General features: G+C 64.7%; 97 protein-coding genes and 1 pseudogene (1 of these 98 only partly in view). 45 read left to right on the top strand and 53 right to left on the bottom strand.

The window, feature by feature from the left end:
* The 7 genes from CJU94_RS14810 to CJU94_RS14780 form a co-directional block, all read right to left on the bottom strand.
* Positions 1–121: the 5' portion of a c-type cytochrome gene (locus tag CJU94_RS14810; RefSeq protein ID WP_095419322.1), read on the bottom strand. 467 nt of this gene lie to the left of the window's left edge; 121 of the gene's 588 nt are visible here — the first part of the coding sequence; it begins with the start codon at positions 119–121; its stop codon lies off the left edge, out of view.
* On the bottom strand, positions 114–1,391 hold the full coding sequence (gene soxC / locus CJU94_RS14805; RefSeq protein ID WP_095420374.1) for a sulfite dehydrogenase: 1,278 nt from the start codon (positions 1,389–1,391) through the stop codon (positions 114–116). The genes CJU94_RS14810 and soxC overlap by 8 nt, the downstream gene beginning before the upstream one ends.
* Before the next feature lie 12 nt (positions 1,392–1,403).
* Entirely contained in the window at positions 1,404–2,441 is a 1,038-nt protein-coding gene (locus CJU94_RS14800; protein ID WP_095419321.1) for an ABC transporter substrate-binding protein, read from the bottom strand.
* 41 nt (positions 2,442–2,482) lie between these two features.
* Positions 2,483–3,313: an ABC transporter ATP-binding protein gene (locus CJU94_RS14795; protein WP_095419320.1), complete on the bottom strand. Its 831-nt coding sequence runs from the start codon at positions 3,311–3,313 to the stop codon at positions 2,483–2,485.
* The gene (locus tag CJU94_RS14790; RefSeq protein WP_095419319.1) at positions 3,307–4,368 is read right to left on the bottom strand and encodes an ABC transporter permease; all 1,062 of its coding nucleotides are present in this window, start codon (positions 4,366–4,368) and stop codon (positions 3,307–3,309) included. The genes CJU94_RS14795 and CJU94_RS14790 overlap by 7 nt, the downstream gene beginning before the upstream one ends.
* Positions 4,369–4,415: 47 nt before the next feature.
* Positions 4,416–5,882 carry a SidA/IucD/PvdA family monooxygenase gene (locus tag CJU94_RS14785; RefSeq protein WP_095419318.1) on the bottom strand — a complete coding sequence of 489 codons (1,467 nt, stop codon included), beginning with the start codon at positions 5,880–5,882 and terminating at the stop codon, positions 4,416–4,418.
* Positions 5,883–6,047: 165 nt separating this feature from the next.
* Entirely contained in the window at positions 6,048–7,547 is a 1,500-nt protein-coding gene (locus CJU94_RS14780; protein ID WP_095420373.1) for an MFS transporter, read from the bottom strand.
* Positions 7,548–7,872: 325 nt separating this feature from the next.
* On the opposite strand from CJU94_RS14780, the gene CJU94_RS14775 reads away from it, so the two are divergent.
* The 7 genes from CJU94_RS14775 (at position 7,873) to CJU94_RS14745 (ending at position 15,813) form a co-directional block, all read left to right on the top strand.
* Entirely contained in the window at positions 7,873–8,940 is a 1,068-nt protein-coding gene (locus tag CJU94_RS14775; protein WP_095419317.1) for an ABC transporter substrate-binding protein, read from the top strand.
* A 30-nt stretch (positions 8,941–8,970) separates the two neighbouring features.
* A complete protein-coding gene (locus CJU94_RS14770; protein ID WP_095419316.1) occupies positions 8,971–9,822 on the top strand; it encodes an ABC transporter permease in 852 nt (283 codons plus the stop codon).
* Positions 9,823–9,939: 117 nt separating this feature from the next.
* Entirely contained in the window at positions 9,940–10,818 is an 879-nt protein-coding gene (locus CJU94_RS14765; RefSeq protein WP_095419315.1) for an ABC transporter permease, read from the top strand.
* Between the two features lie 34 nt (positions 10,819–10,852).
* Entirely contained in the window at positions 10,853–11,719 is an 867-nt protein-coding gene (locus CJU94_RS14760; protein WP_095419314.1) for an ABC transporter ATP-binding protein, read from the top strand.
* A gap of 46 nt (positions 11,720–11,765) precedes the next feature.
* Positions 11,766–13,142: an LLM class flavin-dependent oxidoreductase gene (locus CJU94_RS14755; RefSeq protein ID WP_095419313.1), complete on the top strand. Its 1,377-nt coding sequence runs from the start codon at positions 11,766–11,768 to the stop codon at positions 13,140–13,142.
* A 51-nt stretch (positions 13,143–13,193) separates the two neighbouring features.
* A complete protein-coding gene (locus tag CJU94_RS14750; protein WP_095419312.1) occupies positions 13,194–14,141 on the top strand; it encodes a TauD/TfdA dioxygenase family protein in 948 nt (315 codons plus the stop codon).
* A 118-nt stretch (positions 14,142–14,259) separates the two neighbouring features.
* On the top strand, positions 14,260–15,813 hold the full coding sequence (locus CJU94_RS14745; protein ID WP_095419311.1) for a phospholipase D family protein: 1,554 nt from the start codon (positions 14,260–14,262) through the stop codon (positions 15,811–15,813).
* Between the two features lie 27 nt (positions 15,814–15,840).
* On the opposite strand, the gene CJU94_RS14740 is transcribed toward CJU94_RS14745, so the two are convergent.
* The 9 genes from CJU94_RS14740 to CJU94_RS14705 form a co-directional block, all read right to left on the bottom strand.
* Positions 15,841–16,671, bottom strand: coding sequence for a polysaccharide deacetylase family protein (locus tag CJU94_RS14740; protein ID WP_095420372.1), 831 nt, complete (start codon positions 16,669–16,671; stop codon positions 15,841–15,843).
* Positions 16,668–17,783 (bottom strand): glycosyltransferase family 4 protein, encoded by a 1,116-nt coding sequence (locus CJU94_RS14735; RefSeq protein ID WP_095419310.1) that lies wholly within the window; start codon positions 17,781–17,783, stop codon positions 16,668–16,670. The genes CJU94_RS14740 and CJU94_RS14735 overlap by 4 nt, the downstream gene beginning before the upstream one ends.
* A 451-nt stretch (positions 17,784–18,234) precedes the next feature.
* Complete coding sequence (locus CJU94_RS41780) at positions 18,235–18,828, bottom strand: hypothetical protein (RefSeq protein ID WP_244220840.1); 594 nt, start codon at positions 18,826–18,828, stop codon at positions 18,235–18,237.
* A 9-nt stretch (positions 18,829–18,837) separates the two neighbouring features.
* Positions 18,838–19,602 carry a hypothetical protein gene (locus tag CJU94_RS41775; protein ID WP_244220839.1) on the bottom strand — a complete coding sequence of 255 codons (765 nt, stop codon included), beginning with the start codon at positions 19,600–19,602 and terminating at the stop codon, positions 18,838–18,840.
* Positions 19,599–21,191 (bottom strand): vWA domain-containing protein, encoded by a 1,593-nt coding sequence (locus CJU94_RS14725; RefSeq protein ID WP_095419309.1) that lies wholly within the window; start codon positions 21,189–21,191, stop codon positions 19,599–19,601. The genes CJU94_RS41775 and CJU94_RS14725 overlap by 4 nt, the downstream gene beginning before the upstream one ends.
* Positions 21,181–22,218 carry a vWA domain-containing protein gene (locus CJU94_RS14720; protein WP_095419308.1) on the bottom strand — a complete coding sequence of 346 codons (1,038 nt, stop codon included), beginning with the start codon at positions 22,216–22,218 and terminating at the stop codon, positions 21,181–21,183. Before CJU94_RS14720 ends, CJU94_RS14725 begins: the two co-directional genes overlap by 11 nt.
* Entirely contained in the window at positions 22,205–22,744 is a 540-nt protein-coding gene (locus CJU94_RS14715) for a DUF4381 domain-containing protein (protein ID WP_095419307.1), read from the bottom strand. The genes CJU94_RS14720 and CJU94_RS14715 overlap by 14 nt, the downstream gene beginning before the upstream one ends.
* A complete protein-coding gene (locus CJU94_RS14710; RefSeq protein ID WP_167397557.1) occupies positions 22,741–23,694 on the bottom strand; it encodes a DUF58 domain-containing protein in 954 nt (317 codons plus the stop codon). Before CJU94_RS14710 ends, CJU94_RS14715 begins: the two co-directional genes overlap by 4 nt.
* Before the next feature lie 40 nt (positions 23,695–23,734).
* On the bottom strand, positions 23,735–24,694 hold the full coding sequence (locus tag CJU94_RS14705) for an AAA family ATPase (RefSeq protein WP_095419305.1): 960 nt from the start codon (positions 24,692–24,694) through the stop codon (positions 23,735–23,737).
* A gap of 359 nt (positions 24,695–25,053) precedes the next feature.
* Between CJU94_RS14705 and CJU94_RS14700 the strand changes: the two genes are divergently transcribed.
* The 4 genes from CJU94_RS14700 (at position 25,054) to CJU94_RS14685 (ending at position 31,958) form a co-directional block, all read left to right on the top strand.
* Positions 25,054–26,235, top strand: a complete 1,182-nt coding sequence (locus tag CJU94_RS14700; RefSeq protein ID WP_425272150.1) for a formylglycine-generating enzyme family protein — start codon at positions 25,054–25,056, stop codon at positions 26,233–26,235.
* Positions 26,236–26,325: 90 nt separating this feature from the next.
* Positions 26,326–27,384: an HAD family hydrolase gene (locus CJU94_RS14695; protein WP_095419304.1), complete on the top strand. Its 1,059-nt coding sequence runs from the start codon at positions 26,326–26,328 to the stop codon at positions 27,382–27,384.
* Between the two features lie 111 nt (positions 27,385–27,495).
* Positions 27,496–29,178, top strand: coding sequence for an arylsulfatase (locus tag CJU94_RS14690; protein WP_095419303.1), 1,683 nt, complete (start codon positions 27,496–27,498; stop codon positions 29,176–29,178).
* A gap of 302 nt (positions 29,179–29,480) precedes the next feature.
* The gene (locus CJU94_RS14685; RefSeq protein WP_095420370.1) at positions 29,481–31,958 is read left to right on the top strand and encodes a fused MFS/spermidine synthase; all 2,478 of its coding nucleotides are present in this window, start codon (positions 29,481–29,483) and stop codon (positions 31,956–31,958) included.
* Between the two features lie 207 nt (positions 31,959–32,165).
* Here the strand turns inward: CJU94_RS14685 and CJU94_RS14680 are convergent, their stop codons facing one another.
* Complete coding sequence (locus tag CJU94_RS14680) at positions 32,166–32,615, bottom strand: YMGG-like glycine zipper-containing protein (RefSeq protein ID WP_095419302.1); 450 nt, start codon at positions 32,613–32,615, stop codon at positions 32,166–32,168.
* Between the two features lie 837 nt (positions 32,616–33,452).
* On the opposite strand from CJU94_RS14680, the gene CJU94_RS14675 reads away from it, so the two are divergent.
* From CJU94_RS14675 to CJU94_RS14645, 7 genes are all read left to right on the top strand, one after another.
* Complete coding sequence (locus tag CJU94_RS14675; protein WP_095420369.1) at positions 33,453–34,799, top strand: DUF3300 domain-containing protein; 1,347 nt, start codon at positions 33,453–33,455, stop codon at positions 34,797–34,799.
* Between the two features lie 22 nt (positions 34,800–34,821).
* Entirely contained in the window at positions 34,822–35,787 is a 966-nt protein-coding gene (locus tag CJU94_RS14670; protein ID WP_095420368.1) for a DUF2950 domain-containing protein, read from the top strand.
* A 287-nt stretch (positions 35,788–36,074) separates the two neighbouring features.
* Complete coding sequence (locus CJU94_RS14665) at positions 36,075–37,694, top strand: PqiB family protein (RefSeq protein ID WP_095419301.1); 1,620 nt, start codon at positions 36,075–36,077, stop codon at positions 37,692–37,694.
* A 486-nt stretch (positions 37,695–38,180) separates the two neighbouring features.
* Positions 38,181–38,759 carry a DUF2760 domain-containing protein gene (locus tag CJU94_RS14660; RefSeq protein ID WP_095419300.1) on the top strand — a complete coding sequence of 193 codons (579 nt, stop codon included), beginning with the start codon at positions 38,181–38,183 and terminating at the stop codon, positions 38,757–38,759.
* Complete coding sequence (locus CJU94_RS14655) at positions 38,756–40,615, top strand: Hsp70 family protein (RefSeq protein WP_095419299.1); 1,860 nt, start codon at positions 38,756–38,758, stop codon at positions 40,613–40,615. Before CJU94_RS14660 ends, CJU94_RS14655 begins: the two co-directional genes overlap by 4 nt.
* Positions 40,612–43,560: an Hsp70 family protein gene (locus CJU94_RS14650; RefSeq protein ID WP_095419298.1), complete on the top strand. Its 2,949-nt coding sequence runs from the start codon at positions 40,612–40,614 to the stop codon at positions 43,558–43,560. Before CJU94_RS14655 ends, CJU94_RS14650 begins: the two co-directional genes overlap by 4 nt.
* A 431-nt stretch (positions 43,561–43,991) precedes the next feature.
* Positions 43,992–47,564 carry a helix-turn-helix domain-containing protein gene (locus tag CJU94_RS14645; protein WP_244220838.1) on the top strand — a complete coding sequence of 1,191 codons (3,573 nt, stop codon included), beginning with the start codon at positions 43,992–43,994 and terminating at the stop codon, positions 47,562–47,564.
* A gap of 69 nt (positions 47,565–47,633) precedes the next feature.
* Here the strand turns inward: CJU94_RS14645 and CJU94_RS14640 are convergent, their stop codons facing one another.
* The gene (locus CJU94_RS14640) at positions 47,634–48,665 is read right to left on the bottom strand and encodes a sensor domain-containing diguanylate cyclase (RefSeq protein WP_244220837.1); all 1,032 of its coding nucleotides are present in this window, start codon (positions 48,663–48,665) and stop codon (positions 47,634–47,636) included.
* 231 nt (positions 48,666–48,896) lie between these two features.
* Between CJU94_RS14640 and CJU94_RS14635 the strand changes: the two genes are divergently transcribed.
* The gene (locus CJU94_RS14635; protein WP_095419296.1) at positions 48,897–50,114 is read left to right on the top strand and encodes an amidohydrolase family protein; all 1,218 of its coding nucleotides are present in this window, start codon (positions 48,897–48,899) and stop codon (positions 50,112–50,114) included.
* 33 nt (positions 50,115–50,147) lie between these two features.
* Here CJU94_RS14635 and CJU94_RS42255 read toward each other — a convergent pair whose 3' ends face one another.
* Positions 50,148–50,276 (bottom strand): glutathione S-transferase family protein, encoded by a 129-nt coding sequence (locus CJU94_RS42255; RefSeq protein WP_279636599.1) that lies wholly within the window; start codon positions 50,274–50,276, stop codon positions 50,148–50,150.
* Positions 50,277–50,310: 34 nt separating this feature from the next.
* Complete coding sequence (locus CJU94_RS14630) at positions 50,311–50,679, bottom strand: LysR family transcriptional regulator (protein WP_425272149.1); 369 nt, start codon at positions 50,677–50,679, stop codon at positions 50,311–50,313.
* A gap of 190 nt (positions 50,680–50,869) precedes the next feature.
* On the opposite strand from CJU94_RS14630, the gene CJU94_RS14625 reads away from it, so the two are divergent.
* A complete protein-coding gene (locus CJU94_RS14625; protein WP_244220836.1) occupies positions 50,870–54,703 on the top strand; it encodes an ArsR family transcriptional regulator in 3,834 nt (1,277 codons plus the stop codon).
* Between the two features lie 101 nt (positions 54,704–54,804).
* Here the strand turns inward: CJU94_RS14625 and phnX are convergent, their stop codons facing one another.
* Together phnX and CJU94_RS14615 are read right to left on the bottom strand one after the other, a co-directional pair.
* Positions 54,805–55,608, bottom strand: a complete 804-nt coding sequence (gene phnX / locus CJU94_RS14620; protein ID WP_095419294.1) for a phosphonoacetaldehyde hydrolase — start codon at positions 55,606–55,608, stop codon at positions 54,805–54,807.
* A 123-nt stretch (positions 55,609–55,731) separates the two neighbouring features.
* Positions 55,732–56,964 (bottom strand): 2-aminoethylphosphonate--pyruvate transaminase, encoded by a 1,233-nt coding sequence (locus tag CJU94_RS14615; RefSeq protein ID WP_095419293.1) that lies wholly within the window; start codon positions 56,962–56,964, stop codon positions 55,732–55,734.
* A gap of 119 nt (positions 56,965–57,083) precedes the next feature.
* Between CJU94_RS14615 and CJU94_RS14610 the strand changes: the two genes are divergently transcribed.
* The gene (locus tag CJU94_RS14610) at positions 57,084–57,968 is read left to right on the top strand and encodes a LysR substrate-binding domain-containing protein (RefSeq protein WP_095419292.1); all 885 of its coding nucleotides are present in this window, start codon (positions 57,084–57,086) and stop codon (positions 57,966–57,968) included.
* Positions 57,969–58,082: 114 nt separating this feature from the next.
* On the opposite strand, the gene CJU94_RS14605 is transcribed toward CJU94_RS14610, so the two are convergent.
* Complete coding sequence (locus CJU94_RS14605) at positions 58,083–58,829, bottom strand: glucose 1-dehydrogenase (RefSeq protein WP_095419291.1); 747 nt, start codon at positions 58,827–58,829, stop codon at positions 58,083–58,085.
* Positions 58,830–59,086: 257 nt separating this feature from the next.
* Between CJU94_RS14605 and cynS the strand changes: the two are divergent.
* A pseudogene (gene cynS, locus CJU94_RS41770) lies at positions 59,087–59,413 on the top strand (cyanase); the annotation flags it as partial.
* Positions 59,414–59,617: 204 nt separating this feature from the next.
* Here cynS and CJU94_RS14595 read toward each other — a convergent pair.
* A complete protein-coding gene (locus CJU94_RS14595) occupies positions 59,618–60,370 on the bottom strand; it encodes a sulfite exporter TauE/SafE family protein (RefSeq protein WP_095420366.1) in 753 nt (250 codons plus the stop codon).
* A 130-nt stretch (positions 60,371–60,500) separates the two neighbouring features.
* Here CJU94_RS14595 and CJU94_RS14590 point away from each other — a divergent pair, with 130 nt between their 5' ends.
* Together CJU94_RS14590 and CJU94_RS14585 are read left to right on the top strand one after the other, a co-directional pair.
* Entirely contained in the window at positions 60,501–61,385 is an 885-nt protein-coding gene (locus CJU94_RS14590) for a LysR family transcriptional regulator (RefSeq protein WP_095420365.1), read from the top strand.
* A 167-nt stretch (positions 61,386–61,552) separates the two neighbouring features.
* Positions 61,553–62,530, top strand: coding sequence for a PDR/VanB family oxidoreductase (locus tag CJU94_RS14585; protein ID WP_095419289.1), 978 nt, complete (start codon positions 61,553–61,555; stop codon positions 62,528–62,530).
* 70 nt (positions 62,531–62,600) lie between these two features.
* Here CJU94_RS14585 and catC read toward each other — a convergent pair whose 3' ends face one another.
* The 3 genes from catC to CJU94_RS14570 all read right to left on the bottom strand — a co-directional run bounded on the left by catC (position 62,601) and on the right by CJU94_RS14570 (position 65,116).
* A complete protein-coding gene (gene catC / locus CJU94_RS14580; RefSeq protein WP_095419288.1) occupies positions 62,601–62,891 on the bottom strand; it encodes a muconolactone Delta-isomerase in 291 nt (96 codons plus the stop codon).
* 112 nt (positions 62,892–63,003) lie between these two features.
* Complete coding sequence (catA, locus tag CJU94_RS14575; protein WP_095419287.1) at positions 63,004–63,912, bottom strand: catechol 1,2-dioxygenase; 909 nt, start codon at positions 63,910–63,912, stop codon at positions 63,004–63,006.
* Positions 63,913–63,958: 46 nt separating this feature from the next.
* Positions 63,959–65,116, bottom strand: coding sequence for a muconate/chloromuconate family cycloisomerase (locus tag CJU94_RS14570; RefSeq protein ID WP_095419286.1), 1,158 nt, complete (start codon positions 65,114–65,116; stop codon positions 63,959–63,961).
* Positions 65,117–65,219: 103 nt separating this feature from the next.
* On the opposite strand from CJU94_RS14570, the gene CJU94_RS14565 reads away from it, so the two are divergent.
* Positions 65,220–66,107, top strand: a complete 888-nt coding sequence (locus tag CJU94_RS14565; protein ID WP_095419285.1) for a LysR family transcriptional regulator — start codon at positions 65,220–65,222, stop codon at positions 66,105–66,107.
* Positions 66,108–66,120: 13 nt separating this feature from the next.
* On the opposite strand, the gene CJU94_RS14560 is transcribed toward CJU94_RS14565, so the two are convergent.
* Positions 66,121–67,041 carry a LysR family transcriptional regulator gene (locus tag CJU94_RS14560; protein ID WP_095420364.1) on the bottom strand — a complete coding sequence of 307 codons (921 nt, stop codon included), beginning with the start codon at positions 67,039–67,041 and terminating at the stop codon, positions 66,121–66,123.
* Positions 67,042–67,145: 104 nt separating this feature from the next.
* Here CJU94_RS14560 and CJU94_RS14555 point away from each other — a divergent pair, with 104 nt between their 5' ends.
* The 7 genes from CJU94_RS14555 to CJU94_RS14525 all read left to right on the top strand — a co-directional run bounded on the left by CJU94_RS14555 (position 67,146) and on the right by CJU94_RS14525 (position 73,423).
* Positions 67,146–68,429, top strand: coding sequence for an aromatic ring-hydroxylating oxygenase subunit alpha (locus tag CJU94_RS14555; RefSeq protein WP_095419284.1), 1,284 nt, complete (start codon positions 67,146–67,148; stop codon positions 68,427–68,429).
* Entirely contained in the window at positions 68,426–68,926 is a 501-nt protein-coding gene (locus tag CJU94_RS14550) for an aromatic-ring-hydroxylating dioxygenase subunit beta (protein ID WP_095419283.1), read from the top strand. Before CJU94_RS14555 ends, CJU94_RS14550 begins: the two co-directional genes overlap by 4 nt.
* Before the next feature lie 25 nt (positions 68,927–68,951).
* The gene (locus tag CJU94_RS14545; RefSeq protein ID WP_095419282.1) at positions 68,952–70,268 is read left to right on the top strand and encodes an MFS transporter; all 1,317 of its coding nucleotides are present in this window, start codon (positions 68,952–68,954) and stop codon (positions 70,266–70,268) included.
* Between the two features lie 189 nt (positions 70,269–70,457).
* A complete protein-coding gene (locus tag CJU94_RS14540) occupies positions 70,458–70,835 on the top strand; it encodes a hypothetical protein (protein WP_095419281.1) in 378 nt (125 codons plus the stop codon).
* 10 nt (positions 70,836–70,845) lie between these two features.
* Positions 70,846–71,361 carry a nuclear transport factor 2 family protein gene (locus CJU94_RS14535; protein ID WP_095419280.1) on the top strand — a complete coding sequence of 172 codons (516 nt, stop codon included), beginning with the start codon at positions 70,846–70,848 and terminating at the stop codon, positions 71,359–71,361.
* Positions 71,358–72,482: an amidase gene (locus tag CJU94_RS14530; RefSeq protein ID WP_095419279.1), complete on the top strand. Its 1,125-nt coding sequence runs from the start codon at positions 71,358–71,360 to the stop codon at positions 72,480–72,482. Before CJU94_RS14535 ends, CJU94_RS14530 begins: the two co-directional genes overlap by 4 nt.
* Positions 72,483–72,679: 197 nt before the next feature.
* Positions 72,680–73,423 carry an SDR family NAD(P)-dependent oxidoreductase gene (locus tag CJU94_RS14525; protein WP_095419278.1) on the top strand — a complete coding sequence of 248 codons (744 nt, stop codon included), beginning with the start codon at positions 72,680–72,682 and terminating at the stop codon, positions 73,421–73,423.
* A 128-nt stretch (positions 73,424–73,551) separates the two neighbouring features.
* Here the strand turns inward: CJU94_RS14525 and CJU94_RS14520 are convergent, their stop codons facing one another.
* Entirely contained in the window at positions 73,552–74,244 is a 693-nt protein-coding gene (locus CJU94_RS14520; protein ID WP_095419277.1) for a TagK domain-containing protein, read from the bottom strand.
* 541 nt (positions 74,245–74,785) lie between these two features.
* On the opposite strand from CJU94_RS14520, the gene tssH reads away from it, so the two are divergent.
* The 10 genes from tssH to tssM all read left to right on the top strand — a co-directional run bounded on the left by tssH (position 74,786) and on the right by tssM (position 88,675).
* On the top strand, positions 74,786–77,530 hold the full coding sequence (tssH, locus tag CJU94_RS14515) for a type VI secretion system ATPase TssH (protein ID WP_095419276.1): 2,745 nt from the start codon (positions 74,786–74,788) through the stop codon (positions 77,528–77,530).
* A gap of 37 nt (positions 77,531–77,567) precedes the next feature.
* Complete coding sequence (gene tssB / locus CJU94_RS14510) at positions 77,568–78,116, top strand: type VI secretion system contractile sheath small subunit (protein ID WP_095419275.1); 549 nt, start codon at positions 77,568–77,570, stop codon at positions 78,114–78,116.
* 33 nt (positions 78,117–78,149) lie between these two features.
* Entirely contained in the window at positions 78,150–79,643 is a 1,494-nt protein-coding gene (gene tssC / locus CJU94_RS14505) for a type VI secretion system contractile sheath large subunit (protein ID WP_095419274.1), read from the top strand.
* 130 nt (positions 79,644–79,773) lie between these two features.
* Positions 79,774–80,175, top strand: coding sequence for a hypothetical protein (locus CJU94_RS14500; RefSeq protein WP_095419273.1), 402 nt, complete (start codon positions 79,774–79,776; stop codon positions 80,173–80,175).
* 20 nt (positions 80,176–80,195) lie between these two features.
* Positions 80,196–80,663: a DUF3828 domain-containing protein gene (locus CJU94_RS14495; protein WP_244220835.1), complete on the top strand. Its 468-nt coding sequence runs from the start codon at positions 80,196–80,198 to the stop codon at positions 80,661–80,663.
* 41 nt (positions 80,664–80,704) lie between these two features.
* Positions 80,705–81,187, top strand: coding sequence for an Hcp family type VI secretion system effector (locus tag CJU94_RS14490; RefSeq protein WP_095419271.1), 483 nt, complete (start codon positions 80,705–80,707; stop codon positions 81,185–81,187).
* Positions 81,188–81,295: 108 nt separating this feature from the next.
* A complete protein-coding gene (gene tssJ, locus CJU94_RS14485) occupies positions 81,296–81,808 on the top strand; it encodes a type VI secretion system lipoprotein TssJ (protein WP_095419270.1) in 513 nt (170 codons plus the stop codon).
* A gap of 12 nt (positions 81,809–81,820) precedes the next feature.
* On the top strand, positions 81,821–83,167 hold the full coding sequence (tssK, locus tag CJU94_RS14480) for a type VI secretion system baseplate subunit TssK (RefSeq protein ID WP_095419269.1): 1,347 nt from the start codon (positions 81,821–81,823) through the stop codon (positions 83,165–83,167).
* A 148-nt stretch (positions 83,168–83,315) separates the two neighbouring features.
* Positions 83,316–84,587, top strand: coding sequence for a type VI secretion system protein TssL, long form (gene tssL, locus CJU94_RS14475; RefSeq protein WP_167397536.1), 1,272 nt, complete (start codon positions 83,316–83,318; stop codon positions 84,585–84,587).
* A 32-nt stretch (positions 84,588–84,619) separates the two neighbouring features.
* Positions 84,620–88,675, top strand: a complete 4,056-nt coding sequence (tssM, locus tag CJU94_RS14470; RefSeq protein WP_095419267.1) for a type VI secretion system membrane subunit TssM — start codon at positions 84,620–84,622, stop codon at positions 88,673–88,675.
* A gap of 114 nt (positions 88,676–88,789) precedes the next feature.
* On the opposite strand, the gene hypB is transcribed toward tssM, so the two are convergent.
* The 19 genes from hypB to CJU94_RS14380 all read right to left on the bottom strand — a co-directional run bounded on the left by hypB (position 88,790) and on the right by CJU94_RS14380 (position 106,539).
* The gene (hypB, locus tag CJU94_RS14465) at positions 88,790–89,887 is read right to left on the bottom strand and encodes a hydrogenase nickel incorporation protein HypB (RefSeq protein WP_095419266.1); all 1,098 of its coding nucleotides are present in this window, start codon (positions 89,885–89,887) and stop codon (positions 88,790–88,792) included.
* Complete coding sequence (gene hypA / locus CJU94_RS14460) at positions 89,887–90,216, bottom strand: hydrogenase maturation nickel metallochaperone HypA (protein ID WP_095419265.1); 330 nt, start codon at positions 90,214–90,216, stop codon at positions 89,887–89,889. Before hypA ends, hypB begins: the two co-directional genes overlap by 1 nt.
* Before the next feature lie 20 nt (positions 90,217–90,236).
* On the bottom strand, positions 90,237–91,328 hold the full coding sequence (hypE, locus tag CJU94_RS14455) for a hydrogenase expression/formation protein HypE (protein ID WP_095419264.1): 1,092 nt from the start codon (positions 91,326–91,328) through the stop codon (positions 90,237–90,239).
* Entirely contained in the window at positions 91,325–92,656 is a 1,332-nt protein-coding gene (gene hypD / locus CJU94_RS14450; protein WP_341868344.1) for a hydrogenase formation protein HypD, read from the bottom strand. Before hypD ends, hypE begins: the two co-directional genes overlap by 4 nt.
* Entirely contained in the window at positions 92,653–93,372 is a 720-nt protein-coding gene (locus CJU94_RS14445) for a D-sedoheptulose-7-phosphate isomerase (protein ID WP_095419263.1), read from the bottom strand. Before CJU94_RS14445 ends, hypD begins: the two co-directional genes overlap by 4 nt.
* Before the next feature lie 30 nt (positions 93,373–93,402).
* Entirely contained in the window at positions 93,403–93,678 is a 276-nt protein-coding gene (locus CJU94_RS14440; RefSeq protein ID WP_095419262.1) for a HypC/HybG/HupF family hydrogenase formation chaperone, read from the bottom strand.
* Positions 93,679–93,735: 57 nt separating this feature from the next.
* Positions 93,736–96,141, bottom strand: a complete 2,406-nt coding sequence (gene hypF, locus CJU94_RS14435; RefSeq protein WP_095419261.1) for a carbamoyltransferase HypF — start codon at positions 96,139–96,141, stop codon at positions 93,736–93,738.
* A 24-nt stretch (positions 96,142–96,165) separates the two neighbouring features.
* Positions 96,166–96,267, bottom strand: coding sequence for a DUF6893 family small protein (locus CJU94_RS42505; RefSeq protein ID WP_425272148.1), 102 nt, complete (start codon positions 96,265–96,267; stop codon positions 96,166–96,168).
* Positions 96,268–96,330: 63 nt separating this feature from the next.
* The gene (locus tag CJU94_RS14430; protein ID WP_095419260.1) at positions 96,331–96,882 is read right to left on the bottom strand and encodes a hydrogenase maturation protease; all 552 of its coding nucleotides are present in this window, start codon (positions 96,880–96,882) and stop codon (positions 96,331–96,333) included.
* Positions 96,879–98,291: a hypothetical protein gene (locus CJU94_RS14425; protein ID WP_095419259.1), complete on the bottom strand. Its 1,413-nt coding sequence runs from the start codon at positions 98,289–98,291 to the stop codon at positions 96,879–96,881. Before CJU94_RS14425 ends, CJU94_RS14430 begins: the two co-directional genes overlap by 4 nt.
* Positions 98,288–98,947, bottom strand: coding sequence for a DUF6084 family protein (locus CJU94_RS14420; RefSeq protein ID WP_095419258.1), 660 nt, complete (start codon positions 98,945–98,947; stop codon positions 98,288–98,290). Before CJU94_RS14420 ends, CJU94_RS14425 begins: the two co-directional genes overlap by 4 nt.
* Positions 98,940–99,575 carry a DUF5947 family protein gene (locus CJU94_RS14415; protein WP_208645318.1) on the bottom strand — a complete coding sequence of 212 codons (636 nt, stop codon included), beginning with the start codon at positions 99,573–99,575 and terminating at the stop codon, positions 98,940–98,942. The genes CJU94_RS14420 and CJU94_RS14415 overlap by 8 nt, the downstream gene beginning before the upstream one ends.
* Positions 99,572–100,204: a NifU family protein gene (locus tag CJU94_RS14410; RefSeq protein ID WP_095419257.1), complete on the bottom strand. Its 633-nt coding sequence runs from the start codon at positions 100,202–100,204 to the stop codon at positions 99,572–99,574. Before CJU94_RS14410 ends, CJU94_RS14415 begins: the two co-directional genes overlap by 4 nt.
* Entirely contained in the window at positions 100,201–102,015 is a 1,815-nt protein-coding gene (locus CJU94_RS14405) for a nickel-dependent hydrogenase large subunit (RefSeq protein WP_095419256.1), read from the bottom strand. Before CJU94_RS14405 ends, CJU94_RS14410 begins: the two co-directional genes overlap by 4 nt.
* Positions 102,016–102,067: 52 nt before the next feature.
* Positions 102,068–103,126 (bottom strand): NADH-quinone oxidoreductase subunit B family protein, encoded by a 1,059-nt coding sequence (locus tag CJU94_RS14400; RefSeq protein ID WP_095419255.1) that lies wholly within the window; start codon positions 103,124–103,126, stop codon positions 102,068–102,070.
* 333 nt (positions 103,127–103,459) lie between these two features.
* Positions 103,460–104,515 carry a HoxN/HupN/NixA family nickel/cobalt transporter gene (locus CJU94_RS14395; RefSeq protein WP_095419254.1) on the bottom strand — a complete coding sequence of 352 codons (1,056 nt, stop codon included), beginning with the start codon at positions 104,513–104,515 and terminating at the stop codon, positions 103,460–103,462.
* A gap of 131 nt (positions 104,516–104,646) precedes the next feature.
* Positions 104,647–105,045 (bottom strand): copper resistance CopC family protein, encoded by a 399-nt coding sequence (locus tag CJU94_RS14390; protein ID WP_095419253.1) that lies wholly within the window; start codon positions 105,043–105,045, stop codon positions 104,647–104,649.
* A gap of 15 nt (positions 105,046–105,060) precedes the next feature.
* The gene (locus CJU94_RS14385; RefSeq protein WP_095419252.1) at positions 105,061–105,954 is read right to left on the bottom strand and encodes a hypothetical protein; all 894 of its coding nucleotides are present in this window, start codon (positions 105,952–105,954) and stop codon (positions 105,061–105,063) included.
* Between the two features lie 105 nt (positions 105,955–106,059).
* Entirely contained in the window at positions 106,060–106,539 is a 480-nt protein-coding gene (locus CJU94_RS14380; protein WP_208645317.1) for a DUF2946 domain-containing protein, read from the bottom strand.
* A 284-nt stretch (positions 106,540–106,823) separates the two neighbouring features.
* Here CJU94_RS14380 and CJU94_RS14375 point away from each other — a divergent pair, with 284 nt between their 5' ends.
* Positions 106,824–108,176, top strand: a complete 1,353-nt coding sequence (locus CJU94_RS14375; protein WP_095419250.1) for a TAXI family TRAP transporter solute-binding subunit — start codon at positions 106,824–106,826, stop codon at positions 108,174–108,176.
* A 16-nt stretch (positions 108,177–108,192) separates the two neighbouring features.
* On the opposite strand, the gene CJU94_RS14370 is transcribed toward CJU94_RS14375, so the two are convergent.
* From CJU94_RS14370 to CJU94_RS14355, 4 genes are all read right to left on the bottom strand, one after another.
* Positions 108,193–109,080: a ProQ/FinO family protein gene (locus tag CJU94_RS14370; RefSeq protein ID WP_095419249.1), complete on the bottom strand. Its 888-nt coding sequence runs from the start codon at positions 109,078–109,080 to the stop codon at positions 108,193–108,195.
* Between the two features lie 262 nt (positions 109,081–109,342).
* Positions 109,343–110,167 carry a hopanoid biosynthesis-associated protein HpnK gene (hpnK, locus tag CJU94_RS14365; protein ID WP_095419248.1) on the bottom strand — a complete coding sequence of 275 codons (825 nt, stop codon included), beginning with the start codon at positions 110,165–110,167 and terminating at the stop codon, positions 109,343–109,345.
* Positions 110,157–111,428: a bacteriohopanetetrol glucosamine biosynthesis glycosyltransferase HpnI gene (gene hpnI / locus CJU94_RS14360; RefSeq protein WP_095419247.1), complete on the bottom strand. Its 1,272-nt coding sequence runs from the start codon at positions 111,426–111,428 to the stop codon at positions 110,157–110,159. The genes hpnK and hpnI overlap by 11 nt, the downstream gene beginning before the upstream one ends.
* Positions 111,429–111,440: 12 nt before the next feature.
* Positions 111,441–111,791 carry a hypothetical protein gene (locus CJU94_RS14355; RefSeq protein WP_095419246.1) on the bottom strand — a complete coding sequence of 117 codons (351 nt, stop codon included), beginning with the start codon at positions 111,789–111,791 and terminating at the stop codon, positions 111,441–111,443.
* A 329-nt stretch (positions 111,792–112,120) separates the two neighbouring features.
* On the opposite strand from CJU94_RS14355, the gene CJU94_RS14350 reads away from it, so the two are divergent.
* Together CJU94_RS14350 and CJU94_RS14345 are read left to right on the top strand one after the other, a co-directional pair.
* Entirely contained in the window at positions 112,121–112,780 is a 660-nt protein-coding gene (locus CJU94_RS14350) for a response regulator (RefSeq protein WP_095419245.1), read from the top strand.
* Positions 112,777–114,180 carry an ATP-binding protein gene (locus tag CJU94_RS14345; RefSeq protein ID WP_095419244.1) on the top strand — a complete coding sequence of 468 codons (1,404 nt, stop codon included), beginning with the start codon at positions 112,777–112,779 and terminating at the stop codon, positions 114,178–114,180. The genes CJU94_RS14350 and CJU94_RS14345 overlap by 4 nt, the downstream gene beginning before the upstream one ends.
* An 89-nt stretch (positions 114,181–114,269) precedes the next feature.
* On the opposite strand, the gene CJU94_RS14340 is transcribed toward CJU94_RS14345, so the two are convergent.
* Positions 114,270–115,265 carry a flippase-like domain-containing protein gene (locus CJU94_RS14340; RefSeq protein ID WP_095419243.1) on the bottom strand — a complete coding sequence of 332 codons (996 nt, stop codon included), beginning with the start codon at positions 115,263–115,265 and terminating at the stop codon, positions 114,270–114,272.
* Between the last annotated feature and the right edge of the window lie 78 nt (positions 115,266–115,343).

Here is a 115,343-nt window from a genome sequence, read left to right as displayed (position 1 = left end):
CGTCGTTTCGCACCACCGCCGTGGTCGATGCACAGGACGCAAGCACCGCAAGCACCGCGACCGGCAGCAGCGCGGCCAGCACCATGCGCGCCGGCGTAGGCATCCGTTGGCGCTCACGCATTGCGCACCTCGCCGCGCTCGTCCACGCGCCATTGCTGGATCGCGTTGTAGTGGTATTGGGAATTCAGGCCGCGCGCGGCAACGAGTTCGGCGCGCGTCGGTTGCACATAGCCGGTCGAGTCGGTAGCGCGCGAGAGAATGGCCGCAGCGCCTCCGTCCCAGCGCCAGTCCGCCTCGAAACGCGTCAGCGCGCGATCGTGGATGGCGCCGACAAGACGCGCGGCACGCCATGTCGCCCCGGCATCGGTCGATACCTCGACCTTGCGGATCGTACCGCGTCCGGACCAGGCAAGCCCGGTGATCGGGTAATAGCCATGCGTGGTGAGGCGATGGCCAGGCGACGGCCGCGTGATCACCGACTTCGCGTCCATTTCGAAGGCGAACTGACGCGCGGTGCCGTTCGCGAGCAGGCTCGTATATTTCGAAGTTTCCTCGCGGGTTTGCAACGGCGCGTCGACCACCTTCAGGCGGCGCAGCCACTTGACGTTAGTATTGCCCTCGAAGCCGGGAACGATCAACCGCAGCGGATAGCCGTTCTCCGGGCGCAGGCGTTCGCCGTTTTGCGTATACACCACCAGCGCGCGCTCGAGAATACGATCGAGCGGCAAGCTGCGCGTCATCGCGGCGGCATCGGCGCCTTCGGCGAGCAACCAGCCGCCGCCGGTTGCTTTACCGGGGGCCGACAACCCGCCCACCTCTTCCAGCAGCGTGGATAAGCGCACACCGGTCCATTCGCAGCACGACAGCAGGCCGTGTGTGAGTTGCAGCGGCATGCCGCTCGGACCGTTCCATTCGTTGCCGGTATTGCCGGAGCATTCGAGAAAATGAACCCGCGATTCGGACGGCAGGCGCAGCAGGTCGTCCATCGTGAATAGTTTCGGCGTGCGCACGAGGCCGTGAACGGCCAGCCTGTGCTGATCGGGATCGATGTCGGGTACGCCGGCGTGATGGCGCTCGTAGACCAGACCGTTGGGCGTGAGCGTGCCGTGCAGATCGGCAAGCGGCGTCATCGACGAAGCCGCGCCGGGCAGCGGCCACGCGCGCGCACTGCGACGCACCACGGTCGCCTCGTGCGGCGACGGCACGCCATAAGGATGCTCGAGGATCGGCGCACCGGGCGCGCGGCTCGAAGGCGCGACCTCGAGCGGCTTGAGCAGTTCGCTTGCCGTCGCGGCGTGGGAAACGGCGAGACCGCCGGCCGCCAGACGGCCGAGCAACCGACGGCGCCCTCGCGACGGCGGCGTGTCCGGCTCTGGGATACGTAACGACATCATGCCCCGCCGCTAAGCCAGCACATTCGAGAACACCCGCTCGGCGAGGCGATTCGAGTCGGTGCCGCTGTTGAGCACGCCGACCGTCTTCAGGTCGTCCGCGTAGAGCGAGATTTCCTTCCTGAACGCGTCGCCCACCGGATGATGGCGATCGGTGTGGCTCCTGAGCATCGCGCTCAGTTGACCCACGTTCGCGGACGGCGTGTAGACCGAGAAAATCGCGGCGGCATCGTCCGGATGATTCGCCGTCCACTCGGTGGCTTCGAGCAGCGCCTGGGTCAACGCCTGCGCGGTGGGGCGATCCTTGCGCACCAGCGAACCGCGCACACCGAGCACGCAGCACGAACGCGTCTGGTATTCGCCGCACAGATTGTTCGACACTTCGTAGAGGTGGTCGGACTCGCGGATCGACCAGATGGTCGGGTCGCCATCGGCGATCGCCTGCACTTCGCCCTTTTTCAACGCCTCGCCCAGCAGGTTCGCCGGATACTGGCGCCAGTTCACGTCGCGCTCCGGATCCACGCCGATCTTCTTCAACACGATGGCGAAGAAGTTCTTGGTCGGGCTCGCCATGTCGCTCACACCGATCGTGCGGCCCTTCAGCCCCGCCACATCGACGATGCCCGACGCCCGCGAGGCCAGCAAACGCATGCAGCCGCCGTGAATGCCGGCGGTCAGTTTCACGTCGAAGCCCTGCTCCAGCGGCTTGATCCAGCGCAGCGCCATGCCGACGCCCGCGTCCGATTTGCCGGTCGCGATCGCTTCCAGCAGCTGGTCGGTCGAACCGGAAAAATTCACCAGTTCGACCTGCAAGCCGTGACGCTCGAAAAAACCCTGTTTCACCGCCACGGCCACGGGCGCGGTACAGATCGCACCCGCATTCCAGGAAAGCTTGAGCGGCTTGAGCGGAGCCTGCGGCGTTTGCGCGAAGGCCGGCGGGCCCGGCATCAGCACCGCCCCGCCCAGCGCCGCGGCGCCCGCGCTCCACGCCGTCTTGCACAGCCACGCGCGGCGAGCCGGGTTCGGCGGGGCTTCTTCGTAGGGATTCATGGTGAGTCTTCCTCAGGTCGTTTGTCGATCGTTATATTCGTTCAGGTATCCAGACCAAGCTGGCCGAGCACCTCGCGGCGCAGCGCCACCAGCTTCGGGTCGTCGCGATGGCGGGGATACGGCGCGTCGTTGCGCACTTCGGCGATCACCCGCGCCGGCCGCTCGCTCAACACGATCACGCGATTCGCCAGCAACAGCGCCTCTTCCACGTCGTGCGTCACCAGCAGCACGGAGAACCGCGCATCCTGCCAGAGTCGCGCCAGTTCGTTCTGCATGCGGATGCGCGTCAGGGAATCGAGCTTGCCGAACGGTTCGTCCAGCACCAGCAGCGCCGGGTCGTTGACGAGCGCGCGCGCCAGCGCCACACGCTGCGCCATGCCGCCCGACAGCTGATGCGGAAAGGCTTCGGCGAATTCAGTCAGGCCAACCAGTTCCAGCGCCGCGTCGATGCGTTGCCGCACGCGCGCGTCCTCGTCGCCGCCGCGGCGCGCCACGCCCCGGCGCTGCGCCTGCGGGCCGACGCCGACGTTGCCGCGCACCGTGCGCCACGGGTACAAGGTCGGATCCTGGAACACCACCACGCGCGACGGATCGGGACCGGTGATCGCGACGCCGTCGGCCTGCACACTGCCCTGGGTCGGCGTATCGAGGCCGGCGACCAGCCGCAGCAAGGTGGACTTGCCGCAGCCGCTCGGACCGAGCAGCGCGACGAACTCGCCCGGCTCGACGGCGAAACTCACGTCCTGCAATACGGGCAACGCGGCGCCACGCAGCGCGAATCGATGGCTGACGTGGCGCACGTCGATGCGCGCGCCGTCGCGGACCGGCGCGGTGGCGGCCGGCCGATTCAATATCTCGGGTACGGCTACCATTTGAGCAATCCTTTTTGCCAGGCCAGCAGGCGGTCACGCACGCGGAACAGCAGCGTGATCAGACCCGAGCACATCAGCGCCATCACCAGCAGCGCGGCGTACATATTCGAATACGCCGCCCAGCCCTGCGCCCATTGCAGATACCAGCCGAGCCCCGCTTTCACGCCCATCATCTCCGCGACGATCAGCACCGAGAACGATGCGCCGAGCCCCATGAACAGCCCGACGAACACCGACGGCAACGCGGCCGGAATCGCGACGCGCAGGATCAGGAACGACGGCCTCGCGCCGAGCGTGCGCGCAATGTCGTAGTACGCGGCGTTGACGCCCGCCACGCCCGACCACGTCAGCACCGCGACCGGGAACGTGGTCGCCAGCGCGATCAGGAATACGCTCGCGCTAAAGCTCGACGGAAAGAAGAAGAACGCGAGCGGCAGCCATGCGGTGGCGGGCAGCGGGCCGATCAGGCGCAGAACGGGATGCACCCAGTAACTCACCGCCTGCGACCAGCCGATGCTCACGCCGATCGTGAAACCCGCGACCGCGCCGAGCAGGTAACCGTAGGCAAGCAGCCCGAACGAATGGACGACGCTCGTGCCGAGCCGCGGATAGTCTTCGGCATAGACACCGATCAGCGCCTGCGGGGGCGCGAAGAACGGCCGCGGCAACCATTCGAGCTGCGCCGTGACGGCTTCCCAGGCGCTCACGCCGAGCGCCAGCGCGAGCAGCCAGGGCATCGCGGCGAGCCATGCACCGGCGCGCGTGGAAGCCGCCGCCTTGCGGTGCGATGGGTCGCGCCATGCCGCGAGCGCCGTCGCGACCGCGAAAGCCGCGAGCACCAGTTTGAGCGCGATGAATGTTTTCGCGTACGGCCAGTCGTCGAGACTCGGCCACCACTGGGTCAGCGCCGCGCTGCCTAGCCACGCGAGCGCGGCCAGCCAGGCGATCAGCACGCCGCGTGGCAGCGCGCGCCCTGTCGCCCGGCCGCCGGTATCGCCGGACTCCGTGTCGAGAGCCGGACCTCGCGTCGCGATCGATTCGAACTGGGTTGACATAGCCGTTTCAGCCTCCTGCCTTGTTGAGGGTTAGCGTGAAGTCGGCTTCACGCGAGGTCGAGGTCGGCGTCGACACCCGCGCGCTCGCGCTGCCAGACGCTGCGTGCATAGAGCGAAGCGTCGAAATCCGCGGCGATGTCGCCATGTATGCGTGCTTCATGCGCGTCCAGATCGGCGAGAAACAGATCGCGGCTGATTCGCTGCACCACGGCGGGAATGTCGCGTTTCATGCTCGGCACGTCGCCGACCGGCAGCCCGAAACTGACAAACGCGGCGGGGTTGTAGACGTGGATATGCTTCAGATAGGGCGCGCCGCCCTCCACCTTCTCGAGATATTCGAGCGCGGCGCCAAGATAAGGATGCGCGCCCAGCGCTTCGTCACCGTCACCCGCAGCGGGCACGTACTGATCGCGCCAGAGGCGGATATGCGCCGCGAACTCCGCGAGTTCCGGGCGCAGCGCAGGATTGACGACATAGCCCGTGCCGGCGATCACGAAGTCGAAGGCGAACCGCTCGCCTGCCACACTCGTCTCGACGCGCCCGTCTCGCACGCCGGCGTGGGTCCACGGCGCGCCGAGATGCAGGTGAAAGTTCGGAAAGCGCGTGACACGCTCCACGGCGTCGACAGGCGGCGTCGAACCGGCTTCGCGAAAGCGCCGCGCCTGCGACCAGCGAATCGGGTCGGGCAACTGGAAATAGTTGTCGTACGCCCCCGGATAGGCGCGCGTGCGCGTCACCGGCACCGAGGCGATACGCTCGCGCCGCACGAACAGATGCACCTGTCCGGCCCCGGCTTCGAGCGCCGTTGCGGCGGCGTCGAAGGCGGACGCGGCGCCACCGATCACCGCCACGGATTTGCCGCGCAGCGCGGCGAAATCGATCGCTTGCGAGGTGTGGGCAAAGAGTGCCGGCGGAAGATCTTTCAGCACAGCGGGAAGATGCGGCCCGCCGTTGCCCGCCACCCCGTTGCCGAGCACGATTTTGCGTGCCGTCTCCACGACGCTGCGCACGGCAGCGCCTTCGCGCACCTCCAGATGCAGACGGAAATGCTCGCCCACCGGTTCGATGCGCGTAAGACGCGTGCCGTAGCGAATCGGGATCTCCAGAAAATGACGGTACCACGCCAGATATTCCGCCCAACGCGTGCGCGCGATCCGGTCGATCTCCGCATACGAAGCGGCACCGAAGCGCGCTTCGTACCACGCCTGAAAACTCAGCCCCGGCAGGCCGCCTTCGGGACCCACCAAGGTTTTCGGCGTGCGCAATTTATTCATGCGCGCGCGATTCAGCCACACGCCGGCCTGCCCCTCGTCAGGCGCCGCGTCGATCACGCTGACCTGGCCGATGCCGGCACGCCGCAGCGCGAAAGCGAACGCCGCCCCGCTCTGTCCGCCACCGATGATCGCCACGTTATGGTCGATGCCGTCACGCGGCGGCACCCAGTTTTCGGGCGCGGGGCCGATCAGCCGCAACGTGTCGAGCGCGAGCTGATCGGGATGATTGATTTCCGTCATGGTGTCGATTCGGCCAGGATAGTGAGCGGCGGGCAAAGCCGCCGGGATCGCAGGGAACTGCCATCGGTGAATTCAGTATCGTGGCACCGATGGCTTGCCCAAACCAACTAATTTCGCTTTGCTTATTTGTTTTGCGAGGCGGTTCGCGGCAGCCTCCGGCGCCCGTCAGGCGCGCGCCGCTTTCGCTGTCATGGCGGGCTGCGCGTAGTCCTCGCCGTCGATGTCATAGCCCGACGGCTCCCACCGGATCACCAGCAACACGAGCAGCGAAGTCAACGGCGCGATCGCGATCAACCAGAACACCTTGGTGCCCAATGCGGCCGCCAGCACGGGGAACAGAAACAGCGACACGGTCGAGGCGCTGCGCACCAGCGTCTGATTGAAGCCCACGCCAATGCCGCGCAACGACGTGGGATAGCTGAGCGACGCATACGTCATCGAATGCGAGCCGGGTCCGAAACCCTGGCCGAACAGATAGCCGCCGAGCAGCAGGATCGCCGCCACGACGAGCGCGCCGCTGCCCGGTTTGCCAATCAGCGCGAGCCCGATCAGCGACGCGAACTGGAGCGTGTGGCCGAGCACCGTCATTTTCCAGGCGCCGACCGTCGGCGCCGTGCGCACGCCGATCAGGCCGCCCACGAATGCAAACGCCAGGTTCAAGCCCAGCGCCGCGATGATCGTGGTGAGCGGGCCCTGGTGAAAGAAGCTGGTGATGATCACCGGCAAGCCGAAGATGATCGCGTTGTAGCCGAACGAGGAAGCGCTGCCGATCACGGCGGCGAGAATCGTGCGGCGTCGATACGTGGCGTTAAAGAGCACGCCATAGTTGCGCCATGACGCGGCGCGCGGCGTGTTCGCCGGTGCGGCGCCGGGTTCGACCACCGCGTCCACGCCGTATGAGCGCTTGAGAATGCGCGCGGCTTCTTCGAGATTGCCCTGATTCGCGGCCCATACCGGCGATTCGCTGATATAGCGGCTGCGCACGAGAATGATCACGATGGCGGGCACCGCGCCGAACGCCAGCGTGAGACGCCATAACCAGCCAAGCTGATGCTCGGGCAGAATCGCGTAGAGCCCGAGAATCAGCAGATAGCAGGTGCTCGTGGCCGCATACCAGGCGGGGCACCACGCGGCGACGCTGGCCGCCTTGTTGCCCTTGCCCGCCACGCGCGAGAACTCCGCGAGAAAGGCCATCGCCACCGGCAAATCGAGCCCGACGCCGAACCCCATCAGAAACCGCGCGCCGCCGAGCACCCACGCATTGGGCGCAAGGCCCGCGGCAATCGCCGCGACCACGAAGAACAGCATGTCGGCCATGAACACACGGTAACGGCCGATACGGTCGGTCAGATAGCCGCCGAACAGTGCGCCGAGAATCGCCCCGAACGTGATGGCCGACGATACGAACCCCACCTGCACCGGCGACAGCGAGAACTGGCGCGCGATGTCCTTGATCCCGTACGCGAGCGAGGTCAGGTCGTAAGCATCCAGAAAGACGCCGCCGAGCGCGATCGCGATCACGATGCGCGCATTGCTGCCCTTGGCGGCGCCGGCGTTGACGATACGCGAGACATCTTGCGCATGACGGATGACAGTGGGCCGCGCGGCGCTAGCGGCGCTCGCTTGCGGGTCGACGGTGGTCGGCGGAAAAGCAACAGTGGACATGATCCGGACTTCGCATGAGTGGCTGAAGCGTTGCATGGTAGCCATGCGATCGATGCCGGCAAAACGACGAATTCAACTATGCAAATCGGGAATTCCGCGCTTGCTTCAATGCACCGCCATGAAGCGATGCGCAGCGCGCACGTTTCGCACTTCTGCAGATTTTCTTATCTGCAATGATTGGTTGGATTCGAGCGCACGCGAATCTAACGTGTAGTTCCGACTCGGCGCCGGCCTGAGCGCTTGCACCCGTTCGCACCCGTTCGCACCCGCTTGCACCGTTTGCACCCGTTCGCACCCGTTTCTTTTCCTCGACTGGTATTCGCGCATGCGCTATTTCCGTTTGCTGAAATCTTTCGTTGCCGTGGCTGCGCTCTCGCTTGCCGCCGCTCACGCTTACGCCGACAAGCCCGCGCTGATCCGCATCGGCGTCGCGCAACAAGGCACCGGCGACCCGCCCTCGTTCGGCGGTTCGCCGGCGGCGACCGTGCAGTTGCAGCAGTCGCTCGAAAAGGAATTCGCCGCCGACGGCATCAAGGTCGAATGGTTGTTTTTCAAGGGCGCGGGCCCGGCGGTCAACGAAGCGATCGCCGATAAATCGCTCGACTTCGCCTTCCAGGGCGATCTGCCCGCGGTGCTCGCGCGCGCCAATGGGCTGAAAACCCACCTTCTGCTCGCCTCGGGCGTGCGCACCGGCATCAAGGTCGCGGTGCCGGCGGATTCGGATGTGCACTCGCTCAAGGATCTGAAAGGCCGGCGCGTGTCGATCTTTCGCGGCACCAATCTGCAACTCGTCGCCGACAACGCGCTCGCCGCCAATCAGCTGAGCGAACGCGATCTGCGCGTGATCAACCTGGACACCGCCAGCTCGCTCGCGGCGCTGGCGTCCAGGGGCATCGACGCGTCGGTCAACGATTATCACGTGTACAAGCTGCGCGATCAGGGTCTCGCGAAAGTCGTCTACGAATCGCAGAACGACGGGCCGCAATTCACGCGTCAGTCCCACCTGCTCGTTCTCGACGACTTCGATCACGCGCATCCGGATGTCGTGCAGCGCGTCGTCAACGTGTTCGTGAAAGGCGCGCAATGGTCCTCCGACGAAGCCAACCGCGATGCGCTCTTCAAGCTGTGGGCGAAAAGCGGCGTGCCCTATTCGTCCTGGCAGGCCGAGTTCGCGAATCAGAACCTGAAGGACCGCAATTCGCCGCTGATCGACCCGTTCATCGTGGCGCGCTACAAAGCCGTGGCGGACGATGCGCTGAAGCTCAAGCTGATTCGGCAGCCGGTCGAAGTGGATAGCTGGTTCGAAACCAAATATCTCGACAACGCGCTGCGCTCGCAAAAGCTCGACCATTACTGGACGCGTTACGACGCCGCAGGCAAGCCGCTCGGCTGACGCCCAGCCAAACTCACCGGAGCGATCACGATGAGCGAAACCGCAATCCAGGTCGAACGCAAACGGCTCGCGCCCGCTGCCGCACCGCATGTGCCGCTGTCGCGCGATCCGCGGTTGCGCGCGCTTCTATGGCGACTCGCGCCGTGGCTGCTGCCCGCCCTGCTGCTCGCGTTGTGGACCGTCGGCTGCGAGCGCGGCTGGATCGCCCCGCAAATTCTGCCGCCGCCCGAGCGTGTGTTCGACACCCTCGTCGAACTCGCGAAGAGCGGCGACCTCGCGCGCAATACGCTGATCAGCCTGCAACGCGTGCTGCTGGGTTTCGGCGCGGGCACGCTGCTCGGCTTTGCGCTCGGCGCGGCGCTGGGTCTGTCGCGCACGCTCGAGGCCTACGTGCTGCCGAGTTTCAATGCGCTCGTGCAGATTCCGGTGCTCGGCTGGCTGCCGTTCCTGCTGTTGCTCGTGGGCGTGGGCGAACCGCTGAAATACATTCTGATCGCGCATGCGGCGCTCGTGCCGGTCACGTTGAGCACGCTGCAAGGGTTCCGGCAGACGCCCGCCGCACTCGATGAAGTCGCGCGCGTGCTCGAATACCGCGGCTGGCAGCGAATTGTCTACCTGGTGCTGCCGGCGGCCGTGCCGACGCTCGCCACCGGGGTGCGGCTCGCGTTCACCAAAGCGTGGCTCGCGCTGGTGGTCGTCGAACTGGTGGCGTCCTCCGAGGGGCTCGGCTATCTGATCGTCTACGGCCGGCAACTGTTTCAGCTCGACCTGGTGATGGCGTCGGTGGTCGTGGTCGGCGCGATCGGCTATGCAGTGAATCGGGCGCTCGACGCACTCGAAGCGCGTTTGCGGCGCGGGCAGCCGTCGGCGTTTCGCGAGTGATCGCACTCACTTGCACCCATTGGCACCAACACGCCACCAACACGCGCACCGACACGCACAACCACCCGTGATGCGGCCGACGCGACCCAAGGCAACCACGCCCGTGAGGACACTACGATGACTCTCGCCCTCTTCAAGCGCTCGAACCCGTCGGCGAAATCCGCCGACGCCGCTTGCGACTGCGCCGCGCCCGCCGCGTTCCGGCGGGCGGCGCGGCCGCGCCGCCCGCTGTCGGCGCGCTTCGATTGGCGCGGCATGGTCTTGCCCATCGTCGCGATCGCGATCTGGTGGGCCGTCTCGGAGGCGCACCTGATCAAAAGCGGGCTGCTGGTCAGTCCCGCGCAGGTGCTTGCCACCGCGTGGCAGCAGGTCGCGAGCGGCGCGCTTCTGAAGGCGCTCTCGGCCTCGCTCGCGCGCGAAGCGAGCGGCTTCGTGATCGGCACGCTAGGCGGCCTGCTGCTCGGCAGCGCGCTGGGCTTTTCACGGCTTGCGACACGCATGATCGGGCCGAGCTTCGACACCTTCAAACAGATCTCGCTGTTCGCGTGGATTCCGCTCATCTCTGTATGGTTCGGCCTGGGCGACGCGGCGAAAGTCGTGTTCCTCTCGCTCGCCGCGCTGCTGCCCGTCACCGCGCACACGTGCGACGGCATCCATGCGGTGCCGCGCGCCTATATCGAAGTCGCGCGGGCCTTCCGTTACTCGCGGTGGCAGCTCATCCGCGCCGTGATCCTGCCGGCCGCGCTGCCGTCGATCTTCACCGGCCTCTACCTCGCGTTGATCTATTCGTGGCTCGCCACGCTCGGCGCCGAATATCTGCTGGTGGCGGGCAGCGGCATCGGCAATACGCTGATCGACGGCAGCGAGCAGTTCCGCATGGATCTCGTGTTGTTCGGGGTGATCGTGGTGGGCGTGACGGGCTGGGCGTTGAACGCGCTCGCGCGCACCGTGGAGCGGGCCGTCTTCGCACCCCGAGTCCAGTCCGCCGTTCGATGAACCCGCGCCTGAACCCTTCTCTCCCGGACCGCTCATGACGTCTTCCACGCTCTCCGACAGCATCGACATTCTTCACGTCAGCAAGCGCTATGCGCAGCAAGGCGGCGCGCCGCTCGCGGTACTCGACGACATCAGCCTGCGGGTGCGCGCGGGCGAGTTCGTCAGCGTGCTCGGTTCGAGCGGCTGCGGCAAATCCACCTTGCTGCGGCTGATCGCGGGACTCGACACCGACTATAGCGGCGACATCGTGGTGGCGGGCGACAAGGTCCGCGACACGTCGCTCGAACGCGGGATCGTGTTCCAGGACCACCGCCTGTTTCCGTGGCTCACGGCCGCGCAAAACATTCTCGCCGCGTTGCGTAACGCCCCGCTTTCCGCGGCTGAAAAGCGCGAGGCCGTGGCGGAGCATATCGCGCTCGTCGGCCTCAAGGGTTTTGAAAATGCCTACCCGCATCAACTGTCGGGCGGCATGGCGCAGCGCGTGGCGATCGCGCGCGGCCTCGTCAACCGCCCGCGCGTGCTGCTGCTCGACGAGCCGTTCGGCGCACTCGACGCACTCACGCGCGGCCGCTTGCAAAACGAGTTGCAGCGCATCTGGGAACACGAACGCATCACGATGATCCTCGTCACGCACGATGTCGACGAAGCGCTTTACCTCGGTGAGCGCGTCGTCACGATGGCGCCGCGCCCGGGGCGCATCAAGCGGATCGTCGACGTGGCATTGCCGCGCCCGCGCGAGCGCCACGATCCCCGCTTCATCCGTTTGCGCGACGAAGTGCTGGCCGACTTCGCCGAGCATGTCGGCGCGCCACGCGAGCCGCACGCGGACGATACGCCGCCCGGCGGCACGCGCATTGCCGTGGCGAATCCGCCAATCTCCGAATGGCGGCTCGCGTGGTGACGCGTCCGCTCTCCCACCCGCACAACCCACCTTCACGGAGCTAACAATGAGCGGCGACAAACAGCCGAAGCGGCAGATCAGATTGGGCGCCTTTCTGATGGAGACCGGCCATCACATCGCGGCATGGCGGCATCCCGATGCGCATGCGGGCGGCGGGCTCGATTTCGCGCACTACGCCGAGCTCGCGCAGATCGCCGAGCGCGCCCGGTTCGATGCGATTTTTTTCGCCGACAGCGTGAGCGTGCGCGACACCCATCTGGCGTCGCTATCGCGCACCGCGCGCGCCGATCATTTCGAACCGCTTACCTTGCTGTCGGCGCTTTCGGTGGTGACGAAACACATCGGCCTGATCGCCACGGTCTCCACCACGTTCAACGAGCCGTATAACCTCGCGCGCAAATTCGCCTCGCTCGATCATCTGAGCGGCGGCCGCTCGGGCTGGAATCTCGTCACGTCGAGCACGGAATCCGAGGCGCTCAATTTCAGTTTCGATCGCCATCCCGAACACGCGCTGCGCTACGAGCGCGCCAGAGAGTTCTACGACGTGGTCGCGGGCCTCTGGGATAGCTGGGAAGACGATGCGTTCATCCGCGACAAGGCAAGCGGCGTCTATTTCGATCCGCACAAGCTGCACGTGCTCGGCCACGAGGGCAAGCACTTCAAGGTGCGCGGGCCGCTGAACGTGGCGCGTTCGCCGCAGGGCTGGCCGGTCGTCGTGCAGGCCGGCGCGTCCGAGGCCGGGCGCGAGCTCGCGGCGCAAACCGCGGAAGTGATCTTCGTCGCCCATCAGACGCTCGACGAAGCGCAGTCGTTCTATCGCGATGTCAAAGGACGGCTGGCGAAATACGGGCGCGCGCCGGACCATCTGAAGATCATGCCGGGGATCTTCCCGGTGGTCGGCCGCACCCAGGCGGAAGCCGAGGCGAAGTTCGCCGCGCTGCAGGACCTGATTCATCCGACTGTGGGCCTGTCGCTGCTGTCGAACATGTCGGGCGGCGTCGATCTGTCCCAGTACCCCGTCGACGGACCGTTGCCCGAATTGCCGGAAACCAACGGCGGCAAGAGCCGCCAACGTCTGCTATTCGATCTCGCGCGCCGCGAAAACCTGACGATCCGCGATCTTTATCTGCGTATCGCGGGCGCGCGTGGTCATCAGCAGGTGGTCGGCACGCCGCAGAGCATCGCGGACCAGTTACAGCAGTGGTTCGAAGAAGAAGGCGCGGACGGTTTCAACATCATGTCGCCGTGGTTGCCGGGCGGATTGACGGAATTTGCCGAACTGGTGGTGCCCGAGTTGCAGCGGCGTGGACTATTGCGCACCGAATACGAGGCCAGCACGCTGCGCGGCAATCTCGGTCTGCCGCGTCCCACCAACCGATACAGCGCCGCGGCGCAGCCGGTCGCGGCCGCCGCCGGCCGATAAAGCGACGGCACTCACGCCGTCACACCCGTTCTCTTTCGCAAGGAGCTTTCCATGAGTGCAGCCGCAGTGCAGGACGACCCGTCGATTCGAATCACGCCGCTTTCCGCGCATATCGGCGCGCAGATTGACGGCGTGGATCTCACGCAGAAGCTGGATGCGCGCCAGATCGCAGAAATTCGCACGGCGCTTCTGAAGTGGCGTGTGGTGTTCTTTCGCGAGCAGTTCCTGACGCACGAGCAGCATGTCGCTTTCTCGGCGCAGTTCGGCGAACTGACCCTGGGGCATCCGGTGTTCGGCCACGTGGAGGGGCATCCGGAGGTCTATTCGATCTCGAAGTACCGCAAGGCAACACGCTTCGAGGGGCAGGCGCTGCAACGCCCCTGGACTGGCTGGCACACGGACGTCACGGCCGCGGTCAATCCGCCCTGGGCGTCGATCCTGCGTGGCGTGACGATTCCCCCGTACGGCGGCGACACGCAGTGGACCAACCTGGTGGCCGCCTATCAGAAGCTGTCGGCACCGCTGCGCTCGTTCGTCGACGGTTTGCGCGGCGTTCACCGTTTTACGCCGCCGGCCGGTGCGAGCGGAACGCAGGCGTTCGTCCAGGCCGTCGAGCAGCGCACCCTCGTGACCGAGCATCCCCTTGTCAGGGTTCATCCGGAAACGGGCGAACGGGCGCTGTATGTCAGCCCGAGCTTCCTCAAATTGATTGTCGGCGTGAGCCCGCGCGAAAGCCAGGTGCTGCTCGAACTGCTGTGGGAACACGTGACGCGGCCGGAGTTCACCGTGCGCTTCAAATGGGAGGCCGGCAGCCTCGCGTTCTGGGACAACCGGGCAACGGCTCACCTCGCGCCCACGGATATTTTCGACCTCGACTTCGACCGGCAGCTGTATCGGACCACGCTCGTCGGCGACGTGCCCGTCGGCCCGGACGGCGCGCCATCGGTGGCGATCGAAGGCTCGCCGGTGAGCGCGGCCGCCGCCGTCGCCGTGAACTGAGGAGGCCGCCACACGCCGCGACCGGTACGATCGCACCAATCCGACACGCCATCGGTGCTCACTCGACTCGCCCCCCGTCTGCGGCTATCTTACGGACTGGGCGATCGAAGGACACAACATGGCGACGTTTCGTGGCATTGCCGCAGTCTTACTGATCACGCTGCTGTCCGCCTGCGCGAGCTTGCCGCCGCAGGCCGGCCGTAACGAGACGCACGCCCTGACGGACACGGACAGCACCCGGCTGGGCGCCGCCTTCGTGCCGCAGGGGCACAAGCATCCCGACACCAGTGCTTTTCACCTGCTGTCCAACGGCGTCGATGCCCTGCTCGCCCGCATCGTGCTGGCGGAAGCGGCCGAGCGCACGCTCGACCTGCAGTACTACATCTGGCACGACGATCTGACCGGCCGCCACCTGGCCTATGCGGTGCTCAAAGCCGCCGATCGCGGCGTGCGGGTTCGCGTTCTGCTCGACGATCTAGGCACGGGCGCCGACGACAAGGTTCTGCTCGCCGTCAGCTCGCACCCCAACGTCGAAATCCGGCTGTTCAATCCGATCGCCAACCGCACCTTCAAGAAGCTGGGCTCGGCGCTGGAGTTCAGCCGGATCAATCGCCGTATGCACAACAAGTCGCTGATCGCGGACAACCAGGCCGCCATTCTGGGCGGTCGCAATATCGGCGACGAATACTTCGGCGCATCCAGCGAGGTCGATTTCGGCGACCTCGACGTGCTGACGTTCGGACCCGTGGTTCATAAGGTGTCCAACGCCTTCGACGAATTCTGGAACTCGCAGGCCGCCTATCCGATCGTCAGCCTGACCGGACATGCCGCCGAGCCGGACGCGCTGCCGGCGTATCGCGCGAAGCTCGCGGCGTTCATTGCGTCCGAGCACGATTCGCCTTATGTCACCCAGGCGAGAACCAGGCTCGGCGAAACGCTGGCGGCGCGCGATACCGATTTCTCCTGGGGCAATGCCGCGCTGCTCTACGACGATCCCGCCAAGATCACCCGCTCGCCGGACGATCCCCAGGGACACTTGCTATCGCAGTTCAATGCGCTGAGTATCGAGCCCAGCAAGGAAGTGCTGATCATCTCGCCGTACTTCGTGCCCGGCAAAAAGGGCGTGGCGTGGATGCGCGCCCAGACGCAGCGCGGCGTGCGCGTCACCGTGCTGACGAACTCGCTCGCCGCGACCGATGTCGCCGCCGTTCACGCGGGCTATCAGCGCTATCGCCAGGATCTGCTCGACGCGGGGGTGCATCTCTACGAGTTGAAGCCGATCGCCGGTAACGACGGCGGCGACACGAAAAAATCGCTTCTCGGCTCCTCGAAAGCCTCGCTGCATGCAAAGACTTATGTGTTCGACAGAAGCAGTATCTTCATTGGCTCGATGAATCTCGATCCTCGTTCCGTCACCCTCAATACGGAGATCGGCGTGTACTGCGAAAGCGCCCCGCTCGCCGCTCAGGTCGCGGACGGACTCGAGCCGAAGCTGGACCAGATCGCCTGGCGGCTCGAAACCCGCGAGAATGCGAACGGCACGAGCCGGATCGTGTGGATCGACACGGCGCCCGATGGCAAGGTGACCGAGAGCGGCGAACCCGGCGTGTCCGGCATGAAGCGGATCGGCATCTGGTTGCTCGGCTTGCTGCCGATCGAATCGCAGCTGTGAGGCGCGGGGCCGTGCTGGTTCAGGGGATCAACGTTTGATCTTGAGATACGCCCGGCTGATCGTCGGCCGTGTGTGCACCCATAGCCGCGAGGCCAGCCACGAAGCCGGCTTGTTCCGCACTTCGAGGCGAGTGATCGAGCGCGCCGCGTCATCGTTGCGGCCCGCATAGTTCGAACCCGGTTCGCACGTGTAGAAGTGCCGGAAACCGGCCTGCGCCGCGATGCGGCGATAGTCGGCGTCGTGATAGCCCTGCGGCCAGCACAGATGATCCGACACGGCACCCAGGTTCTGCTCCAGCGCGGCGCGCGCGCTGGCGAGATCGCGTGACAGCCCCGCGCATTTCTCCTCCGCATGGGCCGACACCTGATCCCACCGCACGTGGCTATGCGTGTGACTGTGAAATTCGAATGTGCCGGCTTCGCGCATGGCATGAATCTCCGACCAGCGAAGAATCGCCCGGTCCGGCTCGCCGTTTTCAATCGCCCGTTCGCCCTCGTGGTGATTGAGTAGCGCCGGCATGGCGCCGCCCGAGCGGGCATGCGCGCGCACCGGCCCTTCGCCGATCCAGCTCGTCACGAGAAAGCACAATGCGGTCAATCCATGCGCCTGCAGAACCGGATGCGCATGCACCCAGTTGTCGAGGTAGCCGTCGTCGAATGTCAGCACGACGGACTTCTCCGGCAGGGGCTCACCCGCCAGATAGGCCGACAGTTGCGCGCTGCCGATGGTGGTGTAACCCGCGCCGGCCAGATACGCCATTTGCTCGGCAAAATGCTCGGGCGACACCGTGATCATGCCCGGCGACGTGCTGATGTGGTGATACATCAGCACGGGCACCGCGCGCGCGAACTTCGTCATGCCGTCGCCCGCCATTGGCTGTAGTAAGGGCGCCGGGCATAGATGCCGCGCATATAGCAGTCGACGGTCTCGCTGGCCATGGCCTCGACCGTAAAACGGCTGTCGGTCTTCAGACGCGCGGCCAGTCCCAGCCGCTCGCGCAGCGGCACATCGTCGATCAGACGCGCCAGCGCGCTTCTCAATGCCTCGACGTCGTGGGGCGGCACGAGCAGGCCGTTCACGCCGTCGTCGATCAACTCGGGCACCCCGTCCACGCGCGTGCCGATCACCGGCAGACCTGCCGCCATCGCTTCGATGAACGACTGGCCGAGCGCTTCCTGATGCGTGGGCAAAACGAAGAAATCGCAGCCGCGTAAGACGTTAGTAATGTCCTTGCGGAATCCCAGCAGATGGATGCGATCGGCGAGCCCCATGCCGTCGACAATCGCCTTGATCTTCTCGAACCACACGCCGTCGCCCGCCATCACGACATGCAGATTGGGCCGCTCGGCCAGCATCGGCTGAACGGCCGCGATGAGATCCTCATGGCCTTTTTTCTCGCGGATGATCGCCACCATGCCGGCGACGACGGCATCGGCGTCCAGTCCGAGCTCGTCACGCAGTGTGGAGCGGCTCAGCGCTTCCGGCTTCACGATGCCGTCGTAAATCGTCTCCACCCGGCTTTCGGGTACGCCCGCCGAAATCAGGTAATTGCGCACATGATGGCTCACGGCGACGACGCGATGAGGAATCCAGTTATACGTGGCCAACGACGTGATAGGCAACGCCAGGTGCCGCGTGCGCACGATGAACGGCGTGCGCGCGAGCCGCCCCGCGGTGCCGGCGACGAGACTGTCATGCCCGCTATGAGTGTTCAGCACATTGAAACGACGGCGCTCGAGCAGCGTCTGGATGGCCAGCATGGAGCGCAGATCGCCGCCGGTCCGCATGCGCGCATGATGCACGGCGAAGCCTTCGGCGCGCGCACGGATGCCGATACACGCATCGTCCGGGCAAACGAGTTCGACGTTATGACCGAGCGCGCGAAGCGCGATCATTTCCTTGAGCGTGCGAACCTCCTGGCCGCCCCATCCCTGCGACGACTCACTGTGGAGAACGCTTAATGCTTTCATTACGCTGACTTGCCTCCCGGCACCTTTTCTGTCTGCAACGACCGGATCGAAATAGTTCGTAATATTCACCTCGGACCACCGCGGCGGGGAGGCAAACGCTTGTTCATGGGGGCGCAGCGAGCTGGACGTGACATCGACCAGTTTGCGGTCGATGTCCGGTTAACGGACTAGCATGACTTTTCGTTGACACTCGCCTTTCAAGTCCACGTGGGAGTATTTCGATGACTTCTTATTTTGTAAATAGGCAAACACACCGTATCGGCGACCCTGGCCCGGCGCAAACGTTGTCGGATAAAAAGTGTTGTTTTTTGTGTTGTGAAAGCGTGAGGGAAAATCGAGCGCAGGTGAAAAGCGCTTGACTAATGATGATTTTTTCAGAGAACCGAAGTCCCTGTCGCCCTGGTGGTTGAGCGTCGCGATGCCGCTCGCACGGGTCGCGCCGTGTGCGCCCTCAATCTGCCGGTTCCGTGAACGGGTTCAACGGTCTAGGCAAGGTTTCTCCTTCCCGTTTCGACCTCGCGCGATCCGCGTTCCTGCGCAGAACCGCGGCGATGTCTTTCCAATGAGGAAAACGGCGCGCCTGGTCTCCCGCATAGTTCGACTCGACTGCGGCGATCAGCTTCGCGGCGTGCGGATCCGCGCCGGTATCGATATTATCGAGCCGCGCCGGACGGCCGAAGTCGCGTCCTCGGTCCATCCACGCATACAACGCGGGAATGGTCCGCCGCCGGTCTCCCTTGCGCGCGGTCATGGACAGTTTGCGCCAGGCGCGCGTATCGCTCGCCAACCAGCGCTTGCGCGCCTCGGTCAACGCGCGCTGACCCCGGCGCACGAAAGACGCGGCACGCGCGCGCAACGCGATCAGCAGGATCCCACCGAACACCACGAGACCGCCGGCGATGGCCTCACGAGCGTGTATCACGACGATGCGATGCGGCATACCCCCGCGCGTGACCTCCAGCGGAATGTCGAAGAGCGGTTTTTCGCGCGCGGCGGCGGCCGAAAATCGCACCGCCGGCAACACGATTGTTTCCTTGCGCCGCATGGTCGTGTTTCACCATTCGAGCGTCACCGGCGGCAGACTGAACGTGCCGCTGCGCTCGGCAACGTAGCTCGCGCTATCGGTTCGCTCGCCGGCCACGAGCCCCGCGCGGTCCTCGACGAAGTTGCGCGTTGCCGCGGGTCTCGCATAGCGCTTGAGTCCCGGCACCTCCGCGAGTACGGCAGGCGGAATCAGCATCGACTCGGTGCCGGCGGCCCGCTGCGTAATCGTACGGGTCAGCGGTGCACCGACGGCGAGATGGCCCGGTGCGGGTTCCAGTTTTTGTTCGACGGTGAGTTTGGGCGCGGCGAAAAACGGGGTCATGCCTTCCGCGCCAGGCGGCAACGTAGCGACGAACTTCAAGGCGGGCGTCGACACCTGCGCCGGGCCTGTCATACCGCCGGGGTAGACCGTGATGGCCACCGGCGCGATCTCGAAGGTCTTGGCCGCCTGCGGCGCGATCCGGTACGCGCGGCTCACGCCGAACCAGCGCGTGCCGTCTATGTCCTCCGACAGATTGACCGCGTGCTCGTCGGGCAGGTTCACGATCGCGTCGGCAACGGTGAACAATGGCCAGTTGGGCGCCTCGGTAAACCATGTGGTCGTCAACAGATCGACGACGAGCTTGACCTCGCTCCCCGCCACGACCGGGCCGGCCGGTTCGAGATGCGCGCGCGCCATGATGCGCGGCGCGGGATCGGCCGTCGCGGGTCCGCACGCCAGCAAGGACAGCAGCAATGCGGCAAGCAGCGCGAGGCTGCGAGCAAACCGCTTCATGGCGCACCGCCCGTCTTTGCCGAGGATTCCTGTTCGAAGCGCTGTTGCAGGAAGACCGCGGGCGAGGTGTTCAGATTGCGCATCCAGGCATCCTCGGCCGGACGCGGCGCGGCTTCGATCACCGCTGTCGTGCCTCTGCCCTTCTTCTTGTCCACCTGCACCTGGTCAGGCGGATCCTCCTCCGGGTCGGCCTCGTTCTGTTTGTCTCGCGCCAGCAGCGTCTGCATGGTCGCGCGATTGGCGGCGGCCTGCGCGAGCGACGGTTGCAGTTTGAGCGCGTTGTCGTATGCCTTGATCGCGCCGGCGTAGTCGTCGAGATGCGCCAGCGTATTGCCGATATAGAAATAGGATTGCGCCGTTTTCAGGTGCGAGAAGGTGTCGAGCGCGCCGGCGTAGTCGCCCGCGAGATATTGCGCGCGGCCCTTCCACACCGGATCGTCGAAGCGCCCGGCCGCGGCCTTGTAGCGGCCGTGTTCGAGATTCCAACGCCCTTGCTGGTCGTGGGTCGCGAACAGATCGAGCCAGTGCCATGACGCCGCTTGCGCGGGGTGCGGCAACGCGCCGAAGGTGAGCGAGATCAGCACGACGGGCAGCCACTTGACGGTCCAGCCGCGCCGGAAACTCCACAGCGCGAGCAGCAGCAACGGCAACACGAGCCAGTAGCCGCTCTCCTTCCAGCGCGGCTCGATTCTGGCCTCCTCCGCTTGCGCGAGGTAAGCCTGCGCGCGATGCTGGACCCATGACACGTCGTCGTCATCCGCACGCATGCTGGCAAGCGGAATGCCGGCCTCGCGCGCGACATTGCGGATCGCGTCGGCGTCGAACGTGCCCATCAGCGGATGGCCTTCGCGGTCCATCTGGATCAAGCCGTCTGGCCCGCGAATCGGCCCGCCGTGTTCCGTGCCGACCGCGAGCCAGAGCAACTGGTGCCGCAGCGCTTTCGCTTTCCGTACGAAAGCGTCCGCGCCGCTCGCATCGAAGCCGTCGCTCATGAAAACGATCGTGCCCGCCGCCGGGTCGTTCGCCAGCAACCGCTCGGCGACATCGAGACCGGCGCTCGCATTCTTGCCGTCGCGCGGCATCAGCGCGGGCGAGAGCGCGGGCACATAGAGTTCGAGCATCGCGGGGTCTTCGGTTGGCGGCACCACGAGGTGGGCCGTTGCCGCGAACACCACCAGTCCGGTTCGCGCGCCCTTGCGCGCTCTCGCGAGATCGAGCACCTTCTGCTTCGCGCGTTCGAGGCGGGTCGGCGCGATGTCGGTAGCTTCCATCGAATGAGCCAACTCCAGTACGACGACGAGCGGCGCCTTGTCCTGATTGAACGGCGGGCGCTCCTGCTGCCATGTCGGCCCCGCCGCGGCAAACGCGCCGATGCCGAGCAGCAGCGCCAACGTATGGACCGGCTGGATCACACGCCGCTGCGTGTCGCCGACGATCAGATGCTCGAGCAATTCCGGCGCGATCACACCGCGCCAGCGCGCACGGACGTCGTTGCGGCGCAGCCAGACGAACGGCAGCACGAGCGCCGGGATCAGCAACAGCAGCCATGCCGGCCGCAGGAAATGGAATGCGGTGAGGTCAATTTCCATGGCGCACCTCGCTGCCCGGCAAGCCTTGCGCGCGCCGCGCCCGCCGGGCCGAACGCAACAGCGCGATCAGCAATGCCAGCACGTGATAAAGCGCGAGCATGGACAAGCCCGCCGCGACAGGCACCCAGAAATAGTCGTGTTGCGGCCGGTAGATCTCGCGCTTGATTTTCTCGGGCGTCAGTTTGTCGAGCGTCGCGTACACATCGGCCAGATCTTTTTCATGACCCAGCGCGCGAAACGCACGCCCGCCGGTGAGGCTCGCAATATGCGCCAATGCATCGAGGTCGACCCGATCCTCGCCGGTGGTCGCGGGGTCGCCGATGCCCACCGTGTGCACCACCAGTTGATGCTGCTTCGCGATCTCGGCGGCTCGCTCCGGCGGGATCGCGCTGCTGGTGTCGTTGCCGTCGGTGAGCAGGATCAACACCTTCTCCTGCGCATGCGAATCCGCGCTCAGCTTGATGGTCAGTCCGATCGCGTCGCCGATCGCCGTGCGCGGCCCCGCCATGCCGATCTGCATCTGATCCAGCAGGATCCGCACGCTGTCGTGATCGAGCGTGAACGGCGCCTGCGGGTAAGCCGCGTCGCCGAACACCACGAGACCGATGCGGTCGCCCTTGCGCTTCGCCACGAAGTCGGCCACCACGCGCTTGACGGCGCTCAGCCGGTCCATGCGCTCGCCGGCCTCGTCGACGAAGTCGCGGGTGGCCATCGACCCGGACAGATCGATCGCGAGCATCAGGTCGCGTGCGGGTTCGTCGCGCACGATGGGCGGCTCGACGAATACGGGCTTCGCCGCGCCGGTCACGAGCAGTATCCACAGCACCGGCAGCAGCAAACGCAGCAGCCAGTGGCGGCGCAGCCGCACGCCGCCGGGCGCCGGTTTTTCACCCGCGGCCTGCGCCATTTCGTGAAAGAACGGCACGCGCACGGCCATCGCCGTGGTGCGATACGCCGGCGCCAGCCACCACACCAACACAGGCAGCGGCAACAGCGCGAACATCCACGGAAAATCAAACTTCCACATGATGATGCTCGATCCAGTCACGCGCGTGGCGGATCAGCGCGGCTGCCTCGTCCGGTGAAACGCGCGCCACCTGCTGGGGCGGCGCGTAGCTTGCCAGCGTGAGCAGCGGCCCCGTTTGAGCGTCGAAGCGGCCCTGCGTGCGGCGTAAAAACGCGAGCCATGCGTCGCCGGTGAGCGCCGCGACCTGGTCGCGCGGCGCGATTTCGAGCGACGTGCGCTTGAGCAGGCGAGGAATCGCAGCGAGCATGGCCGCGCGTTGCATCGGATCGGTCTGGCCGGAAGCAAGGCGTGCTTCGATGGCCGCCAGTTCGCGTAAAGCATTGCGCCGGTAACGCTGGCGCCCGTAGCGGCGCGAGGCCTTCCATGAAATCAGCAGGACCGCACCGAGCAACACGATTGCAACCGCCCACCAGCCGATAGTTTGGGGTGCATACGATACCGGCGCGGGCAATGGCAATTCCTGCAACCCCTGCAGTTGCGGCGACGAACCGGCCGGCGTGAGCGTGACGTCCGGCGTGCCGCTCATATACCGCTTCCCGCGGCAGGCCGCGCGCGTTCGCCAAAAAGACGGCGGACCTGATCGACGGCCGGCTCGTCGGTGGACAACGCCATCAGCGGCACGCCGCTCGTGCGCAGCAGTTCGGCCACTTCCGCGGTGCGGCCGCTGAACAGGCTCGACAGCGGCCGGCGCACGCGCTCCTGTTCGATGCGCAATTCGACCTGCAGGCGCCCTTCGCTGACCACCAGCGCACGGTGACCGGGCATCTGTTGCCACAGGGGATCGAAGATCATTGCCGCGACGACATCGTTGTGCGCGGCCAGTTGCCGCAATAGCCGCCGCGTGCGCTCGCCCGCGCCGGCGAAATCGCTGACTACGCAAACCAGATAGTCGTGCCCCGCGAGTTGAAGCACGCCTTCGAGCGCGGCGTCGAGTTGCTCATAATTGGTTCGGGTCTCGCTTTCGGCGTGCAGTGCGCCGTTCATCGCCGCGAGCGCGCCGAACAGCGTCTTGATACGGCTGCGGCTGCGCAACGGCTTGATGCGCGTGAGCTGGCTGTCGTTGAAGAGCACCCCGCCGACGCGGTCGCCCGCGACGAATCCCATCCACACGGCAAGCGCCGCCGTCTCGGCGGCCACGACCGATTTGAACGCGCGGCGCGAACCGAAAAACATGCTCATGCGTTGATCGACGACGACCAGCAACGGCCGGTCGCGTTCCTCGGTATAGGTGCGAACCTGGGGTTTGCCGAGCCGCAACGACGACTTCCAGTCGATATGACGGACATCGTCGCCCGGCAGATAGCCGCGAATCTCCTCGAAGTTCAGGCCGCGCCCGCGCAGACGCGACGCATGCGCGCCCGACAGCACGCTCGACACCGGCGCGGGCGCGACGAAACTCAGCCCGCGCGCCTGAAATTCGAGCTTTGCAAGATGCGCGGCGTCGACATACACGCTGCCGATCGCAGTTGAGGACATCACGGCCACGCCACTCCTTCGCATTGAGAAAACACCCGCTTCAGGCCGGCACCGCGACCTTTTCGATCAGCCGGTCGATGACCCGGTCGGCGCTGATGCTGTCCGCATTGGCGTCGTAAGACAGAATCAGCCGATGCCGCAGCACCGGATGAATGACGGCGCGCACGTCGTCCGGCGTCACGAAACCGCGCGCGTTCAGCCAGGCGTGCACGCGGCTCGCCCGGTCGAGGCCGATCGCGCCGCGCGGGCTCGCGCCGACCTCGATCCATTTGCCGAGTTCCGCGTCGATCTGCGCGCCGTGACGCGTCGCGTTGACGATCGACACGATATAGTCGTCGATCGCGGGTGCGACGACAATCTGCCGGACCTCTTCGCGCACCGCGAAAATGATGTCCTGTGACAGCATGGCCGGTGCCTCGGCGGACGCGCCGCTCTCCTGCCGCAGCAGGCGCAGCATGGCGACTTCGCTGTCGGGTGCCGGATAGCCGATTAGCACCTTGAGAAGAAAGCGGTCCATTTGCGCTTCCGGCAATGGATAAGTACCTTCCTGTTCAATCGGATTCTGAGTGGCCATGACGAGAAATAGCGCGGCCATGCGGTGCGTTTTTCCCCCGACGGATATCTGCCGCTCTTCCATTGCTTCGAGCAATGCGGATTGAACCTTGGCCGGCGCGCGGTTGATTTCGTCCGCAAGAATCAGATTGCCGAAAATCGGACCCGGCTGAAAACTGAGCGTGCGTTCGCTGCCCGATTGCAGCAGCGTTTCCGCTCCCGTGATGTCCGAGGGCAACAGGTCGGGCGTGAACTGGATCCGGCTCATGGTCGCGGCGAGCCGCGTGGCGATTGCCTTGACCGTGCGCGTTTTGGCGAGCCCGGGCAGACTCTCCAGCAGCACGTGACCGTCGGCCAGCAAGGCGATCAACACCTGGCGAACCACTGACTGCTGGCCCACCACAGCCTGATTCACGCTCGCTTCGAACTGCAGAACGGTATCGCGCATCGTCCTTTCTCTCAAGTCATTAATGTCGTATCTGATTGGACGACCCGGATGCCCATGCCCGTCGCCAGACACGTTAATGCAAGGCTGCGCATTCGTCAAAGTGTCTCAAGCGCATGCTAAAAAAAAGATAGGAAATCTCAGCAAAAAATTGCTAATCTCCAACTGGCTTGTTTGCGCTTATGGAAAATTCTTATTCTGTATCGCGAAGCTTGTCCTGTAGTTTGAAGTTGAAAGTCAAAAAAGAGAGTGGACGTCGCACACGACCCGGCCGTTTCACTGCAAGAGAGAAGATGAAGAGTGAAAAAGATCGAGGGCCCGCAAAGTCGTCCCGTTCCAACGGATCGGTCGTAACGCCCCCAATGCGCGCCGGCCGCGCGCGCAAGCTGGTGCTGTGGGGCGCCCTGCTCGTCATGCTGCCGGCATGTATCGGCGGCGCCGTCAGTTGGGCCTTCACGCCGCACACTCCCGCTCATCCGCAAATCGTCCTCGGCGACGGCACGCACGGGCCGCTCGGTATGGCGTGGGTGCCCGGCGGCCAGTTCCTCATGGGCAGCGACGCCAAACAGGCGCAACCGAACGAGCGTCCCGCGCACAAGGTCAAGGTGCATGGCTTCTGGATGGACCGCCATCATGTCACGAACGCGGAATTCCGCCGCTTCGTCGAAGCGACCGGCTACGTCACCACTGCCGAGAAAAAGCCTGACTGGGACACGCTGAAAGTCCAGCTACCGCCCGGCACACCGCGCCCGCCCGAAAGCGCGATGGTCGCGGGCGCAATGGTGTTCGTCGGCACCAGTCGCCCCGTGCCGCTGGAAGACTATTCGCAGTGGTGGCGCTATGTGCCGGGCGCCGACTGGCGTCATCCGACCGGGCCGGACAGCAACATCATCGGTAAAGACGATCATCCGGTGGTTCAGGTCTCCTACGAAGATGCGCAGGCTTATGCCAAATGGGCCGGCAAGCGCCTGCCGACGGAAGCCGAATGGGAGTTCGCCGCGCGCGGCGGCCTCGAACAGGCTACTTACGCCTGGGGCGAGCAGTTCTCGCCCAACGGCAAACAGATGGCCAACGTGTGGCAAGGCCAGCAGCCGCAGGCTTTCCCGGTCGTCAATCCGAAAGCCGGCGGCGCGCTCGGCACGAGCCCGGTGGGCACTTTTCCGGCCAACGGCTATGGCCTTTCCGACATGACCGGCAACGCCTGGCAATGGGTTGCCGACTGGTATCGCGCGGATCAGTTCAGACGCGAGGCCGTCAGTACGAGCGCGATCGACAACCCGGCGGGCCCGCGCGATTCGTGGGATCCCGCTGATCCGGGCGTGCCCGTCAACGCTCCCAAACGCGTGACCCGCGGCGGTTCGTTCCTCTGCAACGAAATCTATTGCCTGAGCTACCGGCCCAGCGCGAGACGCGGCACCGATCCCTACAACAGCATGTCGCATCTGGGCTTCCGGCTGGTGATGGACGAGGACATCTGGAAAGAAGCCGGTGCCCGTCAGGCGTCGGCAAAGGCCGCCGGCGCGCCTGCCATCCCCGGCGGTTAGCGCACACCGAGCCGTTGGCAAACCTCTTTTTTCGCGCTGCGATCTACGGGCGCGCGTTGCGATCGATCGTCTATTCAAATTGGAGTGTGAATGCATTTGCGCCGTCAGCCTGTGTGGTCGAGCCGTCCGCTGCGCCTGATCCGGGCCGTATGCGTGGCGCTGAGTCTCGCCGGCTGCGCCGCTTCTCACGACGGCCTCCCGCCTGTTCAAGCCACGGCGACACGCCCCGCCGCCACACTGAGCTCATGGCGCGACACGGCCGCCAAACAGGCGATCCAGTCCTTCGTTGCCGATGTCACCCGCGAGGGCTCGCCGTCGTTCGTGCCGCCGGCGCAACGCATTGCCGTATTCGACAACGACGGCACGCTGTGGAGCGAACAACCGCTGTATTTCCAGTTTGTCTTCATGCTCGAACAGGTGAAGGCGGCGGCCCCGCGGCATCCCGAATGGAAAGACAATCCGGCTTTCAAGGCGCTCGTCGCAAAAGACTACGATGCCCTCGCGAGCCAGCAGAAGGCGTTGCTGCAACTCGTCACGCTCGCCAATAGCGGCATGACCGTCGACGACTACCACAAGACCATCGGCGCGTGGCTGGCAAGCGCGCGCCACCCGAAATTCAACCGGCCCTATACCGACCTCGTCTATCAGCCGCAACTCGAATTGCTCGCCTACCTGCGTGCCAACGGCTTCAAGACCTTCATCGTTTCGGGCGGCACGGCCGAGTTCATGCGCGTCTGGGCCGAGAAGGCGTACGGCATTCCGCCCGAGCAGGTGATCGGCTCCAGCCAGGTGGTGCAGTACGAGGTGCGCAACGGCCAACCCGTACTCGTGCGCGAGCCGAAACTCGATTTCATCGACGACGGTCCAGGCAAACCCGTGGGCATCTATCGCCACATCGGCCACAAGCCGATTCTCGCGTTCGGCAATTCCGACGGCGATCTGCAAATGCTGCAGTACACCGCCGCGGGGCCCGGACGGCATCTCGCATTGCTGTTGCATCACGACGACGCCGCGCGTGAATTCGCTTACGACCGCACGTCGAAAGTGGGCAAGCTGGACAAGGCGTGGGACGAAGCGGTAGCCGACGGCTGGACGGTAGTGAGCATGAAGAACGATTGGCAAACAGTCTTTCCCGCGCCGAAGCAGTAAGCGGCGCGCGGCGAGTTCAGGCCGCGCACTGCCGGCGGCCGACGAGACGCGCCCCGCCACGCGGAGCACTGCGTAGTGGGAGATAAGAGTCAACTCCTTTGGAGCGACAAGATGACAAAGTTATTGAAAAGAGGGCGATACGCGTTGGGGGCCGGCGCGATTGCCCTTGCCGCGTTCGGCGCGGTGATTTTTCCATCCATCAACGCGCCGGCCCAAACCCAACCGGCGGCCAAACCCGCTGCGACGAGCGCGCCGCAACCGGTCGCGAAGTCGTCGGCGAAGCCGAACATCCTCGTGATTTTCGGCGATGACGTCGGGCAGGCGAATATCAGCGCGTACACGCGCGGCGTGGTGGGTTACAAGACGCCCAATATCGATCGGATTGCCAATGAAGGCATGATCTTCACGGACTATTACGCCGAGAACAGCTGTACGGCGGGCCGCTCTTCGTTCATCACAGGTCAGACGCCGTTGCGCACCGGGCTGTCCAAGGTCGGCGCGCCGGGTGCGCCGGTGGGTCTGCAAAAAGGCGACATGACCATCGCTCAGGCGCTCAAGCCGCTTGGCTATGCAACCGGCCAGTTCGGCAAGAATCATTTGGGCGACAAGAACGAGTACCTGCCGACCAATCACGGTTTCGACGAGTTCTACGGCAACCTGTACCACCTGAACGCCGAGGAAGAACCGGAGCGACCGTATTGGCCGAAGGACAAGAACGACCCGTACGTGAAGAATTTCTCGCCGCGCGGCGTGATTCATAGCACCTCGGACGGCAAGGTTCAGGACACCGGGCCGCTTACCACCAAACGCATGGAAACCATCGACGACGAAACCGGCGCGCACGCTGAGGAATTCATCCGCAAGCAGGTCAAGAACGGCACGCCCTTCTTCGTGTGGATGAACTTTACGCGCATGCACGTTTTCACCCACGTGCGGCCCGAGTTCAGAGGCAAGAGCGGCATGGCCGGCAACGAATATGCCGACGGCATGTGGGAGCACGACCAGGACGTCGGCAAACTGCTCAAGCTGCTCGATGACCTGAACATCTCGAAGAACACCATCGTCATCTACACGACCGACAACGGGCCGAACCAGTTCTCCTGGCCGGACGCGGCAACCACGCCGTTCCGCAGCGAGAAGGACTCCAATTGGGAAGGCGCGTTCCGTGTGCCGGCCATGGTGCGGTGGCCGGGTCACATCAAGGCGGGCGAGACATCCAATGGCATGTTCTCGGGGCTCGACTGGTTCCCGACGCTGCTCGCGGCGGCGGGCGACAACGGCGTGAAGGACCGTTTGCTGAAAGGATGGGCTCCCAAGGCGGGCGGCACCAGCTTCAAGAACCACCTCGACGGATACAACCAGTTGCCATACCTGACGGGCCAGACGGCTCAGGATCCACGAACCGAGTTTTACTACTTCAACGACGACGGCGAACTGGTGGCCATGCGCTGGGACAAGGATGGAAACGCGTGGAAGACCGTGTTCTGCGAGCAGCGCGCCAAGGGCAATCTGGATATCTGGCAGGATCCGTTCGTCTGCCTGCGTTTCCCGAAGGTGTTCAACCTGAGGATGGACCCCTATGAGCGAGCTGACGTGACGTCCGATCAGTACAACGACTGGCTGGTGAAGAACGCCTATCTCGTTGCAATCTCGACGATGAAAGCGACGGAATTCCTTCAGACATTCGTTCAGTACCCACCGAGCCAGCGTCCCGCGAGCTTCAGCGTCGACCAGGTGCGCAGGCAAGTCGACAGGAAAATCGACGAGTCGTTCAAGAAGCGCGGACTCGAGTAAGACGTTCAGGCGCGGCGCCTGCCGGTTGACTCTGGCAGGCGCTGCGCTTCCACGCCTCGGAACCGAAGTCCATTCACCTCGTCTCGACGCACGTTATCCGCGCACGTTATCCGCGCACGTTATCCGCGCACTTTATCCGCGCACTTTATCCGATGACCCAAACGTTGGCTCACCGCACCAAAAGCTCACGCCGCGAGCGCCGCACACAGGAACGCGCGCAGCGTCACGCCGAACCGCGCGAACGCGGCCCCGCCGAAGCGGACCCCATCCCTGCTTCGCCGGCCTTATCCATTGCGTGGCCGATGCTCCTGCTTTTCGCATCGGGTGCCGCGTCACTGATTTACCAGGTGCTGTGGATCAAACAATTGGCGCTCGTCGTGGGTGTCGACGTGCAGGCGGTCACCGCCGGCGTCAGCGCCTTCTTCGCGGGTCTCGCGATAGGCGGCTGGCTGCTTGGCAGGCTCGCCGACCGCCTCGCGCGGCCGTTGCTGCTTTACGCCGCACTGGAAGGCGGCGCGCTACTGCTGGCGCTGGCGGGCACCATTGCGCTGGCGCACGCGGCCGCGCCGTTCGCATGGCTGCAGAATCGTGCCGGACTACTTGCATGGGCATTGCCGTTCGCGCTGGTCGGCCTGCCTGCGGTACTGATGGGCGGCACGCTGCCGGTCTTGATGCGTGCGTTGGGCCCCCGTGCCACCCGGCTCGGCCGCGTTGGCGCGCGTCTGTACGCGGCCAATACGGGCGGCGCGATCGCCGGTACGCTCGCCGCCGCCTTCATGCTGATTCCATTGCTTGGCGTGCAAGGCAGCGCATTGGCCGCAGCCGCACTGAACGCGTTGGCCGCGCTGATCGCATTGCTCATTGGCCGCATCACTTCTGCCCGCTCGCCTGCCGATGGACAGCCGCTTGCCGCGGCCTCCTCCGTTGAAACAGCAGCGGGTCAAGCCGCACCCGGCGCACGCCTCGCCGTTGCCCTTTACGCGCTCGCCGGCGGCATCGCGCTGGGTTACGAAGTGGTGTGGTCACAACTGATTGTCCAGTTCATCAGCACCCGCAGCTTCGCTTTTGCGATCGTGCTCGCCACGTATCTACTCGGGCTCACGCTCGGCAGCGCGCTCAGTGCGCGACATGTCGATCGCGCGCGCGATCCGTGGGGCGTGTTCGCACTGCTGATCGTCGCCGCCGGACTCGTCGCGCTGCTGGAACTCGCCGCGTTGGGCGGCTGGCTGCTGCAATGGCAAAACCTCGCTCGCGAGGCGACATTCTCCGCCACCGGCAGCCTGCTCGCCGCCATGTGCGCGGGCTTCGCCGTCGCGGCGGCTTGTATCGTCTTCGTACCTACGCTGTTGCTGGGCGCGGCGTTCCCGTTCGCGCTGCGCGTGAGCGTGGATGCCCGGCACACCGGCCGCGATGTCGGCGCCGTGCTGGCGCTCAATACTGCGGGCGGTATCGGCGGCACGCTGCTAGCCGGCTTCCTGCTCGTGCCGGTACTCGGGCTGGTCCATGCGCTCGCGGCGCTTGCCGTGCTCGCCGGCGCAGTCGGCGCGCTCGCCGTGTGGCGCGGTGAGGGCGTGCGGCGCGGCGCTCGCTGGGGTGTGCCGGTGCTGACGGCGGCAACCCTGTGTGCCGTGCTGCTGACACCGTCGGAGCGTCTCGCCACCCTGCTCGCCGCCGCGCGCGGCGGCAACCTGGTCGCCTATGAGGAAAGCGCCGGCGGCACCGTCGCCGTCGTCGCACAGGGCGCGGGCCAGAAACAGTTCCGGCGCCTCTACATTCAGGGGGTCTCCAATTCCGGCGACGCGATGACCTCGTTGCGCTATATGCGTCTGCAAGCGCTGCTGCCGCTGCTGGTTCACCGCCACACGCCGCGCAGCGCGCTTGTCATCGGACTGGGTACGGGGATCACCGGTGGCGCGCTGCTCAGGTGGCCCGGCCTCGACCAACGCGTGGTTGCCGAGCTGCTGCCGGCGGTCGTGCGCGCCGCGCCGCAGTTCAACGGCAACTACGGCGTCAGCACCGACCCGCGCGTCGACATCCGCCTGCGCGACGGACGGCGTGAACTGTTGCGCAACAGCGAACGTTACGATCTGATCACGCTCGAACCGCCGCCGCCCTCGGCAGCCGGCGTGGTCAATCTCTACTCGTCGGATTTCTACCGGCTGGCGGCCTCGCGTCTGCGCCCGGATGGCATCGTCGCGCAGTGGCTGCCCCTGCCGACCCAAAATGAAGATGACACCCGCTCGCTGATCCAGAGCTTCATTCAGGTGTTTCCGTACGCCGCGCTGTGGACCACCGAGTTGCACGAGATGATGCTGATCGGTTCGATGCAGCCGATCGAACTCGATGTGCCGCGCATCGCATCGCGCTTTGCGCAACCGCAGGTGGCTGCGTCGCTGCGCGAGGTCGGCGTGGCTTCGCCCGCGGCGCTGCTGGCGACCTGGATCACCGATCGCGCAGGCCTTGCGTATTACACCGCGGATGCCCCGCCCGTGACCGACGACCGGCCACGCATCGAATACGCGGCATGGGTGCGGCGCGACGGTTTCCCGGACACGCTCACGCACCTGCTCGCGCTTCGCAGCGAGCCGCCGTTGCTCCACGCCGACGACACTTTCCGCGCGGCCTTGAACGCGGAGCGCGGTGCGCTGCAAAGCTTCTATGCCGCGGGGCTCGACGCCTATCGCGGCGAGCGTGAGGCGTGGTCTCGCGATATTGGCGACGCATTACAGGCGCAACCCGACAATCCCTACTTCCGGTGGTTCGTCGGCGACGAACCATAGGGTTGGAACTGGCTCGCGAACGTATCAATCCAGCCACACGAGCGCTGCCCACGGAGGAGTCGGATCATGAGCGACAAGTGCAACGATTGTGCGGGTACACGACTTATGGGACCGCGCCACGCATTGAATCATCACCCATTGAAGCAAAGTGAGCGTCGATTAGTTGATGCCATGCCCGGCCACCCGCACGAGGGAACCCCAGCGCTGCTATTGAACCGTATAGCCTTTGCCTTGCATGCACGCTCCGTAAGCGCGCCAATAGGTGCTCATTGCCGACTGCTGGTTGGCCTGTGCCGTTTGCGCCTGCGCGGCGTGTTGTTGACGGCTGCGTACGCCGCCGGCGAGCGCACCCGCGGTCGCGCCGACCGCGGCGCCATGCCCGGCGTCGTTGTCACTCACGTCACCCACGATTGCGCCCGCCGCCGCCCCGCGTGCCGCACCGCGGACGCGCGCGCCGGTCGGACCCGACGGTGTCGCAGGCGTTTGCGCGACCACGGCGGGGTCGATACCGGTGCTCTGCTTCGCCCACGCGTAACATGCTCCGTCGTCCGACATCTGCTGCTGTTGGCTTTGTCCGTGCGCGGGATAGACGGCCGGTTTTTGCGCCAGAGCGAGCGCGCTCATACTGGCCAGGGTCACCACGGCGAATCGTTTCATGGGAGTCTCTCATTGGGTTGAGCGTTCGAGTGGCAAGCGCTCGGATCAGCCGTGATCGCACGCACATTTCGCCGCTTTACAGACTGACGGCGAGCAAACCGCAGATTAGCCGACAGGATTCGAAAAATACCTGATGAAATTGTGTTTTCACGTGAATCGATCGATATCGAGCCGCGCTAATATTTCGTCGATTCGCGCATACGCTTTTGAACAACACTCATCAACGCGTCGATAACTGATGCAACAAGAAGCTGTCCATGCGCCATGATTCGAACAATGCGGTTGGGCCCCTCGTCCCCGCGAATGGATGAAGGAATGTTTCGTGCGGCCCGTCGGTTAAGAAGGGGCGAACGCTGCGGCCTGCAACTTTCTTCAGAAAGTAAACAGGGCAGGCTGAGTCAATATGCGGCTTGACCTATTCGGGCAGCACGGCGACTATTTCACCGTGCTTCAATTACCCTATGAGACCTTTTCACGAAACGCAATAACATTGTTAGATAAGCTGACGATCGATAGAGGCGAAGCAAGCGGCGATCCACTAATCCATCAACAACGGAAATTCAACAAGAATTTATTTGAGAAAAGATTGCACATTTCGTGGGAAAGGGTTTATTAATCTTGCCATCATGCGAGCACCGCCTGCAACACGATTCGGAGTCCATTTGAAGCGCGCTTTTCGCGGGTCTTATGCCGGCATCGATTGGCAGTGCGGGCAGTGCGCCGCACCGGTTATCAAACCCGCCACAAAGGACCACCCTTCCCGGTGGCTTCCGACTTCGACGTCTCACGCACCGTACCCGTGCGTCATACACAACTTCCAAAAAGGGAGACTTGATCGTGAAACGATCCAGGGCATACCAGAGAAGGTCACGGATTCTACTCGCCACATTGACCGCACTGGCCGGCGCGCCGTTCTTCCTCGAGGTCACCGCGCCTGCCGCGTACGCACAGGCGCCGGCAAAGATCTCGAACCAGCAGCTGGACGCGCTGACCGCGCCGGTCGCGCTCTACCCGGACGCTCTCCTCGCCCAGGTGCTGATGGCTTCCACGTTTCCACAAGACGTGCCGGCGGCGGCGGCATGGTCGAAAGCCAATCCGAACCTCAAGGGTGACGACGCCGTGAAGGCAGTCGGCGCCGAGCCGTGGGATCCGAGCGTGCAATCGCTGGTGGCGTTTCCGCAGGTGCTGGCCACCATGGCGTCGAAACCGGACTGGGTCACGCAGTTGGGCAATGCCTTCCTCGCCCAGCCGAACGACGTAATGGATTCGGTGCAGCGATTGCGCAAGCAGGCGCAGCAGGCCGGCAACCTGCAAACCAACCAGCAGCAGAAAGTGGTGGTCGAGCAGAGCACCATCCAGATCGTGCCGGTGAACCCACAGGTCGTCTATGTGCCGACATACAACCCCACGGTCGTCTACGGTACATGGCCGTATCCGGCCTATCCCCCGGTGTATGTGCCGCCTCCGCCGGGCTATGCGGTGGCGAGCGGCCTCGCCGCCGGACTCGCATTCGGCGCCGGCGTTGCGATCACCAGTTCGCTGTGGAGCAACGTCAACTGGAACAATCACAGCGTCAACATCAACGTCAATCAGTACAACAACATCAATGTGAATCGCCGGCTCGACGTGAACAGCAGCACGACGAACTGGAACCGTAACTCGACCTTCAACCGCAATACCACGGCCAACGTGAATAGTGCGCAGCGCGACGCGTATCGCGGGCGCGATACGTCGGCCTCGCGCGCGCAGGCGCAGCAGACGCTGCAGAATCGCACCGGCCAGAACCTGAGCGGAACGGCAAGTCAGCGCCTCGAAGGTATCCAGCATGGCGGCAACAATGCCGCCGACATTCGCAACAACGCGCAGAACGTGAACCGTGACAATGCGCTGCGCGGCGCGGGCGACGGCGGGGCCGCGAAGCAGGACATGCAGCGCGGGCAAGCAAGCCGGCAGCAGTTGGCGAACAATCGCGGCGGCGGTGCCGGCGCGAATGGCGGGGCTCAGCCACGTAGCGGCAATCTGGGAGCGGGTGGCGGTGGCGAACGCGCCGGCGGCGGCTTCGGTGCGGGCGGCGGTGGACAACCGCCCGGCGGCGGCTTTGGCGCAGGCGGCGGCGGACAGCAGCGCGGCGGCGGCCTGGGTGCGGGCGGCGGCGGTCAGCGTCACTTCGGCCGGCAACATTAAACCGATCTCACAGGAGCCGCTCATGACCCGTATTCGCATCTTCCAGACCTTCGGTACACGCGTTGCCGACCCGATTGTGCACACCCACGTCTGTGCTCTCAAGCCGCGGCTTGCGCGCAGCGCTCTCGGGCTTGCCGCGCTGCTGTTCGGCGCGTCCATGGCGCACGCACAAGCCGTTTATCCGACACCCGAGGCCGCCTCCAACGCTTTCGTCGACGCGCTTTCCCGCAACGACCACCCGGCGATGCAGCACGTGCTCGGCAAGGACTTCACGCGCTTCATTCCCACCACCAATGTAGGCGAAGACGATATCTACGCGTTTCTCGGCGCGTGGGCGGCAGGACACCAGATCGTCGACGATCCGGCGCCGCTCAATGGTCACGCGAGCAAGCATCTGTCGGTCGGCAACAGCGGCTGGACGCTGCCGATTCCGCTCGTCGAGGCCTCCAACGGCTGGCGCTTCGATCCCGCTGCCGGCCGCGAGGAAATCATGACCCGCCGCATTGGCCGCAACGAGCGCGCGGCAATGCTGACCTCGCTCGCCTATCTGGATGCGCAGCACGACTATCGGGAATTGACCCAGCATTACGCGCAGCACATTCTCAGCACACCGGGCCAGCATGACGGCTTGTACTGGCCGACTGCGCCGGGTGAACCGGACAGCCCCCTTGGCCCGCTCGCCGCGGCAATGCCGCACACCGGCTCCGTCTCGAAGGAGGGTTATCACGGTTATCACTTCCGCATCCTGAGCGCGCAAGGGCCGCATGCGAAAGGCGGAAGCCAGAATTACGTCGAGAACGGCACGATGACGAAAGGTTACGGCCTCGTCGCGTGGCCCGCCGAGTATGGCAAGACGGGCGTGATGAGCTTCATCGTCAATCAGGACGGGCAGATTTTTCAGAAGAACCTGGGGCCTCAGTCCGCGCGTGCCGCGGCGACGCTTAAATCGTTCGACCCGGACTCATCGTGGGAAGCCGTGCAGCCCTGAGCGGGGCATGCGCGCCGCGGGCGCCGTCCCGGTCCCGTGTGTGGCGCGTCGCGCGCTACACACCGGGTAAAGGGCAATGCGGGGGAACGGCGAAACGGTGGGAACGCAGATAAAGGGGGAACGCGAGGTGAGCTCGCGGCGGCCGGCACGAGGGTGAGCGCGAGGTGAACGCGAGATGAGCACCAGATGAGCACGGCGCTGCAGTTGCCCCGCCCCCGCATTCAGGAGCGCGTGGCGAGCGAAAGCCGGGACGCAGCCAGTCACGAGTCACGCTTCGGAGCCCAGTCATGAGTAGCCCGCAAGAACCCCTCTTACCTCCCGATCTGCCCGACCCTGACATCGCGCCACGGCGCAGCTGGCTACCCTCGCTTGTCTGGGTCGTGCCGCTGATCGCGGCGTTGATCGGTATCGCGCTTGTCGTCAAGTCCGTCACGGAGCGCGGCCCCGCGATCACGATCGTGTTCGATAACGCGGAGGGCCTCGAACCTGGCAAGACCCAGGTCAAATACAAGGACGTGGAAATAGGTTCGGTGAAAGCGATCACGCTGTCGAAGGATCAGACGCACGTGGAGATCGCCGTGCAACTCACCAAGCAGGCGGAAAACTTCGCGGTCAAGGACACGCGCTTCTGGGTGGTTCGTCCGCGCGTGGGTGCCGCTGGCGTGTCGGGCATCGGCACGCTGCTCTCGGGTGCGTATATCGGCGTGGACGTCGGCCACTCGAAGGAAACACAAACCAGGTTCGCCGGACTCGAGACGCCGCCTCCCATCACCGCCGACCAGAAAGGCCACCGCTTCATCCTGCATGGCGATTCGCTCGGCTCGATCGACATCGGCTCGCCGATCTTCTACCGGCGTGTGCAGGTCGGTCAGGTCTACGGCATCGCGCTCGACAAGGAAGGCACGGGCGTGACCATGCAGGTGTTCGTCGCCGCGCCTTACGACCAGTACGTCGGCACCAATTCGCGCTGGTGGCATGCAAGCGGCGTCAACGTCCGGCTCGACTCGGCCGGCTTCGTCGTCAACACGCAGTCGCTCGCGGCCATTCTGGTGGGCGGACTCGCTTTCCAGACGCCACCGGGCCAGCCAATGGGCGAGCAAGCGGCCGAGAAATTCGACTTCCGCCTCGCCTCCGACGAAGCGGACGCCATGCGTGCGCCGGACGGTATCCCGGTGCGCGCCGTGATGAATTTCAACCAGTCGTTGCGAGGGCTTTCGGTGGGCGCGGTGGTCGACTTCCGCGGCATCGCACTGGGCCAGGTGACCGGCATCGGCGTCGAATACGATCCGCAGACGCAGAACTTCACGATGCCGGTCACGCTGGACCTGTACCCGGACCGGCTCAGGCGGCGCGCGCGCAACGCGACGATGCCGCAGGCCCGTACGGCCGCCAGCGGCGAACTGCTGCGGCGTCTCGTCGAACGCGGCCTGCGCGGCCAGTTGCGCACCGGCAACCTGCTGACGGGCCAGTTATACATCGCGCTCGACATCTTCCCGCAGGCGGCGCCCGTCAAGTTCGATATCGGCGCCGAGCCGGTCGAACTGCCGACCATTCCGAACACGCTCGACGCGCTGCAGGTGCAGGTAGCCGACATTGCGAAGAAGCTCGACCGGATTCCGTTCGACCAGATCGGCGCGAACCTGAGCACGTCGCTGAAAAATGCCGATGCGCTGTTCAATCGGCTCAACACCGAGGTCGTGCCGCAGGCGCGCGACACGCTCGCCGCCGCAAGGCAAACCTTCGGCTCGGCAGAGGCGACTTTGCAGCGCGACTCGCCGATGGTGTCGGATGTGCACCAGGCGCTGCAGGAATTGACCCGCACGCTGCAATCGCTGAACGCGCTGGCCGATTATCTCGAGCGCCATCCGGAGTCGCTCGTGCGCGGAAAGCCGGCAGACAAGCCATGACCGCTTCGCGGCGCGCGCTCGCGAGGCGCGCCGCCGCCCTCTTTGCCGCCCCCGGCGGTTTGCCGCGCGCAGCGCCGGCCGGCGCTCCGTCGGGTCGCCCATTGCGTGGGCACCCCGGCGGCGCACCCTGCCCCGTGGATCGACCGGACCCGACGGTTCCTCCTCGTCAAACCCCGCCACGCGGACAGCCAGCCGCGCTCATCGCCTGTCCGCCCTGGCCCGTGACAAGCCGCCATTCTCGCCGCATTGCCCGCTAGAATGACCGGCTTTGCCCGCTTCAGGGGCGCCACAAGGCAAAATACGGGTTTTGTTGCGCGCCAGAGGCGCCGTGCGGCCGGATCGATCAGATGCCGGCGGCATGTCAGCCGGCGGCCTTCGCCAGGACGCATGTCGGCGGCCCGCTCAAACCCGGCGCAGCTTCGCGGCCCGTCGCGTGCAACGCAGCCAGGACAGCTCGTCCTTTAACAGAGCACCTCAGGAGCATTTATGACCGATTCGAACCCATCCTTCCTCGGCCGGATTTCCCTGGCCGTGGGCACGTTCTTCCGCATTCTCGGCGACGGCGAATTCGCCGCCGGGGTGCTGCGTCTGCGCGCTAGCGGCGCCACCGCCGGCGCCGCGCCCTCACCGGCACCCGCGCCGGCGCCCGCCCCCGCACCGCAACCCGCGCCCGTGCTGAAGGAAGCGAGCCCCGACGCGGCGCTGCAACTGCTCGGCCTGCTGCAACGCGACGCGCGTTTCATCGATTTCGTCGAGGAAGACATCAAGAGCTATAGCGACGCCGACATCGGCGCGGCCGCGCGCCTCGTGCATGACGGTTGCCGCGCGACGCTGCGCGAACACTTCACGATCCGCCCGGTGCGCGACGAAGCCGAAGGCAGTCGCGTCACGCTGGCCGAGGGTTTCGACGCGGCCTCGATCCGCCTGACCGGCAATGTGGTCGGCCACGCACCGTTTAACGGCAGCATCAGCCATCGCGGCTGGCGGGTCGACGAAGTACGTTTGCCGAAGCTCGCGGACAGCCACAACGCCAAGGTGATCGCACCGGCCGAGGTGGAGCTATGAGCGACGCACGCCAATCACGCTACGCCATCGGTATCGATCTCGGCACTACCCACTGCGCGCTCTCCTACGTGGACACGAGCGCCAGCGACGGCGAAAAGACCGCCCAGGGCGTACTGTCGATCGCCCAGCTCACGGGCCCGGGCGCAATCGACAACCTCGATCTGCTGCCTTCGTTTCTCTATCTGCCGCATCCGGACGAACTGGCCTCGGGCGACCTCTATCTGCCGTGGACCGGCCAGCGCGAATTCGCGGTCGGCGAGTTCGCCCGCAGCCGCGGCGCGGCCACGCCGATCCGCCTCGTATCGAGCGCGAAGAGCTGGCTGTGCCATCCGGGCGTCGACCGGCGCGCCGCGATTCTGCCCAACGACGCGCCGCCCGAAGTCGCGCGCGTCTCGCCGCTCGAAAGCTCGGTACGTTATCTGACCCACTTGCGTGAAGCCTGGGATCATGCGCATCCCGACGCGCCGTTCAGCGAACAGGACATCACGGTGACGATCCCGGCCTCGTTCGATCCGGCCGCGCGCGAACTGACCGCCGAAGCGGCCACAGCCGCCGGCTACGGCAGCATGACACTGCTGGAAGAGCCGCAGGCCGCGCTGTATAGCTGGATCCAGAAGAGCGGCGGCCAGTGGCGCAAGCAGGTCAAGGTCGGCGACATCATTCTCGTGGTGGACGTGGGCGGCGGCACGACCGACCTCTCGCTGATCGCCGTGATCGAACGCGAAGGCAATCTCGAACTGCATCGTGTCGCGGTGGGCGAACATATTCTGCTCGGCGGCGACAACATGGATCTCGCGCTCGCGCACGTGGTCGCGCGCAAGCTCGCGGCGCAAGGCACCCAGGCCGACGCGTGGCAACTGCGCGCCCTCACCTACGCATGCCGCTCCGCCAAGGAAACGCTGCTCAGCGATCCCACCGCCGATACCGTGCCGCTCGTCGTGCCGAGCCGCGGCTCGAAGCTGATCGGCGGCTCGATCCGCACCGAGCTCACGCGCGCCGAATTGACCCAGACGATTCTCGAAGGCTTCTTCCCGCAGGTGGAGAGCGCCGCGCGTCCGGTGAGCCGCGCGCGCGCCGGTCTGACGCAACTCGGCCTGCCGTATGCGCAGGACGCGGGCATCACGCGGCATCTGGCGGCGTTTCTCGGCCGTCAGGTGGGCGCGCTCGCCGAGCTCGACGGGCTGCGCGACATCGCCACGCCGCAAAACGCCAGCTTCCTGCATCCCACTGCCGTGCTGTTCAACGGCGGCGTGTTCAAGTCGCCGTTGCTGGTCGAACGCATCATGGGCACGCTCAACGGCTGGCTCACCGCGGAAGGCGCGGCGCCGGCGCGGCTCCTCGAAGGCGCCGATCTGGATCTCGCCGTCGCGCGCGGCGCAGCTTACTACGGTTACGTGCGACGCGGCCAGGGTGTGCGGATTCGCGGCGGCACGGCACGCGCGTACTACATCGCGATCGAATCGGCGATGCCCGCGGTGCCCGGCCTCGAACCGCCTATCCAGGCGCTGTGCGTGGCACCGTTCGGCATGGAAGAAGGCACCGAAGCCGAACTGCCCGCGCAGGAATTCGGGCTGGTGGTCGGCGAGCCCGTGCATTTCCGCTTCTTCGGCTCGTCGGTGCGGCGGCAGGACCAGGTCGGCACGCTGCTCGACTTCTGGGGTCCTGATGAATTGCAGGAACTGGAAGAGATTCAGGCGACGCTGCCCGCCGCCGGCCGCACCGCCGGTGAAGTCGTGCCGGTGAAGCTGCATGCCCGCGTCACCGAAGCGGGCACGCTCGAACTCGAAGCCATGCCGCGTGGGACTGACGAGCGCTGGAAAGTCGAGTTCGACGTGCGCGGCAACGCAAATGCATGAATGAGATGAAGCGGTACAGCGTCGGCATCGATCTCGGCACCAGCAACACGGTGCTCGCCTATGCGCAGATGGGAGCACCGGATGGGTCGCGGGTCGAGTCGCCACGCATTCACGTCTTCGAGATCGAGCAACTGGTGAGTCCAGGCGAAGTGGCCGCGCGGCCGCTTCTGCCCTCGGTGCGCTATCACGCGGCGCAAGGCGAACTGAACCCCGGCGATCTGCAATTGCCGTGGTCCGGTGCGGACCAGGCCGGCGCCCGGACCGAAGCGCAGAGCAAAGCGCAGTCGGGCGCACGGTCAAAAGCAGGCGAAGAAGCAAACAAAGAAGCAAACAAAGAAGCGCAGCCGGTCGTGATCGGCCGGCTCGCGCGCCTGCTGGGCGCCCAGGTGCCGGGGCGGCTGGTGACGAGCGCGAAGAGCTGGCTCTCGCATGCGTCGGTCGACCGCGTTGCGCCGATCCTGCCGTGGGGCGCCGCCGACGACATCCTCAAAGTCTCGCCGGTCGAAGCCAGCGCGAGCTATCTGGCGCATGTGCGCGCCGCCTGGAACCATCGTTTTCCGGACGCGCCGCTCGAACGTCAGGAGGTGGTGCTCACGGTGCCGGCGTCCTTCGACGAAGGTGCGCGCGCATTGACCGTGCAAGCGGCACGCATGGCCGGCCTGCACAACCTGAAGCTGCTGGAAGAGCCGCAAGCGGCGTTCTACGACTGGCTGTTTCATCACCGTGACCGGCTGGCAAGCGAACTCGCTGCCACCCGTCTGGTCCTCATCTGCGACGTCGGCGGCGGCACCACGGACCTCACGCTGATCGAAGTGGGCCTGAGCGACGGCGAGCCTCGGCTCACGCGAATCGGCGTAGGCAATCACCTGATGCTCGGCGGCGACAACATGGATCTGGCGCTCGCGCATCTGGTGGAAGCGCGGCTGCCGGGCGCGGACCAGGCGGGCGGGCGCACGCGCCTGTCGGCGGCGAGCCTGTCGCAGCTGGTCGAGCGTTGCCGCAACGCGAAGGAGCTTCTGCTCGGTCGGCAGGCGCCCGACTCCACATCGGTCACGCTGCTTGGCGCCGGCTCGAAGTTGATCGGCGGTGCGCGCACGGTGCAGGTCACGCGCGAGGAGGTGGAGCGGATCATCGTCGACGGCTTCTTTCCGGCGGTGGCGTCGAACGAACGGCCTGGCAGACCGCGTGGCGCGATCGTCGAGTTCGGCCTGCCCTATGCCACTGACGCCGCCGTCACACGTCATGTCGCGGCGTTCCTCGGACGCTTCGCGGCGCAGTCGCGCAAAGCGCTGGGCGCTGCGGTATCGGGCACGCCGGACGCTACCGACGAAAACACCTTGCCGGTGCCCGACACACTGCTGCTGAACGGCGGCGTGTTCCGCGCCGAAGCGCTCACGCAGCGTCTGGCGAGCACGCTGGGCACGTGGCGCGGCGCGGCGCTCAACGTGCTGCACAACGACAACCCCGACGTGGCCGTAGCACGCGGCGCGGTTGCTTATGCGCTCGCGCGCGCGGGCAACGCGCCGAAAATCGGCGGCGGCTCGCCGCGCAGCTACTTCCTCGTGCTCGACGAAACCAGCGACGGCAAGCACGAAGCCGAGCCCGTGCAACGCGGCATCTGCCTGCTGCCGCGCGGCACGGAAGAAGGCCGCGAGATCCTGATCGCGGATCGCACCTTCGCGCTGCGGCTCGGACATCCGGTGCGTTTTCATCTGGTCTCGTCGAGCGCGGACACGGTGTACCGGCCAGGCGAGTTGATCGATCTCGCCGGTGGCGATTTCGTTCGCCTGCCGCCGATCGCGACCATCGTGCAGCCGCGCGGCGCGAGCACCGCGCGCGAAACCGCGGTGCAGATCGCGACGTCGTTCACCGAGGTGGGCACGCTCGAAGTCCACTGCATCGAACGGGACAATCCGGCGCAGCGCTGGCTGCTCGAATTCCAGTTGCGCCGTGAAGACGCGCAAGTGAACCTGACGGCCGATGCCGCACCCGCCCGCCACCCCGCGCTCGACGAGGCCATCGAACATATCGACCGCAGCTTCGGCTCGCGCTCGCAAAACGTCGGCCCGAAAGAAGTCAAACGCCTGCGCTCGCAACTCGAACAATTGCTGGGCCCGCGCGAGAGCTGGAACAGTGCGTTGCTGCGCGAACTGTTCGGCGCGCTGTGGGAACGCGCGCGCCGGCGGCGCCGGTCGGCGGATCACGAGCGCCTCTGGCTGAATCTCGCGGGTTATTGCGTGCGGCCGGGTTTCGGCTATCCGCTCGACGAATGGCGGGTCGAACAACTCTGGTCGCTGTTCGACGACGGCATTCAGTACGTCAACGAAAGCCAGGTCTGGTCCGAATGGTGGACGCTCTGGCGGCGCGCCGCCGGCGGCCTCGACGAAAGCGCGCAATTGCGCGTGCTCGACGCGATGGCGTATCTGCAAAAAGCCGCGCATTCGCGTCACAAGCTGCCGTTCGACGTCGCGAAAACCGGCTTCACCGATATGGTCCGCCTGAGTGCGTCGCTCGAACGGATTCCCGTGGAGCGCAAGATCGAGCTTGGCGAGTCGGTGCTGGCCCGCCTGAAGAAGCCCGCTGAAAATCATCAAAGCTGGTGGGCTGTCGGCCGTATCGGCGCACGCCGGCCGTTCTACGGCAGCGCGCATAGCGTCGTGCCGCCGGAGATTGCCGGCGCGTGGCTCGACGCGATACTCGCGCTCGACTGGAAGAAGGTCGATCCCGCCGCCTTTGCCGCCGTGCAGATCGCTCGCATGACCGGCGACCGTTCGCGCGACTTGCCCGAGGACATGCGTCGTACGGTGGTGCGGCGGCTGGACGCGGCCAATGCGCCGCGCGCGTGGATCACGATGGTGAGCGAGAGCGTGGAGCTCGATAACGCCGACGAAGGCCGCGTGTTTGGCGAATCGCTGCCGGCGGGGTTGACGCTGCTCACGAGTTGAACGGGCGTCACTGCGGCTTCGTGTTGCGTTGCGCTGCCTTGCCTTGGCCGCCGCTTTACACCTGCACGCTGGCGCCGCGAACGAACACCCGGCGCTCGTCAGGCCGCGCGCTCCATTCATCAAAGACACCCTCCCGCATACAGATAAACGCTACATCCGCTGACTTTGCTCATGCTGCAATGTCGCCAGCAGCGTCTTGCTTCTCCGTGATTCGCTGCGCCGATCATTCAGAGGAGTTCCGCAAGATGACGAAATCATCAGTAGGCAGCCCGACGTCCGCGGTTTGGGATGAATTTCGGATACCTGACGAAGGCAACAACAAGGCTCAGACTACAGGACATGTTTCGCGCGGCACAGCCTCCCATTCCCCACCACGATCGCACACGACACACGGGAACCGCGATGCGTCCCATCCTCCTGGCGCGCCCTCCGTGCTCGCCCGCGGACTAGCGGCCGCCGCGTTCTCACGTCAAACTTCCGGCCAGGGATTAACCGGAAACACAGCTGCCTCGCCTGGCAGAGCAAGCGGCGGCGTCCGCACCCGGGATGCGCTGCTGCGCCGGACCGGCTCCGTCCACGGCACATACGCGCGCAGGCCCGTCCGGGCAGCACGGAGTGATGACACGTCCCGACCGATCGCGGAAACGGAGCCCATCAGCATCAAAGAGTTCAACGAACTCAACAATAATTACGACACCGTGGACGGTTATCCTCGCAACAGCGAGGCCAACGGCGAGATCGCACAGAAAATCGAAGACGGCATCGGGCAGGAAATGACCGGCTATCCGCCCGAGGTGATCCAGTTCCAGCAGAGAGAAACCCACCTGCAAGGCATGCTGGCCGACCTGCCCGAGAGCGAACGCCAGTTCTACGCCGCCGCGGCCGCCATGCTGGGCACGGCCTACCCGCTAGAAACGGGCAGCGACAGCCGCTACGAAATCGGGCAGAAGATGACCGCGCTGGAAGACGCCGTTCGTGACGAAGCGAACCGCGTTCGCAACGATCCCGTCGATCGGGCCCTGAGTATCTTTAACCCGCCTATGGGCGTTGCCTGGCTGAACAAGGAAGATCGGGACAATGTCGATTACCTCGATAAATTGCGCGACGACTTTCTCGACGCGACCAACGCCGACGAACGGGACGAAATATTCGAGGAAGCCAGCGAACTCAAAGACGGGCTGCAACGCAGCATCTCGGCCGAAGTCGACCGGCGCCGGCTTACGGCGGACGGCCAGTGGAAAGAAGCCAATGGCGAAGTCGACCGGATCCTGAGTGAAGCGCGGGCACAGACCGACCCCGCGAAACGTTACGAGTTGATTGGCCGCCAACTCTATGAGGGCGATCCCGGGCAGGACACGCTGAAGGACAAGGTCGTTCTGGCCTTCACGCAGCGCATGCAGGACTCCGCGGAACTACGCGACACGCTCGATACCTGGCACGCCCAGGTCAGCGGCCCTTTGAATGCCCACTCGGTGGGCGCCGCAAAGCGATATACGGACATTCTCAGGAACCTCCCGCCGGCGAGCGGCGACTACGTGCGCGATCTCAGCGATCAATACAATGCCGTCCTCAAGGATACGAGCTACAAGGACTATTCCATCACCCCCGCCGCCCGCTCGGAGAAACTGGCTGGACAAGTGCTGGAAGGCATTGCACGCGTGCTGTTGGGCGTGACGCCGCTGGCTCCGCTGGCCGATCTGCTACCTTCCACATTGCCGGCCGGCATCCGCATGGGTCTCGATTATGGCTCGGCACTGCTAGGCATGATTGCCGGCGAAGCCCCGGCCATTCTCAACGATGTCGGTCTCGCGGGTAAAGCCCTTGCCACGGCCGCCAAAGATGCCGAAGCGGCCAACCTGGCTTCAAAAGACGGCGCAGCGACGGGGGAAAACCTGGCGCAAAGCGCCGGTCGAATCGCTGACAGGACGAAAGCTGGTCCCAGCGCTGGCCGGGACGCGCAGGCCGCCGGCCAGGCAATCGACGACAAGCCAGCGGTGGACGCCGGACCGTCCATCGACCCGACCAGCCAACTTGCGCATCAACGCGCCGGCGACTACCCCTATGGATCACTCGAGGCCTATGCCGATCCCAACGTCCACCCGGCAGATTTACATTCCGGGGCGCGGCCCGGCATCCTCGAAGATGCCCGAGGCGACCGATATGTCGCGATGCATGGAAAGGCTTATCACGTGCGCTTTGACAATCAGAGCGACACCTGGCGGGTATTCATGAAAGGCGCCGATCTCAAGCCGCAATATCCGGTTCGTCTGAATGAGATAACCCACCGTTGGGAAATCAATACGGAAGTGGGTTTGACCGGCGGGGCGCCAAAAATTAGCGAGCAGACGCGAAAGGAAATCATCAGACTCCTCAAGGAGGGGAACCTGTCGCGCGCGAAAATCGCAGCCACGCTGGGGATTTCTACGAATCCGGTAGCAAGGATCATGAACGAGGAGAAAATCGTGCTGACTGCTCCTGATTCTCTGCGTACCCTGAAAATCACGCCGGCGGATGAGCGCGAGATTGTCAGACTGCTAGAAGACGGAGTTCTCACGCGCGTTGAGATAGCAAAAAAAATGGGGATTTCCCCCAGCATGGTAGGCAAAATCTCGAAGCGGAATAACCTTGGTCTGCACGGCAAGTACCTTCCGCCCGCAATCCGAAGGAAGGCTGAGAACCTGCTCAGAGAGGGAAAACTAACCAACGCTCAGATAGCGGCAGAAACAAAAATTTCATCACGTACGGTGACCAGGATCAAGAAAGACATGCATCTTGCCAAATTCGTCCGCAGGCGAAGAATCACGCCGGAGATCCGGCAAGACGTCATCCAGCGGATCAATGACGGATTGACGTATGACGAGATAGCCGCAGCCACTGGCGTAAGCAAAATGACCGTTCGGCGAATCGCCCAGCAAACGAATACGTTCCGCGGAGTGGTCCGGACTTCACCCGAACAGATCGACCGGGTCTTTACACTGAAAGACGAGGGGAAAACCCCTCAGGAAGTCGCCGATGCGGTCGGGATCTCCGTCAGGAAAGTCAGGGACATCTATGCCAATGTCAATGCCGACTCTTACAAAAGGATCTGGTGGGACACGACGCCAGAAAAGCGAACCGCCGCCATCCGTCAACTCGATGAAGGCAAAAACGCAAACCAGGTGGCCAAAGATCTAGGCCTCCAGATCGAGACAGTGCGCGGGATTGCCAATCAGCACCGCGTCGCAAGAGATTCGCTGGCAAGCGAACTTCTGGCAGAAGGCCGATCGCCTGAAGATGTGGCCGCTTCTCTAAACATATCGCCGAAGTATGTGGCCAAGCTCACAAAAGGTGTGCCCGAAAGCACTCACGAAATCCGTTTCACCGCAAAAGATCGCGATGCCGCAATGGAGATGTTCGAGAAGGGTTATAGCCGCGAGGACGTTGCCACGAAACTCGGCATTTCTCCGTGGAAAGCCCATAGTCTTGCCAATGAGTTCCGCACGAATACGATGAACTCGGTGACGCCGCAACAACTCGACGATATTGCACGGGCGCTGGGCCTCCCGGACTACGACTTTACGACCGGCGATCTGGCGAGAGCGACCCAGCTACCGGAAACCACGGTGAGAGTCGTCGAACAGGAATACGCACGCGGCCTGCTGGTATCGCGCCCCTCGTCTCCCGTAGCCGGCACGTCATCGGCAATGCCGGCTGCCGAACACTACGAATGGTTGCCGCCGCTTTCGGCAGCCCAGGAAATCGAGGCGATTCGCGCCATGGACGAAGGCCTCAGCCTGACGGACATTGCCGCTCAACTCAAGGAACCCGGCGCCGTGATTCAGCAATTGTACGAAGACGATCTGCCTCTCATGATGTCGAGAGATGATCCGCCCGATGCTCCGCCAGCACAGCCGCCCGCCCCGCAAACCCGGGTGCTCAGCAAGGAGGACGAGGCCGAAGTGCAGGAAATCGTGCAGCGAACAGGCCTGCGTCGATCATTCGTTACCAGTCTGTTTTTTACGTGAGCGCGTAGGCGCAAGCCGTTCGGCAGGCCTGCCGGGCACCGTGCCGGCGCCGAAGCCCGGCACGAATGACTACGCCATCGTCACCTGATTCCTGCCGCCATGTTTCGAGCGATACAACGCCCGGTCGGCGCTCGCGAATCCGTCGCGATATGCCGGCCGTGAGGTCTCGGTGATGCGCGTGAGCGCCGCGCCCACGCTCACCGTCACCGTGCCGAGCGGCGACGCGCGATGCTCGATCGCCAGATCCTCCACCCCCTGGCGCAGCGCTTCGAGCGTGTTTTCGAGCGCAGCCGTTCCGGCGCGCAGCATCAGCAGGCCGAATTCCTCGCCGCCCATGCGCCCGACGATAACGCGTTCGCCATCGGCGGCCGCCTGCATGACCGAGGCCACTTTGCGCAGACAGTGATCGCCCGCCTGGTGGCCGTAGGTGTCGTTGTATTGCTTGAACCAGTCCACGTCGACCACGACCGAACCCATCACGTCGCCGTCACGCGCTTCTTTCCATCGGCGGGTAACGCTTTCCAGCAGGAAACGGCGGTTATACAACTGCGTGAGCGGATCGATCGCGGTGGCCGTGCGCATCTTCAGATCGTTTTCGATCATCGCCCGCAGGTGGTAGAACACCGCCCGCTGTCCCGCATCGAGCCGGCCGGGCGACGGGCCCATCGCGCACAACGCGCCGACGATTTCACCATTGGGCGCGCGCAGCGCGATCGCCGCATAGAAACGCACGAACGGATGACGCTGCACCAGCATGCATTCGCCGAAGCGGGTATCGCTGTGCGCATCTTCAATGACGAACAGCTCGGCATCGCGCACCGCATAGTCGGCAAGCGAGCGGGCGCGCGTGACGAGCGGCATCGCCATGCCGACCTCGGCGCGGTAGTGCTGATATTCCTCGTCGAGCAGCGTAATCGCCGTGATCGCCGCGCCCGTCACGCTCTTGAGGATTTCCGCTGCGTGGGTGAAGCATTCGCGCATCACCTGATCGTCGTGCAGCAGCCATTCAATGACCGACGATTCCACCTCGGGTTCGCCGGTGGCGGACGGATCGAACTGCATCCGGCTGGACAGACGGTCGTTACTGAAGGCGAGTTGCACGGCGCGATCCCAGAATGTATTTAGCTCGTGTCAACGGCAGATACTCACCAAACTTGAGTGCCCGAACGCCAGAACCGCGTGGATAGCCCGCGCGGTTCCACGAAGTACAATTCACGCGCCGTCTTTCATTGCCCGCCGGGTCGGCGACACGTCTATTGGTCAGACAATTGAACGCGTCTTCGATCGTGCACCACCGGCCTCTGTCTCTCGCATAACAACCGCCCTGCTTTCATGCCCACGACCGCTTCCGACCTTCCGCCGACCGGCCTGCTGATCACCGACGTCCGTATGGCGGACGGCGCGCGCGTCGACGTGTCGATCGCCGCCGGCCGCATCGCCGCGCTCGGTCCCGACCTGCCGCGCGAGCCGAACCTGACCGTCGAGGACGGCGCCGGCGCGTTGCTGCTGCCGGGTTTTGTCGAAGGGCATACGCACCTGGATAAAACCAACTGGGGCTTGCCGTGGTATCGCAACGAGGTCGGCCCGAAGCTCACCGACCGCATCGAAAACGAACGGCGCTGGCGAGCGCAAAGCGGACATGACGCGGGACAGCAATCGCTCGCGCTCGCCCGCGCGTTCATGCAGGCGGGCACGACGCGCCTGCGCACGCACGTCGATATCGACACCGCTGCCGGGTTGCGTCATCTGGAAGGCGTGCTTGCCACGCGCGAAACGCTCGGCGACGTGCTCGACATGCAGATCGTCGCGTTTCCGCAATCGGGCGTGCTTGGCCGCCCCGGCACCGAAGCGCTGCTCGGCGACGCCCTGAAGGCAGGCGCCGACGTGCTCGGCGCGCTCGATCCCGCGTTGATCGACGGCGACCCGGTGGCGTCGCTCGATCTGACTTTCGATCTCGCGCAGCGGCATGCGAAGCCGATCGACATCCATCTGCACGAGCCGGGCGAAATCGGCGCGTTCACGCTCGGTCTGCTGCTCGACCGGGTTGCGGCGCTCGGCATGCAAGGGCAAGTGGTGGTGAGCCATGCGTTCTGTCTCGGCGCGTTGCCCGAGCGCGAACGCGACGCCCTGCTCGAACGGCTGGCCGCTCTGCGCGTTGCGTTGCTCACCACCGCTCCGCCATCGACAACCGTTCCGCCGCTCAAGGCCTGCCTCGAAAAAGGCGTGACCTTGTTCGGCGGCAACGACGGCGTGCGCGACACGTGGACGCCCTACGGCTCGCCCGACATGCTCGAACGCGCGATGCTGATCGCAATGCGCTACGGCCTGCGCCGCGACGACGACCTCGCCATCGCATTCGACTGCGTCAGCACCACCGCCGCGCAGGCCTGCGGATTCGCCGACTATGGCTTGCACGCGGGCGCGCGCGCCGACCTCGTGCTGGTGGACGCGGACACGGTCGCGCATGCGCTCGTCGCCCGGCCGCCGAGAAAGCTCGTGGTGTCGCACGGCCGGATCGTCGCGCGTAGCAGCACGCACGCAAGCCACTGAAAAACGCGCGGCAGAGGCCGGCCGTATTCCGATTTACACGGCGGCGTACACACCGGCCATCGTCGTGAACCCGTCGAGCCGTTTGAGCCGCATGCTCCAGCGTCTCAACGCCGGATAGTCGATCGATTCGATCTCCGCTTCGTCGAGCAGCGCGACCGGCACGAAGCACGCAATCGCAACTTGCCGCTCTGATCCTTCAACGGTCCGGCAAACGGATCGAGGCGGATCGAGGCGGCCCGCGACGAGCGCGGCGCGTTTGTCGGCCAGCGCGCGCTGCGCATCCGCGGCTCTCGAAACGGCGCGCGTCCTGCATCACGCTAATCACATGACGGGCGAACACTTCACCCGCGGCGGTCAGCGCGAGCCCGGAGGCGAACCGCTCGAAGAGCGGCGTGCCGACCTCGGCTTCGAGCTTGAGCAATTGCCGCTTGACCGCCGACGGCGCCACATGCAATTGCCGCGCGGCTTCACGAATCGAACCGCAGCGGCGAATCGCATCGAAATAGCGCAAGGAGCGTGCGTGAATGTGCCACGCGAGCGTATCGGCGGGGGTGGATTTCGGCATGCGGGTTGGCGCGCGTGAAAAATCAAAACCCTCACCATACCCCGTCAAAAACGCTCACTCCGCGTCAATCTCTGTGCCATGTAGCGATAGGTGCTACATCCGTGAACACGCTCCGTGCTGCAATGTATCCAGCCGCGTCGTACCTCTCATCACGTCGCCGGCTAATCTCTTGCAACAGGAGTTCAGGAAAATGACGACATCAACGGTGGGCAACTCGATGTCCGCAGTTCAGGATGGTACGGCTTCAGCCTTTCCCTCATCTGCAGGCACCGTATCGAACAGGCATGAAGTACCGAACCACCCGTGTGCCCCTTCTCCAGCCGCTCATGAAAAAGCGGCCGCGGTATTCTCCCGTCACACTTCCGGCGAAGCGATTGCGGCACATACTCCTTTGCCGGACAGGGCCGCGCCGGGCCTCCGCACCCAGGATGTTCTATCGCGTTCGATCCGTCCTGCAACGGCTCTGCTCGCGCGTACGCCCGCTGCGTCGCGACAGAACCTCGACAGACCCAATGGGTCGCTTTCCGCCGGAAGCGAGAAAGCGTCACCGACCGCGCCCGCCATTCAGCCCACGCCAGGCGCCTATACGCTGCCCGGCGCGAGTATCGAAGAGTTCGACCGGCTCAACAAGGACTACGACACCCAGCAGGGCTACCTCCCCCGCAATAGCGAGGCCAACGCCGGGATTGCACTAAAAATCGAAGACGGCCTCCAGCAGGAAATGACCGGATATCCTCCTCAGGTAATCCAGTTCCAGCAAAGACAGATCCATCTGCAAGGCATGCTCGCCGAACTGCCCGACAGTGAACGCCAGTTCTACGGCGGCGTGATTGCTACCCTGGCCGCGGCGTACCAGTTGGAAACCAGCAACGACAGGCGCTACGCGATCGATCAGAAATTGACCAGTCTGGAGAACGCCGTTCGTGAAGAAGCGAACCGCGTGCGCAACGATCCTGTCGACCGCGTATTGAGCCAGTTCAACCCGCCTATGGGCGCCGCCTGGCTGAACAAGGAAGATCGGGAAAACGTCGACCGCCTCGATAAATTGCGCGACGACTTTTTCGACGCAGAGGATGCCGGTGAACGGGAAGAGATATTCCAGGAGGCCAGCGACCTCAAGGGGAAATTGCAGGAACGGATCTCCACCGAAGTCGGCAAACGCCAGCGCGTAAAAAGCGCCCAGTGGAAAGAAGCCAATGCGGAGGTGGACCGTATCCTCAACGAAGCGCAGGCGCAAACCGACCCCGCAAAACGCTACGAACTGATTGGCCGTCAGCTCTTTCAGATCAACCCTGGACAGGACGAGTTGAAAGACAAGGTGGTTCTGGCCTTCACGCAACGCATGCATGATTCGTCCGCGTTGCGCGACCAACTCGATACCTGGCATGATCAGGTCAGCCGCCCGCTCAATATTCACTCTGTGGGGGCCGCTAAAAGATATACGGACATTCTCAAGGATCTCCCGGCCGTAAGCGGCGACTATGTGCGCGATCTCAGTGACCGGTACACCGCAGTGCTTAAGGACACCGGCTACAAGAACTACTCGATTACTCCGGCCGCGCGCGCGGAGAAACTGGCCGGACAGGTTCTCGAAGGCATCGACCGCGTGCTTCTGGGTCTGACGCCCTTGGCTCCGCTCGCCGATCTCCTGCCTTCGACCCTGCCCGCCAATGTCCGGATGGGACTCGATTACGGATCCGCGTTTCTTGGCATTCTGGGTGGCGAAGGCACGGGGCTTGCCAAAGAGATCAGTCTTGCGGGCAAAGCCGTTTCCGCGGCAGCCCGAGACGCGGAAGCGACCAACATGGCCGGCAGAGGCGGCGGCGTTTCGAGCAAAGATCTCGTTCAGGCTGCGGGCCAGGGCCTCGTCAAGGCGAGCCAGGCAGAGCCCACCCTGAGCCTGGAAGCGCGCGCCGCCGAGAAAGCACTCGCGGAACAGACGCTCGCCGAAGCGGGCCCCGCGGTCGATCCCACCAGCCAGCTCGCGCATCAGGGCGTGGGCAGCAGTCCGTACGGGTCGCTCGAGACCTACGCCGATCCGGACGTTTCGATTAAAGATCTCCGTTTGGCAGACAAGCCGGGCATCCGGCTCGATGCCAAAGGCGACCGGTATATCGAACTGCGCGGCAAGGCTTATCACGTCCGTTACGACAAAGACTACGAAAGCTGGCGCGTGTTCAAGAAAGGTATCGATCTGAAACCACAGTATTCCGTCCACCTGAATGATTCAACGGGGCATTGGGAACTCAGTACTGATGCACCCGCCGCTGGAGGACGGCCAAAAATCGACGACAAGGTGCGCAACGAAGTGATCAGGCTCGTTCGCGAGGGCGAATTGACCAGCCGCCAGATAGCTGAAAAACTAGGGATAAGCCAGGGGACTGTAACAAGAGTCGCGCAGGAAGAACGTATGACGTTTTCCGCCCCCGATTCTCTGCGTAGATTGCCACTCACGCCTGCGACCCGGCAGGAAATCCTCGACCTGCTACGGGAGGGGCGTGAATCGCGTAAGCAGATAGCCGCGAGATTTGACGTCAACCGTGGCACCGTAAGTAAGATCGCCAGGGAGAACGGCATCCGGCCCAACGCTGCCTATGGCCGTCCAGTCAGTCCGGAAATACGCCAGCAAGCGATCAACCTGTTAAAGAAGGGGGAGTCGTCCTGCAGCCAAATCGGAAAGCAACTTGGCATATCCACTGTAACAGTACTCAATATCGCGAGAAAAGAAGGTATCTCCCTCTCGGCAGCCGCCTCTTTACGTGGTATGAAAATCACATCAGGGACGCGGCAGCAAATCGTCGGATTGCTAAAGGACGGAGCACCGGTGAAAGAAGTCATGGCACAGGCGAGCGTATCCGAACGTACAGTGAGAAAGATTGCCGCGCAGAATGGTATACGTCCGTCCTTACCCAGGGGCGTTACGCCCGATCAGATCGACCAGGTATTTGCCTTGAAAGACCAGGGAAAATCCACTCGCGAAGTTGCCGATGCGGTCAAGCTATCAACCCAAAAAGTCCGGGACGTTTTCGCGAACTACAACGCCAATACCTACAAGAGGTCGTGGTGGAATACGACGCCAGAGAACCGGACTGCCGCCATTCGGCAACTGGATGAAGGCAAAGCCCCAAAAGACATTGCCAAGGGCCTGAATCTCCCGCTGGAAACCGTGCGAGGCATAGCCAATCAGCACCGGATCGCGAGAGATTCATTAGCCAGTGAGCTGCTGGCCGAAGGGAAACCAGCCGATGAGGTGGCTCAATCTCTCGGCATGTCTTCCAGCTATACGAGGCGGCTGGCCCAACGCGTGCCTGAAGGCAGCCACGATATCCGCTTCACTTCGGAAGACCGGAATGCGGCAATGGATATGTTCGAAAAAGGCTACACCAGAGAAGACGTCGCCGCGAAACTCGGCATCTCACCGTGGAAATCCCATAGTCTTGCTAACGAATTTCTCAAGAAAACCATGGACTCCGTGACGCCACAACAACTTGACGACATTGTGCGAGCGCTCGAGATCCGCGATTACAATTTTGCAACCGGCGATCTGGCCCGTGCGACCCATTTGGCGGAGAGTACGATAACGGTCATCGAGCAGGAATATGCGGGCGGCTTTTTTGTGGCACGATCGCGGCCTCCTCAACCTGGCTCATCCACGGGCTTCTCGCCGACGCCTGTCGATCATTACGAATGGGTCCCGCCACTTTCGCCGGAGGACGAAATTCACGCGATTCGCGCAATAGATGAAGGCCGTAGCCTGAAGGATGTTGCCGATCAGATCAATCAGCCTTACGCGGCCATTGCGCGGCTGCATGAAGAGGATCTACCGCTTGTCGCGTCGGCGGACGATATTGCCGGGGCCGAGCCGGCAGACCTGCCTCAACGGGCAACGACCGCATTCAGCGAAGACGACATGAACGAAATCCGAAACCTTGCGAAAGGCAGCGGTCTGAGCGCGTCATTTATCGCCAACTGGTTTAATGCGTCAGTGGAAGACATTCAAAAGATCCTGAACCCGCATCCTTGAGCAAGCTGCATAAAACGGGAAAAGCGCCTGCCGGATGATTCAGGCGCTTCCCCATGCGACGACGCGCGCCGGTCAAATTCGGCTGACCGCAACGCTGCCCCTCACGGCCGCTCGCCCCGCGCCAGTCTCGCTTCGATGTCGTACACCACCGGCATCAGATCCGCGACGCTGTCGATCACATAATGCGCGCCCGCCGCCTGCAGCTTCTGGATCGCCGCGTTGCGGCGCCATGCGAACTCGTCCGGCGCGAGCGCCTTGACGTCGTCTTCGGCCATACCGAACGCATTGCCGCTCACCGAGACTCCAACCGTCCACGTGCCGCCGTTGATTCCTTCTTCAATGCCGACCTCGGTGTCGTCGACCTTGATCGCTTCCTTTGCGCGCCAGACGCCCAGCTCCGGCAACGTCCTGTAGATCATGTACGGCGACGGCCGCCCTTCCGCCGTGTCGCCGGTGCACACGATGCTGTCCGGCGAAAACCCCTGCGCCGCCGCACCCGGCACGATCTCGGCCATGATCTCGCGCGTATAGCCGGTGGTCGTGCCGATCCGGATATCGTCGCCGCGCAGCGCGCTCGCCACGTCGGCCACGCCCGGAATCACCGAGCTATAGCTCGCCGCCACCGCGATGTTCTTCGGCACGAACACGTCGTACACGGCGTCGATATCCGCGTCAGCCGGCGCGTGCCCGTACTTGTCGGTCCATGCCTGCGCGACGCGGGGCAGCGCCATCAGCGCCGCGATATGCGGGCGCTTGGCCATGCCCATCGGACCGCGCGCTTCGTCGATCGTGATCGGCACGCCGAACTGCCCGAAGGTCTCCACAAAGGCGCCCATCGGCGCCAACGAACCGTAATCGACCACCGTGCCGGCCCAATCGAAAATCACCGCTTTTACATGCTTCATCGACTTCTATCCTTCGGAGGTTCCAACGCTCGCGCGGCGTGCCGCGCGTTATTCATGACGTGCTGTCCGGCCGTCCGCGTGCCGGCTACCCGGTCCACGCGCCGCACGGCTAAACGCTGATCTTCAGGCCTCCTCGGCCAGTGTCCTGCGTTCTTCGAGCGCCGCCGCGGGCGGTGCCGCATGCTCGACACCCATCGTGCGCAGCGAGTTGGCGCACGCCTCGACGACGCGGCGCATGACGTGTTCATCCACCTGCCCGATGCAGCCGATACGGAAGCTGTCCACCACCGTCAATTTGCCCGGATAGATGATGAAGCCCTGCTGCTTCATCAACTCATAGAAGGTCTCGAACCTGAACGACGGATGTGCCGGCGCAAAAAATGTCACGATGATCGGCGAGCGCCAGCGTGCGTTCAGCAACGGCTCGAAGCCGAGCTCTTGCATGCCGGCCACCAGCACGTCGCGATTGTTCGCGTAGCGCGCGAGACGCCCCGCCTGTCCGCCTTCGAGTTTGAACAGACGCAAGGCTTCGATAAACGCGGCCACCGTGTGCGTGGGCGGTGTGAAACGCCACTGGCCGGTGCGATTCATCACGTCCCATTGATCGTAGACGTCGAGCGCGAGCGAGTGGCTGCGGCCCTTCGCCTCCTGCAACGCGTGCTTGCGCGCAATCACGAAGCCGAACCCGGGCACTCCCTCGATGCATTTATTCGCCGACGACACAAACGCTTCGCAGGCGAACTCGCGCACGTCGAGCGGCACCGCGCCAAACGCGCTCATCGAATCGATCAGCAGCTTGCGGCCCTGCTTAGCGGTGGCGGCGGCGATCTCTTCGAGCGGATTCAGAATCCCCGAACTGGTTTCGCAATGCACCGCGACCACATGCGTAATGCGCGGATCGGCGGCCAGCATGCGTTCGACTTCGGCGCCGCGCGGCGGCAGATAGTCGCCCTTGTCCAGCACCGTGCAGGCGCGGCCGAGATAGCCGAGCGTGGTCGCAATGCGCTTGCCGTAGGCCCCGTTGGCCAGCACGAGCGCGTGAGCGTCGCGTGGAACGAGGCTGCCGAGCATCGCTTCGACGCAGTAGCTGCCGCTGCCTTGCAGCGGCACGCAGTCGAACTCACCCGCCGTGTCGCCGGCGATGTCCAGCAGGCTGCTACGCAGCAGCGCGGTCATCGCGCGGAAGTCGCCGTCCCACGAGCCCCAGTCGCGCAACATCGCTTCCTTGGTCGAGAACGCCGTGGTGAGGGGCCCGGGCGTCAGCAGATAGGGCTCGCCCCTGGCCGGCGGCGCGCACGTGAGCGCGGAGGACCCGGCGGCGCTGGCGGCTGGGGAACGGTCGATCACGCTGTCCATGTTCGGAATCTCCGATGTCGCTGTTTCGGTTCCTCACACAGTACAGAAGCGCACCGCATCGGTAAAATCGATATAATTGATGCTGGTATCGCAATAACTTATACACGAGCGAGGCACACGTGCAATACGCGCAGTTGCGGGCATTTCATGCGGTCGCGGAACACGGCGGGTTCTCTAAAGCGGCACAGGCGCTCTCGCTCACGCAGCCGGCCGTGTCGGATCATGTGCGGCGGCTGGAACAGGATTACGGCGTCAAACTGTTCGAGCGCGGGCCGCGCGGCGTCGAGACCACCGAACTCGGTCTGCGCCTCTTCAGCGTGACGCGGCAGATGGTCCGTTGCGAGCGCGACGCGCGGCAACTGCTCGAATCGGCGGGCGGGCTCGAATCCGGTTCGCTCTCGCTGGTGGCGGACGCGCCCGATCTGGCGGTTGCGCTGATCAGCGCATTTCGCAAGCTGCATCCGGGGATTGTCGTCACGCTGTCCATCGCCAACGCCGCGGACTGCATGCAGCGCGTGCTATCGAGCGCCGTGGACGCGGCCATCACCGCCGCGCCGCAGGTGCATAGCCGGCTGGAGTCGCGCGTACTGCGGCGCGATCCCTTGGTGGCGATGGTGCCGGCCAGCTATCCGGTCGCGAAGAAACGCAAGCTGAGTTACACCGAACTGGTGCGGCAGCCGATGATTTTCCGCGAGTCGCAATCCGTCACCCAGCAGTTGCTCGAAATCGAACTGGTGCGCGAAGCGCTGCAGGTCGAACCGGTGATGTACGTGGACGGCCGCGAGGCGCTCGAAGAAGCGGTCGCGCAAGGCATGGGCGTGGGGGTGATCGCGCGCGCCGAGTTCAACGAGTCGCGGCGGATCAGAATGATTCCGCTGGAAGACTGTCAGGTGCAGATGATCGAATCGCTCACGCGGCTTGCCGAGCGGCCGGGATCGAATCTGCTGGATGCGTTCTTCGCGGTGGAGTTGGCGAACCCCACGCCCGCGGCTGCGGCCGGATAAAGTGCAAAGCCGCCCGCGGCGCCCGCTAAATTCAGCCCGCGGGCGGCTTGCTCGTTGCCGCGTGAGGCGGCGTGACGCTATCGGGCCGCGCCACGCCCTCACGCGCGGCAGCGCTTAGCGCGAACCACCGCTTGCAATCAGGCTTTCGCCCGTCAGCCAGCGTGCGTCGTCGGAGGCGAGGAAGGCGACCACATCGGCGATATCGTCGGGCTGGCCGATACGGCCGAGCGGCGTCGTGCTGATAGCCCACGTTTCAAGATCGGAACCGACAAAGCCCGCGCTATGCGTGCCTTCGGTGGCGACCATGCCGGGATTCACGGAGTTGACGCGGATCTTGCGCGGGCCGAGCTCGCGCGCAAGCACGCCGGTAATGCCGTCCACGGCGCCCTTGGTGGCCGTATAGACCGCACTGCCCGGCGGCGTGATGCGGCTCACCACCGAACTGATGTTGACGATGCTCGCGCCTTCGCCCAGATGCTTGACCGCGGCCTGCGTGGTCAACAGCAGACCCAGCACGTTGACGTTGAAGTGCTTATGGAAATGCTCTTCGGTGATCTCTTCGATCGTCGCGAATTCATACACGCCCGAGTTGTTGACGAGAATGTCGAGACGGCCATACGTTTCGACAGCCGCATCGATGATGCCCTGCGCATCCGCCGCTTTGGACACGTCGCCGCCAACCGCCACGGCCTTGCCGCCCGCAGTGGTAATCGCGGCCACCACGTCATCCGCGCCCGTTTTGCTCGACGCGTAATTCACCACCACCGAGGCCCCTTGCGCCGCCAATGCCTTGGCGATCGCCGCTCCGATACCTTTCGATGCGCCGGTTACAACTGCAACTTTGCCTGTGAGCTTGCTCATGATCGATTCCTATAGATGGGATTCGCGCCGACGCTGCCGCGACGATTCGCGGGCCGCGTTGGACATGCCGTGGCGCTGTCACTGGAGACAATGTAGGCAGGTTGAGCGAGCGGATAAAGCGGCTGGCGGCGAATAGATACGTCGGTTGAGCCGAACAATCGGAGCGCCTGCACGCAGATGGCTGGAAAAGCGTGATGAGCGAGGCGCGGTGATTCGCTGCCTCGTGCGCGCGGAACACGAGTAAGCACGCACATAAAATCGGCCGGCAGCCGCTGCCGGCGGACGCCGCGAAGCTCGTGGCCGGCAAGCGCGAACTCGGCGAAGACGCGGTGCGTCTGCTGCAAACCATCCCGTTGCGCGGCAGCATTCCGGGCGGCGTGCCAACCGATTCGACCATCTACCGGTTCTACGAAATGGTGCAGATTGACGGTTCGACCCTGAAGGCGCTCGCGCATGAGCAATTCGGCCACGGCATCATCAGTGCGATCAACCTCAAGCTCGACATCAGGAAAGTCGACGATCCGCAAGGCGCTCAGCGCGCCGTGATCACGCTCGACGGAAAGTATCTGCCGACCAGACCGTTCTGCAACGGCAGCGAAGCCGTTGCCGCGAAAACGGCTCCATGTCGGCCATATAGACGGCACGGCTTGCCGCGCATTGATTCAGCACTTAAGCATCAACATGATCTGCACGGCCACGCTGACGAGCACCGCCAGCGCACCGAGCGTATCGAGAATAGCGGACCACACAATATCGCTCCTTCCACGTTCGCTTTTACCTTCGCTTGATTAAACGAATGCGCGCGCCATCAATTGAATGCCCAGTCCGAGCAGACAGATGAAGAACCAGCGCCTGAAGGTCTGCGCGCTGATGCGTCCGCGCACGCGCTGTCCGATCCACATGCCGAGCAGCGCCGGGGCTACGGCGAAGAGCGACTCGCCCAGATCGCCGGGCGCGAACGCGTGCTCTCTGGTGAGCCCGATCGCGAGCGCGAGGGTGGACACCGTGAACGAAAGCCCGAGCGCCTGCACCAGATCCTCTTTCTTCAACGCCAACCCTTGCAGATAAGGTACGGCCGGCACGACAAACACGCCGGTGCCGCCAGTGACGACGCCCGTCACCGCGCCGATCAGCGGCGACAACCAGCGCTCGTGCCGCGCCGGCACCGAAAAGCGCCACGCCAGCAAACCGGCCGCGGCGTAGAGCGTGAGCGCGGCACCGAGCCCGGCCACGGCCCACTCGCCGCCGCCCGCAATGAACGACGCGGCCGCGACCGTGCCGGCGACGATGCCCAGCATCATCGGCCACAAGCGTCTGACCAGCAGCCGCACACTCGGCCCCGCCACCAGTTGCCAGAGGTTCGTGATGAAGGACGGCAACAGCAGCATCGCGGCGGCTTGCGCCGGCAGCATCAGCGTGCCGAGCACACCCATTGCGACCGTCGGCAGTCCCATGCCGGTCACGCCCTTGACGAAGCCGGCGACAACGAAAGTCACGGCCACCACACCCGCACGCATCGCAAACGAAGAGATCATCGGCATGTCGTTATTGAAGTGATGCGGCAATTCTCAATCGCCGCAAGGCCGGCCACAATGCGTAAGATACTTACCGTGACTTAGGCTGGGGCTAAGGCATGCGCCCCCCATGAAACCGCACCTCAACCTGCTCGCCATGCGCTTCGACCTGATCGACCTACGCCTCTTTCTGCATATCCTCGACACCGGCAGCATCACGCACGGCGCGGCGCGCGCGAACATGTCGCTGCCCTCGGCGAGCGCGCGGCTGCGCGGCATGGAAGACGCACTCGGCATGCCGCTGCTCGAACGCGGCCGGCGCGGCGTCGAATCCACGCCGACCGGCGACACGCTCGCGCATCACGCGCGGCTCGTGCTCGGTCAGATCGAAAGAATGCAGGGCGAACTGGGCGAGCATCAGGAGGGCCGCAAGGCCTGCATACGGTTGTGGACCAACACGGCGGCCATCACCGAGTTCCTGCCCTCCGCGATCGGCCTCTTTCTGCGCGATCACCCCAACGTGCAGATCGACCTGAAGGAGCGTCAAAGCAGCGAAACGGTCAAGGCGGTGCTGAGCGGCGCGGCTGAAATCGGCATCATTTCCGATGCGGTCGAACACGGCGCGTTGCAGACCTTCCCCTTCGCCATCGACAAACTGGTGCTCATCACGAGCCGTGACGATGCGCTCGCCACATGCCGCCGTACGACGCTGGCCGAGGTGGCGGATCGGGCGTTCATCGGGCTGAGCGCGGACAGCGCGTTGCAGGCCTACTTGGGCGAGCGCGCGCTGCTGGCGGGCCAGCCGCTCAGCTTCCGCACCCACGTGCGGACCTTCGACGCCATCTGCTGCATGGTCGACCAGGGCGCCGGCGTGGGTATCGTGCCGGCCACGGCAGCGAAGCGTTACCGTGGCAGGCCAGGCATCCGCACGATCGAGCTGACCGATAGCTGGGCCGCGCGCCAGTTGCTGATCTGCATGCGCGATCTGAACGCGATGGCGCGGCCGGAAAAGGCGCTGGTCCGGCATCTGGCGGGGATTTGAGTTGCGATTCAGCGCACGACCGTGGCGTGGGCTTTTAATTATCAGTCCGGCTTATCTGACCGACCATTTTTAATCGATTTGCCTGATTTAGCGCGGTTTCCTATCCTTGACGCACCACCGCATGCGCATAAGCGCATGCGCCGCCCGCTCAATTTGCCGGCTATATCATGGAAAGAACCACCTTCAACGTGCGCGTCGACAGCGTCCGTGACGAAGCGCGCGGCGTGCGCTCGTTCAGCGTATCGCGTCTGGACGGCCAGCCGTTCGACCACTACGAACCCGGTGCGCATATCGACGTTACCGGCCCCTCGGGCGTCACGCGCCAATACTCGCTGTGCGGCGATCCGGATCGTCGCGAAGCCCATCTGTTTGCCGTGAAGCGCGAAGACGCTTCGCGCGGCGGTTCGCGTTCGCTGCATGACGACGTCACGGTCGGCAGCGAATTGACCATCGGCGCACCGCGCAATCTGTTCCAACTCGCGCCGGGCGCCGAAGAACATGTGCTGATTGCCGCGGGTATCGGCGTCACACCGCTCTTGAGCATGGCGTACCGTCTGCTCAAGCAGCAACAGCGCTTCGTGCTGCACTATTTCGCGCGCAGCGCGGAGCATGCGGCGTTTTTGCCGCTGCTCACGCGCGCGCCGTTCAGTGACTATGTGAAGCTGCATTTCGGCGTCGAGCGCGAGCGGCTCGATGCCGTACTCGGCGATTGTCTTGCGAATGCGCGCGACGGCACGCACGTGTACACATGCGGCCCGTCGGCGTTCATGGAACGCGCGGTGGCGATCGGCGAAACGCGTGTCCAGCCGGAAGCGATTCACCTCGAGCGATTCGCAGCCGCGCCGGCTCCGCCCGCGAGCGCCGGATCCGCCACGCTCGATACTTTCGACGTGCAAATCGCAAGCAGCGGCGCGACGGTGCGTGTCGACAAGGACACGACCATCGTCGCGGCCCTGGCGTCGATCGGCATCGAAGTGGATACGTCGTGCGGCGAAGGGGTATGTGGCACGTGCATGGTCGACGTGGTGAGCGGCACGCCCGAACATCGCGACCATTGCCTGAGCAAAGCGGAACGCGCGAGCGGCAAGGTGATCTGCTGCTGCATCTCGCGTGCCGCGTCGCCGGTTCTGGTGCTGGATCTTTGAAGCTGAATAGAGTCTGAATCAGGTCTGAATAAGGTGCTGCAAACGCAGCACCTTTGCCAACCGCCGCTTCTCACCGGTCGTCGTCGCGAATCGACGACGCATGCCGGCACAGCGCGCGCACGTCGACATCCATATACGGAAACAACGGCAACTGGCTCAGCACGTCGTGCAGATGCGCGGGACTCTCCACGTCGAATACGCTGATATTCGCGTAGCGGCCGGCAATGCGCCACAAATGCCGCCACACGCCTTCCTGTTGCAGCCTTTGCGACATCGCTTTCTCATCGGCCTTCAGGCGCGCGGCGCGTTCGGCGTCCATATCGGCCGGCAGATTGACGGTCATTTCAACGTGAAACAGCATGCTTGCTCCTATTCCTGATCGGTAACACCCAGCCCTGGCGGCCCGGCCGATCTCGCCGCGCAACCAGGGTCGACGGATTCATGCGGTACCTCCAGCCGTTTTCTTTCGGCAATCAGGCTTCCGCGCGCAGACGCTCCACTTCGGCGGCCGGAAGATCGCCGCGCTCCTTGAACAGCGTGAAGTCGAAATCGATCAGCGCGAAGTTGCCGTCCACGCCATACGGTTTGCCTTCGGCGCCCTCCGCCTGCTTGAGCGCCGGCACGAGTCCGTCGCGCGTGGCGAACGCGAAGTCGTCCCACAGATACGGATCACCGTCGATATTGATCTGCGTGGTCAGCTTGCGGAACCCCGGCGCGGAAACGAAAAAGTGAATATGCGCCGGACGATGCCCATGACGGCCGAGCTGGTCGAGCAGCAGTTGCGTCTGTCCTTGCGGCGGCACGCTATAGCCGACCGGCACGACGCTGCGGAAGCTGTACTTGCCTTCGGCGTCGGTACGGATCGAACGGCGCAGATTGAAGGCCGGCTGCGATTTGTCGAAGTACGAGTAATTGCCGAGATGATTCGCGTGCCACACTTCGACGAGCGCATGCGCCAATGGCTTGCCGTCTTCGCCCAGCACGCGGCCGCGCATGATCAGCGTCTGACCGGGATCGGTGCCGTCGTCAAGACGTGCGTGCCCTTCGGCAAGCGGCGCGCCGGCCACGTACAACGGCCCTTCGATGGTACGCGGCGTGCCGCCTTCGATGCCGGCCTTCGCTTCCGCTTCATCCAGGCGCACATCGAGAAAATGTTCGAAACCCAGGCCCGCGGCCAGCAAACCGAGCTCGCCGCTCTTGCCCGCATCGCCGAGATAGTTCAGCGCGGTCCAGAATTCAGCGGGCTGCACGTCGAGGTCCTCGATCGTATAGAACAGATCCTGCACGATCCGGTTGACGATCTGCTTGGTGCGCGGATTGCCTTCTTGGGTGGCGCTGTCGTTGATCTTCTGGAGCAACGCGTCGATAGTTTGCCTGTTCATGGGTATCTCCTTCGTATGATGTTCTGGATGGCTAACGGATGAGCCTTCAGTTCGCGGTAACGCTGGCGCCGCGGCGCGTGTCGCGCCGCAGACGGTCGATCTTGTCCCAGTCGAGCGTGATACCAAGACCCGGACCTTGAGGCAGGTGCAGCGCAAAATTCTCGTAGCGCAGCGGTTCGGTAAGAATCTCTTCGGTCAGCAGCAAGGGGCCGAACAGTTCGGTGCCCCACTTCAATTCGCCGAATGTGCTGAACAGTTGCGCGGAGGCCATCGTGCCCACCGCGCCTTCGAGCATGGTCCCGCCATACAGGTCGATATTCGCGGCCGCGGCGATGGCCGCCACCTGCGCGGCGCCCGCGAGGCCGCCCGATTGCGCGATCTTCACGGCAAAGACATCGGCGGCGCGGGCACTGGCCATCGCGAACGCGTCGGCCGGACCATGCAGCGCTTCGTCGGCCATGATCGGCACTTGAGCAAGGTCGGTCAGACGCTTGAGGCCGGCGCGGTTTTCCGCGGCGATGGGCTGCTCGATCAGCGCCACGCCGGCTTCCTCGAAACGCCGCGCGGCCCGGATCGCCTCCGCTTCGGTCCACGCCTGGTTCACATCGACCCGCACTTCGCCGACCCCTCTTAGCGCGTTACGGATCGCGACGACGTGCGCGACGTCGTCCGCCACCGCGCGCGTTCCGATCTTCAGCTTGAACACCCGGTGGCGCTTCGTCTCGTACACCTGCTCGGCTTCGGCGATATCGCGTTTCGTGTCACCGCTCGCGAGCGTCCACGCCACCTCCACGCAATCGCGCACACGGCCGCCGAACAACTCCGACAGCGGCACACCGAGGCGTTGGGCCTGCGCGTCGAACAAGGCCGTTTCCAGCGCGGACTTCGCAAAGCGGTTGCCCTGAAACAGTTCGCGCAGTTTCGCCATCGCCGCGCCCGGACGGGTCGCGTCCATCCCTTTGAGCAGCGGTGCGAAATAGCTGTCGATGTTGACCTTGATACTTTCCGGGCTTTCCTCGCCATACGCGAGGCCGCCGATCGTGGTGCCCTCGCCCACACCGACCAACCCGTCGGCGCAACGGATGCGCACCAGCACCAGCGTCTGGCAGTTCATCGTTGCGACCGACAGCCGGTGCGGACGGATCGTCGGCACGTCGACGAGAATCGTCTCCACGCTTTCGATCTTCACGGGTGTTGCTATCATTCGCTGCTCTCCTGAACTGCCTGACGGGGAGCCCCATATTAGAAACAAACCCGCGAAGCAGTCCAACACCGATTCCGACTACTTCCATACCTCAGGGGTATGCATGGAACTTCGCCAACTCCGCTACTTCATTGCGGTCGCGGAAGAAATGAACATCACGCGGGCCGCGCATCGCCTGCATATGACGCAGCCGCCGCTTAGCCGCCAGATCCAGCAGATTGAGGAAAACGTCGGCCTGTCGCTGTTCGAACGCGGCTCGCGGCCGCTGCGCCTGACCGAGGCCGGCCGCATTTTCTATGCGCAGGCGAGGCGCCTCGTCGACGAAGCGGACGAACTCGCCCCGCTTACGCGGCGCCTCGCGCAACTGGCCGAGCGCGTCGTGATCGGTTTCGTGCCGTCCACGCTGTACGGCGCGCTGCCCGCGGTGATCCGTGCGTTTCGCGAAGCCGCGCCGCATATCGAACTGTCGCTGATCGAAATGTTCACGATCGAGCAACTCGCGGCGCTCAAGGGCGGCCGTATCGACGTGGGCTTCGGCCGCCTGCGTTTGGACGACGCGCAACTCGCGCGCGAAGTCCTCGTCGAAGAACGGATGATTGCCACGCTGCCACAAGACCATCCTCTCGCGCGGCAGAAGAAGCCGCTGACGCTGGCGGCGCTCGCACAGGAAACGCTGATCGTCTATCCGAGCACGCCGCGGCCGAGCTATGCCGACCAGCAGCTATCGGCCATGCACGACCATGCGTTGGAGCCCAAAGCGATTCATGAGGTGCGGGAGTTGCAGACCGCGTTGGGTCTGGTCGCGGCGCAAGTGGGCGTGTGTCTCGTGCCGGAAAGTGTGGAAGGTTTGCGCGCGCACGGCGTGGTGTACCGGCCTATTCCCGCGGCCAATGTCGCTTCGCCGATCATCATGAGCCGCCGCCTGCAGGACGAATCGCCGACCACCACGCTGCTCTGTTCGCTCGCGCGGGACCTGTTCAAACGGGCCTGACGCGGCACGGTGGTCACTTCTCGTCGAAGCGCCGCACGATATCCGCCATCAGATTGCGCAACCACACATTGCCCTCGTCCTGATCGAAATGCTCATGCCAGTGCATCGTGACGGCCGCGATCGGCAAGGTCACGGGCAAGTCGTAGATCTGGAAGCCGCCGTCGCGATTGAAAATATGCGCAAGGCGCCGCGGCAGCGTGGCGAACAGGTCGGTGACGGCCAGCACGCTCGGCAGAGCCACGAAATGCGGTAGTTCCAGCGCGATATGACGCCCGACGCCCTGGCTGCGGAACTCGTCGTCGAGCGCGTGGTGGCTGTGTTCGATCGATGTGATCTGCACGTGCGAAGCGTCCAGAAACGCCTTCAGGCTCAGCTCTTTGGTGCGCGGCAAGCCGCGCCGCTTGCGCGTCATACACACGTAGGTCTCTTCAAATAGCGCCTGATGCCGCGTGCGCGCGGTCAGCGTGGGCAGATTGCCGATGGCGAAATCGAGCCGGCTCGCGCGCAGCGCATCTTCTATTTCCTCGACCGGCAGCGGCTCGATGCGCAATCTCACGCGCGGCGCCTGCCGGTGCAGCGCCTCGCAAATGGGCGGCAAATAGGCCAGTTCGCCCGCATCCGACAGCGATAGGCGGAACGTGCGCGTGCTCACCGCCGGGTCGAAATGCTCCGCGTAACGCAGCGCCTCGCGCACCGTGTCCAGCGCGCGAGCCACGATGGTCGACAACTCCAGCGCAATCGGCGTGGGCTGCATGCCGGCGCGCGTGCGGATGAAGAGCGGATCGTCGAACAGCGTGCGCAAACGCCCCAGCGAATAACTGATGGCCGGCTGAGACAACGCGAGCCGCTCGCCCGCGCGAGTCAGGCTGCGCTCTTCGACAATCGCCTGAAAAACGCGCAGCAGGTTGAGGTCGACGTGATCCAGCGAGTTCATCGAGATATCCATGCGGTTGATCTTACATTTCATTTTAGATCAATTTGACGCATATCAACCAGTCGACGAAACTTTGCTTCATCGATCACCCCACCTGCACAGCCATGAGCGAATCCCCCTATCAGACCGTCGACACGAGCGCGTTGTATCAGCGCGCGCAGCCGGATCGCATAGCCCCGTCGCTGTATTACGACCCGGCCATTTTCGAAGCGGAACTCGAACGCATTTTCTACAAGACGTGGATCTGGGTTGCGCACGAAAGCGAATTGCCCCATCCCGGCGACTTCCGCACCACCACGATCGGCCGCCAGCCGGTGATCGTGGTGCGCGACAGGAGCGGCGCGATCAACGTCCTGCAGAACCGCTGCCGCCACCGTGGCGCGACCGTCTGCGAACAGCACAAGGGCAACGCGAAAGGCTTCACGTGCCCGTATCACAGCTGGACTTACGGCCTCGACGGCGCGTTGCGCGCGCTGCCGTACGGCGACGGCTATGAAGGCGTGGTCGACAAGACCGAACTGCCGCTCGCCAGTCTGCGCGTGGGCATCTATCAAGGGCTGATCTTCGCGAGCTTCAATCAGGAGATCGAGCCGCTGGAAGATTTTCTGGGCGGCGCGAAACCGTGGATCGACCTCTTCATGAAGCAGGGCGCGGGCTATCCGGTCAAGGCCAACGGCGAACATCGCTTCCGCTTTAACGGCAACTGGAAGATCCAGCTCGAGAACACCACGGACCTCTATCACTTCCCCGTGGTCCACAAGTCGTGGATGAAATCGATCGACGACGAAACCGCCGCCGCGATCACGAGCTTCATGACGAGCGACCAGGCCTTCTGCCGCTCGCTCGGCAACGGCCACAGCCTCGCGGTGCTGGTGCCGGAACTCGTCGATCTCGACAAGGACGACGGCGCGCCGATCCCCGAACGCTTCGAAGAACTCGCTGCGTCGCTCGCGAAGGACCACACGCCGGAAGCAGTGCGCCGCATCGTGCGCTCGCTGATGGGCGTCGGCTTCAATCTGAACCTGTTTCCGAACCTCGCGCTGTCGATGGCATTTTTCCGCGTCCTGCGGCCCATTTCCGCGAACGAGACCGAGATCCGTCACGTCGCCCTCGCCATGGACGGCGGCCCCGAAGAAGCGAACCGCGTACGCCTGCGCATTCACGAACACTTCCAGGGCCCGTTCGGTTTCGGCAGTCCGGACGACGCCGAAGCGTGGGAGCGCGTGCAGCGCGGCTCGCACGCCGGCCCCGATCTGCCGATTCTCGTGAACCGCGGCTTGAATCGCGAAAGCACAGCGCCGAACGGTGAAAAAACCGCCCACGCCACCGATGAAACCGGCATGCGTGAAGCGTACGCGCAATGGCGCACGATGATGGAGCAAGCATGATGGACGACCGGAACACGCTTTCCTCGCAGCAGACTTTTGCCGGCGCGATCGAACTCATCTGGCGCGAGGCGGAACTGCTGGACCGCAAGGACTATCGCGAGTGGCTGTCGCTGTGGGACCCGGCGGGCTTCTACGTGGTGCCGATCGAGCACGACACCAGCGACTTCGCCGCCACGCTGAACTACGCTTACGACGATCACGACATGCGCGAAAAGCGCGTGCAACGCATGCTGTCCGGCTATTCGGTGTCGGCGGCCGACGCCGCGCGCACTGTTCGGACCGTATCGCGTTTCACGCTGGCAAGCGACGCGAGCGATGAAGTCACGGTGAACTCCGCGCAAGTCATCGTCGCCTACAAACGCGGCAAGTCGACGCTCTTCGCGGCGGACCTTACGCATCGCATCGGTTTCGCGAGCGGCGAGCCGCGCATCGTGCAAAAGGTCATCCGCCTGATCGACTCGACCGAAGCGTTGAGCGCAATCGGTTTCCTGCTCTGATCCCCGACAACCAGCGAGCACGACAATGCCAAACGACACCTTTTCTCCCACGGCCGGCTCGCCCGCGGCATCCGCGCCGCCTGCCACCTCGCGAACCTTGCGGCGGATCATCGTCGCCTCCGTCCTCGGCAATGCGCTCGAGTGGTACGACTTTTTTCTGTACGGCACCGCCGCCGCACTGATCTTCGGACCGCTGTTCTTCCCGCTGCACGGCGACCCGCTACTCGGCACCCTCGCCGCTTTCGCCGGCTTCGCGATCGGTTTTCTGGCACGCCCGCTGGGCGGCATCGTGTTCGGCCATATCGGCGATCGCCATGGCCGCAAACGCGCGCTCGTCGTCACGCTGATGATGATGGGCGTGGCGACCTTCGGCATCGGCCTGCTGCCGACGTTCTCGCAAATCGGCTTTCTCGCGCCCACCGCGCTCGTGTGTCTGCGCGTCGTGCAAGGTATCGCGTCGGGCGGCGAATGGGGCGGCGGCGTCCTGCTGATCAGCGAGAGCGCCCCGGCCAATCGGCGCGGCTACTATGCGGCGTTCAGCCAGTTGGGCGTGGCGGGCGGCTTCGTGTTGTCCGCGGCCGCGTTCTATCTGGTGCAGCGCCTGCCGCTCGAGAGCTTCATGTCGTGGGGCTGGCGCGTGCCGTTTCTTGCGAGCGTGCTGATTTTCGGTGTCGGCGTATACATTCGCCGGCGCTTGCCGGAAAGCCGCGACTTCAGGGCCGCCAAACCGAAGCACCTGCCCGTGCTGACGGTGCTGCGCAATCATCCGAAACAGGTGCTGCAGGCGATGGGGCTGCGTGTCGCTGAAAACGGCGGGACCTATATCTTTCTTTCGTTCGTGCTGGTGTACGGCAAGACGATCGGCGTGCCCGTTTCGGTGATGCTCGGCGGCGTGATGATCGCCATGCTGCTCGAACTCGCCACGATCGTGTTGTGGGGGCGACTGTCGGACGTGATCGGGCGGCGGCCGGTGTATATGATCGGCGCGCTCGGGCTGGTGGTGATCGCGTTTCCGGCGTTCTGGCTGATCGACACGCACCAGCCGATGCTCGTGTTCCTGTCGCTCGCGCTGGGCTTGCCGTTCTGCCACGCCGCGATGATCGGCACGCAACCGGCGCTGATGGGCGAACTGTTCCCCACCGAAGTACGTTACTCGGGCATGGCGCTCGGCCACGAGATCGCTTCGGTATTTTCCGGCGGACTCGCGCCGCTCGTCGCCACCGCGCTCTATGCGAAAGTGCGCGCGCCGTGGCCCGTCGCGCTGATGCTGATCGGCTTCGGCCTGATTACCGCGCTCACGCTTCTGACGATTCCTCGCAACACCGGCGCCACGCACGATTGAGCGGCGATCCGCCATCGGGTGACGGCTGCCGTGTCTCGCCGTGTCTCGCCGTGTCTCGCCGTGGCTCGCCGCGCCGCAAGGCGCGCGTGAACGTGCGCGGCTCGTGCAGCGCGCGTACCGTCCCGGCGGCACGGTGGCGACCCACCGTGCGAGCGTCCGCACGATAACCCCTGCAAGGAACCCAACCTCATGTCCGACACCTCAACACCGCCGCTGCGTGTTCTATTCTGCTGCGGCGTCACGCAGAATTTCTTCGACCTGCCGCGCGAGCGGATCGGTGAAGTCTGGCAGGCCTACGGCAAGATGCTGGCCGCGGTCGAATCGATGGCAGGCGTCGAGGTGCTCGGCATCATGGACGACGACCGCCTCACCGTGGGCCATGCCGACAACTCGCCGTGGACCTTCTACATCATGGCCGACGTGCGCGATTTCGACACCGCCGCGGCGGTGTGCAATCTGTACCGCACTACGCCGGTGGGCGAATACAACCTATGGCGCTACGGCAAGATCGAAGCGCGTGTCGGCCGCGCGTTGCAGGTGCCGCCGCAACATGCCAACCTGCCCTGAGCGTGCCGCAATGACCGCCACCGCTGAAACGCTCGCCACGTTGACTGAACGGCTTACCGCGCTCGAAGCCGAAGCCGCGGTCCGCCGCACGATGGCGCGTTATATGTCGCTATGCGACGTGCCGTCCGGCGCGCTCGAAGGCGAGACGCTCGCGGCCCTCTTCACCGCCGACGCCATCTGGGAAGGCATCGGCCCACAGTATGCGAGCAAGTTCGGCCGTCTGACGGGCCACGCCGCGATCCTCGCGATGCTCACGCGCTACCTGCCGCCGTCGCCGCATTTTTCGGTGAACGTGCACTTCCTCACCTCGGAAACCATCGACGTGCGGGGCGCGAGCGCAAAAGGCCGCTGGATCATGCTGCAGGCCTCAGGCTATGTCGATGCGCGAGCCGAGCTGATTTCGGCACGCCTCGAAGTCGATTTCGCGCCGGCCGCCAACGGCCGCGACTGGCTCATCGCGCACTTTCGCACCGAGCGCCTGTTCGACGCGCCGTGGCAAGTCAATGCAAGGAAACCGAATCCATGAACGAGTTTATCCAGCGCCTGTCGTTAGGCGGCGCCGGGCCGAGCATCGCGATCAAGGACACGATCGATATCGCCGGCTACCCCACCACCGCCGCGAGCCGCGCACTGGCCGATGCGCCGCCCGCCCGACGCCACGCTGAAGTCGTCGAACGATTGCTCGCGGCCGGCTGGCGCATTGCCGGCAAGGCGAACATGCATGAACTGGCGTTCGGCATGACCGGCATCAACGACTACACCGGCACGCCGCGCAATCCGCAAGACGCCACGCGCATTCCGGGCGGATCGTCGAGCGGGTCGGCGGCCGCGGTCGGATTGAAGCTTGCCGACGCCGCGCTCGGCACCGACACCGGCGGCTCGATTCGCGGGCCCGCCGCATGCTGCGGCGTGATCGGCCTGAAACCCACCTTCGGGCGCGTGTCGCGAGTCGGCGTGGCGCCGCGGGAATCCACGCTCGATTGCGTCGGGCCGTTTGCGCGCGACATGCGCATGCTCACAGCCGCGATGCTCGCCATCGCCCCGGACTTCGACGCGAACGCCGCGCACGCGTGGCAAGGCGCGTGCAGAGTCGGCATTGTGCAAGCCGACGCAGCGGCCGATATCCGCGAAGCCGTCACGCTCGCGGCCGACACGGCCGGCTGCAGCACGCACACGCTGCCGCTCGCCGGTCTTGCAGCCGCTTTCGACGCGGGCCTTGCCGTCATCAATGCCGAGACCTGGCGCGCGTTCGGCCATCTGGTGGCAAGCGGGAAAATCGGCGCGGATCTCGACGCGCGCCTGCGCGCGGCGGCCAACACCACCGCCGCGCAGCTCGAAGCAGCGGAACAGGTGCGCCGCCAATTCACGGCGGCAGTCGACCACGCGCTCGACAACGCCGACGTGCTGATTCTGCCCACGCTGCCCGCCCTGCCCATCACACTCGACGAAGCACGCGGCGGTATGTCCGTGATCGCGATGTCGTCGCTGATCCGGCCGTTCAATCTGAGCGGCCATCCCGCGTTGAGTTTGCCGCTGCCTGTTCAGGGCTCGCCGCTCAAGGCGGGATTGCAGATCGTCGGGCGCAAGGGGCAGGATGAGCAGGTCTGCGCGATCGCAGCCCGTTTCGAAGCCGCGCTCGCCGCTTGAGTCGTGTGTCGACTCATGTGTTGAGCCATGTGTCGGGCCGTGTGTTGAGCCATGTGTCGGGCCGCATATCGAGCCGTCTTTCGGGCCGTGTTTCGAGCCATGCGTTGAGCCATGTCTCGAGCCATCTGTCGATTCACGGCTCGCGTCACGTGCGTCGAACCGCTGCCACAGCGGCCGTTCTATCCGGAGTGCAAGCCATGCAGAAAAGAGTCGTTCTTGTCACCGGCGCCGCGCGCGGGCTGGGCGCCGCGATTGCCGCGCGCTTTCATGCGGCGGGTTACGCGGTCGCCGTCGGCGATATCGCGTTCGATGCGGCGCAAGCCCTTGCACGCGATCTGAGCGCCGACGGTTCCAGCGCATTCGCACTGAATCTCGACGTCACCGCGAAAGCCGCTTTTAGCGCGGCGCGAGACGCGCTCCTTCAGCGCTGGGGACGAGTCGATGCGTTGGTCAATAACGCGGGCGCTTCCAAAGTCGTCCCCGTAATGGACATTACCGCCGAGCAGTTCGATCAGGTGGTCAACGTCAACCTGCGCAGCGTGCTGTTCGGTTGCCAGGTGTTCGGCCAGCATTTCGCCGACACGGGCGCGGGCCGTATCGTGAATATCGCGTCGCTCGCGGGACAGAACGGCGGCTCGGCAACCGGCGCGCACTATGCGGCTGCGAAAGGCGGGGTGATCACGCTCACCAAGGTCTTCGCGCGCGATCTCGGCGCAGCGGGTGTCACCGTCAACGCCATTTCGCCCGGACCGCTGGATCTGCCGGTCGTGCATGAAAGCGTCGCGCCCGACAAACTGAAGGCGGTGATCGACGTCATTGCAGCGGGACGTCTGGGCTCGGCCGCTTACGTCGCCGATGTCGCCGTGATGCTGGCGGCCGAAAATGCTTACTTTGCAAACGGCGCATGCTGGGATCTGAACGGCGGGCTGTTCATGCGCTGACGCTAAAAGCCGCCTCGCGCCACGGGCGGCACCTACTCAATGCGCGTCGACGGCCTTCACGCTGATCGACCGATCGCTGGCAATGAGCTTGCGCCATTCAGTCTCGATGCGGTGGGACAGGCGTGCGGTCATCGAGCCTGTTCGTGTGTCGCTGAAGGCGAGGCCGGCAACGGGCTGTCAATTCCTAACGCATGGTGTTCGCGCCGCGCCAGTGTGGGCGGCAATACGCACGCGCGCCGTGCCGCCGCGGCGAGGTAGTCCTGCGGCGCGAACAGACCCAGAACCTCCGGCACCGGCTCCGACGCGGCGAAGTCAGCATCCGGGTCCGCCGCGAGCGGGCCAAAGACGTCTTCCATGAAACGCGCACCGGACAGCAGCGCCTCGATCGAGCCGATGTGCGGCGCCTGGACAGCCGCCGGTGCGTCGTGATGCGAAGCCGGATGCACGCCCTCTGAGAACGCGGGCTGCGCTTCCCAACTTCCCGCAAGCGAAGCATGGGGATCAGAAAGTGCGCGGCAATACTGCGCGTGCAGCGCCTCGATCAGATCGGCGGCGCCATTGCTTTCATCGCCTCGTTCCCAGCGCGACACCCTGTCTTCGGAGGACAGCGTTGTGCCGATCAGACCGAAGACCGCATGGCTTCCTCGTGGGTTGTCGTCAAGGCTGTATTCGGGATCGGCTTCGCACGCGCGCGATTGTTCGTCATTGGGCGGGTGGGCAAGGCGCGTGTCTCCCGGCCGCTGCCATTCCGGTTGCGTTGGGTCCGGTTGAATGCGCGTGGACGCGTTGACGTCACGCCTGATTAGTCTGCCTACCCACATGTCATTGTCCGAACTTTCCTGATTGGCGAGATTCGCATTCTAAACGCAACTTGCGAGCATCATTCCATTGCCCATTTAATATAACCCTACTCCGATGACGCCTCCTATTTTTTTGATAAGCAATCAAGAAAATAGATTGCGATACTTTTACAAAATTTCACAACTACCACGCATTTTATAGAGCGAGAGCTAAATCGTATAAATTTCGTAAAAACAATTATTTACACATCCACGATCGGACAAGCAGCGCTGCTTTTACAGAGAAAAATCTCTATCCCTCACCGAATTTTCGCAACGTTAGCCATTTGCAGTTTTTTTAGACCTACGTCAATTGACGGGTAACGCGACTCATCGTTTAATAGAATCCTGACGGATTTATTTCAACCGGCGACTTCAGTTCCACCGGAATGCGATTTCATTTAGTCAAAATAAGTTGAGCAGGCTATATCGATAGTTACGGCTGCCATTTGTGCAAATCAGCAATTGCGTTGCCCGTCTACGGTTGAAAGCACAACACCAATAGCAGATTCAGAGAAACCACATGACGATCTCGCGTCAGGCACTTTTCGGCAAGCTTGGCACCACGCTGTACAGAAGCATCGAGTCGGCCGCCGCCTTCTGCAAGTTGCGCGGCAACCCGTATATCGAACTCGTGCATTGGCTGCATCAGCTGCTGCAACAACCCGATTCGGACCTGCACCGGATCGCGCGGCACTGGGGTATCGATCGTGACACGCTCGATCGCCATATGGCGCGCGCGCTGGCCGCCCTGCCCGCGGGCGCCAGTTCGATCAGCGATTTTTCCCATCATGTCGAATCGGCGATCGAGCGGGCCTGGGTGTTGGCCACCCTCAGCTTCAACGACCGGCGCATTCGCGGTGCGTGGCTCATCGCCGCACTCGCGCAGACGCCGCCATTGCGGCGCGTGCTGCTTTCCGTCTCACCGGCGTTCGGCAAGCTGCCGGCCGAAGGTCTGAACGAATCTCTGCTGGCATGCATAGACGGGTCGCCCGAAGCTGTTGAAGCACCCTACGACGACAGCGACTTCCTGCCCTCGGTGCCAGGCGCGCCTTCTCATGCCTTTCCCGCGCCATCCAAAGCTTCGCCACTCGAACAGTTCTGCACGGATCTGACCGCGTGTGCGCACCGTGGCGAAATTGATCCGGTTATCGGGCGTGAACTGGAGATTCGCACCATGGTCGACGTGCTGCTGCGCCGGCGGCAAAACAATCCGTTGCTGACCGGCGAGGCGGGCGTGGGCAAGACAGCCATCGTCGAGGGGCTCGCGTGCGCCATCGCCACCGGCGACGTGCCGCCCAGGCTGATCGGCGTGCGCCTGCTGAATCTCGATGTGGGCGCGCTGCTCGCCGGCGCAAGCATGAAGGGCGAATTCGAGTCGCGTCTGAGAAGCGTGCTGGAGGGCGTGTCGAAGTCGGCCGGCCCAGTGATCCTGTTCGTCGATGAAATTCACACGCTGATCGGTGCGGGCGGCCAGGCCGGCACCGGCGACGCAGCCAATCTGCTTAAACCCGCACTCGCGCGCGGCTCGATTCGCATGATCGGCGCGACAACCTGGGCGGAATACAAACGCCACATCGAAAAAGATGCCGCGCTTACCCGGCGTTTCCAGGTCCTGCAGGTGCCGGAACCGGAAGAAATGGCGGCTATCCACATGGTGCGCGGTCTCGCCAGAACGTTCTCGCGGCATCACGAGGTCGTCGTGCGCGACCAGGCGATTCGCGCGGCGGTCACGCTGTCGCATCGATACATTCCTTCACGTCAACTGCCGGACAAAGCCATCAGTCTTCTCGACACCGCGTGCGCGCGTGTCGCACTGTCCCAGCATGCGCCTCCGCGAGAACTGCAGCACGCGCGTCAACGCGTGCAGGCGGCTCGCGTCGAATGCGAGTTGCTCACCGCGGAATCGCGCGTCGGGCTCGATGCCGGCCGCGCGCTGGCGGCGGCCCGGGCGCGCATCGATGAACTCGTCGCCGCCGAGGCGCGCATCGACGCGCGCTGGAAAGCGCAACGCGAGGCGGCGCAAGCCTTGTTCGCCGCCCGTGAGGCACTCGGCGTGGATCACGGCGCGCCGCAATCGGACACGGGCAACGAGGCGCCCGCATCGCTTCAGCCGCTCAAGGATCTGGAGCGCGCCCTCACGCAGTTGCAAGGCGACGCGCCACTGGTGTTTCCGGAGGTGAGCGAAGCAATCGTCGCCCAGGTCGTGTCGGATTGGACGGGCATCCCCGTCGGCCGCATGGTCACCGACGAAGTGGCCGCCGTGCGGTCGCTGCCGGCCACGCTCGCGGCGCGCGTGATCGGCCAGCCCGATGCCTTGCGCCAGATCGGCGAGCGGGTGCAGACCGCGCGCGCCGGGCTCACGGATCCGAACAAGCCGCTCGGCGTATTCCTGCTCGCGGGGCCGTCCGGTGTCGGCAAGACCGAGACGGCGCTCGCACTCGCCGAGGCGCTCTACGGCGGCGAGCAGAACCTGATCACCGTCAATATGAGCGAGTACCAGGAGGCGCATACCGTTTCCGGACTGAGAGGCGCCCCGCCCGGCTATGTCGGTTATGGCGAGGGCGGCGTGCTCACCGAGGCGGTGCGGCGCCGCCCCTATTCGGTCGTGCTGCTCGACGAAATCGAGAAGGCCCACCGCGACGTGCATGAGATGTTCTTCCAGGTCTTCGACAAGGGCTATATGGAAGATGGCGACGGCCGCTACATCGATTTCCGCAACACGACGATTCTGCTCACGAGCAACGCCGGCGCGCAACTGACTGCAAGCCTGTACGCCGATGCGTCGCTCGCGCCCGATGCCGACACCTTGCGTGAAGCCCTCACGCCCGCGCTGCTCGCGGCGTTTCCCGCGGCATTTCTCGGCCGCGTCACCGTGGTGCCGTACCGGTCGCTCGCGCACGAGTCGCTTGCGCACGTCGTGCGGCTGCATCTGGAGCGCGTTGTCGCGCGCATGGCCGACGTTCACGGCATTGCACTTGTCTACGGGCGGCAAGTGGTCGACTACATCGTCGGCAGGTGTCTGGTCCAGGAAACCGGGGCTCGCGTGCTGATCGGATTCATCGAACAACACGTGCTGCCACGTCTTTCCGCGCTATGGCTCGACGCATTTTCGTCGAAACGGCCCATCACGCGCATTGAAATCGATGTCGTGGACGCGAGCGCGCCCCCCGTCGCGGCGCTCGCTTTGCGGTGCACGTACGCGCACGCCCCGGCAGACGCATCCGCCGCCGAGTCACACACCGTATCCGTCGAGCAGCTTGACTGAACGCTGCCGACTCTTCACCACCGTCACGGAGACCTCAATGTCCGTTCCCAGCAGTTCGCAGAAATTCATCGCGCTCAATCGGGCGCCACGTGTGCAGATCGAGTACGACGTCGAAGTCTACGGATCCGAGAAGAAGGTCGAACTGCCGTTCGTCATGGGCGTGCTGTCGGACCTCTCCGGCCAGCCCCGCGAGCCGCTGCCGCCGGTAGCCGCGCGCGGCTTCCTCAATATCGATATCGACAATTTCGATGAACGGATGAAGGCAATCGAGCCGCGCGTCGCCTTCACGGTGCCCAATACCCTTTCTGGCGAAGGACAGCTGATGGTCGATATGACCTTCGAGAGCATGGAAGACTTCTCGCCTGCGGCCGTCGCCCGCAAGGTTGATTCGTTGCGGCAACTGCTCGAAGCCCGTACGCAGCTCGCGAACCTGCAAACGTATATGGACGGCAAGTCCGGCGCGGAATCGCTCGTCAACCGGTTGCTGCAGGACCCGGCGCTGCTGAAATCGCTTGCGGCCACACCGAAACCCCGGGCTGCGAACGCAACCGGCGACGCAATGGAATCTTCGGACGCGACCATCTGATCGACCGGATAGAACAGTTCTGAGGGACATGACATGGCAAGACAGCAAACGCACGCGGCCACCGCGGAAATCGCTACGCAATCCGACTTTACCCAGTTACTCAACCAGGAATTCAGGCCGAAAACCGACCAGGCCCGCGTGGCCGTCGAACACGCCGTGCAAACGCTCGCCGAGCAGGCATTGCTGCAATCGGCCACGATCAGCGACGACGCCTACAAGAGCATCGAGGCGATCATCGCCCAGATCGATCACAAGCTTTCCGAGCAGATCAACCTCATTCTGCACCATGACGAGTTCCAGAAACTGGAGTCCGCCTGGCGCGGCATGCACCATCTGGTCGCGAACACGGAAACCGACGACCGTCTGAAAATCCGCTTCATGGATGTGTCGAAAGACGAGTTGCGGCGCACCATGAAACGCTATAAAGGCATCGCCTGGGATCAGAGCCCGCTGTTCAAGCAGATCTATGAAGAAGAGTACGGCCAGCTTGGCGGCGAGCCTTACGGGTGCCTCGTGGCCGACTACTATTTCGACCACACGCCGCCCGACATCGATCTGCTCAGCTCAATCGCCAAGGTGGCCGCGGCGGCGCACACGCCGTTCATTTCCGGCGCGTCACCCGCGGTCCTGCAGATGGAGTCATGGCAGGAACTCGCCAACCCGCGCGACCTGACCAAAATCTTCACGCAAAACCTCGAGTACGCACCGTGGAACTCGTTGCGCAATAGCGAAGACGCACGCTATGTCGGTCTTGCGATGCCCCGCTTCTTAGCCCGGCTGCCCTATGGCGCGAGGACCAATCCCGTCGACGAGTTCGATTTCGAAGAGGACACGAACGGCTCCGATCACCGTCGCTACGCGTGGGCCAACGCGGCCTATGCGATGGGCGTGAATATCAACCGTTCGTTCAAGCTGTATGGCTGGTGTTCGCTGATCCGCGGCGTGGAATCGGGCGGGACGGTCGAGAATCTGCCGTGTCATTCATTCCCCACCGACGACGGCGGCGTCGACATGAAATGCCCGACCGAGATCGCGATCTCGGACCGGCGCGAAGCGGAGTTGTCGAAGAACGGTTTCATCCCCTTGATCCACCGCAAGAACACCGATCATGCGACTTTCATCGGCGCGCAGTCCTTGCAGAAGCCGGCCGAATACTACGACGCGGACGCCACCGCGAACGCGAATCTATCCGCGCGCCTGCCCTATCTGTTTGCGTGTTCGCGCTTCGCGCATTACCTCAAGTGCATCGTGCGCGACAAGGTCGGCGCGTTCAAGGAACGCGAGGAAATGCAGCGTTGGCTGAACGAGTGGGTCATGCATTACGTCGACGCGGACCCGGCCAACTCATCGCAGGAAACCAAAGCGCGGCGCCCGCTCGCCGCGGCGGAGGTGGTGGTGGAGGACGTGGAAGGCAACCCCGGCTACTACCAGGCGAAGTTCTTCCTGCGTCCGCACTTCCAGCTCGAAGGGCTGACGGTGTCTTTGCGCCTCGTCGCGAAACTGCCGTCCATCAAGGAAGCGGCGTGACTGGGACATCCGGGCGCGGGTTTCTGGAGGCGGACCGTGTCGGCGCTCCATGAAAAGGTGTGTGCCCAGGTGTCGAGCCGCTTCCCGTTCGTGATTTTTAACCGCTTGCGATCCGATTCAAGACGTTGATATGACCGATCAAAATTTCGATGTCGATGCTGCGGTCAGGCATCTGAACGCTCACGCCCATGCGGATTCCACTGGCCGATGCGCGGCCTACGTCAGGCAGGCGCTTGCAGCCGGCGGAATCGTCATTGCCCAGGGGCCGGCAGTCAATTACGCGAAGAATTACGGTCCGGTTCTGCGCGAGCACGGATTCGTCGAGGTCTCCTCGAGCGAGCTGATTACGCCGCGCAAAGGGGACACGGCCGTCATCCAGCCCTATCCCGGCGGCAATATCGCCGGCCATATCACCATGTACAACGGCCAGCGGTGGGTCTCGGACTTTCGCCAGAACGATATGTGGGGTGGCCCCGGCTATCGTCAAAACAAGCCTGCGTACAAGGTGTATCGGTGGCAGGAGGCGCAATGATCCGATTGCGGGCGTGCGCATTGGCGGCGATTGCCTGGGCTGTGCTGGGCCTGCATCCGGCCCTTGCACAAAGCGCCGATTCGGCGAAGCGGTTTCTGCAAAGCGTCTACGGCACCTATACGTTCAACGGCGATCCTCCCGGCATCGAAGCGTCGGGTTCTCACGCCATTGCCTCACCTTCGCTTCTGCAGTTGATCGGGAAGAACCAACGGGCGTTAAAGGGAGAGGCCGGCTATCTGGACATGGACCCGGTTTGCCGTTGCCAGGACTTCGATGTGAAGACGACCCGCATCGATATTACGGTGGCAAAACGCCGCAACGCGACAGCCGTCGTTTCATTCACGAACTTCAAGGCGCCGCAAAAGGTGGAGCTCAAGCTGGTTTGGGTCCGTGGCAGATGGCTGATCGACGACATCAAAGGCGGCGACGATCGGCGCAGCCTTCGTGAGGCGCTGCAGGCGGAAATGGCGGATGTAACCAGGCACTAGTGCACAGCAGACTTTAGTTATTCAACTCGAAGGAGTTTTAGATGGCACAGGACATTTTTCTCAAGATCAACGGTATCGATGGCGAATCACCGGATGCGTCGCACAAGAACGAGATCGAGGTGAGGAGCTTTGGCTGGCGAGTATCCCAGCAAGCGAACATGCACGCGGGCTCCGGTGGCGGCGCAGGCAAGGCCACGGTCGACGACCTCGAATTCGAGCATCTCGTGGATCGGGCAAGCCCGAACCTGATGAAGTACTGCCTGACCGGCAAACACGTCGACCAGGCGGTGCTGGTTGTCCGCAAAGCCGGCGGCAACCCGCTCGAATATCTGAAGTTCACGATGAGCGATGTGATCGTGACTCAGGTTCATCCGTCCGGCAGCAACGCCGACGAAGGTATTCACGAGCACGTTCGCCTCTCGTTCGCGAAGGTCAAACAGGAGTACGTGGTTCAGAACGCACAAGGCGGCAGCGGCGGCGCCGTGACAGCCGGTTACGACATCAAGGGCAATAAGGAAACCTGAGCCGACTTGCCGGTCGCCGTGCGTCGCCCGGGCAGGCTCTGGCCTGCCCGGACCTTGCCGGTGTGCTTCCCCGCGGCGTTTCAATCGCGCCTCTTTTTGCGTTGCCCAATGCGCCTGTTCACCCACGTTATTGCCCTCGCCCTCGCCTTTGTCTTTGCCTGTGCGCTGAGCGCGTGCGCCAGCGGCGAAACGAAAACCGATAAAGCAGCCCTCAAGCTCGACCTGTCGGTTGTCGCGTCCGCCGGTGTCAATCCAGACGACCAGAAGCGCGCGGCGCCGATCGTCATACGCGTCTATGAATTGAAAACCGATGGCGCATTCACTTCCGCCGACTTTTTTTCCTTGCAGGACAAGGACAAGACCGTCCTCGCCGACGACCTCGTCACGCGGGCGCAGTTCCAGTTGCGGCCCGGCGAGAGCAAAACCATCCGGACGAGAGCCGATCCTGCCACGACCGTCGTCGGGGTACTCGCGGCCTATCGGGATCTGCCCAACTCGGTATGGCGCGCGGTCTATCCGCTGCCGGCGGCGCCCAGGGCGGTGTGGTATCGCGCCTCGCCCGAACTGAAACTGACGATCGATCTTGAACCGAATGCAATCAGGATTACCGAGACTAAATAGTGGAATGAACGCATGAACTGGCACAACAAGGTGGTCTGGAGCGAGGGGCTTTTTCTGCGCCCGCAGCTTTTCCAGCAACAGGAGCGCTATCTCGAACATTACGCGCACAAACGCGCGGCAACGCTCTCGCCGTTTTTCTTCGGCTTCAGTCACTACAGTCTCGATAGCGAGGCACTGGCGCTCGGCAAGGTGATCGTGAAGTCGGCCGGCGGCGTGTTCGCGGACGGCACGCCGTTCGACACGCCCGGCAGCACGTCCCCGCCCGCGCCGCTCACCATCCGCGCGGAACACCTGGATCAGCTCATCTATCTCGCTGTGCCCGTGCGTGTGCCGAACAGCGAGGAGACGACGTTCGACGACGCCGCTGACTCGCTCGCCCGCAATGTCGTATTCGATACCGAACTGCGCGACACGAATTCGATCGGACAAGGGCCGAAGACTGTGCAGTTGTCGAATCTGCGCCTGCGGCTCGTACCGGAGAAGGAGTTGACCGATGCGTGGATCGGGCTGGCCCTCACTCGTGTCAAGACGATTCATGCGGACAGCAGCATCGTGCTCGACGAAACATTGATTCCGCCGGTGGCGGGCTACGGGGCAAGCGAGCTGCTCGCGAGCTGGCTCGCGAAGATTCACGAACTCACGCGCCTGCGCGCAACGGCGCTCGCCACCCGGCTGACTGGCGCGAACGGCAACGCCGGCACTACCGCGGAAGTCTCCGACTATCTGTTGTTGCAAACGCTCAACCGTTACGAGCCCTTGCTGCAGCATCTGCGCCGGGTGCCGACCACGTCGCCGGCCGACCTTTACGCGCTGCTGCTGAGCATGGCGGGAGAGCTGTCGACCTACGTGCGCACCGATAGCCGGCGCCCGCTCGACTCCCACCCGGCTTACCAGCACACCACGCCGCACCTTTGTCTGAAGCCTCTGGTGGACGACACGCATCTGCTGCTCAATGCGGTGCTGGTGCGCAGCGCACAGAGCATCGCGCTGAAGGAGCTGGGGCATGGGATGCGCAACGCGGTGGTCGATCCCGTCGACATGCGCGGCTTCGCCGCCGTGGTGCTCGCGGTGCACGCGGCGATGCCGCCAGACCTGCTCCAGCAACAGTTCGCCGCTCAGGCAAAAGCCGGCCCGTCCGAGCGGCTGCCTGACCTGGTGCGTGGACATCTGCCGGGCATCGCGCTACAGGCGTTGCCGGTGCCGCCGCGACAGATCCCGTTCAACGCGGGCTTCGTCTACTACGAACTCGCCCGTAGCGGTCCGTTATGGGAAGAAGTCGCGCGGCACGGTGGACTCGCCCTGCATGTCGCCGGCGAGTTCCCGTCGCTGAAGCTTGAACTGTGGGGCGTGCGCGGTTAGCGCGCATGAGCCGTATCAAGCAACGCGCACGGGGCATGCCTCAAGCCAGGGCTGCGACGAAAATCCAGAGAATAAAGGTCAGTCAGTGAATTCAGACGTAGCGAACCGTGCGGGCGAGCCTGACCGCTGGTCAGGCAGCGAGGGCGGCATGCACGCTCCCTTCCCGGAGGGCGCGCCGGGACAAGCGGCTCCTCGAAGCGCGGGCGCGGCGGCGTCCGGCTCGACTTCTCATCGCGATGTGCCGCCGGGTGAATCGATCGAGGAGCGCCTTGCGGCCGTCCGAACATCCCGCAACCCGTTGCTCGAGGCCGCCCGCCCACTGCTGCGGGCGCTCGCGGACCTCCCCGACCAGCTGGAACAGGAGGGCGTGGAACAGCTGCGAGTTCTGCTGAGCCAGGAAGTGCGGCTTTTCCAGAAACTCTGCGATCAGAGCAACATCCGGCGCGATCATATGCTCGGCGCGCGTTATTGCCTGTGCACGGCACTCGACGAAGCCGCGATGCAAACGGTATGGGGCAAAGGCGGAGAAACCGGCGTCGAATGGAATACTAACGGACTTGCCACGCTCTTTCACGAGGACCGGCAAGGCGGCACCAAAGTCTATCTGTTGGTCGGCCGCTTGATGAGCGAGGCGCACGACCATCTCGACCTGCTCGAACTCATTTACCGGATTCTCAGCCTGGGCTTCGAAGGCCGCTACCGCTACGAGGCCGATGGACGGCGCAAACATGAGACCGTGCGTCAGCGGCTCTATAACGAGATCATGACGCGGCGCGGGAGTCTTGCCGTCGCGCTATCACCGCACTGGCAATCGCGCGTGAAGAGCAATCGCGTGTCGTTCTTCGACTTTCCGGTCTGGATCACGCTGACCGTTCTGTCAGTGATCCTGATCGGTCTGTTCGGCTATTTCAAATACGAATTGCTGAACCGGAGCGCGCAGGTGCAAAAACAGATCGCCGACATCGGGCGCATGACGCCCCCGCCTGCGCCGCGCACGCTTCACCTGAAGGAACTCTTGAAGGATGAGATTGCCGCACGCACCGTGAGTGTCGACGAAGACGCCCATCACAGTGCGGTGACGTTCCGCGGCGATTCGATGTTCCCGCCGGGCGCCGCCGCAGTGAAGACCACGATGGTCCCATTGATCGCGAAGATCGCGGGCGAGATTGTCAAGGTGCCGGGCAAGGTGACGGTATTGGGTTATACCGACAACCTGCCGATCAGGAGCCGCCAGTTTGCATCGAACGAAGCCCTCTCCGAAGAGCGCGCCACCCAGATCATGCAGATGCTCCAGACGGCGGGCGTGCCGGCGGCACGACTCGAAGCCACAGGAAAGGGGGCTGCCGATCCGGTTGGCAATAACGCTACCGCACAGGGCCGTGCGCAAAATCGCCGCGTCGAAATTACGGTCGCGCAATAGCGGATCAATCAGGCCACTCGGGAAATTCAAGCATGAAGAAGTTGTCGTTTCTGGTGTCGCGCCAGTTCCTTGCTCTCGTCGCGCTGCTGGTCGTCGCGCTGGTGATCTGGTTCGTGGGCCCACTTGTGGCGTTCGGTGGCCTGAAGCCGCTCGCAACCGCCGGCATGCGTGTGCTGGTGATCGCACTCATGCTGGCGGGTGTGCTGCTGTGGCTGGCAGGCTGGTCCGTCAGTGTCTTACTCGTGGCGCTACTGTGCCTGCTGATCTGGCAGGCCTCGCCGCTCCTCGCGCTCGGCGGTGAACAACCGTTCGTGCCCGCTTCGGCGCGCCTTGCCGCGATTGCGATCGTGCTGGCGCTGTTCGTCGCGTACTGGGCCTGGCGGCTCTGGCAGAAAATGCGCACCGACGCGCAATTCCTCAAGAGCCTGCTCGAATTCGGCGGCAAGAAGGAACAGTCGCCCGCTGCGGCCCAGCTGGAAAACGTGCAGGCGATCGTATCGACCGCGCTGGCGCGACTGAAGGCGATGCGCACGGGAGCACGTGGTATCGGGCGTCTGTTTCAGGGCAAGCGTTACCTGTATGAACTGCCGTGGTACATCACGCTCGGCTCGCGGGGTTCCGGTAAAACCGCCGCCTTGCTCAATGCCGGACTGTCGCTCCCGCTGGCGGCGCAGATGCAGCGCACGGTCGGCGCGCGCGCCGGCACGGAGTCCGTCGACTGGTGGCTGACCAACGACGCCGTGCTGATCGATACCGCGGGGCACTACACGCGTCACGGCACCTCACGGCATGGACAACTCGCGTCGACGCTCGCTACGGTGACGGGAAACGCCGCCATGGCGAAGACCGCGTCGAAGAATGAAGCCGCGAACGCGAGGGGCAAACCGGCCGTCTCGTTCTCCACGCCGGCCGCTGCCGCCACGGTCCCCACCGCTCATCATCCGGATGCGAGTCTGTTGCACGAGACAGCGGATGCGGCCGAGTGGTTCGGTTTTCTCGCGCTGCTGCGCAGGCACCGGCCTCGCGCGCCGATCAATGGCGCGATACTGACGCTGGAGCTTGCCGCGCTGACGAGTCCGGACGACACCGCGCGCATGGCCGAAGCGGCCGCGTTGCGCGGCCGTCTCGCAGAGCTGCGCGAAACGCTCGGGATCCGCTTTCCGGTCTATCTGGTCGTGACGAAAATGGACCGGCTGCCCGGCTTTAGCGAATACTTCGCTTCCTTGACGGCGGAAGGACGAGCCCAGCCCTGGGGATTCACGCTGCCCTACGGCAAGGAGACCATTGCGGCCCAAAGCGTCCAGGCTCGCTGCGAGGAGGAACTCGGCCTGTTGACCCAGCGTCTGGCCGACGGCGTCAACACGCGTTTGCAGGACGAGTTCGATGCCGCCCGGCGCCGCGAGCTTGTCGCGCTATCCGAGGAATTCGCGGCGCTTTCCCGACCGCTAGGCGAATTGATCGAACGCGTGTTCCTCGATTCACGCTACGACGATACCCAGCTTCACGCCACCCTGCGCGGCGTGTATTTCACGAGCGCGATGCAGGCAGGCGACGCACTGGTCGCCGAGCGGCGCACCATCGCACAGCGGCTGGCAGCGCCGCTCGACCGGGCCGCGGGCATGCGGGCGGGCAGCACGGCGGGCAATCAGAGCTACTTCCTGCACGATCTGCTCACCAAAGTCGTCTTCGCCGAAGCGCGGCTCGTGCGGCCCAACCTGCGCTGGGAATTCCGATTCCGGCTGCTGAGGCTGATCGGCCATACGCTCGCCGCACTCCTCTTCGCATGGCTCGCAATCGGCCTGCGGCTCGGCTTCGGCCACAACAGTGACTATCTTTCCCTGATCGGCCGCAAGACGCAGACGCTGGCCGCGAAGGTCGCCCAACTGTACAACGAGCCGAAACCCGAAGCGATTCCCGATACGCTCAGCGAGGCTAGCAACCTGCCGGCCTTCCCCGGCCTCGACCTGGCGGACCCGGATAGCGCGTACCGTTTCGGCCTTTACACGGCGCCCGGCGTCGTCACGGAAAGCCGGCACACCTATGACGTGCTCGAAGACAACCTGCTGCTGCCCCAGATCGTCCGGCGTCTGGAACATGTCATCTCGCAGGCCGTGGCTGACAAGGATTCGAAGGCGGCTTATGACGCGCTACGCGTCTACCTGATGCTCTACGACAAGGCGAAATTCCACGCCGATGACGTGAAAGCCTGGGTGCTCGACGACTGGTCGCACACGGATAGCGCAGCGGCTTTCGGTGGCCGGGCCTCGATGATCGAGCACGTTGATCAGCTCTTTTCCGGCAGCCGTGTGGTTCAGTCACCGTTGATCCGCAACGACGCACTGGTGCAGCAGGCGCGCTCGTTTCTCGATGCAAGCAATGCCACCGAACGTCTTTACGAACGGGCCAGGACTTCAATGCAAAAGGAAGCGCCCGACGAGTTCACGCTGATCCGCGCGGTCGGGCCGCAAGCGGGACTCGTCTTTACGCGTGCGAGCGGAACGCCCCTCTCGCGCGGCGTGCCGGGGCTTTTCACCTTCGATGGATACCGGCAGCTGTTCGACAAGCGCCTGACGGAGTTCGTCGAAGCCGCGCGCGACGACGACGCCTGGGTGATGGGCCGCTCCTATCTCGGCGAGGCTCAAAAAAAAACGGCTGAATTCGTCAACGTGGCGGCCGGCGCCGACGATCCGCTCACGGACGCCATTCGCCGGCAATATCTGACGGAATATGCGCGACAGTGGGATGCGTTTCTCGGCGACATCCGCACCGTCAGCGGAACCAGTCTGCAGTTCGATCTGCAGGTGCTGCGCAGCTTCGCGGCGCCGGATTCGCCGCTTGCCCGGCTGGCGCGCGCGGCGGTGCGCGAGACCACGCTGACGCAAGCCGCCGCCGCGGCCGACGGCTCCCTCCCGCCAAAGGCGACGGACACGTTAGGCCAGAAAGCGGACAAGTTGCTCGGGATACGCGCCTCGGAAATCATCGAACGCGAACTGGTCGACAGTCACTTCGCCGCGTTGCGCGAGGTCGTGACGGGCAATGCGGATGGACAGGGCACGGCGCAGGCGGGCACCGCGCAAACCGGCAAGACCGGGCTCGACGGCGTGGCGAACCTGCTGAACGACCACTACACGTCGTTGACCGTCGCCGAGAACGCCCTCACCAACAACAGCATGCCGCCCGCGAGCGACACGGCCGCGAAACTCAAGATGGCCGCCAATACCCTGCCGCCGCCGCTTCGCGCCGTCTTGCTGGCGCTTGCGGGCGACGGCTCGCGCGAGGTGAATCAGGGCATCGGCCAATTGCTGTCGCGCCAGATGCAGGCGGTGGTCGGCGACACCTGCCGCCTGACCATCGAAGGCAACTATCCGTTCGCGGCCGACAGCAGGCGCGAAGTGCGGATCGACGACTTCACGCGCGTGTTCGCGCAGGGCGGTGTCATCGACGACTTCTTCACGAAGACGCTGTCGGCGTTCGTGGACACGTCGGCAAAACCCTGGCGCTACAAGACGTTGGCCGGCGCCACGCAGCCTGTCCAGGGTCCGGACCTCGAACCCTTCCAGCACGCGAAGGCGATTCGCGAGATCTTCTTTGCCGACCCTGATCAGAAACAGTTGTCCTGGAAGTCGGAGATCCGGATTCCGGAACTCGATCCGACGATTACGGGTTTGATGATCGATATCGACGGCCAAACCACGCTCTATCAGCATGGGCCGCTCAGGTCGCTGCCGGTGACGTGGCCTGGTCCGCGCGGCGGTGGACATGCGGAGTTGACGGCCGAGCCGCGTATCCGGCCGGAGACCTCGACGCTCGCCGCCGACGGCCCGTGGGCGCTAATGCGGCTGGTCCAGAAAGGCCAGGTCGTGGAGACGACGACACCGGGCCGCATACGTGTCGAATTCGACTTCGACGGTCGCAAAGCGGTACTCGATGTCGCGGGTGTGGGCAGCGTCGCCAATCCCCTCACGAGCGATGTGCTGAAAACGTTCAGGTGCCCGAGTTCAATGCCGATGCTCACCCTCACGGACAGCGGGCCGCCGCCGGGACTGCCGCCAGGGGCTCCGCCCGCGGCGCCGGGCGCGCCCTATTGATCTTCCATGCGATATCGGAGGCCTGCCCCCGTGATGGATGTCATTGCAACAGGATCAAGCGATCAGGACTTCATTGCAGCCAGCGAGAGCGCATGAAAAGCCGATGCATCGACATCATGGCGACGCGGTAGCGGCCTGGTCGCGAAGCCATTGATACCATCCTTCCATGCCCTCTCCGGTTTGCGCGCAGACCTGGAGAATCCGCATCTCAGGATTGACGTGCTTCGCATATTCGATGCACCGCTCGACATCGAAGCGCAAATGGGGCAGCAAGTCGATCTTGTTCAGCAACAACAACGAACAGGCGCGAAACATATGCGGATATTTGAGCGGCTTGTCTTCGCCTTCAGTGACCGAAAGGATCAGCACCTTGGCCGCTTCGCCGAGATCGAATAACGCGGGACACACGAGGTTGCCGACGTTTTCGATCATCACCACCGAATGCAAGGGCGGGTCGAGCTGGGTCAGCGCTCTGGATGCCATCGCCGCGTCCAGATGACAGCCGGTGCCGGTGTTGATCTGCACCACTCGCGCGCCGGTTGCGCGAATGCGCTCGGCGTCGTTGAGGGTGGCCTGATCGCCTTCGATCACCGTCAGCGGGATCGTCTCGCCCAGATCGCGGATCGTGCGTTCGAGCAGCGTGGTCTTGCCGGCGCCCGGCGAACTCATCAGGTTCAGCGCAAGGATGGAACGACCGGCGAGCCAGCCGCGATTACGTTCGGCCAATAGCTGGTTTTTTTCGAGGATGTCGCGTTCGAGGTTGATCGAGGTGCCGTGTTCGCGTTCGTGTTCGTGGTGGTGGACATGGCCGTGCCCATGCCCATGCTCATGCCCATGCCCATGCTCATGCTCATGCTCATGCCCATGCTCATGCCCATGCCCATGCCCATGCCCATGCTCATGCTCATGCTCATGCTCATGCTCATGCTCGTGCTCATGCTCGTGCTCGTGCTCATGCTGGTGCTCGTGCTCGTGCTCGTGCTCATCGTGGTGGCTGTGCGCGTGCGTATGAGCATGCGAATGCGCGCTTGCACTCGCATGAAAATGCCCGTCCACTCGCCGATAAGCAATTCCTGCCGGCCCGCCTACGCCAGCCTTAGCCGCCGACCGCGGTTGCGAGCCCGGGCCGGCGTCTTCCTTACCGGCCCGCGCCTCATCCAGATCGGTGAGCGCAGCGCGCTGCGTAGTCGAGCATCCGCATGTCGTACACATCACACCACCTCCATCTGCCGGATCTTCAACTGCTGACCGGAAATCAATTCGAGATTCTCACTGCCGCACGCACACTGCCCGAACGGCACGTCGAGCGCCAGCGTGGCGCCGCATGCGAGGCAGCGCGCCGCGCCCGGCATCACGACAATATCCAGCGTCGCGCCCTCCACCACGGTGTCTTTCGCGCAGACGTCGAAGCAGAACCGGATCGCCTCCGGCATCACCGCCGACAATTGCCCGATCTCCAGCGTGACGCGCCGCACCCGCGCGCCTTGCGCCTGTTGCGCGCAAATCTCGACGACGCTGCCCGCGATACTCAACTCGTGCACCGCACGCTCCCGTTGGCCGCTCAGCAGATGCGCGGCAGTTGCTCGCCCACCAGCATATCGACGATACGTTGCCCGCCGAACGCCGTTTGCATGACGACGAGCCCGCTCGTGTCCAGCTCGCCGCGCTCCACCGTGCCGATCACCGCCGCCTCGCGTCCGTCCGGATGCGCGCGCATGGCCGCGAGCACGCGGCCGGCGGCATCGGCGGGCACGACGGCCACCAGCTTGCCTTCATTGGCCAGATAGAGCGGGTCGAGCCCGAGAATCTCGCACGCGCCCTGCACCTGTTCACGCAAGGGCAGCGCGGCTTCATCGAGCCGTATCGTCACATTGGAGCCTTGCGCGAATTCGTTGAGCACCGTGGCGACTCCGCCGCGCGTCGCGTCGCGCAGACAGTGAATCCGCGGGCTCGCGTCGAGCATCGCCGCGATCAGACCGTTCAACGGCCGGCAGTCGCTCTCTATGTCGGCTTCGAGAGCAAGCTGTTGACGCGCTACCAGAATCGCCGCGCCGTGATCGCCGAGATAGCCGTTGACGATCACCACGTCGCCCGGACATGCGTGGCGCGCCGAGATCGACACATCCCGGCGCACCACGCCGACGCCCGCGGTATTGATGAACAGCTTGTCGGCGCAGCCACGCTCCACCACCTTCGTGTCGCCCGTGACGATCGCGACGCCCGCTGCGCGCGCGACGCGTTGTATGCTCGCCGCGACACGGCGCAGCAGATCGACCGCGAAGCCCTCTTCGATCACCACCGCGCACGACAGAAACAAAGGCGTCGCGCCACACACCGCCAGATCGTTGACCGTACCGGACACGGCCAGCGTGCCGATGTCGCCGCCCGGAAAGAACAGCGGATCGACCACGTAGCTATCGGTCGTAAAGGCGAGCCGGTCGCCATGCGCGGCGAGGTCGGCAAGCGCGAAGACGGCCTGATCCTCCAGCGCGGCAAGCGTGGGATTGTCGAAGGTCGACACGAACACGTCTTCGATCAGATCGCGCATCGCGCGCCCGCCGCTGCCATGCGCGAGATTGACGCAAGCGTCCCGCACGCGTTGCGCGCGCCGCGGCGTGACGGGATCGATGGAAGTCGACGCGCGGTCGTTCATAGTCGGCCTCGCACGGTGGGTGCGGCAGCCGTATCGGCAAGCGCTTCAGCAACCGCAGCCGCATCAGCTACTGGAGCCGTTCCAGGGATTGCAACCGTTCCAGCTATTGGAGCCGCCCCGGCAACCATAGCCGCCCCGGCCATACCGCCCGCGCCCAGACAAGCCGCGGCCGGCGCCGCCGCTTGCCGCGCGTTGCGCCGCTCGTCCAGACGCGACGTATCGATCCGTCCATAGTTGTAATACGCCGCACACGCCCCTTCGCTCGACACCATCAGCGAGCCGAGCGGCGACTCGGGCGTGCAGGCCGTGCCGAACACCTTGCATTGATGCGGCTTGATCACGCCCTTGAGCACCTCGCCACACTGACAGGCCTTAGGGTCGGCGATCTTCAGGTTCGGCACCGCGAATTTGCGTTCCGCGTCGAATTCCGCGAACGCCTCGCGCACCCGAACCCCCGAATGATCGATCGAGCCCAGGCCGCGCCATTCGAAAAACTCCCGCGTCTCGAACACGCGCACCACCGCCGCCAAGGCCTGCGCGTTGCCGTCCTCGGGCACGACCCGCCCATACTGATTCTCGACCTCGCAGCGGCCGTCCGCGATTTGCCTGAGCACCATCCACAGCGACTGCATCACGTCGAGCGGTTCGAAACCGGCCACCGTGATCGGCTTGCGATAGTGCCGCGCAATGAACTCATAGGGCCGCGTGCCGATCACCATGCTGACGTGTCCGGGGCCGAGAAAGCCGTCGAGGTGCAAGTCCGGCGAATCGAGGATCGCCTTGATGGTCGGAATGATCGTGATGTGATTGCAGAACAGCGAGAAATTCTTGATCTTGCGCGCGTGCGCCTGCAGGACGGTCATGGCGGTGCTCGGCATGGTCGTCTCGAAGCCGAGGCCGAAGAAGATCACTTCCCGCTCGGGATTGAGTTGCGCGATCTTCAAGGCGTCGAGCGGCGAATAGACCATGCGCACGTCGGCGCCGTCGGCTTTCGCCTTGAGCAGGCTCTTCTTCGACCCGGGCACCCGCATCGCGTCGCCGAACGTCGTGAAGATCACGTCCGCACGCTCGGCCAGGGCGACGCAGTCGTCGACGCGGCCCATCGGCAGCACGCATACCGGGCAGCCGGGACCGTGAACGAACTCCACCGCGTCGGGCAGCAACTGCTGGATGCCGTAGCGGAAGATCGTGTGCGTATGGCCTCCGCACACTTCCATGATCTGCAGCGGCCGCTGCTTTGCGCGCTCGATGCGCGCCACCAGCGCGCGGATTTCCCGCGCGAGCGTTTTCGCCTTGTGCGGGTCGCGAAACTCATCGACATATTTCACGGCGTACCTCCCGCCACCGAAGGATCGGTCGCCTCGGGCGAAACGCCGAGTCCGCCACGATCGTCGGCCAGCAGCGTATGCACGAGGTCCCACACGATGTGATAGATCGCGACATGGGTCTCCTGCACGCGATGAATGCTGTCGCTTTTCACCACGAGGCAATGATCGAGCGCGGCGCTCATGGCCATGCGCCCGCCATCGTGACCGGACAGGCCGATGGTCAGCACTTGCATCTCTTTGGCTTTCGCGAACGCGGCCAGCAGGTTCTCCGAATTGCCGCTCGTCGACACGCCGATCAGCGCATCGCCGCGTCGCGCCTGCGCCACCAGTTGCCGCACGAAAATATGATTGAAGCCGACATCGTTGCCGACCGCCGTCAGCATGGCCATGTCCGCCACGAGGCTGATGGCGGTGAGCGCGGGGCGCCCCGTGGTCACGGGATGCAGGAACTCCACGGCAATATGCGCCGCATCGCAACTGGAGCCGCCGTTACCCATCGCGAAGAGCCGGCCGCCGCGCCGGTACGTGTCCGCAATCGCGTGAGCGACGCGCACGACCGCCGGCGCGCTTTCCTCGAAAAAGCGTGTCTTCGTATCGGCGCTGTCCCGCGCTTTACGATGCACCGATTCGAGCAAGGTGGCGTCGAGCCGGTCCGCATCCTGACGGGCGCCATGCAGGAACGGATACAGCGCTTGCAGCGATTCGTGTTCGGGCATGACAGCTCTCCGTATCCAATGGCCGCGCGCTCACGGCGCGCCGCGCAGTTCATCCATCTCGCGCTGCGCAACGCCCAATTCGTGCAGCAGCGCGAGCGTTTGCGCCGCGTCCTCTTCGTCGAGCCGGCTCATCGCGAAGCCCACATGGACCAGCACCCATTCGCCGATGCACGCGCTCGCCGGACGGTCTTCGTCGCTCACGAACGCGATGTTGATCACGCGCCGCACACCGCCTATGTCGACGAGCGCGAGGTGGTTCGCCGCGTCCGTCACTTCGACGATCTGCCCCGGAATGCCTAGACACATGTCCTTCTCCCGTTTGTCAGCATCGATCGCGCGTCGATCCGTGCGTCGATCGCCCGTCTAACGCGCCCGCTGCGCCGCCGCGACGACCGCCTGCCCGAGCGACAGTCCGCCGTCGTTGGCGGGCACCTGGCGGTGTGCCAGCACGCGAAAGCCCGCCTCCGCAAGGCGCGTGGCCACCTGTTCGAACAGAATGCGATTCTGGAACACGCCGCCCGACAGCGCGACACTGCGCGCGTCGGCCGGCCCGGTCAGCAGATCGGCGAGACACGCCACCATTCGCACGATCGCAATCGCCACACCTTTATGAAATCGCGCGGCGATCACCGGCGCCGGCGCGCCGCGCAGCAGATCGTCGAGCAAAGCCTCCCACATCGGCCGTGGTTCGATGCAGCGCAAACCTCCCGGCAAGGTGTTGGTCAACTCGAACGGGTACGCATGGGCGTCGCTATCGTTGCGCAGCGCGTGCTGATCGACCAGCGCTTCCAGTTCGATCGCGGCCTGCCCTTCGTAGAGCACGCGCTCACGGCACACCCCGAGCGTGGCCGCCGCCGCGTCGAACAGACGCCCCGCCGAACTTGCCAATGGACTGTTCACCTGCTGCGCGATCATGGCGTCGAGCGCCTCGCGCGGCCGGCTGCTCAGGAACTGCTGCCACTCCAGGCCGCCGTAGTGCCGCGTGAATCCCGGCCAGTCGAATGCCGCCCGCAGATGCGCATAGGCACTGCGCCACGGCTCGTCGATCGCGCGTGTGCCGCCGGGCATCGCCACCGGTTTGAAGCGGCCGAGCCGCGTATAGCCGCGATAGTCGGCCAGCATGAATTCGCCGCCCCACAGCGTGCCGTCGTCGCCGTAACCCAGGCCGTCGAGCGCGACGCCGAGCATCGGCAACGCGTCGAACGCGACACCGTTTTCGGCCATGCACGCGGCAAGATGCGCGTGGTGATGCTGCACTTCCACCACGGCAATCCGCGAGGCTCGCGCGAGCTCGTAGCCGATCTTGCGCGACAGGTACTCGGGATGCAGGTCGAGCGCGATGACCCGAGGCTCATGTTCGAACAGACGCAGATACTCCGGCACCGCGCGACGGTAGTCCGCATAGGTCAACGCATCCTCCAGATCGCCGAGGTGATGCGAGACGATTGCCTGCGCGTCGCGCGCGAGGCAGAAGGTGTTCTTGAGTTCGCCGCCCATCGCGAGCACCGGCGGGGTCGCGGCGAAACCTTCGGGCAGCAGCAACGGCGCCGGCGCATAGCCGCGCGCGCGCCGCACGCTACGCGCCGCACCGTGCACCACGCGCGCCACGGAATCGTCGACGCGGCGCGCAATCTCGCGATCGTGCATCAGGAAGACATCGGCGATACGGCCGAGCCGCGCGCGAGCGTCGGCGTTGTCGATGCACGGCGGCTCGTCGCTGATGTTGCCGCTCGTCACCACCAGCGCGGAATCGATCGACTCCATCAGCAGCCGGTGCAGCGGCGTGGTCGGCAGCATGAAGCCGAGCGTGCCGACGCCCGGCGCGACGCTCGCCGCGACGCATTCGGCACCGTCGGCGCGCAGGATCACGATTGGCCCGGCGGCGCACGCGAGCAGCGCGCGTTCCGCTTCGTTCGGGCTGCAATAGCGGTGCACGGCTTGCAGGTCGCGCGCCATCAGCGCAAAGGGTTTGCGCTCGCGCCGTTTCAGGCGTCGCAAGCGGGCGACCGCGCTTTCATCGCTCGCGTGGCAGGCCAGCTGAAAACCGCCCAGGCCCTTGAGCGCGATGATCGCGCCGTGCCGCAGCAGCAGGCTCGCCGCGCGGCAGGGGTCGTCGCCATCGACACGCGCGCCGTCGCGGCTTTCCAGCCAGACACGCGGGCCGCAGACCGGGCATGCGATGGGTTGCGCGTGAAAGCGGCGGTCGGCGGGATCGTCGTATTCCGCGCGGCAGGCATCGCACATGACGAACGACGCCATGGTCGTGTTCGCGCGATCGTAGGGAATGGCCCGCACGATGGAGAGCCGGGGGCCGCAGTGCGTGCAGTTCGTCAACGGATAGCGATAGCGGCGGTTCGCCGGGTCGGCGATTTCCGCGGCGCACGCGGCGCACACGGCCGCGTCCGGCGTGACGCCGGTCTGCGCGGGGCCGCTCACGCTCGGCATGATACGAAAGTCGTTCGCTTCGGCCGCTTCGTTCAGTCGATGCCGCTCGATCGCATCGATCCGCGCGAGCGGCGGACACTCGGTGCTCAGGCTGTCGATGAAACGCTGCAGCGTCCACGCGTCGCCCCATGCGTGAATCAGCACGCCGTCGCTGTCGTTGCGCACGTCGCCGACCACGCCGCAGGCATGGGCGAGCCGCCACACGGTCGGCCGGAAGCCGACGCCCTGCACCAGTCCGCGCACGCGGATTTCTTCCCCGACCGGCCCGAGGACCGCCGGATGCTGCGTCGAACCCCGTCCGGCAGGGTGTGCATGCGTGCCCATCGCCCTCTCCCTGGCGGCTGCCGCCTACATGTTGCGAATGCGGATATAGCGCTTGATGTCCTTCATATTCGCCAATACGCCGACCACGAGGACCGGCAACAACAAATACTTCAGAAACCCTTTCATGATGTCTCCCGCTTCGGTCGTTTCACATCGTCCGCCTGCCGGCGCCGGGGTGCGCCCGGCGGCTCAGGCCACGCGCGCGGTGTGCTGAGCCAGCCTCGCCGTCACGAGCCGCACCACCACTTCGGCCGCGTGCTCCACCGCCGCCGCCACGGGGCGGCTCAAACTCATGCGCCCTTCTTCGCCATCCTCACAACCGAAATCCTGCGGCTCGCAACCGAGCACGACGATGTCTTCGCATGCGCCGCCCACCATCCGCACGGTTTGCAGCACGCTGGCCGGATCCATCTCATGCGGCGACATCAGGATCGGCACGGCGTAGGGATCGCCGCGTGCCGCGCCAACCGGCTCTTCGATGCATGGCTCGATCACGTACAGCGTGCCGGGCGCGCCGCCGCGCTGGGTCGCGTCGATCAGGATCGCGCTCTGCACGCCGTCGAGCAGCGCGTAACACAGATCGACGCCGCGAATGCCGAAGTCCGCCACGTCGACCTGCCCCGCGAGTGCCGGCCATTCGCCCGCGGCCAGCTGCGCCTGCAAACGCCGCACCACTTCGACGCCGAAGCCGTCGTCGCCGAGAAACACGTTGCCGATGCCGGCCACCAGAATGGCGCTCATGCAAGTCCCCGCCGATCGCCGCAAGCCTGGCCGAGCGGCTCGATCTCATCCGGGCCGAAGAAGAACCGATGCCCCGGCATGCGTTGCATGCCGAAGTCCTTGCCGGGGTCGTCGTCGATGGTCACGGCCACATGCACGTGGTCGTCGAAATCGCGTTCGATCGATTCGATTGTCGCGACCATGCCGCTCAACGCGATATCGAAGATGTCCGCGCGCCCGCGCGGCCGCAAGCGCACGTGATCGCCCGTGCGGATCTCCACGCCCGCGACCCGCACGCAGGCCAGATGCGGCCGCGCGTCGAGGTCGGCCCACGGCGAGACGGGCATGGCGCTGCGCGCCACCGGGACGCACGCGCTCACGCTCGCCGCGTCGAGCGCGCGCACCTGGCGCAAGGTGCCGTGCAGCTTCTGCATCTGCCCGGCGCCGAGACCTTCGGTGCGCGCGAGCAACGCGCGGGCGCGCTCGTCGGTGGCGATCATCTCGCGCTTTTCTTCGTCCGTCATGGTGAGAATGCGCAGCGTGAGAATCTCGTCGATCTCCGTTGCGTCGAACAGATCGCCGGCGCTTTCGGGCGCGATCTGCGGAAAATCGTACAGAATGATCGGCGAGGCCAGCATGGTGTCGGGCTGCTGTTCATCGCCGACCAGCACCGGCCACACGCCGATATTGCGGCACGCGGCGCACGCCGCCGCGAGCTCGTCGGGTGGATCGATCGACGAGATCCATGTGCCGCGCTCGACGCTCAGCACGGTGTGGCACGACACCAGCGCATAGAGCGAAGCGGCCTCGCGCGTGAGACTGCGCGCATGATCGAGCGGCGTCTCGTTGACGATCCGCACCTTCAACCGGTAGACGCCGCCCGTCACGCTCGCCGCGCTCATTTCGACACGGCCCTGCAGAGACGCGCGCGTGCGGCGCAACGCGCCGCGCAGCGTGCCGTGCCGGTCCGCCAGCAGTTCGAGTTCGTTGCCGGCATCGAATGCGAAGGGAATGTCGCGCGGGGCTTGCAGCAATTCGCCCAGCGCGAGCACGGGCAACGCAATGTGCCGTTCAGCCGCTTCCTGCCACGGCGTATAGCGCCGCTCGTCGATCTCGAGCACGGGCACCGTGCGCCACACCGGCTCGCCCGGCTCCGGCCGCACGGCGGCGCTCTCCGGGAGCGCCAGCACGGTACGCTCGATCACCTGCAGGAGACCGGGCCGCACCGCCACGCGCGTCTGTTCGTCGCCCCGCAGGAGACACTCGCTCTGCGTCACCCACGGATCACTGCCCGACGCCTCCGCATAAGCGCGCGGATAAACGCCGCCGAAAGTCCAGCGTTGCCGGTTCTTCACGGAAGTCGGCCGGTACGGATACAGCATGTAGCCTTCGTACAGCACCGCCTGCACCACGCTTTGCACCGCGTTCACGATATGTCCTCCTCGAGCTTGTCGAGCAGGCTGCTGATCGCCTGCTCCCAACTCGTGAGCCCCTGCCGGGTTTTAAAGCGCGACAGGCGATCGAACACGTCGCGATGCAAACATAGCCACGTGCCGTTCGGGTAATAGCGCGCCATCATCTCGCGCCACAACGCCACCGGCAGCCGGTACGCCGCCTCCTTGTGCCACGGAATCGGCGCGACCTGCAACGCGCCGTCGCCCTCGCGATAGAACACCGTGCCGCTGAACTGCAGCATCAGCGGAATCTCGCCGTCTTCGAGTCCGTGAAAATAACGGGTGGCGGCTACGTTGAAGTCGTAGCTGCACGGCACGGGCAGATCGAGCGTGCATTCGCCGGTAAAGGGCGGCGCCACCGCCGACGTATGCGTCCACAGCAGCGTGCGTAACGTCTCGCCCCAGCGCGGTGGACTGCCGAACAGGTCTTCGAGGCCATACTGCTCCGCCGGCGTGTAGCGGCGCCTGGTGGCCTCGATCTGGATCTGGCATTGCAACGTGATGCTGGCGATCTCGCCGCGCGCCGACCGGTCCGCGGACGTATCTACGATACGCAGCTTGAACATCAGCAGCGGTGCAGCGGCGAGCCGCACCACTTCCGCCGACTCGACAGTGAATTCGAGATCAGGCATGGAGCAAACCCTCCGGCACGCGGCCATGCGCCTTGAGCGCCGCGAAGCAACGATGAATCGAGTCCCACGCCTGCCGGCCGCCCGAGACCCCGCGCCAGCGCGCGCGAATCACGCCGGTCAGTGCGTAGCATTGGTCGATCGGCACGCGGTAATACTCGCGCGCGCCTGCGCTGCGGTTCACGAGCAGCGCTTCGACGTCGGGCTCCAGTTGCGCGAGCCACGGATTGCCGGCGACGAGTTCGTCCCACGCCCGTAGCTCCAGCAGCGACTGCGTGCCGCCCGCCGGTCCGGGATACAGCGCGACGATGCGCTGCGCCGAACTGTCGTGAAAGAAGAACGCGATGTCGATGGGTATCGCCAGCGCGTCCCACTGCGCATCGCTCATGCGGAAGCCGTCGAGATAATGCGCGTCGCGCGGCACAGGGCGATAGCGCGCGTTCTGCTGACTGCCGAACAACAGCGCGCAGGTCCGGCAGCAGCAATACAGTCGCCGCTGCGCGGTTTCGAACAGATGAGGATGGTCGGCCAGCAGCAGCGCGCCGCATAGCTCGCAATGCGTGTCGCCGGCCTGGCGCACGAAATGGCGCACGCCCGCGACCCAGCCGCGCGCCGTCGCGGCCGGCATCATTGCGTGCCGGCCTCGGTCCGGCTGGCAACCTCGGTGCGTCCTGCGGGTACTGCGGGTACTGCGGGTACTGCGGGTACTGCGGGTTCTGCGGGTCCTGTCTGTCCACCAGGCACGAAACGCAGCTCATGCACGTTGACGTCCTGCAACCCTGCAATGTCGACGCGTATTGCCTCGGGCGCCGCTTCGAAAAGGGCATGCTCGATTACCTGCTGCAATTCGCCGACCGAGTTGTGCGGGCCCTCCAGGCGGCCCGATACTTTCACGCGCACCGCTTCTTCCGCGGCGTCGAGCAGTTCGATCCGGACGCCCTGCACGCCGAGCAGCGGCCGCAACTTCTCCACCGCGCGCGCCACGCGCGTCGGCAACGCCTGCGGATGCAAACCGTGCAGCAGCAGCATTGCCGAGACGCCCGCATCGCGCTCGAACGCTTCGATCATGGCATTGTCCAGCGCGCCCGCAGAGGAAACGATTTCCATCAGACGCGCGAGCCCGTTCGTGTGCAGATCGAGCACCACCTGCAGCAGTTCCTGAGCGCTCGCGCGCGCGGGCGGATCGTCGAGCGCTTCCAGCGCCGCAATCAGTTCCTCGATGCGGCGTTGCTGGGCGGCCACCGCGCACTGCTCGCTCATCTGTGCGCTCCCTGCATCACGCCGAAGGTCGGCGAATGCGAAGTGTCGATCGTCCTGCCGTTGCCCACGTACATATGCACGCCGCACGGCAGGCAGGGATCGAAGCTGCGCACCGCGCGCATGATGTCGATGCCCTTGAATCGGTCGGGCCCGTTTTCTTCGAAGATCGGCGTGTTCTGCACCGCGTCCTCATAGGGTCCGGGCGTGCCGTAGATATCGCGCGGATTGGCGTTCCACGGCGTAGGCGGATACGGATGATAATTGGCGATCTTGCCGTCGCGAATTACGAGATGATGCGAGAGCACGCCACGCACCGCCTCATGGAAACCGCAGCCGATGCCTTCTTCGGGCACCGTGAAATCGCTGAAGGTGCGCGTGCGGCCCGCGTGCAATTCGGCGAGCGCCTGCTCGGCGAAATACAATGCCGCCGCGGCGGAATAAGCCTGAAAATAGGTGCGCGCGCGATTGCGTTCGAGCGCGTTACTCCACTTCGGAATCTTCCATTCGAATTCCACCTCGGGCTTGAGCGCGGTCTTCGGCAAATAGATCTTCACGCTGTGGCCGGTCGCCTTGATATAGCCGATATCGACCAGCCCCGCCAACGCCGTGGCCCACAGGCGCGCAATCGGGCCGCCGCCGGTGTCGAGCGCGAGGTGGTCGCCCGTGCGTGTGTCGAGCCAGCGCGGCGACATGACCCACGTGTAATTGCCGTCGAATTTGCGCTTCTGCGGATGCGGCAGCGTGGTCTGATTCCACGGATGCTTACGGTCCACCGGATTGCCGAGCGGGTCGTTCTTTACGAAGGTCTCTTCGTGATCCCAGTCGTCGTAATAGGAACTGCCGAGCAGGATGCGGATATTCAGGTTGATGTCGACGAGGTCGGTCGTGACCAGTTCGCCGTCCACCACCACGCCCGGCGTGACGAACATGCCGCGGCCCCATTGCGTCATGGTGTTGTAGTTGTAGTCGCACACGTTCGGGTCCTGAAACGAGCCCCAGCAGCCGAGCAGGACACGGCGCCGCCCCACTTCCTCGTAGCCGGGCAAGGCCTCGTAGAAGAAGTCGAACAGATCGTCGTGCAACGGCACGACCTTCTTCATGAACTCCACGTATCTCATCAAACGCGTGATGTAGTCGGTGAAGAGCTGAATGGTGGGCACGGTGCCCACGCCGCCGGGATAAAGCGTCGACGGGTGCACGTGGCGCCCTTCCATCAGGCAGAACATTTCGCGCGTGTAGCGGCTCACCATCAGCGTTTCGCGGTAGAACTCGCCGGTAAACGGATTGAGCGCGCTCATGATCTGCGCGATGGTTTGATAGCCGTGCTTGTCCGCGTTCGGCGCGGGCGTTTTCTGCGCCTTGGCCCACACGCCCGGATTGGTCTCCTTGACCATCGTCTCGCAGAAGTCCACGCCCACCAGGTTGTCCTGGAAGATGTTGTGATCGAACATGTATTCGGCCGCTTCGCCGAGGTTGACGATCCACTCGGCGATCGGCGGCGGCTTCACGCCGTAAGCCATGTTCTGCGCGTAGACCGAGCAGGTGGCGTGATTGTCGCCGCAGATGCCGCAAATGCGGCTCGTGATGAAATGCGCGTCGCGCGGGTCCTTGCCCTTCATGAAAATGCTGTAGCCGCGAAAGATCGACGACGTGCTGTAGCACTCCGCCACCCGGCGGTTCGCAAAATCGATCTTGGTATAAATCCCCAGACTGCCGACGATCCGCGTAATCGGATCCCAATTCATTTCGACCAGCTTGCCCGGCGCTGGCTGGGTGCTGGAGGTCGCTTCAGGTGCGGTGCTCACGGCCATGACCTTCTCCCTGCAGACGATGCTGACGACACTGTCTACGCGCTGCGCCCGGTCAGCGACGGTAACCCGTGGTGAGTTCTGAACGGTTGTGACGCCATTTCGGCTCGTCGTTGAGCGTGTTCCTGGTCAGCTTGCGCAAGCTGCGAATCAGCGGGCCATAACTCCTGATCAGATTCGACGACAACACCGCGCCGGGCGGCTCGTCCATGAACGGCATGAACTTGTCCGGAAAGCCCGGCATGGTGCAGCCGATGCAGATCCCGCCTACGTTCGGACAACCGCCCATGCCCGCCATCCAGCCGCGTTTGGGCACGTTGCATTGCACGACCGGCCCCCAGCAGCCGAGCTTGACGATGCAATTGGGGCTGCCGTATTCGGTCGCGAAGATCGCCTGCTCGTACGAACCGGCGCGGTCGCAACCGTCGTGCACGGTGCGGGTGAATAGCCACTTCGGCCGCAACGCGTCGTCCAGTGGAATCATCGGCGCGAGGCCCGCGAGTTGATACAGCAGATAGAGCAGCGTTTCCATGAAGTTGTCCGGCTGCACCGGACATCCCGGCACGTTGACGATCGGCAGACCCGCTTTCGACTTCCAGTCCCAGCCGAGATAATCGGCAAGGCCCATGCAGCCGGTCGGGTTGCCTTGCATCGCGTGAATGCCGCCATAGGTCGCGCAGGTGCCCGCGCCGACCACCGCCAGCGCGCGTGGCGCGAGCCGGTCGAGCCATTGCGGAATCGTGATCGGGTCGCCCGTATCGGGGTCGGTGCCCAACGCGGCCCAATACCCCTCGCGATTGATGCGCTCGTTGGGAATCGAGCCTTCCATCACCAGCACGAAGTCTTCCAGTTCGCCACGCGCGGCCTGATGAAACGGTTTCAGAAACTCGTCGCCGTTCTCATACGCCAGCACCGGATTGTGTAAATGCACTTTCGGCAAACCCGGAATCGCGCCGAGAATCACGTCCTCGATGCTCGGCTGGGTCGCCGCGGTGATCGATACCGAATCGCCGTCGCAGCCGAGGCCCGCGGTAATCCAGATGATGTGCACTTCCTTCAGAGCCGGCGCGTGCTGAGTCTTACGCCCATAGGGGACGTTGTCTGCTTCTGCCATGATGTGTCTCCACTGCGTTCACGTTCTTTTTGGTGCAGGCAAAAGATACGTGGCGAGCGTGCACGGCAGTCACGTTTCCAGCAAGCGATCGGAAGAAATCCGCGCGAGGGCGGCCAAAAAAAGATCGGATTTGCTGCATGTTTTAGTTCGAGTGATGCCCACCGCGATGAGCCCGAAAAACTTTTTCGAGTATAGGTCAGCGATACGGAATAACCCAGCTTTCATGGCTTGCCCACGCGACTTCGCGCCCTGCGATAACGGTTGCGCGCGCCGTTCAATTCTCTGACGATAGCCCTGGAACGTACTGCCCCTTCAAGTGCAATAGCGCCGCAATCACGAACGGATTTCCACTTCATCCAGGCGCTGCCATTTGTAGACCGCCGCGGACAGGATCCATGCGCCCGCGAACACGCCGACGATCGCATAGCCGAGTATGCCGAAGTGATCGTTGAGAACCGCCACCGTCTGCCAGAATCCGCCACTCAGATGCAGCTTGTCGGCCGCCAGCGCGAGACCTTCTATGCTGCCGACCAGCAGCGCCACCAGCACCGACATCGCCGTGATCGTGAGGTTGTAGTACAGCTTGCGCACGGGCTTGACGAAGGCCCAACCGTAGGCGCCCAGCATGAGGATGTTGTCGGTGGTGTCGATCAGCGCCATGCCTGCCGTAAACAGCACCGCAAACACGAGAATCGACCAGACCGGCATGCCTTGCGCGGCGCCCGCCGCGGAGATGCCGAGCACGCCGACTTCGGTTGCGGTATCGAAACCGAGTCCGAACAGAAACCCCAGCGGGTACATGTGCCAGCTGCGCGTAATGAGGCGCAACAGCGGCCGGAACAGGCGCGAGAGAAAGCCGCGATTGGCGAGCAGCAGGTCGAGGTCTTCGTCGACGCAACGCTCGCCACGGCGCACCCGCCGCAACGCTTGCAGCGCGGAGCGCAGCACGACGAGGTTCAGCAATGCGATGGCGAACAGGAAGAACGTCGACACCAGCGTGCCGATCAGCGCGCCCGTTTCCCTGAATCCGCTCAGGCGCGATTGCAGTGCCATCGCGGAGACGGCAATGCCGAGTGTCGCCAGTACGACGATGGTGGAATGGCCGAGCGAGAACATCAGCCCTGCCGTCAGCGGGCGCTCGCCGCACTGCATGAGCTTGCGCGTCACGTTGTCGATGGCGGCGATGTGGTCCGCATCCACCGCGTGCCGCAGGCCGAACGAGTAAGCGAGCAGACAGGAGCCCATCAACAGCGGATAGCCGCGAAACGCGATGAAAGCGGCGGCCCAGGCGGCGACGTTGAATGCCAGCAGTGACGCGTACAGCCAGACGACGCGCCTTCGATGGTGGCCGACGGCCGCGCTGGGGAACGCCTTCACGAACTCCGCCATGTGGTCTTCTCCCGCAAGCCGAAAGGCCGCTGCGTTGCACAGCCGGGCGCGCGTTGCGTGTCGTCGATGATAGACCTTTTCAGGCGCTGCGCCATCGCGCGATGGATGGCGCAGCGTGTGCGCGCTGGCGGCTACTTCACGTTGAACGCATAGTCGCCGTGCGTGCGATGTCCGTCCGAAGCGACGGCCACCCAATGCACCGTGTAGTGACCCGCGGCGAGCGGCGGCAACGGCACGGCGATCTGCGCCGGTTGATGTTCGTCGACCGCGGCTTTCTGCGTGTTGACCTGCTTGCCGCTCGCGTCGGTCACCGTCAGCGTACTGAACGCCGCTTCGAGCGGCCCGTCGAAAGTCACCCGCACCTGCGCGGGCGAAGCCACCGTCGCGCCCGCTCCCGGCTCCTGCTTCTGCGGGAAGACATGGGCGAAGGCAAGACTCGCCACCGCGAAACCGGCGAGCAGCGCCGCCAGTTTTATGGCTGCGCGCATACCGCTGCGACGCGGGTTTCTGAGCGTGTTTTTCATATTCATTATGAGCCTCTGCTTTTACTGGAATAGAGGTTTGCCGATCGTCGTCGGCGCGACATCGTCGAAGAAGATATGCGTCTGAACCAGAATGCCCACGTGCGAGCCGCTCGCACGATTGATGGGGATCTGCGCCTCCACGCCGAACTGCCCATAACGATTGATCCAGATAAAACCCGGATTGACCGTGCCGGTCGTCTGCCCCTGGCTGCGCGACAGCGGAATCTCCACCAGCGGAATCAGATTCGCGAACGGCCGCGGCAGACCGACATCGCGCACGTGCTGCTGCAGATACGGCAAGCTGTATTGCACCGTGAAGCCGTAGTTGAATGCGTTCGGCTGTCCCGCGCCGGTCGTCAGCGCCGGCCCCGCTTCACCCGTGATGGCGAGCGGGCGCAGATACGCGAGCGCCTCGGGCAGATCGCCCATGCCCTTGCCGGCGTACACGGTGGGCGAGATTGTCGAGAAGTTGTCGGCGATCGCGCGGCTGCCCGTGCCGCCGAGTTCGGCATTCACGCCGATCGAGGTCATGAACTCGTGCGCGTCGTTGACGTACAGCAGGTACTTCAGGCCCACGCCGAAATTGTCGAAGCCGCGCGCCCGCGGATTGTTTTGCATCGCATAGCTGCCGTCCACGGAGAGCGCGAGCCGCGGCGTGATCAGCTTGTCGTACTCGAAGTCGAAGGTGTTGATGCTCTGGTCGCCGTTCTCGCCCGCCACGCGTTGATGGCCGAATTCAAGGTTGGCCTCGTCGCCGACGCCGGGGTCGTCGACGGCCATCGTCGAGGGGAAAATGCGATTGCCCGCAATCGCGTGGGCACCGGCGAGCGAAGGCGCACACAACAAAACGCTGGCGGCCGCGACGAGCGCCGTCGCGCGCGGCGGTTTCCCGCTGCGCGTTGTCTGGGTAAACATGATTCATCCTGTTTGATGGGTCGTAACAAGGCCGGCGCGCACGCTTGGTGAAGACGTGCGGCGGCCACGGCGATGCACTCGATGCATCGCGCGTGATGACTCGGATCAGGATGCGAACGGAGGAGCGCGGGGCTGCGCGAAGGTGAGCGGTTCGACACGGCGCACGCTCTCGAAGCGCGTCGCGACGGTGTGCTGCAACGTACGGACGGTGACGACGAACAGCCCCTCGACGCTCGGCACGACGGGCATGTGGGCAAGCAGGCTGCAATAGCCGCAGGCGTCGCCATCGGACATGGCGGTGTGGTGCGTGGGGTCGTTGCCGGTTTGGTCGGGCGGGCTGGATGTGAGCGATGACGCATGCGGTGCGTCTTCCTGCATCGCGGGCATCGCATGCGGCGCATTCATCGCGGGCATGGAGTCCATCGAACCCATGGACGCCATCGACGGCATATCGCAATGCTCGCCCGACATGGCGCCTTCATCGCCGCGGGTGGCGAGCGTATGCGAGATCGTCGGGGCAAGCGTGGCCATCAGGATCGCGAACAATCCCAGCCAACTGCCGATCTTCCGATAGAAACGACTCACGATGCGCCCGCGACAGAAGGAAAGCTGTCGCGGATTATGCCACGGTCACGGCGTATTCCACCTGCCGAGGCGCCCGTTATGCCGCGCACTTCAGCGACCCGCTACGCGCGCCGCGCCCGCTCCTTGAACGCCTGGCATGGGCCGCCCCGCTCCCGTCGAACCCATGCGCATCACCGCACAGCGCAAACCGCGCGCGCACCCGGTCAATAGAGCAAACTGCCGACGGCAAACGCCCCGCGGACAGTGGACAATGCAATCATCCCGGCTCCCGGCATGGAGTATCCATGAAAGCGCAGCGCCCGCGTCCCCCGCAGTTCTCCGGCGAACCACCCCATGCCGAGTGGCGCGATCACATGGTGCCTTATATCGCCGTGGCCGCGGTCATCGCGCTCATGGTCACGCTGATCGTGTGGGTGATCGATCCGGCGCCGCCCAGAACGATCACCATGAGCGCCGGCCCGCACGACAGCTCGTTCTTCGTCGCCGCGAATCAATACAGGACAATCCTTGCTCGCAATGGCATCAAGCTGAACGTGCAGGAGTCCGACGGCTCCGTGCAGAACCTGCACCGTCTGCTGGATCCGAAGCAGCACGTCGACATCGCCCTAGTGCAAGGCGGCGCGGCCGACGGCCTGAATACGTCGTCGCTGATATCGCTCGGCAGCGTGTTCTATATCCCGGTGGTGGTGTTCTATCGCGGCACGGGCCTGAGCCAGTTGTCGCAACTGGAAGGCAAACGGATCGCGGTGGGCCGCGAAGGCAGCGGCACGCGGCTCCTCGCGCTCAAACTGCTCGATGCCAATGGCATCGAGCCGGGCGGCAGCACCGTACTGGTCCCGACCGACGGCTTGCAGGCCGCCACGCAGTTGGTCACGGGCGAAGTGGACGCGGCGATCCTGAACGGCGATTCCGCGACTCGCGGCCTGATGCTGCGCCTGCTCAGGGTGCCCGGCGTGTCGGTCATGAACTTCGCCGAGGCAAGCGCCTATGCGCGGCTCTTTCCGTATCTGGACGAGATCGACCTGCCGGCCGGCGTGCTGGATCTGAAGCGCAGGATTCCGCCTGAAACGGTGCATCTGATCAGCCCGACCGTCGAACTGGTGGCCCGCAACACGCTGCATCCGGCCATCTCCGACCTGCTGATCGAAGCAGCGCAGGAAGTGCATGGCATGCCGGGGCTATTGCAGCGCGCGGGGCAGTTCCCGAGTCCGGTCGCGCGCGACTATCAGATCAGCGAGGACGCGCAGCGCTATTACAGGACGGGCAAGAGCTTTCTCTACCGCATGCTGCCTTTCTGGCTGGCGAGCATCGGCGACCGCACGCTCGTTCTGCTGCTGCCGATGGCAGTGCTGCTGTTCCCGGCCATGCGCCTGATTCCGGCGCTCTACCGTTGGCGGGTGCGCTCGCGCATCTATCGCTATTATGGTTCGCTGATTGCGATCGAACGCGGCGCGCTCGCCGATTCGACCGACGAGGAGCGCAGGCGGCTCTTCGCGGAGTTGGATCAGATCGAGGATTCGTTGAATCGGCTGCGCATGCCGCTCGCTTACGCCGACGCGTTCTATGTGCTGCGCGAACACGTCGGCTTCGTGCGCAGCCGGCTAGGGGCTGCGGCGCGGCAAGGCGGCCACCCCTAGGCCGGGGTGGCGGGTTTTACGCTTCGCGGGGGGCTGGCGTGCTGGCCGGTTCCGCGGCGGCTTCGTGAGCGGCTTCGTGAGCGGTTTGCTCCGCGGTGACGCGCTCAGCCGGCGTATCCGCCGAGCCGGCTTGCGGATTGCCCGCTTCGCCGCCTTGGGAGGCCGCTGCGGCTGCTGACACAACGGCTGCCTCGGCCGGAGCATTAGGCGCTTCGGCCTGCGCTTGCGCTGCCCCGGTGGTGGCTTGCGTGGCTGCCTCGGCGCCCGCATTTGCAGTTGCGCTTGCAGTTGAATTTGCCGTTACACTCGCCGCGCCGGCCGCCTTCGCGCCCTTGCCTGCCCGATGCGCCTGCAGACGCTGCGCGCCGGCCGCTTCCTGCGCCGTGACCTTGCCCGCCTCGGCGCCCGTCAGGTCGACGCGAGCCGCGCCTTCGACGAGACATTTCCAGTAGCGGCTGCCACGGCACCACGTCTTGATCGCGTCGCGCAATTCGGTTTCGCTCAGCGACAGTTCTTTCGCGTGCACCATGAGGTCTTCAAAAATACCGACCTTCAGCGGCAGCTTGGGCGCCGGATTCTTGGGGAAAGCAACGGGGAAGCGCTTCTGCAGCCGCCCGATCGATTTCACCACCGGGTCAACCGGCTTCGCATCCACGGCCGGCTTCGCATCCACGGCCGGCCTGGCGTCCGCGGCCGGCTTGGCGCCGGACCCGGCTGCGGGCGCGGCACGGCGCGGCGGCGCGGGCTTGCGGGCAGGCCTCGCGCCCGGCTTGGAAGCATCTTTCGAAGCCGGCTTGGAAGCGTCCTTCGAAGCAGGCTTGGCGCCGGACCTGGCGGCGGGCGCAGCCTCGCCGCGAGCCGCGGCCAGTTGCTTCTTCAGTTCAGCGAGTTGTTCGAAACCCATAGCGCACAATCGATCGAGAAAGACGAGATTGTAGCAGCGTAAAGAGACACGCTCGCGACGATGCGCCGAGCCCCGCCGCGCGGGCTGCCCCAAGGGCGCGGCGCGCGCCGGTCAGGCGCCGCGTTTCGCGCGCCCCGCGCCCGTTTCCGCGCTCCATGAACCTCGAGCAAATTCAGTATTTCATCGCACATTTCGGAGACACTTCGGCCACGCGCGCGGCAAAACGGCACGATATCGTGCAAGCGGGCGAACCGGTGTTCCGCTAGCGCGCCAACACGTCGCCAAAGCCGCCGAGCCGCACCCCGGCGCGGCGAATCGCCGTGGCGACCTTTGCCGACAACAGCGCCTGCAGCTCCGCCTCATGCCGGTAATCCCGCATGCCGTCGCTCAACGCCCGTTCCCCCGCCACCGCGGGATGGCAATAAATCTCCCCCACGCCGTGAGGCAGATCGGCGAGCGCCGCAAGCCACGCCGCTTCGTCCATCCGGCCGCTCTGCGCGATCCCCACCACGTAATCGTTATGCGCGATGCCCGCGCGATCCAGACGCGCCTCGACCCGCGCGATCCACGGCCGCAACCAGCGCGGCGCGTTCGCTTCGAACGGCAAGCGCATGGCCTTCATCCCGTACTCGCGGCCGATCTCCAGAATCAGGCCGAGCACCGTCGGGTGCAAATGAAAATGCTTGTGGGTGTTGACATGATCGAGGCTCAAGCCGGTTTTCGCGAAAGCCTCGAACTGCGCGCGAATCTCCCGCGCAAGCTGCCTGCGCACATGCGGCAGGAAAAAGAACCTCGCCCCGTCGCGCACCATGTTGCTGCCGAAGCGGCCATGCTCGTCGACCAGTGCCGCAATCCGCTCGCGCGGCGCGATCGCGTCGCCGTCGGCCAGCACCAGATGCAGACCGACCCGCAGCTGCGGCAAGGCCCGCGCGCGCGCCACCGCGTCGCCTGCGGCCGGCGCGCCGATCATCAGGCTCGCGGCGCGCAGCACGCCGTCGCGATGCGCGCGCTCGACCGCCTCATTCACCCGCGTGTGCAGGCCGAAATCGTCGGCGGTCACGATCAGTCCGCGTGGTCTAGCCGCCATCGGACGCTTCCATGACATCCATCACGTTCAGCGCGCCTTTTCGTGGCGCCGTCGACGTGGCGCTCTCCACGGGGACCCGCGCGCCGCGCCACATCACATGCGAGCCGAATGCGCCGGCCAGCCATTGCAACGCCAGCAGCGCGTCACGCAGCGGCACGAGCGGCAGATCGCGCCAGAAGGTACGCCCATGGCGCGCGGAGCGCCAATGCATCAGCAAACGCGCAGCCAGTCCGAGCGCCGTGCCGGTGGCGCTCGTGAGCGCGGCCCACGGGTGGAACGCGTCGGCCCCATTGCCCGCGGGGCCGGCGCTGAGCCACGCGCCGATCAGCAGCCAGGGGGTGGGAAAGGTGATGAAGAGGAAGGCGAAGCCCAGTGGATTCACCGAGCGGATCGTGCGCAGCCAGCGCGTTTCGCGCTGCCATAGGGCGGAAAAGGTCGGCTCGATCACGTCGGTCGCGACGATCACGCGCGAGAGCACCGTTTGCAGGCCGAGCGCGCGTACGTGTTCGGCCAGCCAGTAATCGTCCGCGAGACAGTTTTTCAGCGCCTCGAAACCGCCGATGCGCTCGAGCGTCGCGCGCCGCAACGCGAGCGTCGCACCGAAGCCGAAGCGGCGCGAGCCGGCCGCGTGCGCGACGCGCACCGACGGCGCGAACCATTCGTTGATGAAGAGCGCGCCGACGCGCGGCCAGAAGCCGCCAACCCCTTGCGCCACGTAAAGACACGTGACCACGCCGACGCGCGGATCCGCGAGCGGCGCGGCCACGCTGTCGAGATAATCGGCTTCGACGGCGATGTCGCTGTCGGCAATCACGATCACGTCATGGCGAGCCCGCTCCGCCATGTTGATCAGGTTGCTGACCTTGAGATTGCTGCCGTGCACGCGCGTGTCGATCGCGAGTTCGATGTCGTGCAATGGATAAGCCGCCTGCAGACGGCGGACGACGGCAATGGCGGGATCGTCCGGCGAAGACACGCCGAGCACGAGCTGGAAATAGCGATGGCGCTGCTCGCAGAAGGTCTGCAGATTTTCGTAGAGCCGCGGCTCGGCGCCGCACAGCGGCTTGAGCACGCTAACCCCGACGTGCGAGAAAGGATGCGGCGCGGGAGAGTTTCGCAAGGCGCGCTGAGCGGGACTACCCGCTACGCCACGCGTGGCGAAAAACGGCATCGCGACTGCCGCGAACAACGCATAAAGCGACGCGCCGGCGCAGCCGGTGAACAGAAGCCATTGGCATGCCGTCAATGCGTGCGCCGCCATCGTCCAATGCCGTCAGTGCTCAGCGAGCTCGAACGGTCTGCCTGCCAGGCGCAGATGCAGAATCACGAGCCAACGCCGCGGACAGTTCGAGGCGATCGCGACAGACTGCGCGGGCCGGCCGCCGCCTGATGCGTAATGTCCTCGCAGCGCGAATTCGAAGGCGAGATGGGCGACGTGGCGCGTCACGATCACGCCGCTGACGATCACCGCGACGGCCAGCAAGCGGAACGACGTTGAACCGAAGGCGTACCGGGAAACCGGCAGCAACAGCAGTCCGAGGCATACCAGCACCTCGGCGCCCATGGCCGTGAGCGAAGCCACCATCAGGTGGGCGCGCAGCATGTCGACGGTGACTGGCTTCATGACGGAGTCTGGTTGCCTGACGAAATGCACGACGCCTTGCACCGGCGCGAGCAGTCGGTCTCAACCAGCACCGACTGTGCATCTCATCGATATGCTTACGATTGAACTGCAATGATGTGAGGACAGACCCGACGCCGCCTGCCCGCAATGGCGCTGCGACCCTGATCTGTTGAGGGCCGATAGTAGCGAGTCAAGCTGAAGGAAACCTTAAGAAAGAAGGCGTATAAAGCGGGTTAGGGACGGCATGGGTAAGCTTTGGGTTGCGGTTCGGCCCTTGCCCCACCCTGCCGGCCGCCATGCAAAAATCATCGAATGGAATCAACGGAGCTATGCGTGTACTCCTCGTAGAAGACGACGACCTGATCGGCTGCGGTGTCGAAGCGGGACTGCGTCAAGCCGGCTTCACAGTCGACTGGGCCCGCGACGGCCACAAGGCCGGTCTCGCGCTCGACACCACCGCGTATGCGCTGGTGGTGCTCGATCTCGGTTTACCTCGCGTATCGGGCACGGAACTGCTGAAACGGCTGCGCGATTCGGGTAAGGACGTGCCGGTGCTGGTGCTGACCGCCCGGGGCACGGTGGTCGACCGGGTCGGCGGCCTCGAAGCGGGCGCCGACGACTACATGGGCAAGCCATTCGATCTGACGGAACTGATCGCCCGCTGCCGGGCCTTGCTGCGCCGCGCGCAAGGCCGCAGCGTCGAGCAGATCCGCTATCAGGACCTGACCATCAATCCGACCGCGCAAACCGTCGAAGTGGGCACGAAGCGCGTGCCGGTCACCTCGCGCGAATGGGCGATCCTCATGCAGTTGCTGACCAACCAGGGCATTCCGCAGTCGCGCTCGCGTCTCGAAGAGAGCCTGTATGGCTGGCAGGAGGAAATCGAGAGCAACGCCATCGAGGTGCACGTGTCCAATCTGCGCAAGAAACTCGGCGCGAAGCTGATCAAGACCGTGCGCAATATCGGCTACGTGGTGGAGAAGGAATGATCGGCGCGTCGATCCGTCGGCGCCTCATGCTGCTGGTTCTCGCCAGCATCGTGCTGATGTGGGGCATTGCGCTCGTGTCCAGCTATCGTCAGGCCGTACGCGAAGTGAGCGAATGGGAAGGGGCGCGGCTCGCCGAACTCGCGCAGATACTCGCGCTGCTCGATGAACGCAATCTGACCACGCTCGCCAACGCACGCATCGACGTGCGCGAAGAAGAAAAAGGCGGTGAGCCCGGCGCCAACGACAGCGACGACGACGACTCGCTGCCGCGCGACGCACTGTTTCAGGTGCGCGGCCCGCGCGGCGAAGTGCTGGCGGGCAGCCCGCAATTGCATGCACTCGACGCGTGGGATCTGCCGGTGCCGGCCGTGAGCGGCGCGCAGGACATCACGCTGGGCGGCCAGATGTATCACTCGTTCACCTTGCGTGACACCCTGCTCGGCCACACCGTGCGCGTCTTCGAACCCGCCAACACGCGCAGCGACCTGGTGAGCGGCGTCGCGAGCCGGATCGCGCGCCCCACGCTGATCGCGCTGCCCGTGCTGGCGGTGCTGGTGTGGCTGAGCATCGGCTGGAGCCTCGCGCCGCTCGGGGTGCTGTCGCGCGCGATCCGTACGCGCGGCGTGAACCGGCTCGAACCGGTGGATATCGGCCGCTCGCCGACCGAGGTGCGCCCGCTCGTCGACGCGATCAATCAGCTCCTGGCGCGCTTGCTGCACTCGCTGGAGCGCGAGCGCGCGTTCACCGCCGACGCCGCCCATGAGCTGAAAACGCCGCTGGCCGCGATCAAGGTGCAGGCACAGGTGGCGCTGGCCGAGATGGACGGCGCGCGGCAGCGGCTCGCCATGGAGCGCGTGGTGCAAGGGGTCGATCGCAGCGCGCGGCTCGCGGAGCAGTTGCTGCTGCTCGCGCGGCTGGACGCGCACGAAAAAATGTCGACGGCGCCGCTCAAACCCGCCGCGGTGGCGAAAGACGCGCTGCTCGCCAACGAACGCAATGCCCAGCAGAAGAACATCCACGTGATGCTCAAGGGCGACATGCGCGCGGAGATCAGCGCGGAGCCCGTGCTGATCGGCATCCTGCTCGACAATCTGCTCGATAACGCGATCAAGTACGGGCGCGCCGGCGGCAGCATCGAAGTCGCGGTGCAGCATGCCGAAGACCGCGTGCGGGTGAGCGTGCGCGACGACGGCCCTGGCGTTGCGCCGCACGATCTCGACCGTCTGACCAATCGTTTTTTCCGCGCGACCGGCACTCAGGCCACCGGCAGCGGCCTGGGGCTGTCCATCGTCGCGCGGATCGCCGAGCATTTCGGTGCGAGCCTGCGACTGGGCGCGGGTATCGGCGAGCGGGGCCTCACGGTCGAGGTCTCGTTTCCCGCCTATGCACAGGTGAGCTGAGGAGACTGCGGCCGGGCTTAGGCCGGGCGGCGGAGGCCCCGCGCTCGTCCATTCGCCGCGCCAACTTGGGCGCTCGCCGTTCGAACCGGCTAAGGCGAGCGCTCGAAGGCCCGCTGAGGCGCCCGATTCGACGACTCCGCGAACTGCCACGCGATCAGCCCCGGCACGAACATCACGAGGTCGCGAATGCGCCGCGCGCCGGCCAGCGCGAGACAGGTGGAGGGGTCGAGGCCGAGCGCGCCGCCGATCAGAATGAAGCCGCCCTCCTGCACGCCGAGCCCGCCCGGCACGAAGAAGGCCGCGCTGCTGATCGCCTGGATCAGCGACTCGATCACCACCGCTTCGACGAGCGTGACATGCACGCCGAGAAAGTACAGCGCCAGCCAGATTTCCAGCGACGTGAGGAAGCACTGCAGCGGCTGCCAGAAGAACAGATAGCGCAGCACCGCGCCCCGCCGGCGCCAGATCAGCTTGATGGCCTGATCGATCTGCGCCGACTGCCCGACCAGCGCGGCAAGCTTGCCGCTCGTCATATGATTGAGCGTGCGGGTGATGCGCTCGAACGGACTGGCGTGCTGCACGAGCGCGAACAGCACGAGGAGCGGCGTGAGCACCACCACGCCCCACGCGAGTTGCCCGGCAAGGCGCAGCGTGTCGGAATGCGCATGCGCGAACAGGAAGCCGATGCCGACCATCGTGAACAGCAACTGGCTGATCACCGTGAGCTGCATATCGACGATGATGCTGCCCACCGCCGTGGACGGCCGCACGCCCCAGCGCCTGAGCATGCGATACGACACCACTTCCCCGCCGATGCGCGCCACCGGCAGCATGCTATTGACCGATTCGCGCACCCACACGAGGTGCAGCATCTGCAACACGCCGGGACGGTTCGCGCCGCGAATCAGCAAACGCCAGTCGCAGGCATTGGCGAGCATCGGCAGCACGTGGGCGAGCGCGGCCAGCAGCAGTCCGGCGCCGGCCGCGCGTAGCGCGCCGAGCACGGCGCCGGGATTGTCCTGCCAGACGAGCCAGAGCGACACCAGCAAGCCGGCCAGCGCGGCCACGCGGCCGAGGTGCTTCATCACGCGGGCACCTCGCGCGTGAGCGTCAGGCGCGTTGCCCCGGGTTCAAAAGCTGTTTGAAAAAAACGACCCATCATT

It is taken from the genome of Paraburkholderia aromaticivorans (assembly GCF_002278075.1).
Taxonomy (GTDB): Bacteria; Pseudomonadota; Gammaproteobacteria; order Burkholderiales; family Burkholderiaceae; genus Paraburkholderia; species Paraburkholderia aromaticivorans.
This window is presented reverse-complemented; position numbering and strand designations above follow the sequence as displayed.

What these genes read in the sequence shown, in the direction of transcription:
- soxC (WP_095420374.1), bottom strand. Translation starts at nt 1,391, where the DNA reads ATGTCGTTACGTATCCCAGAGCCGGACACGCCGCCGTCGCGAGGGCGC.
- CJU94_RS14800 (WP_095419321.1), bottom strand. Translation starts at nt 2,441, where the DNA reads ATGAATCCCTACGAAGAAGCCCCGCCGAACCCGGCTCGCCGCGCGTGG.
- CJU94_RS14795 (WP_095419320.1), bottom strand. Translation starts at nt 3,313, where the DNA reads ATGGTAGCCGTACCCGAGATATTGAATCGGCCGGCCGCCACCGCGCCG.
- CJU94_RS14790 (WP_095419319.1), bottom strand. Translation starts at nt 4,368, where the DNA reads ATGTCAACCCAGTTCGAATCGATCGCGACGCGAGGTCCGGCTCTCGAC.
- CJU94_RS14785 (WP_095419318.1), bottom strand. Translation starts at nt 5,882, where the DNA reads ATGACGGAAATCAATCATCCCGATCAGCTCGCGCTCGACACGTTGCGG.
- CJU94_RS14780 (WP_095420373.1), bottom strand. Translation starts at nt 7,547, where the DNA reads ATGTCCACTGTTGCTTTTCCGCCGACCACCGTCGACCCGCAAGCGAGC.
- CJU94_RS14775 (WP_095419317.1), top strand. Translation starts at nt 7,873, where the DNA reads ATGCGCTATTTCCGTTTGCTGAAATCTTTCGTTGCCGTGGCTGCGCTC.
- CJU94_RS14770 (WP_095419316.1), top strand. Translation starts at nt 8,971, where the DNA reads ATGAGCGAAACCGCAATCCAGGTCGAACGCAAACGGCTCGCGCCCGCT.
- CJU94_RS14765 (WP_095419315.1), top strand. Translation starts at nt 9,940, where the DNA reads ATGACTCTCGCCCTCTTCAAGCGCTCGAACCCGTCGGCGAAATCCGCC.
- CJU94_RS14760 (WP_095419314.1), top strand. Translation starts at nt 10,853, where the DNA reads ATGACGTCTTCCACGCTCTCCGACAGCATCGACATTCTTCACGTCAGC.
- CJU94_RS14755 (WP_095419313.1), top strand. Translation starts at nt 11,766, where the DNA reads ATGAGCGGCGACAAACAGCCGAAGCGGCAGATCAGATTGGGCGCCTTT.
- CJU94_RS14750 (WP_095419312.1), top strand. Translation starts at nt 13,194, where the DNA reads ATGAGTGCAGCCGCAGTGCAGGACGACCCGTCGATTCGAATCACGCCG.
- CJU94_RS14745 (WP_095419311.1), top strand. Translation starts at nt 14,260, where the DNA reads ATGGCGACGTTTCGTGGCATTGCCGCAGTCTTACTGATCACGCTGCTG.
- CJU94_RS14740 (WP_095420372.1), bottom strand. Translation starts at nt 16,671, where the DNA reads ATGACGAAGTTCGCGCGCGCGGTGCCCGTGCTGATGTATCACCACATC.
- CJU94_RS14735 (WP_095419310.1), bottom strand. Translation starts at nt 17,783, where the DNA reads ATGAAAGCATTAAGCGTTCTCCACAGTGAGTCGTCGCAGGGATGGGGC.
- CJU94_RS41780 (WP_244220840.1), bottom strand. Translation starts at nt 18,828, where the DNA reads ATGCGGCGCAAGGAAACAATCGTGTTGCCGGCGGTGCGATTTTCGGCC.
- CJU94_RS41775 (WP_244220839.1), bottom strand. Translation starts at nt 19,602, where the DNA reads ATGAAGCGGTTTGCTCGCAGCCTCGCGCTGCTTGCCGCATTGCTGCTG.
- CJU94_RS14725 (WP_095419309.1), bottom strand. Translation starts at nt 21,191, where the DNA reads ATGGAAATTGACCTCACCGCATTCCATTTCCTGCGGCCGGCATGGCTG.
- CJU94_RS14720 (WP_095419308.1), bottom strand. Translation starts at nt 22,218, where the DNA reads ATGTGGAAGTTTGATTTTCCGTGGATGTTCGCGCTGTTGCCGCTGCCT.
- CJU94_RS14715 (WP_095419307.1), bottom strand. Translation starts at nt 22,744, where the DNA reads ATGAGCGGCACGCCGGACGTCACGCTCACGCCGGCCGGTTCGTCGCCG.
- CJU94_RS14710 (WP_167397557.1), bottom strand. Translation starts at nt 23,694, where the DNA reads ATGTCCTCAACTGCGATCGGCAGCGTGTATGTCGACGCCGCGCATCTT.
- CJU94_RS14705 (WP_095419305.1), bottom strand. Translation starts at nt 24,694, where the DNA reads ATGCGCGATACCGTTCTGCAGTTCGAAGCGAGCGTGAATCAGGCTGTG.
- CJU94_RS14700 (WP_425272150.1), top strand. Translation starts at nt 25,054, where the DNA reads ATGCGCGCCGGCCGCGCGCGCAAGCTGGTGCTGTGGGGCGCCCTGCTC.
- CJU94_RS14695 (WP_095419304.1), top strand. Translation starts at nt 26,326, where the DNA reads ATGCATTTGCGCCGTCAGCCTGTGTGGTCGAGCCGTCCGCTGCGCCTG.
- CJU94_RS14690 (WP_095419303.1), top strand. Translation starts at nt 27,496, where the DNA reads ATGACAAAGTTATTGAAAAGAGGGCGATACGCGTTGGGGGCCGGCGCG.
- CJU94_RS14685 (WP_095420370.1), top strand. Translation starts at nt 29,481, where the DNA reads ATGCTCCTGCTTTTCGCATCGGGTGCCGCGTCACTGATTTACCAGGTG.
- CJU94_RS14680 (WP_095419302.1), bottom strand. Translation starts at nt 32,615, where the DNA reads ATGAAACGATTCGCCGTGGTGACCCTGGCCAGTATGAGCGCGCTCGCT.
- CJU94_RS14670 (WP_095420368.1), top strand. Translation starts at nt 34,822, where the DNA reads ATGACCCGTATTCGCATCTTCCAGACCTTCGGTACACGCGTTGCCGAC.
- CJU94_RS14665 (WP_095419301.1), top strand. Translation starts at nt 36,075, where the DNA reads ATGAGTAGCCCGCAAGAACCCCTCTTACCTCCCGATCTGCCCGACCCT.
- CJU94_RS14660 (WP_095419300.1), top strand. Translation starts at nt 38,181, where the DNA reads ATGACCGATTCGAACCCATCCTTCCTCGGCCGGATTTCCCTGGCCGTG.
- CJU94_RS14655 (WP_095419299.1), top strand. Translation starts at nt 38,756, where the DNA reads ATGAGCGACGCACGCCAATCACGCTACGCCATCGGTATCGATCTCGGC.
- CJU94_RS14650 (WP_095419298.1), top strand. Translation starts at nt 40,612, where the DNA reads ATGAATGAGATGAAGCGGTACAGCGTCGGCATCGATCTCGGCACCAGC.
- CJU94_RS14635 (WP_095419296.1), top strand. Translation starts at nt 48,897, where the DNA reads ATGCCCACGACCGCTTCCGACCTTCCGCCGACCGGCCTGCTGATCACC.
- CJU94_RS14630 (WP_425272149.1), bottom strand. Translation starts at nt 50,679, where the DNA reads ATGCCGAAATCCACCCCCGCCGATACGCTCGCGTGGCACATTCACGCA.
- CJU94_RS14625 (WP_244220836.1), top strand. Translation starts at nt 50,870, where the DNA reads ATGACGACATCAACGGTGGGCAACTCGATGTCCGCAGTTCAGGATGGT.
- phnX (WP_095419294.1), bottom strand. Translation starts at nt 55,608, where the DNA reads ATGAAGCATGTAAAAGCGGTGATTTTCGATTGGGCCGGCACGGTGGTC.
- CJU94_RS14615 (WP_095419293.1), bottom strand. Translation starts at nt 56,964, where the DNA reads ATGGACAGCGTGATCGACCGTTCCCCAGCCGCCAGCGCCGCCGGGTCC.
- CJU94_RS14605 (WP_095419291.1), bottom strand. Translation starts at nt 58,829, where the DNA reads ATGAGCAAGCTCACAGGCAAAGTTGCAGTTGTAACCGGCGCATCGAAA.
- CJU94_RS14595 (WP_095420366.1), bottom strand. Translation starts at nt 60,370, where the DNA reads ATGCCGATGATCTCTTCGTTTGCGATGCGTGCGGGTGTGGTGGCCGTG.
- CJU94_RS14590 (WP_095420365.1), top strand. Translation starts at nt 60,501, where the DNA reads ATGCGCTTCGACCTGATCGACCTACGCCTCTTTCTGCATATCCTCGAC.
- CJU94_RS14585 (WP_095419289.1), top strand. Translation starts at nt 61,553, where the DNA reads ATGGAAAGAACCACCTTCAACGTGCGCGTCGACAGCGTCCGTGACGAA.
- catC (WP_095419288.1), bottom strand. Translation starts at nt 62,891, where the DNA reads ATGCTGTTTCACGTTGAAATGACCGTCAATCTGCCGGCCGATATGGAC.
- catA (WP_095419287.1), bottom strand. Translation starts at nt 63,912, where the DNA reads ATGAACAGGCAAACTATCGACGCGTTGCTCCAGAAGATCAACGACAGC.
- CJU94_RS14570 (WP_095419286.1), bottom strand. Translation starts at nt 65,116, where the DNA reads ATGATAGCAACACCCGTGAAGATCGAAAGCGTGGAGACGATTCTCGTC.
- CJU94_RS14565 (WP_095419285.1), top strand. Translation starts at nt 65,220, where the DNA reads ATGGAACTTCGCCAACTCCGCTACTTCATTGCGGTCGCGGAAGAAATG.
- CJU94_RS14560 (WP_095420364.1), bottom strand. Translation starts at nt 67,041, where the DNA reads ATGAACTCGCTGGATCACGTCGACCTCAACCTGCTGCGCGTTTTTCAG.
- CJU94_RS14555 (WP_095419284.1), top strand. Translation starts at nt 67,146, where the DNA reads ATGAGCGAATCCCCCTATCAGACCGTCGACACGAGCGCGTTGTATCAG.
- CJU94_RS14550 (WP_095419283.1), top strand. Translation starts at nt 68,426, where the DNA reads ATGATGGACGACCGGAACACGCTTTCCTCGCAGCAGACTTTTGCCGGC.
- CJU94_RS14545 (WP_095419282.1), top strand. Translation starts at nt 68,952, where the DNA reads ATGCCAAACGACACCTTTTCTCCCACGGCCGGCTCGCCCGCGGCATCC.
- CJU94_RS14540 (WP_095419281.1), top strand. Translation starts at nt 70,458, where the DNA reads ATGTCCGACACCTCAACACCGCCGCTGCGTGTTCTATTCTGCTGCGGC.
- CJU94_RS14535 (WP_095419280.1), top strand. Translation starts at nt 70,846, where the DNA reads ATGACCGCCACCGCTGAAACGCTCGCCACGTTGACTGAACGGCTTACC.
- CJU94_RS14530 (WP_095419279.1), top strand. Translation starts at nt 71,358, where the DNA reads ATGAACGAGTTTATCCAGCGCCTGTCGTTAGGCGGCGCCGGGCCGAGC.
- CJU94_RS14525 (WP_095419278.1), top strand. Translation starts at nt 72,680, where the DNA reads ATGCAGAAAAGAGTCGTTCTTGTCACCGGCGCCGCGCGCGGGCTGGGC.
- CJU94_RS14520 (WP_095419277.1), bottom strand. Translation starts at nt 74,244, where the DNA reads ATGTGGGTAGGCAGACTAATCAGGCGTGACGTCAACGCGTCCACGCGC.
- tssH (WP_095419276.1), top strand. Translation starts at nt 74,786, where the DNA reads ATGACGATCTCGCGTCAGGCACTTTTCGGCAAGCTTGGCACCACGCTG.
- tssB (WP_095419275.1), top strand. Translation starts at nt 77,568, where the DNA reads ATGTCCGTTCCCAGCAGTTCGCAGAAATTCATCGCGCTCAATCGGGCG.
- tssC (WP_095419274.1), top strand. Translation starts at nt 78,150, where the DNA reads ATGGCAAGACAGCAAACGCACGCGGCCACCGCGGAAATCGCTACGCAA.
- CJU94_RS14500 (WP_095419273.1), top strand. Translation starts at nt 79,774, where the DNA reads ATGACCGATCAAAATTTCGATGTCGATGCTGCGGTCAGGCATCTGAAC.
- CJU94_RS14490 (WP_095419271.1), top strand. Translation starts at nt 80,705, where the DNA reads ATGGCACAGGACATTTTTCTCAAGATCAACGGTATCGATGGCGAATCA.
- tssJ (WP_095419270.1), top strand. Translation starts at nt 81,296, where the DNA reads ATGCGCCTGTTCACCCACGTTATTGCCCTCGCCCTCGCCTTTGTCTTT.
- tssK (WP_095419269.1), top strand. Translation starts at nt 81,821, where the DNA reads ATGAACTGGCACAACAAGGTGGTCTGGAGCGAGGGGCTTTTTCTGCGC.
- tssL (WP_167397536.1), top strand. Translation starts at nt 83,316, where the DNA reads ATGCACGCTCCCTTCCCGGAGGGCGCGCCGGGACAAGCGGCTCCTCGA.
- tssM (WP_095419267.1), top strand. Translation starts at nt 84,620, where the DNA reads ATGAAGAAGTTGTCGTTTCTGGTGTCGCGCCAGTTCCTTGCTCTCGTC.
- hypB (WP_095419266.1), bottom strand. Translation starts at nt 89,887, where the DNA reads ATGTGTACGACATGCGGATGCTCGACTACGCAGCGCGCTGCGCTCACC.
- hypE (WP_095419264.1), bottom strand. Translation starts at nt 91,328, where the DNA reads ATGAACGACCGCGCGTCGACTTCCATCGATCCCGTCACGCCGCGGCGC.
- CJU94_RS14445 (WP_095419263.1), bottom strand. Translation starts at nt 93,372, where the DNA reads ATGCCCGAACACGAATCGCTGCAAGCGCTGTATCCGTTCCTGCATGGC.
- CJU94_RS14440 (WP_095419262.1), bottom strand. Translation starts at nt 93,678, where the DNA reads ATGTGTCTAGGCATTCCGGGGCAGATCGTCGAAGTGACGGACGCGGCG.
- hypF (WP_095419261.1), bottom strand. Translation starts at nt 96,141, where the DNA reads ATGGGCACGCATGCACACCCTGCCGGACGGGGTTCGACGCAGCATCCG.
- CJU94_RS42505 (WP_425272148.1), bottom strand. Translation starts at nt 96,267, where the DNA reads ATGAAAGGGTTTCTGAAGTATTTGTTGTTGCCGGTCCTCGTGGTCGGC.
- CJU94_RS14430 (WP_095419260.1), bottom strand. Translation starts at nt 96,882, where the DNA reads ATGAGCGCCATTCTGGTGGCCGGCATCGGCAACGTGTTTCTCGGCGAC.
- CJU94_RS14420 (WP_095419258.1), bottom strand. Translation starts at nt 98,947, where the DNA reads ATGCCTGATCTCGAATTCACTGTCGAGTCGGCGGAAGTGGTGCGGCTC.
- CJU94_RS14415 (WP_208645318.1), bottom strand. Translation starts at nt 99,575, where the DNA reads ATGATGCCGGCCGCGACGGCGCGCGGCTGGGTCGCGGGCGTGCGCCAT.
- CJU94_RS14410 (WP_095419257.1), bottom strand. Translation starts at nt 100,204, where the DNA reads ATGAGCGAGCAGTGCGCGGTGGCCGCCCAGCAACGCCGCATCGAGGAA.
- CJU94_RS14405 (WP_095419256.1), bottom strand. Translation starts at nt 102,015, where the DNA reads ATGGCCGTGAGCACCGCACCTGAAGCGACCTCCAGCACCCAGCCAGCG.
- CJU94_RS14400 (WP_095419255.1), bottom strand. Translation starts at nt 103,126, where the DNA reads ATGGCAGAAGCAGACAACGTCCCCTATGGGCGTAAGACTCAGCACGCG.
- CJU94_RS14395 (WP_095419254.1), bottom strand. Translation starts at nt 104,515, where the DNA reads ATGGCGGAGTTCGTGAAGGCGTTCCCCAGCGCGGCCGTCGGCCACCAT.
- CJU94_RS14390 (WP_095419253.1), bottom strand. Translation starts at nt 105,045, where the DNA reads ATGAATATGAAAAACACGCTCAGAAACCCGCGTCGCAGCGGTATGCGC.
- CJU94_RS14385 (WP_095419252.1), bottom strand. Translation starts at nt 105,954, where the DNA reads ATGTTTACCCAGACAACGCGCAGCGGGAAACCGCCGCGCGCGACGGCG.
- CJU94_RS14375 (WP_095419250.1), top strand. Translation starts at nt 106,824, where the DNA reads ATGAAAGCGCAGCGCCCGCGTCCCCCGCAGTTCTCCGGCGAACCACCC.
- CJU94_RS14370 (WP_095419249.1), bottom strand. Translation starts at nt 109,080, where the DNA reads ATGGGTTTCGAACAACTCGCTGAACTGAAGAAGCAACTGGCCGCGGCT.
- hpnK (WP_095419248.1), bottom strand. Translation starts at nt 110,167, where the DNA reads ATGGCGGCTAGACCACGCGGACTGATCGTGACCGCCGACGATTTCGGC.
- hpnI (WP_095419247.1), bottom strand. Translation starts at nt 111,428, where the DNA reads ATGGCGGCGCACGCATTGACGGCATGCCAATGGCTTCTGTTCACCGGC.
- CJU94_RS14355 (WP_095419246.1), bottom strand. Translation starts at nt 111,791, where the DNA reads ATGAAGCCAGTCACCGTCGACATGCTGCGCGCCCACCTGATGGTGGCT.
- CJU94_RS14350 (WP_095419245.1), top strand. Translation starts at nt 112,121, where the DNA reads ATGCGTGTACTCCTCGTAGAAGACGACGACCTGATCGGCTGCGGTGTC.
- CJU94_RS14345 (WP_095419244.1), top strand. Translation starts at nt 112,777, where the DNA reads ATGATCGGCGCGTCGATCCGTCGGCGCCTCATGCTGCTGGTTCTCGCC.
- CJU94_RS14340 (WP_095419243.1), bottom strand. Translation starts at nt 115,265, where the DNA reads ATGAAGCACCTCGGCCGCGTGGCCGCGCTGGCCGGCTTGCTGGTGTCG.